The 114,172-nt window shown below is 55.8% G+C and carries 105 protein-coding genes, 2 tRNA genes and 1 pseudogene (1 of these 108 only partly in view); 82 read left to right on the top strand and 26 right to left on the bottom strand.

What is annotated here, in order from left to right; all coding sequences use genetic code 11:
- Positions 1–40: 40 nt before the first annotated feature.
- The 12 genes from B9Z42_RS03415 (at position 41) to B9Z42_RS03470 (ending at position 13,277) form a co-directional block, all read left to right on the top strand.
- Positions 41–1,756, top strand: coding sequence for a long-chain-fatty-acid--CoA ligase (locus tag B9Z42_RS03415; protein WP_100131951.1), 1,716 nt, complete (start codon positions 41–43; stop codon positions 1,754–1,756).
- An 11-nt stretch (positions 1,757–1,767) separates the two neighbouring features.
- Positions 1,768–2,562, top strand: coding sequence for an enoyl-CoA hydratase/isomerase family protein (locus B9Z42_RS03420; protein ID WP_100131952.1), 795 nt, complete (start codon positions 1,768–1,770; stop codon positions 2,560–2,562).
- A 62-nt stretch (positions 2,563–2,624) separates the two neighbouring features.
- The gene (locus B9Z42_RS03425; protein WP_369806840.1) at positions 2,625–3,530 is read left to right on the top strand and encodes an SDR family NAD(P)-dependent oxidoreductase; all 906 of its coding nucleotides are present in this window, start codon (positions 2,625–2,627) and stop codon (positions 3,528–3,530) included.
- 10 nt (positions 3,531–3,540) lie between these two features.
- Positions 3,541–3,927 carry a Zn-ribbon domain-containing OB-fold protein gene (locus B9Z42_RS03430; RefSeq protein WP_100131953.1) on the top strand — a complete coding sequence of 129 codons (387 nt, stop codon included), beginning with the start codon at positions 3,541–3,543 and terminating at the stop codon, positions 3,925–3,927.
- On the top strand, positions 3,924–5,102 hold the full coding sequence (locus B9Z42_RS03435; RefSeq protein WP_100131954.1) for a thiolase: 1,179 nt from the start codon (positions 3,924–3,926) through the stop codon (positions 5,100–5,102). Before B9Z42_RS03430 ends, B9Z42_RS03435 begins: the two co-directional genes overlap by 4 nt.
- A gap of 40 nt (positions 5,103–5,142) precedes the next feature.
- Positions 5,143–6,309: an acyl-CoA dehydrogenase family protein gene (locus B9Z42_RS03440; protein ID WP_100131955.1), complete on the top strand. Its 1,167-nt coding sequence runs from the start codon at positions 5,143–5,145 to the stop codon at positions 6,307–6,309.
- A 29-nt stretch (positions 6,310–6,338) separates the two neighbouring features.
- Positions 6,339–7,313: a tripartite tricarboxylate transporter substrate binding protein gene (locus tag B9Z42_RS03445; RefSeq protein ID WP_100131956.1), complete on the top strand. Its 975-nt coding sequence runs from the start codon at positions 6,339–6,341 to the stop codon at positions 7,311–7,313.
- 67 nt (positions 7,314–7,380) lie between these two features.
- Positions 7,381–8,370, top strand: a complete 990-nt coding sequence (locus tag B9Z42_RS03450) for a tripartite tricarboxylate transporter substrate binding protein (RefSeq protein WP_100131957.1) — start codon at positions 7,381–7,383, stop codon at positions 8,368–8,370.
- A gap of 5 nt (positions 8,371–8,375) precedes the next feature.
- Positions 8,376–9,887, top strand: a complete 1,512-nt coding sequence (locus tag B9Z42_RS03455) for a class I adenylate-forming enzyme family protein (RefSeq protein WP_100131958.1) — start codon at positions 8,376–8,378, stop codon at positions 9,885–9,887.
- 10 nt (positions 9,888–9,897) lie between these two features.
- Positions 9,898–11,436, top strand: a complete 1,539-nt coding sequence (locus tag B9Z42_RS03460) for a class I adenylate-forming enzyme family protein (protein WP_100131959.1) — start codon at positions 9,898–9,900, stop codon at positions 11,434–11,436.
- A gap of 36 nt (positions 11,437–11,472) precedes the next feature.
- On the top strand, positions 11,473–12,459 hold the full coding sequence (locus tag B9Z42_RS03465; RefSeq protein ID WP_100131960.1) for a tripartite tricarboxylate transporter substrate binding protein: 987 nt from the start codon (positions 11,473–11,475) through the stop codon (positions 12,457–12,459).
- A 5-nt stretch (positions 12,460–12,464) separates the two neighbouring features.
- Positions 12,465–13,277, top strand: a complete 813-nt coding sequence (locus B9Z42_RS03470; RefSeq protein WP_100131961.1) for an SDR family oxidoreductase — start codon at positions 12,465–12,467, stop codon at positions 13,275–13,277.
- Here B9Z42_RS03470 and B9Z42_RS03475 read toward each other — a convergent pair.
- Both B9Z42_RS03475 and B9Z42_RS03480 read right to left on the bottom strand, forming a co-directional pair.
- The gene (locus B9Z42_RS03475; RefSeq protein WP_143474028.1) at positions 13,274–15,040 is read right to left on the bottom strand and encodes an FAD-dependent oxidoreductase; all 1,767 of its coding nucleotides are present in this window, start codon (positions 15,038–15,040) and stop codon (positions 13,274–13,276) included. The genes B9Z42_RS03470 and B9Z42_RS03475 overlap by 4 nt on opposite strands.
- A gap of 3 nt (positions 15,041–15,043) precedes the next feature.
- Positions 15,044–15,856: a shikimate dehydrogenase gene (locus tag B9Z42_RS03480; protein ID WP_100131962.1), complete on the bottom strand. Its 813-nt coding sequence runs from the start codon at positions 15,854–15,856 to the stop codon at positions 15,044–15,046.
- Positions 15,857–15,982: 126 nt separating this feature from the next.
- Here B9Z42_RS03480 and B9Z42_RS03485 point away from each other — a divergent pair, with 126 nt between their 5' ends.
- The 3 genes from B9Z42_RS03485 to B9Z42_RS03495 are packed head-to-tail and all read left to right on the top strand — an operon-like array spanning position 15,983 to position 20,025.
- Positions 15,983–16,798 (top strand): IclR family transcriptional regulator, encoded by an 816-nt coding sequence (locus tag B9Z42_RS03485; RefSeq protein WP_100131963.1) that lies wholly within the window; start codon positions 15,983–15,985, stop codon positions 16,796–16,798.
- Between the two features lie 4 nt (positions 16,799–16,802).
- Entirely contained in the window at positions 16,803–19,196 is a 2,394-nt protein-coding gene (locus B9Z42_RS03490) for an FAD-dependent oxidoreductase (protein WP_100131964.1), read from the top strand.
- A 19-nt stretch (positions 19,197–19,215) separates the two neighbouring features.
- On the top strand, positions 19,216–20,025 hold the full coding sequence (locus B9Z42_RS03495) for a sugar phosphate isomerase/epimerase (protein WP_100131965.1): 810 nt from the start codon (positions 19,216–19,218) through the stop codon (positions 20,023–20,025).
- 19 nt (positions 20,026–20,044) lie between these two features.
- Here B9Z42_RS03495 and B9Z42_RS03500 read toward each other — a convergent pair whose 3' ends face one another.
- On the bottom strand, positions 20,045–20,797 hold the full coding sequence (locus tag B9Z42_RS03500; protein WP_100132270.1) for an IclR family transcriptional regulator C-terminal domain-containing protein: 753 nt from the start codon (positions 20,795–20,797) through the stop codon (positions 20,045–20,047).
- A 235-nt stretch (positions 20,798–21,032) separates the two neighbouring features.
- Between B9Z42_RS03500 and B9Z42_RS03510 the strand changes: the two genes are divergently transcribed.
- The 6 genes from B9Z42_RS03510 to B9Z42_RS03535 are packed head-to-tail and all read left to right on the top strand — an operon-like array spanning position 21,033 to position 26,656.
- Complete coding sequence (locus tag B9Z42_RS03510) at positions 21,033–22,178, top strand: ABC transporter substrate-binding protein (RefSeq protein ID WP_100131967.1); 1,146 nt, start codon at positions 21,033–21,035, stop codon at positions 22,176–22,178.
- A 54-nt stretch (positions 22,179–22,232) separates the two neighbouring features.
- On the top strand, positions 22,233–23,108 hold the full coding sequence (locus B9Z42_RS03515; RefSeq protein WP_100131968.1) for a branched-chain amino acid ABC transporter permease: 876 nt from the start codon (positions 22,233–22,235) through the stop codon (positions 23,106–23,108).
- Positions 23,105–24,088 (top strand): branched-chain amino acid ABC transporter permease, encoded by a 984-nt coding sequence (locus B9Z42_RS03520; protein WP_100131969.1) that lies wholly within the window; start codon positions 23,105–23,107, stop codon positions 24,086–24,088. Before B9Z42_RS03515 ends, B9Z42_RS03520 begins: the two co-directional genes overlap by 4 nt.
- Positions 24,085–24,843, top strand: a complete 759-nt coding sequence (locus B9Z42_RS03525) for an ABC transporter ATP-binding protein (protein ID WP_233203511.1) — start codon at positions 24,085–24,087, stop codon at positions 24,841–24,843. The genes B9Z42_RS03520 and B9Z42_RS03525 overlap by 4 nt, the downstream gene beginning before the upstream one ends.
- A gap of 2 nt (positions 24,844–24,845) precedes the next feature.
- Complete coding sequence (locus B9Z42_RS03530; protein ID WP_100131970.1) at positions 24,846–25,607, top strand: ABC transporter ATP-binding protein; 762 nt, start codon at positions 24,846–24,848, stop codon at positions 25,605–25,607.
- Positions 25,608–25,609: 2 nt separating this feature from the next.
- Entirely contained in the window at positions 25,610–26,656 is a 1,047-nt protein-coding gene (locus tag B9Z42_RS03535) for a Gfo/Idh/MocA family protein (RefSeq protein ID WP_100131971.1), read from the top strand.
- Between the two features lie 40 nt (positions 26,657–26,696).
- Here the strand turns inward: B9Z42_RS03535 and B9Z42_RS03540 are convergent, their stop codons facing one another.
- Positions 26,697–27,743 (bottom strand): Gfo/Idh/MocA family protein, encoded by a 1,047-nt coding sequence (locus B9Z42_RS03540; RefSeq protein ID WP_100131972.1) that lies wholly within the window; start codon positions 27,741–27,743, stop codon positions 26,697–26,699.
- An 82-nt stretch (positions 27,744–27,825) separates the two neighbouring features.
- Here B9Z42_RS03540 and B9Z42_RS03545 point away from each other — a divergent pair, with 82 nt between their 5' ends.
- The 9 genes from B9Z42_RS03545 (at position 27,826) to B9Z42_RS03585 (ending at position 35,740) form a co-directional block, all read left to right on the top strand.
- On the top strand, positions 27,826–28,491 hold the full coding sequence (locus tag B9Z42_RS03545; RefSeq protein WP_100131973.1) for a TetR/AcrR family transcriptional regulator: 666 nt from the start codon (positions 27,826–27,828) through the stop codon (positions 28,489–28,491).
- 154 nt (positions 28,492–28,645) lie between these two features.
- Positions 28,646–29,137 (top strand): TRAP transporter small permease, encoded by a 492-nt coding sequence (locus tag B9Z42_RS03550; protein ID WP_233203512.1) that lies wholly within the window; start codon positions 28,646–28,648, stop codon positions 29,135–29,137.
- 18 nt (positions 29,138–29,155) lie between these two features.
- Complete coding sequence (locus B9Z42_RS03555; protein WP_100131975.1) at positions 29,156–30,433, top strand: TRAP transporter large permease subunit; 1,278 nt, start codon at positions 29,156–29,158, stop codon at positions 30,431–30,433.
- An 88-nt stretch (positions 30,434–30,521) separates the two neighbouring features.
- On the top strand, positions 30,522–31,541 hold the full coding sequence (locus tag B9Z42_RS03560) for a TRAP transporter substrate-binding protein (RefSeq protein WP_100131976.1): 1,020 nt from the start codon (positions 30,522–30,524) through the stop codon (positions 31,539–31,541).
- 71 nt (positions 31,542–31,612) lie between these two features.
- Positions 31,613–32,053: a type II 3-dehydroquinate dehydratase gene (gene aroQ, locus B9Z42_RS03565; RefSeq protein ID WP_100131977.1), complete on the top strand. Its 441-nt coding sequence runs from the start codon at positions 31,613–31,615 to the stop codon at positions 32,051–32,053.
- A gap of 6 nt (positions 32,054–32,059) precedes the next feature.
- The gene (locus B9Z42_RS03570) at positions 32,060–32,911 is read left to right on the top strand and encodes a shikimate dehydrogenase (protein ID WP_100131978.1); all 852 of its coding nucleotides are present in this window, start codon (positions 32,060–32,062) and stop codon (positions 32,909–32,911) included.
- A 32-nt stretch (positions 32,912–32,943) separates the two neighbouring features.
- A complete protein-coding gene (locus B9Z42_RS03575) occupies positions 32,944–33,837 on the top strand; it encodes a 4-hydroxyphenylpyruvate dioxygenase (protein ID WP_100131979.1) in 894 nt (297 codons plus the stop codon).
- Positions 33,838–33,848: 11 nt separating this feature from the next.
- A complete protein-coding gene (locus B9Z42_RS03580; RefSeq protein ID WP_100132272.1) occupies positions 33,849–34,742 on the top strand; it encodes a sugar phosphate isomerase/epimerase in 894 nt (297 codons plus the stop codon).
- Positions 34,739–35,740 (top strand): aldo/keto reductase, encoded by a 1,002-nt coding sequence (locus B9Z42_RS03585; protein ID WP_100131980.1) that lies wholly within the window; start codon positions 34,739–34,741, stop codon positions 35,738–35,740. The genes B9Z42_RS03580 and B9Z42_RS03585 overlap by 4 nt, the downstream gene beginning before the upstream one ends.
- Positions 35,741–35,843: 103 nt before the next feature.
- On the opposite strand, the gene rpoD is transcribed toward B9Z42_RS03585, so the two are convergent.
- The 3 genes from rpoD to B9Z42_RS03600 form a co-directional block, all read right to left on the bottom strand.
- Positions 35,844–38,126, bottom strand: a complete 2,283-nt coding sequence (gene rpoD, locus B9Z42_RS03590) for an RNA polymerase sigma factor RpoD (RefSeq protein WP_100131981.1) — start codon at positions 38,124–38,126, stop codon at positions 35,844–35,846.
- A 282-nt stretch (positions 38,127–38,408) separates the two neighbouring features.
- Positions 38,409–40,310: a DNA primase gene (dnaG, locus tag B9Z42_RS03595; protein ID WP_100131982.1), complete on the bottom strand. Its 1,902-nt coding sequence runs from the start codon at positions 40,308–40,310 to the stop codon at positions 38,409–38,411.
- A 64-nt stretch (positions 40,311–40,374) separates the two neighbouring features.
- Positions 40,375–41,133, bottom strand: a complete 759-nt coding sequence (locus tag B9Z42_RS03600) for a 3-hydroxyacyl-CoA dehydrogenase (RefSeq protein ID WP_100131983.1) — start codon at positions 41,131–41,133, stop codon at positions 40,375–40,377.
- 163 nt (positions 41,134–41,296) lie between these two features.
- Between B9Z42_RS03600 and B9Z42_RS03605 the strand changes: the two genes are divergently transcribed.
- Complete coding sequence (locus tag B9Z42_RS03605) at positions 41,297–42,274, top strand: patatin-like phospholipase family protein (RefSeq protein ID WP_199171970.1); 978 nt, start codon at positions 41,297–41,299, stop codon at positions 42,272–42,274.
- A 103-nt stretch (positions 42,275–42,377) separates the two neighbouring features.
- Here the strand turns inward: B9Z42_RS03605 and B9Z42_RS03610 are convergent, their stop codons facing one another.
- Complete coding sequence (locus tag B9Z42_RS03610) at positions 42,378–42,923, bottom strand: phasin family protein (RefSeq protein WP_100131985.1); 546 nt, start codon at positions 42,921–42,923, stop codon at positions 42,378–42,380.
- Positions 42,924–43,104: 181 nt separating this feature from the next.
- Here B9Z42_RS03610 and B9Z42_RS03615 point away from each other — a divergent pair, with 181 nt between their 5' ends.
- Genes B9Z42_RS03615 through B9Z42_RS03650 form a run of 8 tightly spaced genes read left to right on the top strand, consistent with a single transcriptional unit; the run spans position 43,105 to position 51,116 of the window.
- Positions 43,105–44,040, top strand: a complete 936-nt coding sequence (locus B9Z42_RS03615) for a histone deacetylase (protein WP_100132273.1) — start codon at positions 43,105–43,107, stop codon at positions 44,038–44,040.
- A complete protein-coding gene (locus B9Z42_RS03620; RefSeq protein ID WP_100131986.1) occupies positions 44,037–44,486 on the top strand; it encodes a thioesterase family protein in 450 nt (149 codons plus the stop codon). Before B9Z42_RS03615 ends, B9Z42_RS03620 begins: the two co-directional genes overlap by 4 nt.
- Positions 44,483–45,193: a nitroreductase gene (locus B9Z42_RS03625; protein WP_100131987.1), complete on the top strand. Its 711-nt coding sequence runs from the start codon at positions 44,483–44,485 to the stop codon at positions 45,191–45,193. Before B9Z42_RS03620 ends, B9Z42_RS03625 begins: the two co-directional genes overlap by 4 nt.
- Positions 45,194–45,213: 20 nt before the next feature.
- Positions 45,214–46,398, top strand: coding sequence for a nicotinate phosphoribosyltransferase (pncB, locus tag B9Z42_RS03630; RefSeq protein ID WP_100131988.1), 1,185 nt, complete (start codon positions 45,214–45,216; stop codon positions 46,396–46,398).
- A 16-nt stretch (positions 46,399–46,414) separates the two neighbouring features.
- Complete coding sequence (gene nhaD / locus B9Z42_RS03635) at positions 46,415–47,701, top strand: sodium:proton antiporter NhaD (RefSeq protein WP_199171971.1); 1,287 nt, start codon at positions 46,415–46,417, stop codon at positions 47,699–47,701.
- Positions 47,702–47,719: 18 nt separating this feature from the next.
- Positions 47,720–48,694, top strand: a complete 975-nt coding sequence (locus tag B9Z42_RS03640) for a D-glycerate dehydrogenase (RefSeq protein ID WP_100131990.1) — start codon at positions 47,720–47,722, stop codon at positions 48,692–48,694.
- Complete coding sequence (locus tag B9Z42_RS03645) at positions 48,694–49,968, top strand: DNA recombination protein RmuC (protein WP_100131991.1); 1,275 nt, start codon at positions 48,694–48,696, stop codon at positions 49,966–49,968. Before B9Z42_RS03640 ends, B9Z42_RS03645 begins: the two co-directional genes overlap by 1 nt.
- Positions 49,965–51,116: an MFS transporter gene (locus tag B9Z42_RS03650; RefSeq protein ID WP_100131992.1), complete on the top strand. Its 1,152-nt coding sequence runs from the start codon at positions 49,965–49,967 to the stop codon at positions 51,114–51,116. The genes B9Z42_RS03645 and B9Z42_RS03650 overlap by 4 nt, the downstream gene beginning before the upstream one ends.
- Here B9Z42_RS03650 and B9Z42_RS03655 read toward each other — a convergent pair.
- The 3 genes from B9Z42_RS03655 to earP form a co-directional block, all read right to left on the bottom strand.
- Complete coding sequence (locus B9Z42_RS03655; protein ID WP_100131993.1) at positions 51,091–51,954, bottom strand: TIGR00730 family Rossman fold protein; 864 nt, start codon at positions 51,952–51,954, stop codon at positions 51,091–51,093. The two genes, B9Z42_RS03650 and B9Z42_RS03655, sit on opposite strands and share 26 nt — an antisense overlap.
- 81 nt (positions 51,955–52,035) lie before the next feature.
- Positions 52,036–52,590, bottom strand: coding sequence for an elongation factor P (gene efp, locus B9Z42_RS03660; protein ID WP_100131994.1), 555 nt, complete (start codon positions 52,588–52,590; stop codon positions 52,036–52,038).
- A gap of 75 nt (positions 52,591–52,665) precedes the next feature.
- The gene (earP, locus tag B9Z42_RS03665) at positions 52,666–53,775 is read right to left on the bottom strand and encodes an elongation factor P maturation arginine rhamnosyltransferase EarP (RefSeq protein ID WP_100132274.1); all 1,110 of its coding nucleotides are present in this window, start codon (positions 53,773–53,775) and stop codon (positions 52,666–52,668) included.
- Positions 53,776–53,842: 67 nt separating this feature from the next.
- On the opposite strand from earP, the gene uvrC reads away from it, so the two are divergent.
- Complete coding sequence (gene uvrC / locus B9Z42_RS03670; protein WP_100131995.1) at positions 53,843–55,870, top strand: excinuclease ABC subunit UvrC; 2,028 nt, start codon at positions 53,843–53,845, stop codon at positions 55,868–55,870.
- A gap of 19 nt (positions 55,871–55,889) precedes the next feature.
- Complete coding sequence (locus B9Z42_RS03675) at positions 55,890–56,879, top strand: tripartite tricarboxylate transporter substrate binding protein (RefSeq protein ID WP_100131996.1); 990 nt, start codon at positions 55,890–55,892, stop codon at positions 56,877–56,879.
- A 29-nt stretch (positions 56,880–56,908) separates the two neighbouring features.
- Here the strand turns inward: B9Z42_RS03675 and serB are convergent, their stop codons facing one another.
- Complete coding sequence (serB, locus tag B9Z42_RS03680) at positions 56,909–57,625, bottom strand: phosphoserine phosphatase SerB (RefSeq protein WP_100131997.1); 717 nt, start codon at positions 57,623–57,625, stop codon at positions 56,909–56,911.
- Positions 57,626–57,653: 28 nt separating this feature from the next.
- On the bottom strand, positions 57,654–61,139 hold the full coding sequence (gene mfd / locus B9Z42_RS03685) for a transcription-repair coupling factor (protein WP_100131998.1): 3,486 nt from the start codon (positions 61,137–61,139) through the stop codon (positions 57,654–57,656).
- 48 nt (positions 61,140–61,187) lie between these two features.
- Here mfd and ispD point away from each other — a divergent pair, with 48 nt between their 5' ends.
- Positions 61,188–61,904: a 2-C-methyl-D-erythritol 4-phosphate cytidylyltransferase gene (gene ispD, locus B9Z42_RS03690; RefSeq protein WP_369806829.1), complete on the top strand. Its 717-nt coding sequence runs from the start codon at positions 61,188–61,190 to the stop codon at positions 61,902–61,904.
- Between the two features lie 2 nt (positions 61,905–61,906).
- Positions 61,907–62,389 carry a 2-C-methyl-D-erythritol 2,4-cyclodiphosphate synthase gene (gene ispF, locus B9Z42_RS03695; RefSeq protein WP_304441665.1) on the top strand — a complete coding sequence of 161 codons (483 nt, stop codon included), beginning with the start codon at positions 61,907–61,909 and terminating at the stop codon, positions 62,387–62,389.
- Here the strand turns inward: ispF and B9Z42_RS03700 are convergent.
- Positions 62,383–62,790 (bottom strand): hypothetical protein, encoded by a 408-nt coding sequence (locus tag B9Z42_RS03700; RefSeq protein ID WP_100132000.1) that lies wholly within the window; start codon positions 62,788–62,790, stop codon positions 62,383–62,385. The genes ispF and B9Z42_RS03700 overlap by 7 nt on opposite strands.
- Before the next feature lie 110 nt (positions 62,791–62,900).
- Entirely contained in the window at positions 62,901–63,683 is a 783-nt protein-coding gene (locus tag B9Z42_RS03705) for a 3-hydroxybutyrate dehydrogenase (RefSeq protein WP_100132001.1), read from the bottom strand.
- An 87-nt stretch (positions 63,684–63,770) separates the two neighbouring features.
- Here B9Z42_RS03705 and B9Z42_RS03710 point away from each other — a divergent pair, with 87 nt between their 5' ends.
- From B9Z42_RS03710 to rimO, 4 genes are all read left to right on the top strand, one after another.
- Positions 63,771–65,987, top strand: a complete 2,217-nt coding sequence (locus B9Z42_RS03710) for a bifunctional (p)ppGpp synthetase/guanosine-3',5'-bis(diphosphate) 3'-pyrophosphohydrolase (protein WP_100132002.1) — start codon at positions 63,771–63,773, stop codon at positions 65,985–65,987.
- A 30-nt stretch (positions 65,988–66,017) separates the two neighbouring features.
- A tRNA-Val gene (locus B9Z42_RS03715) sits at positions 66,018–66,094 on the top strand.
- 69 nt (positions 66,095–66,163) lie between these two features.
- Positions 66,164–66,685, top strand: coding sequence for a polyhydroxyalkanoate synthesis repressor PhaR (gene phaR / locus B9Z42_RS03720; protein ID WP_100132003.1), 522 nt, complete (start codon positions 66,164–66,166; stop codon positions 66,683–66,685).
- Entirely contained in the window at positions 66,682–68,061 is a 1,380-nt protein-coding gene (rimO, locus tag B9Z42_RS03725; RefSeq protein ID WP_100132004.1) for a 30S ribosomal protein S12 methylthiotransferase RimO, read from the top strand. The genes phaR and rimO overlap by 4 nt, the downstream gene beginning before the upstream one ends.
- Positions 68,062–68,112: 51 nt before the next feature.
- On the opposite strand, the gene B9Z42_RS03730 is transcribed toward rimO, so the two are convergent.
- Positions 68,113–68,197: transfer RNA gene (locus B9Z42_RS03730), tRNA-Leu, on the bottom strand.
- Between the two features lie 22 nt (positions 68,198–68,219).
- On the opposite strand from B9Z42_RS03730, the gene rnr reads away from it, so the two are divergent.
- On the top strand, positions 68,220–70,487 hold the full coding sequence (gene rnr / locus B9Z42_RS03735) for a ribonuclease R (protein ID WP_100132005.1): 2,268 nt from the start codon (positions 68,220–68,222) through the stop codon (positions 70,485–70,487).
- Position 70,488: 1 nt separating this feature from the next.
- On the opposite strand, the gene B9Z42_RS03740 is transcribed toward rnr, so the two are convergent.
- Together B9Z42_RS03740 and B9Z42_RS03745 are read right to left on the bottom strand one after the other, a co-directional pair.
- Positions 70,489–71,979, bottom strand: a complete 1,491-nt coding sequence (locus B9Z42_RS03740; RefSeq protein WP_100132006.1) for an NAD(P)H-hydrate dehydratase — start codon at positions 71,977–71,979, stop codon at positions 70,489–70,491.
- A complete protein-coding gene (locus B9Z42_RS03745; RefSeq protein WP_100132007.1) occupies positions 71,976–73,232 on the bottom strand; it encodes a D-amino acid dehydrogenase in 1,257 nt (418 codons plus the stop codon). The genes B9Z42_RS03740 and B9Z42_RS03745 overlap by 4 nt, the downstream gene beginning before the upstream one ends.
- A gap of 213 nt (positions 73,233–73,445) precedes the next feature.
- Between B9Z42_RS03745 and rpsB the strand changes: the two genes are divergently transcribed.
- From rpsB to B9Z42_RS03840, 19 genes are all read left to right on the top strand, one after another.
- Positions 73,446–74,186: a 30S ribosomal protein S2 gene (gene rpsB / locus B9Z42_RS03750; RefSeq protein ID WP_100132008.1), complete on the top strand. Its 741-nt coding sequence runs from the start codon at positions 73,446–73,448 to the stop codon at positions 74,184–74,186.
- 81 nt (positions 74,187–74,267) lie between these two features.
- Positions 74,268–75,161 (top strand): translation elongation factor Ts, encoded by an 894-nt coding sequence (gene tsf / locus B9Z42_RS03755; protein ID WP_100132009.1) that lies wholly within the window; start codon positions 74,268–74,270, stop codon positions 75,159–75,161.
- A gap of 78 nt (positions 75,162–75,239) precedes the next feature.
- Positions 75,240–75,962, top strand: coding sequence for a UMP kinase (gene pyrH, locus B9Z42_RS03760; protein ID WP_100132010.1), 723 nt, complete (start codon positions 75,240–75,242; stop codon positions 75,960–75,962).
- A gap of 54 nt (positions 75,963–76,016) precedes the next feature.
- Entirely contained in the window at positions 76,017–76,577 is a 561-nt protein-coding gene (gene frr, locus B9Z42_RS03765) for a ribosome recycling factor (protein WP_100132011.1), read from the top strand.
- Between the two features lie 6 nt (positions 76,578–76,583).
- The gene (locus tag B9Z42_RS03770) at positions 76,584–77,420 is read left to right on the top strand and encodes a phosphatidate cytidylyltransferase (protein ID WP_100132012.1); all 837 of its coding nucleotides are present in this window, start codon (positions 76,584–76,586) and stop codon (positions 77,418–77,420) included.
- Positions 77,421–77,452: 32 nt separating this feature from the next.
- On the top strand, positions 77,453–78,646 hold the full coding sequence (ispC, locus tag B9Z42_RS03775; protein WP_100132013.1) for a 1-deoxy-D-xylulose-5-phosphate reductoisomerase: 1,194 nt from the start codon (positions 77,453–77,455) through the stop codon (positions 78,644–78,646).
- On the top strand, positions 78,643–80,028 hold the full coding sequence (rseP, locus tag B9Z42_RS03780; RefSeq protein ID WP_100132014.1) for an RIP metalloprotease RseP: 1,386 nt from the start codon (positions 78,643–78,645) through the stop codon (positions 80,026–80,028). Before ispC ends, rseP begins: the two co-directional genes overlap by 4 nt.
- A gap of 43 nt (positions 80,029–80,071) precedes the next feature.
- Entirely contained in the window at positions 80,072–82,378 is a 2,307-nt protein-coding gene (gene bamA, locus B9Z42_RS03785) for an outer membrane protein assembly factor BamA (RefSeq protein ID WP_100132015.1), read from the top strand.
- Positions 82,378–82,884 (top strand): OmpH family outer membrane protein, encoded by a 507-nt coding sequence (locus tag B9Z42_RS03790; protein ID WP_100132016.1) that lies wholly within the window; start codon positions 82,378–82,380, stop codon positions 82,882–82,884. Before bamA ends, B9Z42_RS03790 begins: the two co-directional genes overlap by 1 nt.
- Before the next feature lie 6 nt (positions 82,885–82,890).
- The gene (gene lpxD / locus B9Z42_RS03795) at positions 82,891–83,874 is read left to right on the top strand and encodes a UDP-3-O-(3-hydroxymyristoyl)glucosamine N-acyltransferase (RefSeq protein WP_100132017.1); all 984 of its coding nucleotides are present in this window, start codon (positions 82,891–82,893) and stop codon (positions 83,872–83,874) included.
- A 2-nt stretch (positions 83,875–83,876) separates the two neighbouring features.
- Complete coding sequence (fabZ, locus tag B9Z42_RS03800; RefSeq protein ID WP_100132276.1) at positions 83,877–84,314, top strand: 3-hydroxyacyl-ACP dehydratase FabZ; 438 nt, start codon at positions 83,877–83,879, stop codon at positions 84,312–84,314.
- A gap of 23 nt (positions 84,315–84,337) precedes the next feature.
- The gene (gene lpxA, locus B9Z42_RS03805; RefSeq protein ID WP_100132018.1) at positions 84,338–85,132 is read left to right on the top strand and encodes an acyl-ACP--UDP-N-acetylglucosamine O-acyltransferase; all 795 of its coding nucleotides are present in this window, start codon (positions 84,338–84,340) and stop codon (positions 85,130–85,132) included.
- A 5-nt stretch (positions 85,133–85,137) separates the two neighbouring features.
- Positions 85,138–86,280 carry a lipid-A-disaccharide synthase gene (gene lpxB, locus B9Z42_RS03810; RefSeq protein WP_199171972.1) on the top strand — a complete coding sequence of 381 codons (1,143 nt, stop codon included), beginning with the start codon at positions 85,138–85,140 and terminating at the stop codon, positions 86,278–86,280.
- The gene (rnhB, locus tag B9Z42_RS03815) at positions 86,252–86,869 is read left to right on the top strand and encodes a ribonuclease HII (RefSeq protein WP_100132019.1); all 618 of its coding nucleotides are present in this window, start codon (positions 86,252–86,254) and stop codon (positions 86,867–86,869) included. The genes lpxB and rnhB overlap by 29 nt, the downstream gene beginning before the upstream one ends.
- The gene (locus B9Z42_RS03820) at positions 86,866–87,645 is read left to right on the top strand and encodes an RNA methyltransferase (RefSeq protein WP_100132020.1); all 780 of its coding nucleotides are present in this window, start codon (positions 86,866–86,868) and stop codon (positions 87,643–87,645) included. Before rnhB ends, B9Z42_RS03820 begins: the two co-directional genes overlap by 4 nt.
- Positions 87,646–87,813: 168 nt before the next feature.
- Positions 87,814–88,977, top strand: a complete 1,164-nt coding sequence (gene carA, locus B9Z42_RS03825; RefSeq protein WP_199171973.1) for a glutamine-hydrolyzing carbamoyl-phosphate synthase small subunit — start codon at positions 87,814–87,816, stop codon at positions 88,975–88,977.
- A complete protein-coding gene (carB, locus tag B9Z42_RS03830; protein WP_100132021.1) occupies positions 88,977–92,237 on the top strand; it encodes a carbamoyl-phosphate synthase large subunit in 3,261 nt (1,086 codons plus the stop codon). The genes carA and carB overlap by 1 nt, the downstream gene beginning before the upstream one ends.
- A 21-nt stretch (positions 92,238–92,258) precedes the next feature.
- Positions 92,259–92,735 carry a transcription elongation factor GreA gene (gene greA / locus B9Z42_RS03835; RefSeq protein WP_100132022.1) on the top strand — a complete coding sequence of 159 codons (477 nt, stop codon included), beginning with the start codon at positions 92,259–92,261 and terminating at the stop codon, positions 92,733–92,735.
- A 9-nt stretch (positions 92,736–92,744) separates the two neighbouring features.
- Positions 92,745–93,143 carry a DUF4149 domain-containing protein gene (locus B9Z42_RS03840; protein ID WP_100132023.1) on the top strand — a complete coding sequence of 133 codons (399 nt, stop codon included), beginning with the start codon at positions 92,745–92,747 and terminating at the stop codon, positions 93,141–93,143.
- A gap of 63 nt (positions 93,144–93,206) precedes the next feature.
- Here B9Z42_RS03840 and B9Z42_RS03845 read toward each other — a convergent pair whose 3' ends face one another.
- Positions 93,207–93,683 carry a YhbY family RNA-binding protein gene (locus B9Z42_RS03845; protein WP_100132024.1) on the bottom strand — a complete coding sequence of 159 codons (477 nt, stop codon included), beginning with the start codon at positions 93,681–93,683 and terminating at the stop codon, positions 93,207–93,209.
- A gap of 34 nt (positions 93,684–93,717) precedes the next feature.
- Here B9Z42_RS03845 and B9Z42_RS03850 point away from each other — a divergent pair, with 34 nt between their 5' ends.
- The 4 genes from B9Z42_RS03850 (at position 93,718) to glmM (ending at position 98,697) form a co-directional block, all read left to right on the top strand.
- Positions 93,718–94,392 carry an RlmE family RNA methyltransferase gene (locus tag B9Z42_RS03850; protein ID WP_100132025.1) on the top strand — a complete coding sequence of 225 codons (675 nt, stop codon included), beginning with the start codon at positions 93,718–93,720 and terminating at the stop codon, positions 94,390–94,392.
- Between the two features lie 106 nt (positions 94,393–94,498).
- Entirely contained in the window at positions 94,499–96,412 is a 1,914-nt protein-coding gene (ftsH, locus tag B9Z42_RS03855) for an ATP-dependent zinc metalloprotease FtsH (RefSeq protein ID WP_100132026.1), read from the top strand.
- Between the two features lie 59 nt (positions 96,413–96,471).
- On the top strand, positions 96,472–97,281 hold the full coding sequence (gene folP / locus B9Z42_RS03860; RefSeq protein WP_100132027.1) for a dihydropteroate synthase: 810 nt from the start codon (positions 96,472–96,474) through the stop codon (positions 97,279–97,281).
- Positions 97,282–97,365: 84 nt separating this feature from the next.
- Positions 97,366–98,697, top strand: a complete 1,332-nt coding sequence (gene glmM, locus B9Z42_RS03865) for a phosphoglucosamine mutase (protein WP_100132028.1) — start codon at positions 97,366–97,368, stop codon at positions 98,695–98,697.
- Here the strand turns inward: glmM and B9Z42_RS16395 are convergent.
- A pseudogene (locus tag B9Z42_RS16395) lies at positions 98,694–98,837 on the bottom strand (arsenical-resistance protein); the annotation flags it as partial. The gene glmM and the pseudogene B9Z42_RS16395 sit on opposite strands and share 4 nt — an antisense overlap.
- 186 nt (positions 98,838–99,023) lie before the next feature.
- Positions 99,024–99,137, bottom strand: coding sequence for an ArsR family transcriptional regulator (locus tag B9Z42_RS16090; protein ID WP_143474029.1), 114 nt, complete (start codon positions 99,135–99,137; stop codon positions 99,024–99,026).
- 107 nt (positions 99,138–99,244) lie between these two features.
- Between B9Z42_RS16090 and pstS the strand changes: the two genes are divergently transcribed.
- The 7 genes from pstS to phoR all read left to right on the top strand — a co-directional run bounded on the left by pstS (position 99,245) and on the right by phoR (position 105,829).
- A complete protein-coding gene (gene pstS / locus B9Z42_RS03875; protein ID WP_100132029.1) occupies positions 99,245–100,276 on the top strand; it encodes a phosphate ABC transporter substrate-binding protein PstS in 1,032 nt (343 codons plus the stop codon).
- Positions 100,277–100,374: 98 nt separating this feature from the next.
- The gene (pstC, locus tag B9Z42_RS03880; protein ID WP_233203513.1) at positions 100,375–101,367 is read left to right on the top strand and encodes a phosphate ABC transporter permease subunit PstC; all 993 of its coding nucleotides are present in this window, start codon (positions 100,375–100,377) and stop codon (positions 101,365–101,367) included.
- A 15-nt stretch (positions 101,368–101,382) separates the two neighbouring features.
- Positions 101,383–102,231: a phosphate ABC transporter permease PstA gene (gene pstA, locus B9Z42_RS03885; RefSeq protein WP_100132031.1), complete on the top strand. Its 849-nt coding sequence runs from the start codon at positions 101,383–101,385 to the stop codon at positions 102,229–102,231.
- 17 nt (positions 102,232–102,248) lie between these two features.
- Positions 102,249–103,025 (top strand): phosphate ABC transporter ATP-binding protein PstB, encoded by a 777-nt coding sequence (pstB, locus tag B9Z42_RS03890; RefSeq protein ID WP_100132032.1) that lies wholly within the window; start codon positions 102,249–102,251, stop codon positions 103,023–103,025.
- Between the two features lie 11 nt (positions 103,026–103,036).
- Positions 103,037–103,741: a phosphate signaling complex protein PhoU gene (phoU, locus tag B9Z42_RS03895; protein ID WP_100132033.1), complete on the top strand. Its 705-nt coding sequence runs from the start codon at positions 103,037–103,039 to the stop codon at positions 103,739–103,741.
- Between the two features lie 12 nt (positions 103,742–103,753).
- Positions 103,754–104,452: a phosphate regulon transcriptional regulator PhoB gene (gene phoB, locus B9Z42_RS03900; RefSeq protein ID WP_100132034.1), complete on the top strand. Its 699-nt coding sequence runs from the start codon at positions 103,754–103,756 to the stop codon at positions 104,450–104,452.
- A 9-nt stretch (positions 104,453–104,461) separates the two neighbouring features.
- On the top strand, positions 104,462–105,829 hold the full coding sequence (gene phoR, locus B9Z42_RS03905; protein WP_233203514.1) for a phosphate regulon sensor histidine kinase PhoR: 1,368 nt from the start codon (positions 104,462–104,464) through the stop codon (positions 105,827–105,829).
- 4 nt (positions 105,830–105,833) lie between these two features.
- Here the strand turns inward: phoR and B9Z42_RS03910 are convergent, their stop codons facing one another.
- From B9Z42_RS03910 to B9Z42_RS03925, 4 genes are all read right to left on the bottom strand, one after another.
- Positions 105,834–107,231, bottom strand: coding sequence for an MATE family efflux transporter (locus tag B9Z42_RS03910; protein ID WP_233203515.1), 1,398 nt, complete (start codon positions 107,229–107,231; stop codon positions 105,834–105,836).
- Positions 107,228–108,952 (bottom strand): hypothetical protein, encoded by a 1,725-nt coding sequence (locus B9Z42_RS03915; protein WP_100132036.1) that lies wholly within the window; start codon positions 108,950–108,952, stop codon positions 107,228–107,230. Before B9Z42_RS03915 ends, B9Z42_RS03910 begins: the two co-directional genes overlap by 4 nt.
- Positions 108,953–109,030: 78 nt before the next feature.
- Complete coding sequence (locus B9Z42_RS03920) at positions 109,031–109,288, bottom strand: type B 50S ribosomal protein L31 (protein ID WP_100132037.1); 258 nt, start codon at positions 109,286–109,288, stop codon at positions 109,031–109,033.
- A 93-nt stretch (positions 109,289–109,381) separates the two neighbouring features.
- On the bottom strand, positions 109,382–110,293 hold the full coding sequence (locus B9Z42_RS03925; protein ID WP_100132038.1) for an AEC family transporter: 912 nt from the start codon (positions 110,291–110,293) through the stop codon (positions 109,382–109,384).
- A 106-nt stretch (positions 110,294–110,399) separates the two neighbouring features.
- Between B9Z42_RS03925 and B9Z42_RS03930 the strand changes: the two genes are divergently transcribed.
- Both B9Z42_RS03930 and xerD read left to right on the top strand, forming a co-directional pair.
- Entirely contained in the window at positions 110,400–111,362 is a 963-nt protein-coding gene (locus B9Z42_RS03930; RefSeq protein ID WP_100132039.1) for a tripartite tricarboxylate transporter substrate binding protein BugE, read from the top strand.
- 7 nt (positions 111,363–111,369) lie between these two features.
- Positions 111,370–112,305 carry a site-specific tyrosine recombinase XerD gene (xerD, locus tag B9Z42_RS03935; protein WP_100132040.1) on the top strand — a complete coding sequence of 312 codons (936 nt, stop codon included), beginning with the start codon at positions 111,370–111,372 and terminating at the stop codon, positions 112,303–112,305.
- Between the two features lie 45 nt (positions 112,306–112,350).
- Here the strand turns inward: xerD and B9Z42_RS03940 are convergent, their stop codons facing one another.
- Positions 112,351–113,151 carry a ferritin-like domain-containing protein gene (locus B9Z42_RS03940; RefSeq protein WP_100132041.1) on the bottom strand — a complete coding sequence of 267 codons (801 nt, stop codon included), beginning with the start codon at positions 113,149–113,151 and terminating at the stop codon, positions 112,351–112,353.
- 42 nt (positions 113,152–113,193) lie between these two features.
- On the opposite strand from B9Z42_RS03940, the gene B9Z42_RS03945 reads away from it, so the two are divergent.
- Positions 113,194–113,718 (top strand): gamma carbonic anhydrase family protein, encoded by a 525-nt coding sequence (locus tag B9Z42_RS03945; protein WP_100132042.1) that lies wholly within the window; start codon positions 113,194–113,196, stop codon positions 113,716–113,718.
- Positions 113,718–114,172, top strand: partial view of an Hsp33 family molecular chaperone HslO gene (locus tag B9Z42_RS03950; protein WP_100132043.1) — the beginning only. Its footprint extends 520 nt past the window's final position; only the first 455 of its 975 coding nucleotides appear in the window; its start codon is at positions 113,718–113,720; the stop codon falls past the right edge of the window. The genes B9Z42_RS03945 and B9Z42_RS03950 overlap by 1 nt, the downstream gene beginning before the upstream one ends.

Below are 114,172 nucleotides of genomic sequence, written 5' to 3' on the forward strand. Positions count from 1 at the left end.
GTTTGTGACCCCCACACCGCACCCGCCTAAAGAGCCGCTCATGTCCACATCGTCGCTGCCTTATTGGCCCAAAGGCGTTCCGCGCACGCTGAACCTGCCGCAGGTACCGCTCACGCATTACGTGCAGGTCGCGGCCGAGCGCTTTCCGAACAAGCCCGCCGTGATTTTTTGCGGCAGCACGCTGAGCTATGCGGCGCTGCATGCGCGCGTGGAGGCGCTGGCCGGTTACCTCACCCAGCGCCTGGGTGTGCAGCGCGGCGACCGGGTCTTGTTGATGAGCCAAAACTGCCCGCAATACGTGGCGGCCTACTACGGCATCATGCGCGCCGGGGCGGTGGTGGTGCCGGTCAACGCCATGTGCACGCAAAGCGAAATCCGCTACTACCTGCAAGACAGCGGTGCCCGCGTGGCCATGGTGGCGCAAGAGTTGTTGCCGCAGGTCATGCCGCTGCTGCAGCCGGGCGATGCTGATGCCTTGCAAGCCGTGCTGGTGCATGCGTATTCAGAAGGCCTGCCTGCGCAGCCCGTCAGCGACGAAGTGCCTGAAGTTGTGTTGGCCCCGCGCCAGTGGCCCGATGCCCCGGGCCTGCATGGGCTCGAAGACGCCATTGCACAGGCCTTGCCCGCGCCTGCAGAGCACCCACACAGCGACGACCTGTGTGTGCTGCCCTACACCTCGGGCACCACCGGTCACCCCAAGGGCTGCATGCACACGCACGCCACGGTGCTGGCGTCCAACATGGCTGCGCAGGTCTGGCGCAGCATGCACATGGACTCGGTGTTTTTGGCTGTCGCGCCTTTGTTCCACATGCTGGGCATGCAGGGCGGTCTCAATGTTCCGATCACGCTGGGCGCCACCGTGGTCATGCTGCCACGCTGGCATGCGGCTTCTGCGGCGCGCTTGATCGAGCAGCACCGCGTCACGACTTGGTCTGCACCTCCCGCTATGCTGATCGACTTCTTTGCCAACCCGGCCGCTGCACAGCGCGACCTAAGCAGCTTGTCGGCTTTGGCAGGTGGCGGCGCGGCCATGCCGGAGACGGTGGCGAACTTGCTGCAAACGCGTTTTGGCATCGCCTACAACGAGGCCTACGGCATGACCGAGACCGCGTCTTTTTTGTTGGGCAACCCACCGGCACGCGGCAAGCGCCAATGCCTGGGCGTCATCACGCCTGGCGTGGACGCGCGCATTGTGGACCCTGAAACTCTGCGCGAGTTGCCCGTGGGCGAGGTGGGTGAATTGGTCACGCGTGGCGCGCAACTCATGCGCGGCTATTGGCAAAACGAGCAGGCCAACCAGTCCTCATTTTTTGAACTCGATGGCCAAACGTTTTTCCGCACAGGCGACTTAGCCAGTGTGGACGAAGAGGGTTACTTCTTCATGCGCGACCGCCTCAAGCGCATGGTCAACGTCTCAGGCTTCAAGGTCTGGCCCGCCGAGGTGGAAAACACCTTGTACGAACACCCGGCCGTGCACGAGGCCTGCGTGATTGCTGTACCCGACACCAAGCGCGGCGAAAACGTGATGGCGTTACTGGTGCTTAAACCTGAATTCACAGACCAACTCACAGAGCAAGCCGTCATCGACTGGGGGCGTGAGCGCATGGCTGTTTATAAAGCCCCGCGCATCGTGCGTTTCGTCAGCAGTTTGCCCAAGTCGAGCACTGGAAAAATTTTGTGGCGCCAGTTGCAAGAGACTGAGCGTCAGGCCATCGCCACCGCAGCCGGTGAAACGTCAACCTCTGATCCTTTGTGAAAGTCGCAGTCATGACTGATTTCAAAACCATCCAATTCAAAGTCAGCAACCAGGTCGCCACGCTGACCTTGGACAACCCTAGCAAGCGCAATGCACTCGACCCCGCCATGCGTGTGGAGGTGTCGGACGTGGTGATGCAAATTCGTCGAGACCCGAGCATTCGCGCGTTGATCTTGACGGGGGCGAACGGCCATTTTTGTGCGGGGGGTGATTTGAAAAACATCGCCACCGTGGGTCTGGACAACCAAGGCTGGCGTCAACGTTTGCAAGATTTGCATGCGTGGCTGCAAGAGTTGCTCACGCTCGATCGACCCGTCATCGCTGCGGTCGATGGTGCGGCGGCGGGCGCAGGCTTTAGCTTGGCGATGGCCGCAGATTTTGTGCTGGCCACGCCGCGGGCGCGGTTTTGCATGTCGTTTTTGAAGGTGGGCTTGGTGCCCGACTGTGGGGCTTTTTACACCTTGCCGCGCATCGTGGGCGTGCAACGTGCCAAAGAACTGATGCTGTCCGCCCGTGACGTGGAAGGCCCCGAAGCCTTGAAACTGGGCTTGGTGATGGAGCTGCATGAACCTGACGCTTTGATGGCACGCGCCCAAGCCTTGGCCGATAGTTTTGTGCACGCTTCGCCCATGGCGGTCGCTTTGATCAAGCGCACGTTTGCAGGTTGGGGTGGCGATTTGTCGACCTCGCTAGAGAACGAAGCCAATGCCCAAGCTTTGGCCATGGGCAGCCAAGAACACAAGACCGCGGTGAACCGCTTTCTCAACAAAGAGCCGCTGCCGTTCCAGTGGCCCGTCAACGAATAAACAAATCACGTTATTTCAAAAAGGAGATGAAGATGAGCAACGCAGAGATGAGCCAAGCCCGCATGGTCGAAGGCAAAGTGGTGGTGGTCACCGGTGCCGGTGGCGGTATTGGCCGTGACATTGCCCTGGCCATGGCCCGCGAAGGCGCCAAAGTGGTGGTCAACGACATCGGCGCTTCGGTGTCCGGTGAAGGCAACGACGCGGGCCCCGCACAAGCTGTGGTGAACGAACTCAAAGCGCTGGGCGCAGAGGCCGTGGCTAATACCGACAGCGTGTCTGAAGCGGCGAGTGCGGGCCGCATCATTCAAACCGCGTTGGACACCTTTGGCCGCGTGGATGTGGTGGTCAACAATGCCGGCATTTTGCGTGATCGTTTCTTTCACAAAATGAGCGTGGACGAGTGGGACGCCGTCATCAAGGTCCACCTCTACGGCGCTTTCCATGTCAGCCGCGCTGCGGCCACGCATTTCAAAGAGCAGGGCAGTGGCAACTACATCCACATGACGTCCACCTCGGGTTTGGTGGGCAACCTCGGCCAAGCGAACTATGCCGCAGCCAAGTTGGGCGTGGCGGCTTTGTCGAAGTCCATCGCGTTGGACATGCAAAAGTTCAACGTGCGCTCTAACTGCATTTCGCCGTTTGCTTGGAGCCGCATGATTGGTTCCATCCCCACCGAAACGCCCGAAGAGCAAGCCCGTGTGGAACGCATCAAGCAAATGACGCCCGCCAAGATCGCGCCATTGGCCGTCGCACTGGCCAGCGACAGCTCGGCGCACGTGAATGCGCAGATCTTCGCGGTGCGTAACAACGAGATTTTTTTGATGAGCCAACCGCGCCCAGTGCGCTCGGTGCATCGCAGCGAAGGCTGGACGCCGCAAACGGTCCTCAACCACGCCATGCCAGCGCTCCAGTCAAGCTTCTTTGATCTAGAGCGTTCGGGCGATGTGTTCAGCTGGGACCCCATCTAAGGAGATAACGATGAGCGATAAAACCACAGGTGTCCTTGTGCAGCACCAAGCCGCATTGGCTGAAGGACGTTTTCTGATTCAAAAGTGCGACGGCTGCGGTCAACACATTTACTTTCCGCGTGAAATCTGCCCGCATTGCGGCAGCGATGCGGTGCAATTTGTCAGTCCCAGCGGACAAGGCACGGTCTACGCCGTGACCACCGTGCGCCGCAAGCCAGCCGATGGGGGTGACTACAACGTCAGCCTGATTGACCTCGACGAAGGTCCGCGTTTGATGAGCCGCGTGGACAACGTGAAGCCCGATGACGTGAAGATTGGCCAGCGCGTGACCGCGCGTGTGGTGGTGGCCGATGACAAAGGTGTGGTGGTGTTCGACGCCGTAGGAGGTGCAGCATGAGTGACGGATTAAAAGCCTTGCGCGGTAGCGCAGCCATTGCGGGTGTGGCCACGTTTGGGTGTGGCGAAGCCCATGGTTTTTCCGAGATGGAGCTGCTGGCACGCTCGGCGCACGCTGCGGTGGCCGATGCAGGTTTGAAGATGAGCGACATCGACGGTCTGTGCACCGCCAGCGTGGGCTCGACCATGTGGCCCATGCCCGTCATCGAGTACTTGGGCATTCGCCCGAGCTTCATCGACGGCACCATGGTGGGTGGCTCAAGTTTCATTGCACATCTGTTGCCTGCCATGCATGCTTTGCAATCTGGCCAGTGCAATGCGGTGTTGGTTTGTTACGGCAGCACGCAACGCACCGCAACCTTTGGTCGACGCGAGATCGCGCAGGCGCGGCGTTGGATGGATCCGCAGCCGTATGAAACGCCTTACGAACCTTTCAATCCGCCCAGTGCTTATGCCCTGGCTGCTTCGCGCCACATGCATTTGTATGGCACCACACGACGCGACTTGGCCGAAGTCGCTGTGGCAGCACGCAAGTGGGCGCAGCTCAACCCCGAAGCCTTCTCGCGCGATCCGCTGTCCATCGACGATGTGCTCAACGCGCGCATGGTGAGCGATCCGCTGTCGGTACGCGATTGTTGTTTGGTCACCGATGGCGGCGGCGCCTATGTGCTGGTGCGCGCCGACCGCGCCAAGCACTTGGCCAAGAAGCCGGTGTATGTGCTGGGTAACGGCACCGCTTGCTGGAACCGTCAGATCTCGGCCATGCCAGACATCACCGTCACCGCGGCCAGCGAGTCAGGTCGCCAAGCCTATGCCATGGCAGGACTGAGCGCCAAAGACATGGACGTGGTGGAGCTGTACGACGCCTTCACCATCAACACCTTGTTGTTCTTGGAAGACCTGGGCTTTTGCGCCAAAGGCGAGGCTGGTTCGTTTGTGCAAAACGGCGGCATTGCACCTGGGGGCCATTTGCCCGTCAACACCAACGGCGGTGGCTTGTCGTGTGTGCATCCGGGCATGTATGGCATTTTCACGCTCATTGAAGCCGTGCGCCAGTTGCGAGGCGAGGGCGGTGAACGCCAAGTGTCGGGCGCGCACATCGCGTTGGCCCATGGCAACGGCGGCACCTTGTCGAGCCAATCAACGGCCATTTTGGGAACGGCGGATGCGCTGTGACGCATCTGTTTTTTAACGTATCTATTTATAAAGAAATCCCATGATTCGTGATCCCCAAACCCTGAATGCGTTGCTCGACACGGTGAACCGATTTGTGCGAGAACGCCTCGTGCCTGCCGAAGCCTTGGTGGCTGAGACCGACGAAATTCCCGACGACATCGTGCAAGAGATGAAAGACATGGGCCTGTTCGGTTTGACTGTGCCGGAGTCTTATGGCGGCTTAGAGCTGACCATGGAAGAGGAAGTCATGGTCATTTTGGCGATGGGCCAAACCTCGCCGTGCTTTCGCTCGCTGTTTGGGACGACCGTTGGCATTGGGTCGCAAGGCATTTTGTTCGATGGCACGCCCGAGCAAAAAGCCAAGTATTTGCCCAAACTCGCCACCGGTGAATTGATTGCTTCGTTCGCGTTGACCGAGCCTGACGCCGGTTCAGACGCAGCCTCGCTGCGCACCACGGCCATTCGTGGCACCGATGCCGAGGGCGACCATTACATCGTCAACGGGACCAAGCGCTACATCACCAACTCACCCCATGCCGGCATCTTTACCTTGATGGCGCGTACCAACCCTGCAGACAAAGGGGCAGGTGGTGTGTCGGCTTTCATCGTCGAAGCCAACACGCCGGGCATCACGATTGGCAAGGTCGATAAAAAGATGGGCCAGCGCGGGGCGCACACGGCCGACGTGATTTTTGAAAACTGTCGCGTGCCAGCCAGCCAACTCATTGGTAACAAGGAAGGCCAGGGCTTCAAAACCGCGATGAAAGTGTTGGAGAAGGGCCGTATCCATATTGCGGCCATTTGCGTCGGCGTGGCTGAGCGCATGCAACGCGATGCGCTGAACTACGCCATCGAGCGCAAACAATTTGGCCAACCGATTGCCGAGTTTCAACTGGTGCAAGCCATGTTGGCAGACAGCCAAGCCGAAATCTATGCGGCACGTTGCATGGTGATTGATGCGGCGCGTCGACGCGATGATGGTCAATCCGTCGCTACCGAAGCATCGTGCTGCAAGTTATTCGCGTCCGAGATGTGTGGCCGTGTGGCGGATCGTGCGTTGCAAATATTTGGCGGTGCGGGTTACTTGAGCGAGTACGGCATCGAGCGGTTCTACCGCGATGTGCGCTTGTTCCGTTTGTACGAAGGCACCAGCCAGATTCAACAAATTGTGATTGCGCGCAACTTGGTGCGCGAAGCCACACGCTGAAGTTCGTTCACTACAAAGAGGAGACACCTATGAAACAAATCATTGCTCGCCGAGTCTTGATGGCCGCTGCCGCGTTGAGCGCTTTCGCGGCATCAGCGCCTGTATGGGCTCAAAACTTTCCGAGTCAACCTATCAAAGTGATCGTGCCCTACCCAGCCGGTGGTGCTACAGACGCATTGGCGCGCATGATGGCGCAGAAGTTCGGCGAGGCATGGAACACGTCTGTGGTGATCGAAAACAAACCCGGTGCAGGTGGCACCATTGGCAACAACATGGTGGCCAAAGCTGCGCCTGATGGCCACACCATTTTGATGACGATCACCGCCATCATTCAGCAGCCCTCACTGATGAGCTTGCCGTATGACCCGCTCAAAGACTTTGCGCCCGTGGTCCAAATTGCGAAAAGCCCCAGCATGTTTGTGGTGCCCCCAAGTTCACCTGCCAACAACTTGAAAGACTTCATCGCCTTGGTCAAAGCCAATCCAGGCAAGTACAACTTCGGCACCTATGGCGCAGGCACTTCGTCACACATTCAAGGTTCTTTGTTAAATCTCCAGGGAGGCATAGACATGGTGCATGTGCCGTTCCAAGGTGCGGCACCGTTGGTGAACAACATGGTGGGTGGTCAATTGACTTCGGCATTCATTGACTCTGCCTCTGCGCGCGCGCATTTGAAATCATTCAAAGCTCTGGCTGTCACGGGGCCTCAGCGCATGCCTGCTTTGCCCGATGTGCCGACGTTCAAAGAGTTGGGCTTTCACTCTTACGAGCCCTTGGGATGGTTTGGCATGCTCTTGCCCGCTAATACGCCTGCGGCCATCGTGGCCAAGTATTCAGACGAGGCCAACCGTATCTTGCGCATGCCCGATGTGGTGGCGCGCATCGAAGGCTTTGGCTTGGCTGTGGGAGGGGGCAAACCCGACGAGTTTGCGCAAGTTTTGAAGTCGGATGCGCAGGTCTACGCCAACATCATCAAAGAGGCGGGCATCAAGCTTAGCCAATGAGCTTCGGGCGGTTAACGCCCGCCATTCACGTGTGCCTATATCAATCAATCATCAGGAGACAAAACACATGAGTTTTTTTAAATTTTTAGGAACGCGACGGTTGCTGCAATCTTCACGCGCTTGGACGGCGCTGTTGCTTCTTTCGCCACTTGCTCTGTTGGCACAAACACCGGGGCAGACGGTGCGCTTGGTGGTGGGCTATGCGGCAGGTGGGCCTGTCGATGCGGCTGCACGCTTGTTTGCACCCGCGCTGTCGCGTGAGCTCGGGCAACCTGTGGTGGTGGAAAACAGAGCGGGTGCTGGCGGTGCCATGGGCGGCGATGCTGTGGCCAAAGCGACACCGAACGGCTTGCTGTTGTTTTTTGCAGCCAGCCCAACCATGACGATCAGCCCACACGTTTTGAAGTCCATGCCGTTTGATCCTGCCAAAGACGTGACGCCCATAGCCCCGATCTTGAGCTATTCCAATGTCTTGGTGGTCAACAAAGATCAACCCTTTAAAACGGTGCCCGAACTCATCAGCTATGCCAAAGCCAATCCCAACAAGTTGGCTTACGGTTCTGCAGGTATGGGCGCATCTAACCATCTGAGTGGTGAATTGTTTGCATTGCGCACCGGTACCACCTTGACGCATGTGCCTTACAAAGGCAACGCGCCGGCCATGACCGATGTGATTGGCGGGCAGATCAACATGATGTTTGACATCATTGGCAGCGCGCGTAACTACGTGGCTTCAGGGCGCGTGTTGGCCATGGCTGTCACCTCGCGTGAACGCAACGTGTCGATGCCCGATGTCCCCACCATGCGCGAAGCGGGCTTGGCCGATTACGAGGTGGGTGGCTGGTATGGCTTGTACGGCCCCGCAAAATTGCCCGCTGACATGGTGCAACGTTTGAACGAAGCCACCCGCAAAGCCTTGGCGGGCGACGAATTGAAAACCAAATGGGCTGAGCAAGGCTATGACCTGTGGGTGGGCTCGCCCCAACTGTTGGCTGAGCGAGCTGCGCGTGAGTTGGCGCTGTGGGCCACGGTGACCAAAGGTATTCAGGTTCAGTGATTGACATGAACTTTCAATATATTCATCAACTGTTTGATGCGCGCGTGGCGCAAGCGCCATCGCAAGTGTTTCTTTCCACACCAACAGCTGATTTCACGTTGGCAGAGTTGTCCGTTTTGGTCGACCGTTTGGTGCTGGAGTTGCAGTCTGACGGCGTGCGTGCAGGAGACCGCGTGTTGATCGTGTCCGAGAACTGTCCCGAGCATGTGGCTTTGATCTTGGCATGCAGCAGGGTTGGCGCTTGGTCTTGTGGTGTGAATGCCCGCATGTCACGCGGCGAGGTCAACTTGTTCGTGCAAAAGGCGGACCCGCGCGTGATGTATTTCACCAGCGAGGTGTCTTCAGCTGCGCGATCACATGCACAAGAGGCAGGTGCCAGTGGCAGTGTATTGACGGGTTTGCAACGCAGTGCTGTGCGCACGGAGGCGGTGGCCGAGGTCGGTGAGTTGGCACAACGCGTGGCAGCCATCATTTTCACGTCGGGCACAACGGGCACACCCAAGGGTGTGTTGGTGTCGCACCAAGGTTTGCTGCAGTTTGGCCGTGTGTCGACGGAGTCCCGTCAACTCACACAGGCGGACCGTTCGTATGCTTATTTGCCGATGACGCACATCTTTGGCTTGGGCACCGTGTTGATGGCTTCTTTGTATGCGCGTGCGGCTCTGGTGATGCGCAGCGCGTTTGATCCTGCCGATGTGTTCAAGGCCTTGGCTGACGGCGGTGTCACGCAGTTGCAAGGACCGCCCGCGATGTTCACGCGTTTGTTGGCTTGGTTGGATGAGCAAGGTATTGCGCATCCTGTTTGTCCTGCGTTGCGCTACGTCTACACCGGTGCAGCACCGTTGGATTTGAAGCTCAAGCGTGCGGTGGAGGCACGTTTCTCCAAGCCTTTGCACCATGGCTATGGCTTGTCTGAATACGCCGGCGCTTTGTGTTTGGGCGCCTTGAACGTGGCGCGGGACGATACATCGGCAGGCTATTTGGTCGACGGTGCGGGGCTGCGCATCGTCAACGAGCAAGGTCAAGATGCAGCGACAGGCGAGCGCGGTGAGATTTGGATGCGTGGCGTTGGCTTGATGCCCGGTTACTTTCGCGATACCGCCGCAACGGCGCAAGTGATGCGTGAAGGCGGCTGGTACACCAGTGGTGACATGGGTTACTTGGACGATTCCGGCGCTTTGTTTGTGGTGGGGCGCTTGAAAGAAATGATCATTCGCTCGGGCTTCAATGTCTACCCCGGCGAGGTGGAGTCAGTGCTCGCCCAATTCCCAGGTGTGCAGCGTGCGGCAGTCGTGGGGCGTGCCATATCTGGCGGAAATGAAGAAATCATGGCCTTCCTTGAAATGCAGCCCAACGCCAAACTCGACCGTGCGGCCTTGGATGCTTATGTGGCCGATCATTTGGCGCCTTACAAACGGCCAGCACACATCGTGGTGAGCGATGTGTTCCCGATGACGCTGAGCGGCAAAGTGCTCAAGCGTGAGCTGTTGGCTTCTTTTGAAGCACAGCCTGACTAAGGAACATGCTTTGTACTTGACCCAAGGTTTACATCGTGCTGTTCAACGGCACCCTGACACCATCGCCTTGACGCATGTAAGTGATGCTGGCGAACGGCACTGGACGTTTGCCGAAGTCGTCGATGCGGTCGGGCGTCAAGCCGCTTATTTGCAAGCCCGTGGCATAGGCGCCAATGACCGCGTGGCATTGCTGTCGCCCAATTCCGATCAATTGATTCAAGCCATTCTGGCGTGTTGGTGGCTGGGCGCAGTGGCGTGTCCCATGAACACACGGTGGAGTGAACCGGAGCTGGACTATGCGTTGAAAGACAGTGATGCCGCACTGCTGTTGCACGACGTCAGCATGCCAGCCCCTCAAGGATTTTCACCTTCTTTGAGTTTGCTGGATTTGGCGAACGCTTCGGCGTCCATGCCTGCCGTCGCTGACACACGGACCGGTGGATCAGCCTTGGCCTCGCTCCTCTACACCGGCGGCACCACAGGTCGATCAAAAGGGGTGATGTTGACGCACGCCAACTTCTGGTCCGCTTGTATGACGCGCGGTGCTGAGCTGAACAACCCGCCAGATGCCGTATCGCTGTTGGTGGCTCCCTTGTTCCATGTGGCTGGCTTGGGCCGCATGGTCGGTCAGATGGTTGTGGGTGGGCGTTGGTTGACGATGGCGCAATTCAGAACTCCCGCAGTGCTGTCCGCCATTGCGCGTTTTGGCATCAACGACACCATCGTCGTGCCCAGCATGTTGCAAGCCTTGCTAGATGATGCGAACTTTGATGCAAGCAAGTTGCAGTGTTTGGACCGCATTGCCTTTGGCGCTGCGCCCATGCCGCCTGACTTGCTCAACCGTGCCTTGGCCGCTTGGCCCAACGCTGAATTTTTCCAAGCCTATGGATTGACGGAAACCGCCGGCGCCGTGTGCATCAACTTACCTGTCAACCATCGCGGGCAGGGAGAAGCGCGTACGCTGTTGAATTCAGTTGGCCGCGCTGGCTTGGGCGCTGAAATCAAGGTAATGAATGACGCGGGCGAAGATGCACCACGCGGTCAAGTGGGTGAGGTTTGGGTGCGCGGCCCCATGGTCATGCAAGGCTATTGGAAGCAGCCCGAAGCGACTGCCGCAGCCTTTGTTGACGGTTGGTTTCGGACCGGCGACTTGGGGCGCATGCGTGAAGATGGGTATGTGTTCATCGTGGATCGCCTCAAAGACATGATCATCACGGGTGGTGAAAACGTCTACTGTGCCGAGGTCGAGGCCGTGCTGCGCAACCACCCGGATGTGGCACAAGCCGCCGTGATCGGCGTGCCCGATGTGAAGTGGGGCGAGGCGGTGCATGCGGTCATTGTTTTGACCAACACGGCGAGCTTGTCGACCGATGACATGTCAGCCGCTTTGCACGCGGCGTGTCACCAACAACTGGCTGGTTACAAATGCCCACGCAGCTTTAGCTTCTTGACGGAACTGCCGATGTCGGCTGCCGGAAAAATTCTGAAAAATGTGCTGCGTGAACGTGAACGTGCACGTGCACGTGCACGTGCACGCGCACGCGCATGAAGCTCAACTGGTCTTTCATTTCAAAAGGAAAAAACGATGAAGTCAACTCTCCTAAACCGTGTACGGCGTCATTCGTTACTGGTTGTGTGCGGCCTAGCTCTTTGTAGTGGTGGCCTCAGCGCGTTGGCGGCCGACCCTTTTCCTTCTAAACCCATTTCTTTGGTACTGCCATTTCCCCCAGGTGGCTCTGTCGATCCTGTGTTTCGATCTTTGGCTGAAGCCGCTTCGCGTGATTTAGGGCAGCCCGTGGTGTTGATGCACAAACCTGGCGCGGGCGGCATCATGGGGACGGCCTCTGTGGGCGCAATGAACGAGGCGGATGGCTATACCTTGGCGGTCATGCATAACTCAGTCATCCGTGCGCCCTTGATTCAAAAAGTGAATTTCGATCCTTTGCGCGATTTCACTTACATCGCTGGTTTGTTTGGGTTGAGCACAGGGGTTTCGGTCGCCATGGATGCACCCTGGAAGAATGTCGGTGAGCTCTTGGTAGATGCCAAAAAACAGCCGGGTGTGCTGAGTTGGGGCAACGTGGGGGCGATCAGTATCAACCGAATTTATGCCGAACGACTCGCCAAATTGGCTGGCACCAGTTTCAACATGGTGCCATTCAAAGGTGGCTCAGAAGCCTTCACCACGCTCATTGGCCGGCATTTGGATGTGTATGGCGACCCAGGCTTTGGCGCTCAGGTGCAAGGCGGCAAAGTTCGCTTGCTGGCAACCTTCACGGCGGAACGCCTCAAGCGTTACCCCAACGTACCCACGGTCAAAGAGTTGGGCTATGACTTGGTCATTGAATCCCCCATGGGTTTGGTGACCCCTAAAAATTTAGATCCCAAGATCGCGGCGCGGTTGGCGAGTGCCTTCAAAAAAGCAGCGTCTGACCCCGCTTATTTGAATCAATTGGAGCAGTTTGACTTTCAAGCGAATTGGACGTCTGGTGAGGAGTACGCAGCCTATGCCCGTTTGCAATTTGAACGCGATGCCAAGATGTTGAAAGAAATTGGCTTTAAACCTGAGTGAGCTTTATGACAACTTTGAACTTTGATTTTTCTGGCAAACATGTGTTTGTCGCCGGCGGCTCCAGCGGCATTAACTTTGGCATTGCGCAGGCGTTTGCGAAAGCCGGTGCACGCATTTCATTGATCAGCCGCTCGGCCGAGAAGGTGGATGCAGCGGTGGCGCAACTCGCGTCTACCGGCGCGCAAGCGTGGGGCGCCTCCGCAGATGTTCGACAGCCCGCAGCCTTAGAGTCTGCATTTGCACAAGCCGCAGAAAAATTTGGACCGATTGATGTGCTGATTTCTGGCGCTGCGGGTAATTTCTTAGCCAGCGTGCTGGATATGTCGCCCAACGCTTTCAAGACGGTGATCGACATTGATTTGTTGGGGAGCTTTCATGTTGTGCGCTTGGCGCATGCCTACTTGCAAAAACCGGGTGCCTGTGTGATTCAAATTTCTGCAGGCCAAGCATTTATTCCCACGCCATACCAGGCGCATGTGTGCGCGGCCAAAGCCGGTATTGACATGCTGACGCAAGTGCTGGCGTTGGAGTGGGGCGCGCAAGGCATTCGTATCAACTCCATCGTGCCTGGGCCGATTGCCGAGACAGAAGGGCTCAAACGTTTGGCACCCACCGCCGACACCTTGTCTGCCATGACCCAACGCGTGCCTCTCAAGCGCTTGGGCGCCATCCAAGACATTGCCAACATGGCCATGGTGCTGGCCAGTGATTTGGGCGCATTCATCACCGGCACCATCATTCCTGTGGATGGCGGTCTGGCGCTGACGGGGCCCCGTGACTTCAGTGCTGCGGCGGCCGCTTCGCAACAGTCGCGTTAGGCGTGACACCTGGTCAACGCATGCTTGGCCGCTAAGTAGCCAAACGTGATCGCTGGCCCAATCGTGATGCCAGGTGCGGGATACACGCCACCCATGATGGAATGCATGTCGTTGCCCGCCGCGTATAAGCCGTCAATCGCCACGCCTTGTGCGTTGAGCACACGTGCATCGCCATCGGTGAGCAAGCCTGTGGCCGCACCAATGTCGCCGGGGTAGAGCGCAATCGCGTAGAAAGGGCCTTCGCGCAAAGCGCCCAAACAGGGGTTGGGACCGTGCCATGTGGCGTCGCCATTGGCGCGTTGATAGTCGGTGGTGCCACGTTGGAAATCTTCATCTACACCTTGGTCGGCAAATGCATTGAAGCGCTCAACCGTGGCGTTGAATTTGTCTGCTGGCAGCTTGAGCTGTAGTGCGAGCTCAGCCAAGCTGTTGCCTTGTTTCAAATAACCATCAGCCAAGAACGGCTTGATGCCCTTACCGCCGGGGCGCACCATACCAATGCCATAACGCTTTAAGGCGCCTGAATCGCAAACAAGCCAAGACGGCACACTGGGAATGGTGGCATGGCGGGCTTGCATGGCTATGCCAAACAAGTGGTACGAGGTCGATTCGTTCACATAGCGCTGGCCTTGGCTGTCCACGGTGATCATGCCGGGTTTGCCGCGGTCCATCACAAAGTGCGGGAACACGGCGGTGCTGCCATCGGTACGTTGGCGTGTGGATACTGGCGCCCAAAACGCATGGCTCAAACCCTCATTGCCGAGTTGGCCACCCGCTTGAATGGCCAAGTCTTGTGCACAGCCTGTGTGGCCGGGGGCTGCGGGACACCATGCTTCTTTGGCGCCGGGTAACAAATCAGTCCGGCGTGTGGCGTGACGGTTGAAGCCGCCGCTGGCCATGACCACGCCACCTTTGCAGCGTACCGTGCGTCTGACCTGGCTTCCGTCAGTCAAGGTTTGTTGCAACACCACGCCTTGAATGACGTTGCCCTCTTGCAGCAGTCGCATGGCTTCGGTGTTCGTGACCAACAAACCATCGCGTTGGATGTAGCTGTACAGCATGCGCGCAATCATGGCGTTGCCCATGACCAAGCGCGTGCTGCGTGGGTGCAATAGTTGGTCAAGAAAGTGGCGCACGATGATGCGGACGCTGTAGCTGAATGACTTCCAATTTTGAGTCAAGCGCAACAAATGGAAAATGTCATCGCGGTCCACCATCATGCCGCCGAGCACGGTGAACTCGGGGATGGGGTTGCGCACCAGCGGCAGATTGGGTCCGAGTAATTTGCCATCAAAGGGTTGTGGCTCGATCGCACGGCCTCGCAGCACCGAGCCTTCCAATTCAGACAAATAGTCAGGGTGCAACATGCGCACTTGAAATTGCAACGCGCTGTGGGCTTCGAGTTTGGCAATGGCAGGTGGGCCATTGTCGATAAATGCTTGTCGAAGCTTGGGATCAGATCGCTCGCCGACGGCGAGGTTCAGAAAGGTGGCCACGCGCTCGGGCGTGTCGTCGGGGTTGACTTCCAAGCCGCGTTGCGTGCCAGGCACCCAGGTGGTGGCGGCGGACCAAGCGGTGGTGCCGCCCACATGGCCCGTGCGTTCGACCAACAGCACGCGTGCGCCGTCAATCGCCGCATTGAGTGCGGCTGAGAAACCTGCACTGCCAGAACCAATCACCACCAAGTCCACGGTGTCGTGGTCATTGAGTTGAGAGAGGTCGGTGCTGATGCGCTGATGAAGGGGATGCAAGGTGTCGTTCATGAATCAAGCCTCCAATAAGAAATTAACCATCAGTTCGCGCACTTGCGCAAACATATCGGCACCTGTCACGGTCTTGCAGCCTTTGGCGCGCGCCGCCGCAATCAACGGGGTGATGGCGGGGGCCGTGATGACGCAGCCGACAAACATGTCGTCATGAATTTTGGTGATGTCAATCGGCGTGGGATCGGCTTCTTTCATGCCGATGGGCGTGGCGTTGACGGCCACATCAAACCCTGTGGGGTCGGGGCTGCCAAGTGTGAACTTTTCAAGATGGGTGACCTTGCCCAGTTTCAAACTGTTGAGGCGGTCGATCAAGGATTGGCGGCGTTGGTCATCCGGGTCGTGAATGGCCAACTCGCTCACCCCCGCCAGCACCAAACTGTGCGCAATGGCAGAGCCTGCGCCACCTGCGCCGACCAACAAGGCGCGTTTGTTGTTCAACGTGCAACCGTTTTTCTCCATGGCGCGCACATAGCCCAAACCATCGAACATGTCGCCATGCCAATGGCCTTGCGCGTCGCGTCGCACGGTGTTCACGGTGCCCAGAAAAGCGGCGCGCTCTGACAAGGTGTCGCAAAACGCGGTGCATGCAAATTTGTGCGGCACGGTGACGATGAGGCCGTCGATGTTGCGCGCACGCTTGGTGCCTGCCCACCAATCGGTCAAGTCCGAAGGGGTGACGTGGGCTGGGACGCAGATGGCGTCGCGGCCATGCGATGCAAAGGCTTGGGTCACGCCAAAAGGTGATTTCACTTGGGCAATGGGGTCGCCAACAATGACGTGCACACGTGTGGCGCCGCTGAAGTTTTCAAGCATGGTGATGAAGCTTTGAGTGGATGAATGTGTCGCAGTTTATACAAAAATGGAATGACGTTCAACTTTTGAACAAATTTCATTTTTTGTGATAAAGTCCAATTCAACATTTACCAACCACACACCACTATGAGCAGCGTACTTGAGAGAACTTTGGGCATCTTGGAGCTCTTGTCTAGCCAAGAGCAGGGCGTTGAGCTGGCTGTGTTGGCCGACAAGCTCAACATGCCTAAGAGTGCTGCGCACCGCCTGTTGGCGGACCTCATTCGTTTCGGCTATGTCCGCCAAACCCGCGACATGGGCGAGTATGTGTTGACCACCAAACTTGTGTCGCTGGGCTTGACCTACCTTAGCAAAACAGGCGTCATTGATGTGGCGCAGCCCTTGCTCGACCGCTTGGCCGAGCAAACGGGCGAGCTGGTGCGTTTGTCAGTAGTGGACGGTGACCGCTTGATTTGGGTGGCACGCGCACAAGGTGCTCGCCAAGGTCTGCGCTATGACCCGGACATGGGCAGTATTGCGCGGTTGAGTTGTTCGTCATCTGGCTTGGCTTGGTTGTCCACCATGAAGGATGACGATGCTTTGGCCTTGGTGTCGCAACAAGGCCTAGGGACGCCACAAGAGTTCGGCCCCAACGCGCCCAAAAGTTTGAAAGCCTTCCTCAAGGTGTTGCAAGACACCCGTAAACAAGGCTACAGCCTGACCGAAGAAACCTACACCGCAGGGTTGAACGCCATTGCCGTGCCGGTGGGTTTGGCTGGGCAGTTGCCCATGGGCACCATCAGCGTGGCGGGACCTTCTGCACGTTTGACGCGCGAGCGCATGTTGGCACTTGTGCCTGACTTGCTGTCGTACGCCGCGCAGCTGGCCGCAGCCAGTGGTGCGTCGCCCATGTTGACGCGCGGCACCAGTCAAGTGCGTTTGCAACCTATTTACGCAGCTTGAGACCATGAGCCGCCACAGCGCCTCTACGCACTGGGATTGCGATTTGCTTGTCGTGGGCTCGGGCGCAGGTGCGCTGTCTACGGCCGTCACGGCTGCGCACTTGGGGCTCAAAGTTATCGTCGTTGAAAAGGATCCGCAATACGGCGGTACCACCGCATGGTCGGGTGGTTGGATGTGGATTCCACGCAACCCGTTGGCGATCAAAGCGGGCATGACCGAACCGATTGAAAAGCCGCTGGCGTATTTGCGCCGCGAGTTGGGCGAACAGTTTGACGAAACGCGTGTGCGCGCTTTTCTCACGCACGGGCCGCGAATGTTGCGCTTCTTTAAAGAGAACACGGCTTTGCAGTTCATCGATGGCAACTTGATTCCCGATTTCCACGGCAAGACCGAAGATGCTGCTCTGGGCGGCCGTTCGGTGTGTGCCGCGCCGTTCAATGGCCGCTGGCTGGGCAAACATGTGAAGCAGCTCAAAACGCCGTTGTACGAGATGACTTTCCTCGGCATGGGCATTGCCTCGGGGGCTGACATTCGACACTTCTTCAATGCGCTGCGTTCATGGGGCTCGTTCTTTCATGTGGCCAAGCGCCTCACGTTTCATGTATTTGATTTGGCAATCCATGGTCGAGGGATGCAGCTGGTCAACGGCAATGCCTTGGTCGCAGGTTTGGCAAAGTCGACTTTTGATGCGGGGGGGGACATTCGCGTGAACAGCCCAGCGGTGCGTTTGGTCACAGAAGCAGGTGCTGACGGTGTGCAAAAAGTGCGTGGCGCCGTGGTGATGCACAACGGTGCAGAGCAAACTATTCGCGCCAAACGCGGCGTGATGTTGGCCACTGGCGGTTTCCCGCATGACCCACAACGTAAGAGCCAACTCTTGCCGCACGACCCGACAGGCCAACAACATTTCTCAGCCGCGTCGCGTGGCAACACCGGCGATGGCTTGCGCTTGGGCGAGTCGGTGGGCGCTGTGGTCGCCACCGATTTGAAGCACGCGGCTGCCATGGCGCCCGTGTCGCTGGTGCCACGTCAAGATGGAACCACCGCCCACTTCCCACATTTGATTGAACGCGGCAAGCCCGGCCTGATTGCCGTGACACGCTTTGGTAAACGCTTTGTGAACGAAGCCGACTCCTACCACGACTTCATGCAAGGTTTGATCAACGCATTACCCGAAGGCGAGCCCGTGCAAGCGTGGTTGGTGGTGGACCACCGCTTTATCTGCCGCTGGGGCTTAGGCGCGGTCAAGCCTGCACCTGTGCCCATGCATGGCATGTTGGCCAATGGTTACTTGAAACGTGGCAACACCTTGGCCGAATTGGCGGATGCGTGTGGCATTGAAGCCGTGGCCTTGCAAAACACCGTGGCGCGTTACAACACCCAAGCCGACATTGGCTACGACGGTGAATTTGCCAAAGGCCAAACCGCGTACAACCGCGTGCAAGGCGACGCCATGCACGCAGGCCTTAACCCGAATATGGCGCCCATTCAAGACGGCCCGTTTTACGCCGTGCGCATTGTGGCTGGCAGCTTGGGCACGTTTGCGGGCTTGCGTTGCAACGAACACGCCCAAGTGCTCAACGCGCAAGGCCAGCCAATCGACGGTTTGTACGCCGGTGGCAACGACCTCTCCAGCGTGATGGGCGGCAACTATCCGAGCGGCGGTATCACTCTCGGCCCCGCCATGACATTTGGTTATTTGGCCGCGCATCATGCTGCCCGTTTATCTCCTGACTTTGCTTCTTCTGAACATCCATTTTTGAATAGGACCTCTCCCATGTATTACGAACTCGCCACCATGACGCTGCCTTTTGGCACCGCTGCCCAAGCTGCTGCCAATGTGCAAACTTTCGCTGCGCAAGGTCAAGGCGAATTGCTGGGCTGCTGGTTTACCGACATTGGTGTACTCAACCAAATGGTTGTGTTGCGCGGCTTTGACGACTTGGCCACCTTGCAAGCCGAGCGCAACCGCACGCAACACAACGCCAGCCCCTTTGGTTGTGGCGACATTTTCCAAAGTTTGGAGCAACACAGCTACCAAGGCTTTCCTTGGATGAAGCCCGTGCGACCCAGTGCCGAGAGCGGCATCAACGGCCCCGTGTATGAAATTCGAACCTACGGTATCAAACCCGGTGGCGTGCAACCCACTCTTGATTTGTGGGAGCAAGCCATTCCGGTGCGCGACAAAATTTCACCTTGTGTGGTGGCGATGGTCGCTTTAGATGGCCCGCTGCGCTTTACCAACATCTGGGCATATCCCACACTCGATGCACGCAGCAAAGCCCGTGCAGATGCTGTGGCCCAAGGTATTTGGCCACCCAAAGGCGGCCCAGCCAACCTGACCACCAACATGGTGTCCACCATCGCGTTGCCCACCGCGGTGTCGCCTTTGAAATAAGTCACGAGGGCAGCACACCATGCGTACCTATTCGCTCGCGTACTTAACGGCCAATGCCTCGACAGTTCCCGAAGCTATCAGCATTGCCGCGCAGTTGGGCTATGGTTTTGTGGGATTGCGTTTGCAGCCTAATGGGCCTGGCGCACCGTTTCAAAGTTTCATCACCGATGCAGCCGTGCAACGCGAAACCTTGGTACGCATGGCCGACACGGGTGTGCAGGTGTTTGACCTTGAAATCATTCGCATCGGCGAGCAATTTGACCCCGTAGTGCACCGCCCCTTGTTAGAGGCGGGGGCCGCACTTAAAGCTCGTGCAGTGTTGATTGCAGCCGACGACAGCAACGAGCAACGTTTGGCTCAGCATTACGCGCAACTGTGTGAGTTCATGCAACCCTATGGACTCACCGCAGATTTGGAGTTTATGCCGTGGACGGGTGTGAAAGATACACAAGCCGCGATGCGTGTGGTCAAACAAGCCGGCACGCCGAAGAACGCTGGCATCTTGGTGGATGCTTTGCACTTTGGTCGTTCCACCACCACCTTGGCAGACATCGCTGCCATTCCACGCAAGCTGTTGCACTATGCACAAATGTGCGATGCGCAAGCGGGTTTGAGTTTCACGACTGAAGAATTAATTCACAGTGCACGCCAAGAACGTTTGCTGCCAGGAGAAGGCACCATCGATGTCAAAGGTTTGTTTGCCACTTTGCCGCAAGATTTACCCGTGAGCGTAGAAATCGTGAACCTTGAGCGCTCGAAACCGATCGGTGACAAGGCTTGGGCTGAAATGTGTCTCAACGCCACTCAGAAAGTTTTAGGCGATGCCTAATTGTCTTTGCCACGCTGCCTCACATCAACGGCCGCAAACTTTGCGCGACTTCGCGCAACACGGGCAGCACTCGGTTCACGGCTTCCTTGGACGTTTCATGCTGAATGGGCATGCTCACGGTCAGCGCGCCTTGCACATTCCCTTTGTGGTCACGCAAGGGGACCGCCACGCCGCGGTACGCCAAGTCGAGCTGCTGCTCGGACAACGCCCAATCTTGCGTGCGAATGCGGGCCAACTCGGTGCGCATGCGCTTGGGATCGGTGATGGTGTGCGAGGTGAAGGCTTTGAGTTCGTGGTTCGCCAACCACGCGTCGGACTCTTCCTCACCCAACAGCGCAAGCAGCAAAACACCCGCACTGGTGAGGTGACAGGGCACACGCGCACCCAGCGCGAAGCTGGTGTTCATGCTGCGGTTTTGTCCGTTGCGCGCGATGTAGACCAAGTCGTAGCCATCGAGCACGGCAACAAACGAAATTTCTTGTGTGCCCATCGCCAAGCGTTGCAAAGAGGGTTGCACGATGCGCGGCAAGCGCGCCGATTCCAAGTACGACTGGCCCAGTCGCATGACCTTGGGTGTGAGCCAAAACAGTTTGCCGTCGGTGGCGACAAAGCCCAAATGCAAGAGCGTCAACAAATAGCGTCGTGCGGCTGTTCGCGTCAGGCCGCAGCGCTGTCCCGCTTGGGTAGCCGTCAAGCGCGGGTTGTGCTCATCAAAGGTTTGCAACATGGCAAGGCCTTTGTCCAAACCTGCGATCCAGTCTTTCTTGTCCATGTCCATGGGATGTGCCAAAAGTGTGTTTTTCATGTGTGCAGGGGGAAACCCGTGATGCGTTCGATGATCGCACAATATCGTTCGTTAATCGCTCAAATTGACGCGATTATCCCGACAGATCAAGCTTTTGCAACTAAATTGCACACATCCAATTTTTTTGAATGTTCCGCCCCAGATTTCATCACCCCGAGCCACCAAACAAAGGCTCAATTTCAAACCCAAAGAGGAGACATCCATGAATAAACGTTCCACCCTGAAAGCTGTTGCAGCTGCCGCAATTTTTGCGTTGGCAGGCATGGCACAAGCCCAGCAAACCATCCAGATTGCCAACATCGTTGAGCTCTCCGGCCCTGGTACCACAGCGGGTACGGTGTTCAAGAACGGCGTCGAGTTAGCGGTCAAAGAGATCAACGACAACGGCGGTATCTTGGGCAAGAAAATCGAAAACTACACGGTTGACACACAAACCAACCCCGGCGTGGCCAAGGGCTTGACTCAGAAGGCGGTTGACGACGGCGTGTTTGCCATTTTTGGCCCCGTTTACTCGGGTTCCATCATGGTGTCGATGGCTGAATCCAAGCGCGGCGAGGTGCCTAACTTCACCGGTGGTGAAGCCGCCTCTATCACTGCACAAGGCAACCCTTACGTGTTCCGCACCGCATTCGGTCAAAGCACGTCGTTTCCTAAGCTGGCCAAGTTCATCAACACCAAAGCCAAAACATTGGCTGTGATTTATGTGAACAACGACTTCGGTAAAGGTGGTCGTGACACCTTGACCAAGTTGTTGGCCGATGGTCCTACCAAAATCGTGGCTGATATTTCGACAGACGCGGGTCAGGTTGACTTCTCCGCTGCCGTGTTGAAAGCCAAGCAAAGCAATGCTGACGCTATCTTTGCCTACACCAACGAAGAAGAGTCCGCACGTTTGTTGCGCGAGTTGAAGAAGCAAGGTTGGACCAAGCCTGTGATCGGTGAGACCACGTTGACTGGCCAAAAAGTGATTGAGTTGGCGGGCGATGCTGCCAACGGCGCGATGGCCCACGTCGGTTTGACTGTGGATGCACCGAACCCAGAAATGTTGAAGTTCAAGGCCAAGTACTACCAAGCCTACGGCAGCATCTCTGACCACAACGGCATCAAGGGTTACACCGGTGTGTACGTGCTCAAAGCCGCCATCGAAAAAGTAGGCAAGCTTGACCGTAAAGCTGTGGCGCAAGCACTGCACGGCATCAACATCAGCGCCAAGAAATACCCAGGCGTCATCATGGATGTGAGCTTTGACGACAAAGGTGACTTGGACCGCGAAAGCTTCTTGATCGAAGTGAAAAATGGCCGCCAAGTGGTGACTGCCACGTTGCCCGCTTTGAACGCCAAGAAGTAATCAAAGAAACAAGGCACGCCTGCGGGCGTGCCTTTCTTTTTCAAGCGAATTGATATGACCGATTTCCTACAACTCTTTTTCAGTGGCCTCGCCACCGGCAGCATTTATGCGCTGGCAGCTTTAGGCTTTACCTTGCTTTGGCAAGCTTCTGGCACCATCAACTTCGCGCAAGGCGAGTTTGTGATGTTGCCTGCTTTCATGATGCTGGGCTTCATGGCTGTAGGTTTTCCTTTGGTGTTGAGCTTTGCCGCGAGTTGTGTGCTGTCGGTCATCGTCTTGGGCTGGTTGTTCAAGCGTGGTGTGGTGGACCCTCTCTTCAAGTTCGGCATGATGCCCATCGTGGTGGCGACCATTGGTCTGTCCATCGCCATGCGCAACGCAGTGCGTGCGGGCTACAGTGCTGAGCCACACCCTTTCCCCAATCTGTTTGCCGATGAGGTCTACAACATTGCCGGTGTCACCATTTCGGCCACTGACATTGGCACCTTTGTGTTCGCGATTGCACTCGTGTTGATCACACAGGCCTTCTTGGCCAAGACCGTCACGGGTCGTGCGATGCAAGCGGTAGCTCAAAACACCGAAAGCGCTTCGGTGTTGGGCATCAACGTGCCTCGCATGATTTTTTACACCTTCGCCATCAACGCCGTACTGGCTGCAGCCGCCGCGATTTTGGTGACACCCACTTATTTAGCCAAGTTCGACATGGGCGCTGCTTTGGGCACCAAGGCCTTCTTCGCCGCGATCATTGGTGGTTTCAACAACTCACGTGGTGCGTTGTTGGGCGGGGTGATTGTGGGGGTGTGCGAGAACTTGGCTGCGGCCTACATTTCGCCGGCCTACAAAGACGCGGTAGCGCTGGTCATTTTCATGGTCGTGATTTTGTTCAAGCCACAAGGCTTGCTGGGTAAAAAAGTGGAGCGCAAAGTATGAAGAAGCTCGCAATTCTTGCCGGCCTCTTGGGGCTGCTGGCCTGTATTTTTGTGCCTACGTTGCTCAAGAATCACGGCATTTATTTGTTCACCTATTGGCTGATTTACGTTATCGCCACCATGGGCTTGAACCTCACCATCGGTTACGCCGGTCAAAAGTCACTCGGCCATGCCGCGTTCTTTGGCATTGGTGCCTACACCGTGGCTGTTCTGATGCAGGCGGGCTACAGCTTTTGGTTAGGCATGCCACTTGCAGCTTTAGGCTGCTTTGTGGTGGGCTTGGCTCTGGGCTTTCCTGCGCTGCGCGTGCAAACCATTTACTTGGCGTTTGCCACACTCGGCTTCAACACCGCGGTGTGGTTGGTGATGCGCAACGAAGAGTGGCTCACCGGCGGCACATTTGGCATCAACAACATTGCACGCCCTGAAGCCTTCGGCATCAGCTTTGATGGCAATTTGGCTTACTACTATTTGGTGTTGGCGTTTGCGGTGGTGCTGGGCTTGCTCTTGTGGGGTTTGCTCAATTCACCTTGGGGCAAAGCGTTCACCGCCTTGCGTGACAACCCCATCCGTGCCGAGAGCTTGGGTGTGGACATCCGTGGCTACACCTTGTTGAGCTTTGCGATTGGTGCGGCTTATGCCGGTATCGCCGGTGGCTTGTTTGGTTCGATGGTGCAGTTCATCGACCCCGCACCGTTCACAGTGGAAGCGTCCATCATGATGTACCTCATGGTGGTGGTGGGTGGGCCAGGTTATTTCTTGGGTCCCTTGCTGGGGGCGGCCGTGGGCGTGATCTTGCCCGAGTGGTTGCGCTTTGCGCAGGCTTGGTATTTGTTTGTGTTCGGCACTGCCGTGGTGATGTTGATGATTTGGCTGCCCGATGGTTTGTTGAGCATTCCAGACCGTATCCGTGCAAAACGTCAGTCGCGTGAAGCCTCTGCTGCGCGTGCGGCGGCTGGTCAATCAGGAGTGAAAGCATGACCATGTCTACCAACCAACCCGTTCTCAAAGTCACCGACTTGAAGAAGGCCTATGGCGCGATTCAAGCGGTGGGTGGCGTGTCGTTTGAAGTGCACCCTGGTGAAATCTTTGGCGTGATTGGCCCTAACGGTTCTGGCAAAACAACGCTGTTCAACAGCATGTTGGGCCAGATCACACCGGACACCGGCAAGATTGAACTCAATGGTCAAGACGTCACGCAGTTGGGCCCCTTGGAGCTCAACCGCCTTGGCGTGGGCCGTACTTTCCAAACCCTTCAGGTGTTTGGCAAGATGACCGTGCGCGACAACTTGATCGTGGCCGCGCAAGAGCACCAAGGCACCATGTTCAGCCGCGTGTTCGCACCCAACGACTCCAACTTGGGTGACAAGGCGGATGCCTTGATTGACCAATTCCACATCCGACATGTGGCCGACAAAAAAGCGGGTGAGTTGAGCTACGGCCAACAAAAGCTGGTGGACATTGCCATGGCCTTCATGAGCGAACCTGCCCTGGTGTTGCTTGACGAACCTTGCGCGGGTGTGAACCCATCGCTGGTTGGCGGCATCAGCACCTTGCTGAAAGACTTGAACAAAACCCGCAAGGGTAGTTTTGTTGTGATCGAACACAACATGGATTTTGTGATGGACCTGTGCCACCGCATCATGGTGATGGTGGAGGGCAAGGTGATGGCCATTGGCACACCCGAAGAAATTCGCGCCAACAAACAAGTGCTCGACGCTTATCTGGGAAGCTGATCATGACCACACACAACAACACAACACCATGCATCGAGTTTGACGATGTCGTGGCGGGTTACAAAGATTTCATGATCTTGAACAACCTGTCGTTCACTGTGCCCAAGGGCTCCATCACGTTGTTGATTGGCCCGAATGGCGCTGGCAAATCGACCGTGCTCAAAACCTTGTTTGGCTTGCTCACACCGCGCCAAGGCAAGATTCGTTTGAATGGCGATGACATCACGGGCGCCACACAAAAAGACTTGCTCGCACGCGGTATTGCCTTTGTGCCGCAAGGTCGCAATTTGTTTGGCCAACTCTCCGTGTTTGAAAACCTAGAGTTGGGCGGCATCACGCTGGGCATGAAAACCACGCACGAGCGCATTCCTGAAGTGTTGGAGTTTTTCCCACGCGTGAAAGAGCGCATGAACTCCTTGGCTTCCTCGTTGTCAGGCGGTGAACAAAAGCAACTCGAAATTGGCCGTGCTTTGCTGCTGCGTCCCAAGGTTTTGTTGATCGACGAGCCCTCGATTGGTTTGTCACCCATGGTGGTGCAAGACGTCTTCAAGCTTTTGCGCAAGCTGGCTGACCAAGGCACCACGGTGCTGATGGTGGAGCAAAACGTGAAGAGTGCGCTCAAGTACTCGGACAATGCCATTGCTTTGGAGTCTGGCCGTTTGGTGCTGTACAAATCAGCCGCTGAAATTTTGGCTGACCCACAAATGGAACGCTTGTTCTTGGGGGGCGCACACACCACCACGGCGGCTGCAACCACCGTTTAAACATGACCTCGGTGAACATCGTGGTCGTCGGTGCTGGCGTGATTGGTCGCGCCCACATGGCTGTCATGGCGCAATCTTTTCAGTGTCGATTGAGCGCGATTGCCGATCCGTCTGAAGCCGCGCAGGCCTTGGCCAACGCGTACGGTGTGCCTTGGTACGCCACTTTAGATGCGCTGTTGGCTGCGACTTCGCCAGATGGCGTGATTTTGGCCACCCCCAATGCCTTGCATGTGCCGCAATCCTTGCAATGCATGGCGGCAGGTGTGCCGGTGTTGGTGGAGAAGCCGATCGCGAACACCGTGGCCGATGCCCAAAAGCTGGTGCAGGCCACGCAAACGCATTCAGCCAAAGTACTGATCGGTCATCACCGTGCGCACAGCCCCATCATGCGTGAAGCCAAAGTGGTGATTGATGAGGGTCGCTTGGGCCAGTTGGTCAGCGTGATGGGCAGCGCCATGTTTTACAAACCTGATGACTACTTCACGCAGGCGCCTTGGCGGCGTGAGGTGGGCGGCGGCCCCATCTTGATTAACCTCATCCACGAGATTCACAACTTGCGCATGCTGTGTGGCGAGATCACGCAAGTGCAGGCCATGACTTCTAATGCGGTGCGTGGTTTTGCGGTGGAAGATACGGCGTCCATCACGTTTCGTTTTGCATCGGGTGTGTTGGCGTCTTTCATGCTGTCAGACACAGCGGCGTCGGCGCGAAGTTGGGAGCAGACCAGTCAAGAGAACAAGGCTTATGCCAGCTATGACGACGAGGACTGTTATGTCATTGCAGGCACGATGGGCAGCTTGGCCGTGCCCACTATGCGCTTGAAAACGTATGGCCAGGCAGAAGATCGTTCATGGTTCAAACCTTATCAAAGCAGCACTGTGGCGCTAGAGCGGGAAGATCCCTTGCGCTTGCAGATGGACCACTTCATCCGTGTGATCCAAGGTGTGGAAGAACCTCTGGTGAGTGCACACGATGGGTTGCAAAACCTGTTGGTGGTCGAGGCCATCGCGCAAGCAGCAGCCAGCCAGAAGACCGTGCGCTTGGCCTAGATTTTTAAGATCCTATTGTCGAAATACGACTGACCTGGTGCTACTGGCGCAGGGTCACGAGCTGCCCCTTCTTGGCACTTTCTTGAATGGCATCGAGTGTGGCTGCGATGTCGTGGCTGGCTGAAGCAGCACGTTCAATGGCGGTTATGTCTCCTTCACGCACCACCTGTGCAAAGGCCTCGGCTGCAAATTGAAAGCCACTGCCGGTCGCTGAATGAACTTCTTCAAACGCAATGCTGTTGGCGATCCCTTGGCGAACGCGCAGCTGGCTGGGCAAGTAGCCCCAAGCGTGCGTGTGCGAGTTGCTGGTGTGGTTGAGGTATTCGGTCTCAACCGTGCCGTGCGAGCCCACGATGGTGGCGCGGCGGTGGTTGGCTGTGTCCATGGCGCATGACATTTGGGCGCGACGCCCATCTGCGTAAAACAAAGTGGCCATCATGCTGATGTCTACCCCTGTGGACGCCCAAGTGGCATGGGCCACCACACGCTCAGGCGCGCAGCCCATGACCAAACGAATCAAGCTGATGGGATAGCTGCCCGCGTCCAGTAATGCGCCACCACCGAGGTCGGGTTTCATGCGGATGTTGGTGTCGGGGTTACCTACCGAGAAGCCAAAGCTGGCTTGCATGCTGCGGACTTCGCCGATCTTGTCAAGGCTCAAGCACGCCAGCATGTCGCGGGTTTGCGGTTGGAACCAGTAGGGGTAAGACTCCAGCAGCATCACGCCATGTTGACGCGCTACTTCATACATTCGCGTCACTTCGCTCAAGTTGAGCGCCAAAGGTTTTTCGCACAGCACATGTTTGCCAGCTTGCATGGCGCGTATGGCCCACTCGGCGTGTAGGCTGTTGGGCAAAGGAACGTAGACAGCGTCGAGCGCGTTATCCGCCAGCAATGCGTCGTAGCTGCCATGTGCGCGAGCTATTTGAAACTGCTGTGCAAAAGCTTGAGCTTTCGCCAAGTCTCGGCTCGCGACAGCATGAATGGCAACTTGTGGGGTACCTGCGACATCGCGTGCAAATTGTTTGGCGATGTTGGCGCAGCCTAAGATGCCTAGGCGCAGGGTTTGTTGTGTGGGTTGTGTCATTTTTTTAGATCTCAAACGTGTGGCGTGTTGCTAGGGTTGTTATGGGGTGACGCCACAGTGTCTTGCGTTTTATACTTCTGGAATGAACGAAACGGTACATTCCGAACGCAAGGCGCCCAAACGCACCAACGACCCCGAGCGGACGATGGCGGGCATCATTGCTGTGGCCACGGCAGAGTTTGCTTCTAAGGGTTTGGCGGGCGGGCGCATTGACGCTATCGCCGACGCCACGCACACCAGCAAGCGCATGATCTATTACTACTACGGCAGCAAAGAAGGCTTGTACCTCGCCGTGCTAGAGGATGCTTATCGCCGTATTCGTGCGACCGAGGCTGAGTTGCACTTGTCTGACTTGTCGCCTGAGGAGGCATTGAAGGCTTTGGTGGGCTTTACCTTTGACCACCATCACAGCAACCAAGACTTCATTCGGTTGGTGATGTCAGAGAACATTCAACGTGGTAATTTTTTGGCACAAAGCACCTTGATTCAAGAGCTCAATGTGTCTGCCATTCATTCCATCGAGGCTTTGTACAAACGCGGTGTGAAGGAGGGGGTGTTTCGCAAGGGGTTGGACCCCATCGACATCCATGCGTCCATTTCGGCGCTCACGTTTTTCAACGTGTCTAACCGCTACACCTTTGATTTGATCTTCAAACGTGATGGCCAAACAGCCGAGGCTTTGGCCGCACGCCGTCAAAGTGTGGTGGACATGGTGTTGCGGTTTGTCAGTTATTCAAATTCGCCATAGCAGATAGTTAGTTATGTCGTGTCGATATGCGGGTTTACACTTATTTATCACAAACTAACTGTTTTGTACATTTTGTTCTGCTTCAAATTTTCCAAGGATTCTTCCAATGCTTCACCGTTTGCTAGACCGTTACTGTCGGCTACTTGAAATCCTCATGGCTATTGCGCTGGCCCTGATGGTGGTTTTGGTATTTGGCAACGTGGTGATGCGTTATGCCTTTAATTCGGGCATCACTTTGTCTGAAGAGTTGTCTCGTTGGTTGTTTGTGTGGGTCACCTTCTTGGGCGCCATCGTGGCGATGAAAGAAGGGGCACATTTGGGCTCGGACACTTTGGTGTCTCGGTTGTCTTTGCGTTGGCAAAAATACTTCTTTGTGGTTGGCCACTTGTTGATGTTGTTCATTTGCTGGTTGCTGTTCAAAGGCTCATACGACCAAACCATCATCAATTGGGATTCGACCAGCGCAGTGATGGAAGCTTCGATGGGCATCTTTTATGCCTGCGGCATGGTCCTGGCTGTTTCAGGCGCTTTGATTTTGGTGGATCACTTGTTGCGCTTGATGCGCGGGGAGTTGGCTGACAGTGAGCTGATTGGAGTTCGCGAGTCTGAAGAAGAACCCATCGACACGCCCGCACCTCTTAAGTAAAGCCCAAGGAATTTCATCATGACGATCGCTGTATTTTTGGGCTCCTTGCTGGCCGCCATGGCGCTGGGTGTACCCATTGCTTTTTCTTTGTTGCTGTGTGGCTCTGCGTTGATGTGGCACATGGACATGTTTGATGCGCAAATCTTGGCGCAAAACGTGATCGAAGGCTCCAACAGCTTCCCTCTGTTGGCTGTGCCATTCTTCATGTTGGCGGGGGAGGTGATGAACACCGGTGGCCTGTCACGTCGTATCGTTGACTTTGCCATGGCCTTGGTGGGCCACATCCGAGGTGGCTTGGGCTATGTGACCATCGTGGCCGCTTGTTTGTTGTCGGCCTTGTCTGGCTCTGCGGTGGCCGATGCGGCGGCGCTGACTGCCTTGCTGTTGCCCATGATGGTCAAAGCCGGCCACGACAAAGCACGCAGCGGTGGTTTGATTGCCGCTTGCGGTGTGATTGGCCCCATCATCCCGCCCTCGATTGGTTTTGTGATCTTTGGTGTGGCTGCCAACGTGTCGATCAGCAAGTTGTTTTTGGCGGGTATTTTTCCTGGCATCGTGTTGGCCGCCGGTTTGTGGGCGACTTGGTGGTGGTGCACACGCAAAGAAGACTTGACACCGCCTGCACGCAAAACCAGTGCCGAAGTGTTCGCCGCCATGCGCAGCGCGGGTTGGGCTTTGATGTTGCCTCTGATCATTTTGGTGGGCTTGCGCATGGGCGTGTTCACACCTACTGAGGCTGCTGTGGTGGCTGCGGTGTATGCGTTGTTTGTGGCGGGTGTGATTTACCGCGAACTCACGTGGCAACAGTTGTTTGACGTGTTTCGCACAGCGGCCAAAACCACGTCGGTCATCATGTTCTTGGTGGCCGCTGCCATGGTGTCGGCTTGGTTGATCACCGTGGCCAATTTGCCCGCCCAAGTGGTGACTTTGCTGCAACCTTTGCTCGATAACCCCAAGCTCTTGATGGCTGCCATCATGATTTTGTGCATGGTCGTGGGTACGGCGATGGACATGACGCCCACCATTTTGATTTTGACGCCGGTGTTGATGCCGATCGTCAAAGCCGCTGGCATTGATCCGGTTTATTTCGGCGTGATGTTCATCATCAACAACTCAATTGGTTTGATCACACCGCCCGTGGGTACCGTGCTTAACGTGGTGGCGGGTGTCGGCCGTATGCGCATGGATGACGTGACGCGCGGCGTGCTGCCTTTCATGGCGGTGCAGTTCATCGTCATGTTCTTGATGGTGCTCTTTCCAGCCATCGTGATGGTGCCTGCCCGCTTGCTGTATTGATTTTTCTTTTTCATGGTCTGTCCGGGTACGCCAGACCGTGAAACCTTCATTGGGCGTACGACCGCAAAGTTTTTTAGGAGACACTGACATGAAACGTGTATTTATCAAGACGGTGATCGCGACGGTGGCCATGGCGGCTATGGGCATCGCCTCGGCACAAGTGAAAACCATCAAGTTCGCCAACCAGAACAATGCGGGTCACCCCATCGTCCAAGGTATGGAGAAATTCAAAGAGATCGTCGAGAAAAACTCGGGCGGCAAACTCAAAGTCAACCTGTTCCCAGGCGGCACTTTGGGCAGCGACCAAGCCAACGTGTCGGCCATTCAAGGTGGTTCGTTGGAGATGGCGTCGATGAACTCAGGCATCTTCGCCAGCCAAGTCAAAGAATTTGGCGTGTTTGATTTCCCCTTCATGTTTGCGACCACCAAAGAAGCCGACGCAGTTGTGGACGGTCCCTTTGGCAAGAAGATGCATGCCAAGTTGGAAGACAAAGGTTTGGTGGGTTTGGCTTATTACGAACTGGGCTTTCGTCACATCACCAATGGCAAGCGCGCCATCAATAAAGTCTCTGAGATCGAAGGCTTGAAGCTGCGCGTCATTCCTAACCCCATCAACGTCGATTGGGTGAAGGCTTTGGGTGCTAACCCCACCCCGTTGCCTTTCCCAGAGTTGTATGCCGCACTGGAGCAAGGTGCTGTGGACGGTCAAGAAAACCCCATTCCCACCATCAACAGCGCCAAGTTGTATGAAGTGCAAAAGCACATGGTGCTGACCGCACACCAGTACAACCCTCAGTCGGTGGTCATCAGCAAGAAGTTCTGGGAAACCTTGAGCGCAGATGAGAAGAAAGTGGTGACGAACGCTGCGTTGGAGTCCGCCAAATTCCAGCGTGAAACTTCACGTAACTTGGAAGCGGGCCTGCTCGCTAACCTCAAGAAGAATGGCATGCAAGTGACCCAATTGTCTGAGCCTGAAATGTCGATCTTGCGCGACAAGATGCGTCCTGTGACTGCCAAATATGGCGTCATCGTGGGTCAAGACTTGGTCAAAGAGTTGCAGGGTGAAATCGAGCAGGTGCGTTCCGCACCTGTGAAGAAAGCCAAGTAATTCGTGAGCAATGCTTCGCTGCATGTGTGGCGAAGCATTTTTTTGAAGAAACACAACTGTCAAAGGGTGATATGAAAGTTTTGATGCTGCACGGTGTGAACCACAACATGTTCGGCAAACGCGACCCCAAGCAATACGGCACCATCACACTCGATGAGATCAATGCCAATTTGCACAAACTGGGCAAAGAGTTGGGGGCTGATGTCGAGTGCTATCAGACCAACCAAGAAGGTGACATGTGCGAGCGCATTCATCAAGGCTACTTTGACAACGTCGACGCCGTGCTGATCAACGCCGGTGCTTGGACCCATTACAGCTACGCCATCCGTGATGCTTTGGCGGTGTTGACTTGCCCTGTGGTCGAGTTGCACATGTCGAACATTCATGCGCGTGAAGAATTCCGTCACAAGTCCGTGTTCGCTGAAATTGTGAAAGGCCAAATTTGTGGCTTTGGTGCAGACAGTTATTTGTTGGCCTTGCGTGCCGCTGTGTCTGCTGTTCAATCTGCTTAATCCACCATGAGCAAGCACGGTATCTCTATCAACGGCAACACGCAACTGATTGCGCACATCGGTTATCCCACGCATTCCTTCAAGTCACCCATGATTTACAACCCGTACTTTTCCAGTGCGGGCATCAATGCGGTGGTGGTGCCCATGGGCTGCCAAACGCCTGCCTATCCCGTGTTCTTGAAGTCAGTATTCAGTCTCACCAACATTTGTGGTGCACTCATCACCATGCCGCACAAGGTGGTGACCGTGGGTTTGCTCGACGAAGTGACCGCCACCGTGCGCGTGGCCGGTGCTTGCAACGCTGTGAAAAAACTGCCCGATGGTCGTTTGGTCGGCGATATGTTTGACGGTGCAGGCTTTGTGCGCGGTGTGCAACGCAAGGGTTTTGATCTGACGGGCAAACGCGTGTTGGTAGTGGGCTCAGGCGGGGTAGGTTGCGCCATTGCGGCGTCGCTCGCAGGCGCTGGTATTGCAGCCATCAGCTTGTTTGATGTGAACACCGCTTCTGCCGAGGCCTTGGGCCAACGCCTGAAACAAAACTACCCGCACATCGATGTGCGTATGGGCTCAAACGACCCAGCGGATCACGACTTGGTGGTCAACGCCACGCCCATGGGCATGAACGAAGGCGATGCCTTGCCGATGGATGTGTCGCGCATTTCGCCCGACGCCTTTGTGGGCGAGGTGGTGATGAAAACCGAAATGACCGCGTTCTTGCAAGCCGCCAAAAACCGTGGCTGTCGCGTGCAGGTAGGCTCAGACATGTTGTTTGAACAAATCCCCGCCTACTTGGAATACTTTGGCTTGCCCACCACCACCGCCGACGTGCTGCGCGATGTGGCGCAGTTGAGTTATTGATTTCGAGCCGGTAATTTTTCTAGGAGTATTCGATGACCTTGCCATCCACTCACCGTGATTCACAGCGCGAGTCCGTGCCCGAGAGCCCCAACCGTTTGGGCTTGGACGGCATCGAGTTCATTGAATACGCCACCAGCCGCCCCCAAGCGCTGGGCCAAGTGTTAGAGAACATGGGCTTTCGCCCCGTGGCTCGCCACCGTTCGCGTGAGGTCACGTTGTACCGCCAAGGCGGTATGAATTTGGTCGTCAACGCCAGCCCCGATGACGCCCGCGTGAGCGCCACCACCGATGGCCAGCCTGTGATTTCTGCGGTGGCCTTCCGCGTGCGCGATGCACTGCAAGCACACACCCGCTGCATGGAACTGGGCGCATGGAACGTCAGCAGCCAAGCGCAAGCGATGGAGCTGCACATTCCCGCCATCCATGGCCCGGGCGGCAGCCGCTTTTACTTTGTGGACCGTTGGCAAGAGTTCTCGATTTACGACATCGACTTCAAACCCATTCCTACCGTTGACCCACACCCAGAAGCGACGGCTGGCATGAGCTACTTTGGCGTGGTGCAGTACATCGGTGCAGGCCGCAGTGCTGACTGGTTGGCTTACTTTGAACACATGTTTGATTTCAGCTTTGTGCCTGATGACCAGCGCTTTGGCATCTTGCCCAAAGGTAAGTTGATGAAGAGCCCATGTGGCAACTTCTTGTGGCAACTCATCGAGCCCGATCCTTGGATGGACACCGACGAGTCGCCCGAATGCCTGCAACGCATTGGTTTGGGTGCGGTCGATGTGGGCGCAGCAGTGGCTGCACTCAAAGCCCGTGGCGTAGAGTTTGTCGAGTCCACCCAGTTGCACCCCGAAGACCGTGGTGCGCTCACCCGCAGCGCCTTGGGCTCGGTGTCGTTTGAGTTGGTTCACAAAGACCAATGAAAGGGCATGCCATGAACTTGCTCGATGGTTTCGGGATGGACACCATCACGATGGCGGGCTCTTTAGAAGCCAAGCTGTCGGCGATGAAAGACGCAGGCTTTTCGCAAGTCATGCTCATGGCGCGTGACTTGGTCACCCACCCCGGCGGTGTGCCGGCTGCGGTGGCAGCAGTGCAGGCCAGCGGCTTGCGCCCCACGGGCTTTCAAGTGTTGCGCGACTTTGAAGGTTTGTCGGGCCACTTGCACGGCTACAAAGTCGACATCGCCAAATCGATGTTGGAGATGTGCGCGGCCACGGGCAGCAAAGTTCTGTTGGCTTGCTCGTCCACCTCACGCCACGCGACCGATGACCTCGACCACATTGCCCGCGATTTGAAGAAGCTCGCCATGATGGCTTTGCCCTTAGGTATCAAGGTGGCTTTTGAGGGTTTGTCCTGGGGCCGCACGGTCAACGAGTTCACCACAGCTTGGGATGTGGTGTGCCGCGCCGATTGTCCGAATCTCGGCATTGGCATTGACTCCTTCCATATCTTTGCCGCCAACACGCCGCTGGACGGGATTGAAGACCTCGATCCCGACAAGATTTTCTTGGTGCAACTGTCGGACTTCATGTGGCACGAAACCCCCACCTTTGAAGACCGCATGACCACCGCACGCACCTTCCGTGTGTTCCCAGGGGAGGGCGTGCACAGCGAAGCCTTGGCCGACTTGGTGCTGCGCCTAGACCGCATTGGCTATCGAGGCGACTACAGCTTTGAAGTCTTCAACGACGATTACCAACAATTGCCCCTGGCCACCGTGGCCGAGCGCGCACGCAAGAGCGCCACATGGTTGCACGACAATGTGCTGCACCGCTCTGCGCCATTGCCGGCTTGGACCCGTTCACCTAAACACTCACGCCCATGAAACAACGTCAACTCGGCCCCTACACCGTTTCAGCTATTGGCCTAGGCTGCATGAACCTCAGCCACGCCTATGGCGCACCGCCTGCATCTGGAGTGGGCGAGGCCCTCATTCACCGCGCCTTAGACCTCGGCGTGACGATGTTTGACACGGCCGCCTTGTACGGCTTTGGCACCAACGAGTTGTTGGTGGGCAAAGCGCTCAAAGCGCACCGCAGCGAAATCACCTTGTGTAGCAAAGGTGGCATGGCGGGTGTGTCATTCCCCGATGGTGTGAAGCGTGTGATCAATGGCCGTCCCGAAGCCATTCGCCAAAACTGCGAAGACAGCTTGGCCCGTTTGGGCACCGATGTGATCGACCTGTATTACCTGCACCGCTGGGACAAACAAGTGCCCATCGAAGAAAGCGTGGGTGCGATGAGCGACCTCGTGCGCGCGGGCAAAGTGCGTGAGATTGGTTTGAGCGAAGTGTCGGCTAACACGCTACGCAAAGCCCATGCCGTGCATCCCATCGCGGCCGTGCAAACCGAGTACTCGTTGTGGACACGCAACCCCGAAATTGCGGTGCTCAAAGCCTGCGAAGAGCTGGGCACGACCTTTGTGGCCTTCAGCCCCGTGGCGCGTGGTTTCTTGTGTGGCGATTTGCGCGATGTGGCTACCTTGGCAGCCAATGACATCCGTCGGTTCATGCCACGCTTTGCAGCCGACACTTATGCATCCAACTTGCCCTTGCTCGAGGGCTATCTAGCGATTGCACGCGAAGCGGGTTGTTCGCCGGCGCAACTGGCCTTGGCATGGTTGCTGCACAAAGACAGCAAGCTCATCCCGATTCCCGGCACACAAAACATTCGCCACCTAGAAGACAACATGGCTGCGGCTGATGTGGTGTTGTCGGCTGCTCAGATGCAGCAGTTGGACGCGCTCATCAACCCGCAGACCGTCAAGGGTGCCCGCTACAACGCGGTCAGTGCTTCTGAGGTGGATACCGAAGAGTTTGCCTAAGTTTGATACGTTTTAAAAAGCTAGCTCCAAAAAAACCCCGCCAGCAAAGTTTGCTGGCGGGGTTTTTTGCGGCCCTGCCAAAAACAGGGCAGGTCGAAGTCGATTAAATCGTGTCGATGAAGCTACGCAGTTTATCGCTGCGGCTGGGGTGCTTCAACTTGCGCAAGGCTTTGGCTTCGATTTGACGGATACGCTCGCGCGTGACGTCAAACTGTTTGCCCACTTCTTCTAAGGTGTGGTCGCTGGTCATCTCGATGCCAAAGCGCATGCGCAGCACTTTGGCTTCGCGTGGGGTGAGGCCATCCAAGATGTCTTTCACCACATCGCGCAAGCCCGCTTGCATGGCAGCTTCGATAGGCGCCGTGTTCACGCCGTCTTCGATGAAGTCGCCCAAATGGCTGTCGTCGTCGTCGCCGATCGGTGTTTCCATGGAGATCGGCTCTTTGGCGATCTTCATGATCTTGCGGATCTTGTCTTCTGGAATTTCCATTTTCTCGGCCAAGACGCTGGCATCAGGCTCGAAACCAAACTCTTGCAAGTGTTGACGGCTGATGCGGTTCATCTTGTTGATCGTTTCGATCATGTGTACCGGAATACGGATGGTGCGGGCTTGATCGGCAATCGAACGCGTGATGGCCTGGCGAATCCACCAAGTGGCGTAAGTCGAGAACTTGTAGCCACGACGGTATTCAAACTTGTCCACGGCCTTCATCAAACCGATGTTGCCTTCTTGGATCAAGTCCAAGAATTGCAGGCCACGGTTGGTGTATTTCTTGGCAATCGAAATGACCAAGCGCAAGTTGGCTTCGATCATTTCTTTCTTGGCGTTGCGCGAGTTGCGTTCACCCGCGTTCATGCGCTTGTTGATGTCTTTGAGTTGCTCCAAAGGCACCACCACAGTGGCTTGCAAGTTCATCAACTTTTGCTGCAAGTCTTGCACAGGTGGAATGAAACGGCCCATGGTGGTGGACCAAGGCTTACCGGCAGCAGCTTGCTTTTCGACCCACTTCAGGTTGAGCAAGTTCGGTGGGAAGTCTTTGATGAAGGTGGCTTGAGGCATGCCGCACTTGTCCACGATGATGCGGCGCAGTTCGCGCTCTTTTTTACGCACTTCATCGACTTGGCCACGTACCGATTCACACAATTTCTCAATGGTTTTGGCAGTGAAACGGATGTTCATCAGTTCCACGGTCAAGGCTGTTTGCGCTTTAACGTAGGCAGGGGTGCCGTAGCCTTCTTTGTCGTAGGTCTTGCGCAGTTTGTCGAACAAGACCGTCATGCGGTCGAAACGTTCCAAGGCTTGGTTCTTCAACTCTTCCAGCTTTTTAGTCAGTGCTTTGGAGCCGCCGTTGCCATCGTCGTCGTCTTCTTCGTCGAACTCGTCGAAGTCTTCTTCGGCCACGTAGTCATCGGCTTCGTTGAGGTTGCTGAAACCGTCCACGATGGTGGAAATCACGACCTTGCCGCTGCGAATCTCTTCGCCCATGGCCAAGATGGCCGCGATGGTGGCAGGCGAGCCGCTGATCGCAGCCATCATGTCCATCAAGCCGCCTTCGATGCGCTTGGCAATCTCAATTTCGCCTTCGCGCGTTAGCAACTCAACCGTGCCCATTTCGCGCATGTACATGCGCACGGGGTCGGTGGTGCGGCCAAATTCGCTGTCCACAGTGGACAAGGCGGCTTCGGCTTCTTCTTCGGCTTCTTCTTCGGTCGCGGCTGTGGGGGTGTTGTTGTTGAGCAGCAGAGTTTCTGCGTCAGGGGTGTGCTCGTAGACGGCTACGCCCATGTCGTTCAACATGGTGATCACGACTTCCAAGGTCTCGGCATCGACCAACTTGTCGGGCAAGTGGTCCGAGATTTCGCCGTGTGTCAGGTAGCCGCGAGTCTTGCCCAGTTTGATCAGGGTTTTCAAGCGCGAGCGGCGTTTTTGCATGTCTTCTTCAGACAGCACGGTCTCGTCCAGACCAAATTCTTTCATCAAGGCACGTTCTTTGGCCTTGCTGATTTTCATGCGAAGGGGTTTGACTTTTTCAGCCGTCGCTTCGGTCGCAACTGGCTCTTCACCCACCAAGTCGGCTTCGATGTCGCTTAAGTCTTCGTCATCTTCAGATGCTTTTTTGGCTTTTGCTTTGGGCTTGGCTTTGGCCTTTGCCGCTGGTTTGGCTTTTTCTACCTTGGGGGCGTGTGCTTCAACGGCAGCAGGCTTTTTTGGAATGAGGCGGACGACGGGCTTGGCGTCAGCGGACTTGGGTGTTTTGGATGCGGGCACGGAAGAAGCTTTCTTGGCAGTCTTGGCAGCGACAGGCGCTGCCGATTTGGCCGTCTTTGTGGGGAGCTTTGTATTTGGCTTGGCTGTAGGCTTCTTGGACTTTGGGTCGACGGGCATGAAAACTCCTAGACAACAAAAAAGAAATCACAAAAAAGAGATCACAAAAGAGCAATCAATACGCAGCGCCACAAATGCGACGCGGAGGGAAACGAGGGGGGAGGTTGGGCCTCAAAAGCAAGCGTGTGAGGGCGAACATTTGGAATGCAGTCCTTGCGATAAATTGGCGAGTCGTGCGCTTGTGTCACGGTTAGCCGGGCTCGGAGGTGCTGCTGTCGCACTTGCTAAGTTTTGGATTATACCAAAACTTCAATGCTGGACTTATGAAAAAGCCCGTCTCAGTTAGGCTTCTGCAGTGTTGGGGTTGACCGATTCAAGCTGGCGACGACGCGTTTGCAGTGCTCGGTAGCGCTGTAAAGCAGTGGGGTCCTCTTTGGCCGATTCGATGGCTTCGGTCTCTTGCATCTTGATGCTTTCGATCAACATGCGGTTGAGCATCCCGCGTAGCTCGGCGCGTGCCTCGAGCGCCAAAGCTTCAGGTGTGGCGTCATCTGGGCGCGGGTTGCCGTCGTCGTCAAGGATGGGTGTGAAGGCGGAGGCCATCACGCGCAGGGCCAAGTCTTCGCTCTCCTCGCCACGCAGGGCTTCACGCAAGACGCCCCAAGCTTGGTTGCCGTGTTCGTGGTGCTGTTGGTCCAACCATACAAACAAGGGGCCATGCGGTGCAGCCAAGTCGCACAAGAGGTTGTGGTCTTCGGTGGAGAGTTGTTCCCAAATCGACATGTCGGACAACAACACGCGGGCGGCATGGTCTGCGCGTCCTTGAGGCATGTGGCGGGTGCGGCGTGGGCCGAAACTTTGTGCCCGTTCCCGCGGTTTGAAGTTGGATGATTTTTTGTATTCGCCCGATCGTCCTGCCGTTTTGGCTGGTGCAGGTGCTTGAGGGATCCACAGGTCTTGCAACTCGTGATTACCTAAGTCTGCTAAGTTGGCGACTTCAGTCAGCAGTTGGCGCTTGAGGGCACCGTCGGGCAAGGCCATCCACATGGGTTTGGCGTTGCTGGCCATGTGCGCACGGCCTTCGGCTGAGTTCAAATCGCAGCCTTCGCGGGCCACTTCAATCAGAAAGCGGCTGAGTGGCATGGCCTCGGTCACGCAATGGGCAAAACCTTCTTTGCCAAATTCGCGGATGTAGCTGTCGGGGTCATGTTCGGCGGGCAAGAACAAAAATTTCACGCTGCGCACATCGGTGGCGTAGGGTAAGGCGCCTTCCAGGGCCTTGCGAGCCGCGCGCCGTCCAGCGCTGTCGCCGTCGAAGCTGAACACCACGTTGTCGGTAAAGCGGAACAGCTTTTGCACATGGTCGGCAGTACAAGCCGTGCCCAAGGTTGCTACAGCATTGGGGAAACCAAGCTGTGCCAACGCGACCACGTCCATGTAGCCCTCGGTGACCAGCACGTAGCCCACATCGCGCAGGGCATTGCGGGCCTCGAACAAACCGTAGAGCTCGCGGCCTTTGCTGAACACTGGCGTTTCAGGGGAGTTCAAGTACTTGGGCGTGCCCTCAAACAGCACGCGCCCACCAAAGCCAATGCATTCACCCTTGACGTTGCGAATCGGGAACATCACGCGGTCGCGGAAACGGTCGTAGCGTTTTTCGTCTTGGCCGTCTTCTTGGTTGACGATGACCAAGCCGCTCTCGGCCAACATGGGGTCTTGGTAGTCGGGGAACACGCTGGCCAAACTGCGCCAGCCTTCGGGGGCGTAGCCCAGGCCGAATTGGCGTGCAATTTCGCCACTCAAGCCTCGGCCTTTGAGGTACTCAATGGCTTTTGGGGATGACTTGAGGTGTTTGCGGTACGCCTCGCCTGCCTTTTCCAGCACATCGGTGAGGGTGGCTTGCTTTTGGCGTTGTTGTGCGGCGCGCTCGCGGTCTTGGGGCGATATGTCCTCTTCCGGCACCTGCAAGCCCACGTTTTGGGCCAAGTCTTTGACGGCTTCCACGAAGGTCATGCCCGCGTGCTCCATCAAGAAGCCTATGGCGTTGCCGTTTTTGCCACAGCCAAAGCAGTGGAAAAATTGTTTGGCGGGGCTGACCGTGAAAGAGGGGGACTTTTCGCCGTGGAAGGGGCACAAGCCCATGAAGTTGGCGCCACCCTTTTTCAGCTGTACATAGCGACCCACCACCTCGACCACGTCAACGCGGGCGAGGAGCTCTTGGATGAAAGATTGGGGGATGGCCATGGTGGGGAAAAGCGTGGAGGGTCGATTCTAGGCAGACCCTTCCGCCTTTCCCTTGAAGCACTGCTTATTTTGGTGCCAAACGAATCGCACCATCTAAGCGAATCACTTCGCCGTTGAGCATATCGTTTTCAAAAATATGCAGCGCGAGCTTGGCGTAGTCTTGCGGTGTGCCCAAGCGTGAGGGGAAGGGCACGCTGGCGGCGAGTGCATCTTGCACGTCTTGGGGCATGCCAAACATCATGGGCGTGCCAAAGATGCCGGGGGCGATGGTCATGTTGCGAATGCCGTTGCGGGCCAGGTCGCGGGCAATGGGCAAGGTCATGCCGACCACGCCGCCTTTGGAGGCGCTGTAGGCGGCTTGGCCAATTTGACCGTCATACGCTGCGACCGAGGCAGTTGAGATCATCACGCCGCGTTCGCCGGTCGCTTCTGGGGCGTTGTGGCTCATGGCTTCGGAGGCCAAGCGGATCATGTTGAAGCTGCCCACCAGGTTGACCATGATGGTTTTGCTGAAAGTGTTGAGGCTGTGCGCCCCATTTTTGCCCACGGTTTTTTCGGCGGGTGCAATGCCGGCGCAGTTGACCAAGCCCATCAATTTGCCCAGCGACACGGCTTTGGCGACCACGGCTTGGCCGTCAGCTTCGTTGCTCACATCGCATTTGACGAAAGCGCCACCGATCTCTTGGGCAATGACTTCGCCTTTGTCTGCCTGCATATCGGCAATGACCACAATGCCGCCTTGTGCGGCCAACGCCCGCGCCGTGCCTTCACCCAAGCCTGATGCGCCGCCGGTGACGATGAAAACTTTGCCTTTGATCTCCATGATCTTCTCCAGTAGATGTGTGTGGATTGAAATAGCTGACGTTTACGTAAACGTCAATTTAACGTTTGGATTATGGAGGATGAGACGACGCGATTGCCGGTATGGGTGGCAAGCGATCTAGGACAATCGATGCTTTTATATGCATGGGTCTAGGAATTTAAAAATGTCAGCTCTTTCCTCTCTTGCTGCTTCGTACGGTCGTTCATGGCGCGGTGTGGTGCTGGTTGTGTGTGTCGCCGTGTTGAGTGCTTGTCAATCGCCCGGTCGACTGGCTCCTGTGGTTGAAAAGCCGGTGCTGCAACCCGTCGCGCCGCCCGCAACACCTTCTGCCGTTGTGGACGCTGTGGAAGCGCCCGTGGTCAAAAAAGTGCCTCGTCTTGGCTTGGCATTGGGTGGCGGTGCAGCACGCGGATTCGCGCATGTCGGCGTGCTGCAAGTGTTGGAAGAGGCCGGCATCAAGGCTGACTTGGTGGTGGGCACATCTGCCGGCAGTTTGGTGGCCGCGTTTTATGCCAGTGGCAAAACCGGCGCGCAGTTGCAAAGGGTGGCGGAGACCATGGAGGAGGTCACCATCACCGACTGGACCGTGCCTTTGCTGGGCCGCGGCATGATGCGCGGCGATGCGCTGAGCCGCTACGTCAATCAACAGACCGGAGGACGACGCATTGAAGAATTGAAAATGCCGCTGGGCATTGTGGCCACCGATTTGCGCACCGGCGATGGGGTGTTGTTTCAGCGTGGTGATTTGGGTACGGCGGTTCGAGCTTCTAGTTCCGTGCCTTCGGTGTTTGAACCCGTTCGCATAGGCGCGCGTGAGTTTGTAGATGGTGGCTTGGTCTCACCCGTGCCTGTGCGTTATGCGCGACAAATGGGGGCTGAATATGTATTAGCTGTGGACATTTCAAGCACGCCAGAGGCCGCTAAAACGGACGACATGTTTCAAATCTTGATGCAAACCTTCACCATCATGGGCAAAAGCATCAACGCGTTTGAGTTGAAAGAGGCCGACTTGGTGGTGCGCCCCGCCTTGAACCAAGTGGGCAGCGCCGATTTCAGTGCGCGACGTCGTTCGATTGAAGCCGGTCGCGCTGCGATGCTGCAGGCTTTGCCTAAATTGCGTGCAGCTTTGGTGCCGCGCTGATCAAAATTTGGACCACAAAAAAAGGACTCACCTTGCGATGAGCCCTTGAAGGGATCCTTGTACCCGAGGTGACCCAAAGACCCGAGGAGACAACTGGAACCAATTAACGCTTTTTGGCAGCGGCAGTTTTGGTAGCTTTCACAGCGGTGTCGGCGGCCGCTTGCAGGTTAGTTTCAGCGATGTCGGTGGCTTGTTTGACTGCTTTTTGCACAGTTTCCACGGCGGTGTTGCTGGCGCTCACAGCTTGTTTGAAGAAGGCAACAGCTTGCTCAGAGCCAGCAGGTGCGTTTTTCAAGGCTGTTTCGATGTAAGCGGTGACGGCTTCTTGGCTTTCAGCGGCTTTGCCTTCAAAGGCTTTGCTCAACTCGGTGGTTGTGCCCGAAGCGATGTCATAGATGTGACGGCTGTAAGCCGCAGACTTTTCAGCCAAAGGCTGCAAAAAGTTGGTTTGCAAGGCGATGAACTCTTGTGGGTCTTTGGCGGCCAACACAGCTTTGGCGTGGTCAGCAGACTCAGTCAAGGCAGCGCGTGCAGCAGTCAGGTTGAGTTCAACCAATTTTTCCATGCCAGCGAAGGCTTGGTTAGACAAGCCAAAGAGATTGTTCAAGTTGGCTTTGTTCGAGGCGATGATTTGTTCGGCGTTCAGCATGGGGTTACTCCAGAAGTTAAGACAGTTTGCAGAAAATGTTGCGTTGCAGCATTGGGATGAAGTTTAGGGTTATCCCGTAAATTCGCAAGGCCTTGGCGGCGGTTTAGAGGTGTCGTTCTAAATGCGTGAGGTTTCGCGTCTTGGTCACAATCAAGCCATTGCCGCTTCATCCCGTTCGCCCATGCGTGCCTTTTATTCCGATCAATTTGTCTTGCCTTTGCCCGAAGGCCATCGCTTTCCCATGGCGAAGTACCGTTTGTTGCGTGATCGCCTCGCCTTGGCGTTACCTGAGGTGGCGATGGCGGTGGCGGGGCCTGCCAGCGATGGCGAGTTGGCATTGGTGCACACGCCGAGCTATGTTCAGTCGGTGGTGCAGGGCACGTTAAGCGCTGCGGCGCAAAGGGAAATTGGCTTTCCGTGGTCTGAGGCCATGGTGGAACGATCGCGCCGCTCAGTCGGTGCCACGGTGATGGCAGCGCGCGCGGTTTTGTTCGGTGCAGAGGGTGTCTCGGCCAATTTGGCAGGCGGCACGCACCACGCTTACGCAGACCGAGGGAGTGGTTTTTGTGTGTTCAATGACGCAGCAGTGGCTGCGCGGCTGATGCAGGCCGAGTGGGCGCGCAGCCATGTGCACCCGCTGAATGTGGCCATCATTGACCTGGATGTGCATCAGGGCAACGGCTCAGCACACATCTTTGCCAACGACAAGAACGTGTTTACCTTGTCCCTGCACGGGGCGCGGAATTTTCCTTTTGCCAAAGAAGCGAGCGATTTGGATGTCGAATTGCCCGATGGCTGTGATGACGATGCTTACCTGCACGCTTTAGATCTCGCCCTCGCTGAGTTGGCGTCGCGGTTCACGCCAAACTTGGTGATTTATCTCGCAGGTGCCGATCCGCATGAGGGCGATCGCTTGGGACGACTCAAGCTGAGCTTTGACGGCTTAGAGGCCCGAGATCGGCGCGTCTTCGATTGGGCTTGGTCACAACGCGTTCCGTTGGCGTTTTGCATGGCAGGTGGCTACGGCCACCAAATTGAAGACACAGTTCGCGTGCAAGTCAACACCTACCGTGTCGCCCAGGCGTATGCGCGACGCTGGCAAAATCTAGCTGTATGACGACTTCCACTTCTGCACGCCCCCAAGCACAGCCGCGCAGCGCCTTCAAGGTCTTTCGCACCATCACCACGCGTTGGATGGACAACGACGCCTACGGCCATGTCAACAACGTTGTGTACTACAGCTGGTTTGACACGGCGGTGAACGCGCATTTGATGGAGCAGGGCGCATTGGACATTCATCACGGCGACACGATCGGCTTGGTGATTGAAACCCAATGCAACTACTTCTCACCTTTGGCTTTTCCGCAAACCATTGAAGCCGGCATTCGTGTGGCCAAGCTGGGCTCGTCCAGCGTGCGCTATGAGGTGGGCTTGTTTGCGCAAGGCGCTGAATTGTGCGCCGCACACGGGCACTTTGTGCACGTCTATGTCGACAAAGAAAACCGCAGGCCTGTGAAGGCACTGCCTTTAAATTTAAAAACTGTTTTGGAGACTATGGTATGAGCACCCCATCTGAGAACATCGCCGCCGTTGACCACGCCATCACCTCGCGCATGTCGGCCCGCGCGTTCACGCAGCAGCCCGTGTCGCGCGAATTGATCACCGAGATTTTGCAAGTGGCCAGCCGCGCGCCCTCGGGCACCAACACCCAGCCTTGGCAGGTGTATGTACTGCAAGGCGAGAGTCGAGACAGCTTGGTCGACAAAGTGTGTGCCGCGCACGAAGCCATTCGCGCCAACCCAGAACTGGCGCAGCAATACCAAGAGCAATACGACTACTACCCCAAGCAGTGGATCAGCCCTTTCATCGACCGTCGTCGTGAAAACGGTTGGGGCTTGTACGGTTTGTTGGGCATTGGCAAGGCCGACAAAGAGCAGATGCATCTGCAAAGCCAACGTAACTTCAAGTTCTTTGATGCGCCTGTCGGCTTGATGTTCACCATCAACCCCGTGATGGGCCGGGGCTCCATGTTTGACTACGGCATGTTTGTGCAAAACATCATGTTGGCGGCGCGTGCGCGTGGCCTGCACACCTGCCCGCAAGCGGCCTGGAACAGTTTTCACAGCATCATCTTGCCGCACATTGGTGCGGGGGAAGGCGAGATGTTGGTGTGTGGTTTGTCTTTAGGTTGGGCTGACGAGAGCGACAAGGTCAACACCTTCACGACACCACGCGTGCCGGTGGCAGAGTTCACCCATTGGGTGGACTAAGTTTTAAGAGCCAATACCCGATGATCATCACCAGCCTGCTCGACACCGACCTGTACAAATTCACCATGATGCAGGCCGTGCTGCATCAGTTTCCGAGCGCGCAGGTTTCCTACAAATTCAAGTGTCGTAACCCGGGCGTGAATTTGGCGCCGTATGCGCAAGAGATTCGTGACGAAATTCGCTCCTTGTGCAGCTTGCATTTTCAAGATGCGGAGCTGGCTTGGTTGCGAAGTCTGAGGTTTATCAAAAGTGATTTCGTCGATTTCTTGGGTCTGTTTCATCTCAACGAAAAGTACATCGACGTCACGCCCTTGCCCAGTGGCGAGTTAGAGATCAGCATTCATGGGCCTTGGCTGCACACGATCTTGTTTGAGATTCCGGTGCTCGCCATTGTCAACGAGGTGTACTTTCGCAACACCCAAAAAGTGCCCGATTTCATCGAGGGCCGCAAACGCTTAGACCAGAAAATTGAAGCCCTGCACGCGGAGCGTTTGAGCGATTTGAAAATTGCCGACTACGGCACCCGCCGTCGCTTTTCACGCGCTTGGCACGAAGAGTTGCTGCGCGTGTTGACCGCCAAATTAGGCACCGGCGCGCAAGGTCAGTTGGCGGGCACCAGCAATGCGTTGTTTGCCATGAAGTTGGGCCTCACACCTTTGGGCACGATGGCGCACGAATACTTGCAGGCTTGCCAAGCTTTGGGGCCTCGTTTGCGCGATAGCCAAGTGTTTGGGTTCGAGACATGGGCGCGTGAGTACCGAGGCGACTTAGGGATTGCGTTGAGTGACGTCTACGGCATTGAGCCGTTTTTGCGTGACTTCGACATGTACTTCTGCAAGTTGTTTGATGGGGCGCGCCACGACAGTGGTGACCCTTTCACATGGGGCGAGCGCATGATTGCGCACTACCGCAACAACCGCGTAGACCCCATGACCAAGACCTTAATTTTTTCAGACGGCCTGACGGTCGAAAAAATCATTGCGTTGTATCAACAGTTCAGAGGCCGCTGCCAACTCGCGTTTGGCATTGGCACCAACCTGACGAATGACTTGGGTTACGAGCCGCTGCAAATCGTCATCAAGATGACGCAGTGCAATGGCCAGCCGGTGGCTAAGTTGTCAGACACGCCTGGCAAAGGCATGTGTGATGACGAAAAATATTTGGCCTATTTGCGCCAAGTGTTTGGCATCGTGCAACCTGCGTGATGCTTGAAGGAAAATGATGTTGAATGCACTGATTCTGATTTTCATCATTACTTATGCGGCCATTGCCTTTGAGCACTCGCTAAAAATTAACAAATCGGCTTCCGCTTTGTTGGGCGCAGGTTTGTTATGGACCTTATACGCCGTCAACACGGGCGACGCGCATCTGGTGGGCGAACATCTGAACGAGTCGCTTGTCAGCACAGCACAAATCGTGTTCTTTCTAATGGGCGCGATGGCGATTGTGGAGGTGGTGGATGCGCACCAAGGGTTTGAGGTCATCACGTCGCGCATTCAAACCACGAAGCTATCCAGCCTGATGTGGCTCGTTGGGTTTGTGACGTTTTTCTTGAGTTCGATCTTGGACAACTTGACCACCACCATCGTGATGGTTTCCTTGATGAAGAAGCTGCTAGAAAAACGCGATGACCGATTGTTCTTCGCAGGCATCATCGTGATCGCTGCCAATGCGGGCGGCGCTTGGTCGCCCATTGGCGACGTCACAACCACCATGCTGTGGATTGGTGGCCAGATCACTGCGGTCGAAATTATCAAAGGCTTGTTCTTGCCATCGTTGGTGAACTTGCTGGTTCCCTTGGTCGTCACGAGCTTTTGGTTGAAAGGACAACAGGTAGTGTCACCCGTTGCCCAGACTTTGTTGGACACAGAACATCAAACCACAGCGTTTGAGCGCAATTTGATGTTTTTTTTGGGTTTGGGTATTTTGGTTGCCGTCCCTGCTTTTAAAACATGGACGCATCTTCCACCTTTCATGGGCGTTTTGTTTGGTTTGGGTGTGCTGTGGTTTGTGGGAGATGTGGTGCATCGTGAAAAACTAAACGAGCACAAGCAGCACCTTTCTTTGACCCACGCTTTGTCGAAAATCGACATGCCCTCTATTGTTTTCTTTGTCGGTATTTTGTTGTCCGTCGCAACTTTGGAGCACACACACATCTTGTCGAATGTGGCGGCTTGGTTAGATCAAACCGTTGGGCGCCAAGATGTGATTGTCATGATCATTGGTTTGGTCAGCGCCATAGTCGATAACGTACCGTTGGTGGCTGCGTCCATGGGGATGTACAGCTTGGCCCAATACCCCGCAGACAGTTTCTTGTGGGAGTTCTTGGCTTATTGCGCAGGAACTGGAGGGTCGATTCTTATCATTGGTTCCGCTGCTGGTGTGGCCGCTATGGGCTTAGAGCGCATTGATTTTATTTGGTACGTCAAAAAAATCAGTGGCTTGGCGCTCATGGGCTATTTTGCTGGCGCATTTTTCTACATCGCTGAATACGCCTTGACACATTGACGCATTGAAAGTATTTCTATGAAACCCAAAATCATCGTTGCCCGTCCCATTTTTGAAGAAGTGTTAACGCGCTTGCGCGAGCACTTTGACGTGACCGACAACCAAGCCGATACAGCCTGGACCAAGGCGTCGTGGACGCAAGCGCTGTCGCAGCATGCTGGCGCGCTCACCACGGGTTCTGACCCTGTGGATGCAGAGGTGCTCAAGGCTTGCCCCAGTGTGAAAGCTGTGGCAAACATGGCCGTGGGCTACAACAACTTTGACGTGCCCGCCATGACGGCTCACGGTGTGCAAGCCAGCAACACGCCCGATGTGTTGACCGAGACCACCGCTGATTTCGGCTTTGCGTTGCTGATGGCCACCGCTCGCCGCTTAACCGAGAGCGAACATTACTTGCGTCGCGGTGAGTGGACGCAATGGCGCTACGACATGTTTGCGGGCGCGGAAGTGCACGGCAGCACCTTGGGCATTTTGGGCATGGGCCGCATTGGCCAAGGCATCGCCAAGCGCGGTGCACATGGTTTTGGCATGAAGGTGATTTATCACAACCGCTCGCGCCTTAGCCCCGAACTCGAAACCCAATGCGGCGCAACTTACGTGAGCAAAGAAGAGCTGCTGCGCAGCGCTGACCACGTGATGTTGGTCGTGCCTTACAGCGCGGCTTCGCACCACACCATTGGTGCGGCAGAGTTGGCGCAGATGAAGCCCACAGCCACTTTGGTCAACATCGCACGCGGTGGCATCGTGGACGATGCAGCGTTGGCTGTTGCGTTGCGTGAGCGTCGCATTGCGGCCGCCGGTTTGGATGTGTTTGAGGGCGAGCCCAAAGTGCACCCCGATTTGTTGACCGTGCCCAACATCGTGCTGACGCCTCACATTGCCAGTGCGTCGATCGCCACGCGCATGGCCATGGCCAACTTAGCGGCTGACAACTTGATCAGCTATTTCACGCAAGGCAAACCGCTGACGCCGCTCAACACAGTTGGCGCGTGATGGAAGTTTGGATTGCCGTATGCATTGGCTTGGTCAATGCATTGCTGTTGGTGGTGTTGCTGAGACGCTCGGGTTCAGGCAACCAAGACGATGCGCAATCACAAGCACTGGCGCAATCTTTGGCGTTGCAACAAAGCATGCTGAATGTGCAAGACAAGCTGGAGCGTGTGGAGCGGGAGTTGCGTTTTGAGATCACCGAATCATCGCGTGGTGGGCGGCAAGAGCTGACGCAAACCTTGGCCAGCTTTCAGCAAAGCCAAGTTCAGCAACTGAGTTTGATGCAAACCACCATCAGCGACACCTTGAACCAACAGTTGCAGCAATTGCAAAAGAGCAACGCTGACAAGCTGGATGAAATGCGTCGTACGGTCGACGAAAAGCTGCAGACCACCTTGGAGAAGCGCTTGTCCGAGAGCTTCAAGCAGGTGGCCGAGCGCTTAGAGCAAGTGCACAACGGCTTGGGGCAAATGCAAAAACTCGCCGATGGTGTGGGCAGCTTGCAACGCGTGCTGACCAACGTCAAAACACGAGGGATGTTTGGCGAGGTGCAACTCGAAGCCCTGTTGGAGCAAGTATTGACGGTGGAGCAATACGCCAAACAGGTCGAGACCAAACCCCGCAGCAACCAGCGCGTGGATTTTGCGATTCGCTTTCCGGGCCGTGGCGGCGCAGACGGTGAGCCCGTTTGGCTCCCCATTGACGCCAAGTTCCCGCGTGAAGACTACGAGCGCTTGTTGGACGCTCATGACCGCGCCGATGCCGTGGCGGCAGAGGTGTCTGCCAAGGCCTTGGAGACGCGTATTCGCACCGAGGCCAAGAGCATTGCCGAGAGCTATTTGGCACCGCCACACACCACCGACTTCGCGATTTTATTTTTGCCCATCGAAGGGCTGTATGCCGAGGTGCTGCGTCGCCCCGGTTTGATGGACAGTTTGCAGCGCGATTACCGCGTCACCTTGGCGGGCCCAACCACCTTGTTGGCGATGCTCAACAGTTTGCACATGGGTTTTCGCACCTTGGCGCTGGAACAACAAGCCTCTGAAGTGTGGAAGGTGTTGGGCGCGGTTAAAACCGAGTTCGAGCGCTATGGCGATTGGGTTGAGAAGGTGCGCGAGCAAGTGCAAAAAGCGGCAGACACCTTGGACCGTGCCGACACACGCAGTCGCCAAATGCGCCGTGCGTTGAAAAACGTGGAGGCCTTGCCCGACGCGGAGGCGCAAGCGCTGTTGCCTAAGTTTGACGAGGCCTTGGATGACTCGGATGCCCAAGTGTGAAGCGTGAACTCACACTTTTAATTGTGGGGCAAATTTGTTTGCATGCCTGTATGGCCGGCATGCGGATGGCAGCGCCCCTGATGGCCTTGCGCAGTGGTCAAAGCGAGGCTGCTGTGGGCGTGCTGTTGGCCATGTTCGCCTTGACCCAAGTGTTCTTGGCCTTGCCAGCAGGGCGTTATGCCGATGTTCACGGGCTCAAGCGACCTGTCATGTGGAGCGTGTTGATGGCATTCACAGGGGCTGGCATGGCTGCTTTGTGGCCGATTTTTCCGGTCTTGTGTTTCAGCGCCTTGTTGACTGGCGGGGCTACGGGCGGGGCCATCATCGCGCTGCAACGTCATGTGGGTCGGGCGGCAAGGGATACCGCGCAGATGAAGCAGGCTTTCAGTTGGCTGTCGATTGGGCCCGCGTTTTCTAACTTCATCGGGCCCTTCACAGCAGGCCTGTTGATTGACCACGCCAGTTTTCAATGGGCGTATGCGGCGATGGCCGTGTTGCCACTTTTGGGGTGGTTGTGCATTCGCCATGCACGAGAGTTGCCCCCTTTGGTCAAACCTGAGGGCCATGAAAAAAACCGCGCATGGGACTTGCTGAACGACCTGATGTTTCGCCGTATGTTGATGGTGAACTGGTTTTTGTCAGCTTGCTGGGACGTGCACACGTTCGTCGTGCCCATCTTGGGCCATGAGCGAGGCTTGAGTGCGTCAGCCATTGGCTCCATTCTGGGTGGTTTTGCCATAGCCGCTGCGCTGATTCGCATGTTGTTACCGATCTTGGCTGCCCGCCTGCAAGAGTGGCACGTGATTACGGCGGCCATGCTGGTTACGGCGGCTTTGCTGGGAATTTATCCCCTCATGCACACGGCTTGGACCATGGGCGTTTGCTCTGTGATGTTAGGGCTGTCATTGGGCTCGGTGCAGCCGATGCTGATGAGTACGTTGCATCAAATCACCCCCGAGCACCGTCATGGAGAGGCGTTGGGTTTGCGCTTGATGGGCATCAACGCGTCCAGCGTGCTGATGCCGATTTTGTTTGGTGCAGCCGGTACGGTGATCGGCATTGGTGGCGTGTTTTGGTGCGTCTCCGCCGTCGTGGGCTTGGGCTCACGCAGTGCGTATTTACTCAGAGTTGGTAAAAAGCACGAATGACGTTCCAAGCGTCGTCCACACTGTCGACGTACTTGAACAATTTCAAATCTTCGGCGGCAATGGCGCCTTCTTCCACCAAGACTTCTGGGTTGAACAAGCGTTTCCAGTAGTCAGACCCAAACAGCACGATGGGCACGGGTTTGACTTTTTTGCACTGAATCAAGGTGAGGGTTTCAAACAACTCGTCCAGTGTGCCAAAGCCACCCGGGAACGCTACCAAGGCTTTGGCTCGCATCATGAAGTGCATTTTGCGCAATGCGAAGTAATGAAACTTGAAGCTCAAACCGTCGGTGATGTAAGGGTTGGGGTTTTGTTCGTGGGGCAGCGCGATGTTGAGCCCGACGCTGATGCCACCCGCTTCATGGGCGCCTCGGTTGGCTGCTTCCATGATGCCGGGTCCGCCGCCCGTGCACACAAACAACTTGTGTTCCGCATGCTGATCCATGCTGTAGCGTGTGATGATGCTTCCAAGTTGACGGGCTTGCTCGTAGAAGTGTGCATTGCGCACCAAGGTTTGCGCACGCTGGAGCGCTTGGGCATCGCCTGAGGCTTGGGCCTTGTCGAGTTCGGCTTGCGCCGTGTCTTGGCTGCGAAAACGCGCGCTGCCAAACACCACCACGGTGTGCTCAATGCCATGGTCTTGCTGCGCCAGATCGGGTTTGAGCATTTCCAGCTGAAACCGAATGCCGCGTGTTTCGCGACGCATTAAAAACTCAGGATCTGCAAAAGCCAGTCGGTTGGACTGGGGGCGCAATCCGTCGCCATTGTCGTGTTGTGCCTTGAGGGTCTCCCAAGCTTCGGAGAGATTTTTATCGTGTGGGTTAAGTGTGCCGTCCATGTGTGGATGTTAATGGCAGGTCACGTTGCACCATGAAAAAAGGCCCCCGCAGGAGCCTTTGATTTGCTAAGCATTGAAGGCTTAGACGCGTTTGCGGTATTCGCCGGTGCGTGTGTCCACTTCGATCTTGTCGCCTTGAGCCACAAACAAGGGCACAGCCACTTCGAAGCCAGTTGCGATCTTGGCGGGCTTCAACACTTTGCCTGAGGTGTCGCCTTTGACAGCGGGCTCAGTCCAAGTGATTTCGCGCACGACGTTGGTGGGCAATTCGACAGAAATAGCCTTCTCGTCGTAGAACACCACTTCGAGTTCCATGCCGTCTTCGAGGTAGTTCAGGGCGTCGCCCATGTTGCTGGCTTCGACTTCGTATTGGTTGAAGTCAGCGTCCATGCACACATACATGGGGTCAGCAAAGTACGAGTAGGTGCAATCTTTCTTGTCCAAGATGACTTGGTCCATCTTGTCGTCGGCCTTGAACACCACTTCGGTGCCGAAGTTGGCGATCAGGCTTTTGAGCTTCATGCGAACGGTGGATGAGCCACGACCGCCGCGTTGGTATTCGGTGCGCAGGACGACCATAGGGTCTTTGCCGTGCATGATGACGTTACCGACGCGGATTTCTTGAGCGGTTTTCATAGTGTGTTGGTGTCTTGTGTTTGTGAAAATGGCCCGTACAGCTCAAGCTGCACTGGGTTCGCATAGCCCGCTATTTTAGCGTTTTTGAGCGACAAACCCGATCAGCTGCGTGCTTAAGTCGCTTTGGGTTTGTAAAAGCTGTTGTGTTCGTGTACTCCAAGCCTGCCAAACGGCCAAATCTGAAGGAGTCCAAGCTGGCCGTTCAGCCTCTGAGCGCCCATTCCAAACGTTGTGAACCTGTTGCAAGGTCTGAGGTATTTGCAAGGCTTGATAAAAGGCTTGCAATTTGTCGTGGTGCGCCAAGTCGTCTTGTGGGTAGATGTGCCACACAAAAGGTTTGCCGGCCCACAGGGCGCGCACCAAGGAGTCTTCGCCACGCACAAAGTTCAGGTCGCAGGCCCACAGCAAATGGTCAAACTCGGTTTGGCTCAGATAGGGCAGTTGGCTGATGTGTAACCGGCCTGTGCCGTGGGTGGGCATGTTCAGCGCTTGGGTGGCCGCTGCCACGGCTGCACTGGGTCGGCCTTGGGTTACCAGCAGGCGCGTGGACTGATCCGCTTGGCTGAGCCCTTGTAGCACTTCGGGCAAGGCCACTGGCTCGTAACAAAACAGACTGATGAGCTGTTCGTGGGCCCCAATGGGTTTGTCCAAAGGCAGTGCTTTGAGCCATGCGGCACGGTCAAACGCGGCTTGTCGATTCTGCAGATGTGGCTCGCGCAGCAAACCGCCTGTGTCTGGCGTGAAGCCCGGAAAGTAAAACCACTTGGTCGTGCCGCGTGCAGGACCGCTCATCACGGGCGAGGCCAAGCCGTGAGAGCGGGCCACGTAGGCCTCGGCGCTCAGGTATTCGAGGTTGATCCAAACAGGCACTGTGCCTCGCACCATTAGGGCTTGAAACGCTTCTGGCAACTCACAGCCAAAGGCTTCTACGACGACATTGCCCACTGCAAATGCGGGGTCTTGAGCGAATGCCTGTAGCGCTGCATCGTTGGGCCATGTACGTACCTCCACGCCTGTGTAGTTTTGCGGAGCCATCCAAGCGAGGGCAGAGGCGTCGTCGACCCAAAGGCGCACGGACTGTCCGCGCTGGGCTAGGTCTGCGGACAAGCGCCAACACACACCAAGGTCGCCGTGGTTATCGATGACGCGACAAAAAATATCCCACGTCAGAGCGGTCGTGATCATGGTGGGTGTGCCGGGGGTTAATGCAGATGGGCTGAGTTTCACGCCACAGATTGTCCACAATACGGGCATGCCTCAAACTCCTCCAGACGCCTCGCCAGAAGAACAACCAAGCAGCAAGCCTGCTGAGGCGACGCACCCCGTGTCGCAAGCCACCACAGAAAAAGCTGCCTCACGTCACGCTCCTGAGCTGTTAGAGCTGGTAGCCAGTTTGCCCGCGTTGCCCGGCGTTTACCGCTACTTTGATGCGCAGGACCAAGTGCTGTATGTGGGCAAGGCCAACAGCTTGAAGAAGCGGGTGTCGAGCTATTTCCAAAAAGACCACGGCGGCACGCGCATTGGTCACATGGTGACCAAGATTGTGCGCATGGAAACCACGGTGGTGCGCTCGGAGGCTGAAGCGCTGCTGCTGGAAAACAACCTCATCAAAACGCTCAAGCCCAAGTACAACATCTTGTTTCGGGACGACAAGAGTTACCCGTATTTGAAGATGACGCGTGGCGTGCCAGTGAAGATCCCTGAGGCTGCAAAGCTGGCTGCATCGCCCCTCGCCTTGACCAACCCAAGCACGGCCAATCCATTGAGCGTGAACCCCCAACAAGTGCCCCGCGTCGTGTACTACCGAGGTGCGGTCGACAAACGCCACGACTACTTTGGCCCTTACCCCAGCGTGTGGGCCGTGCGCGAAGCCATTCAGTTGCTGCAAAAGGTGTTTCGCTTGCGCACCTGTGAAGACACGGTGTTCAACAATCGTACGCGCCCATGTTTGCTTTATCAAATCAAACGTTGCTCGGGGCCGTGTGTGGGTCTGATCTCCGTGCTTGATTACCAGCGCGATGTGGACAGCGCCATGCGTTTGCTGCGCGGCGAAACGCAAGAGGTCATGTCTAACGTCGAATCGCGCATGATGGCGCATGCTGAGAGGTTGGAGTTTGAGCAAGCCGCTGAGTTGCGCAACCAAATGAGCGCGCTCTCCAAAGTGCTGCACCAGCAAGCGGTGGACACCGTGGGCGATCAGGACGTGGACATCCTGGCTGTCAAAGTGCAGGGCGGCAAAGCTTGCGTTAACTTGGCCATGGTGCGCGGCGGTCGCCATTTGGGTGACCGGCCATATTTCCCTGTGCATGTGGACGACGCCGAGCCTGCCGAAGTGTTGGAAGCGTTTTTGAGCCAGCACTATTTGGATGTGCCTGTGCCCCCCGCACTCATTACCAGCCACGCGGTGGACAAAGAACTGCTGCAAGCGTTGATCGATCAAACGGGTGTGAAGATCACTGCTGTGCACAACCCGCGCGAGCAGCGTCGCGTGTGGTTAGAAATGGCGCAACAAAACGCTGATATTCAACTGGCCCGCTTGTTAGCCGAAGAAGGCTCGCAACAAGCGCGCACGCGTGCCTTGGTGGATGCGCTCGATTTAGCGCCAGAAGATTTAGAACAGTTTCGCGTGGAGTGTTTTGACATTTCGCACACCTCGGGCGAGTCCACGCAGGCTTCGTGTGTGGTGTTCCATCACCACAAAATGCAGAGCGCGGAATACCGCCGTTACAACATCGAAGGCATCACGGGCGGCGACGACTACGCGGCCATGCGCCAAGTGCTGGTGCGTCGCTACAGCAAGCTGGCCGAGGCCGTGCGTGCGGGCGAGGGCAAGCTGCCTGACCTTGTGCTGATCGACGGCGGCAAAGGCCAAGTGAGCATGGCGCGTGAGGTGTTCGAGTCGCTCGGGCTCGACCTGTCGCGCATCGTCGGCGTGGAGAAAGGCGAGGGCCGCAAAGTGGGCCTGGAAGAGCTGGTGTTTGCTGATGGTCGCGAGAAGGTGTACCTCGGCCGTGATTCGGCAGCGTTGATGTTGGTTGCGCAAATTCGCGACGAGGCCCACCGCTTTGCCATCACGGGTATGCGTGCCGCGCGCGCCAAAGTGCGCGTGGGTGGCAGCAAGCTCGAAGAAATTCCGGGAGTTGGCCCCAAGAAACGCGCCAAGTTGCTGCAACGCTTTGGCGGCGCACGTGGCGTTGGAGATGCCAGCGTGCAAGACCTGTGCACCGTGGAAGGTATCTCCGAAGACTTGGCACAAACGATTTACAACGCCCTACGTTGACCCCATAGAGGAACAAACGATGAACACATTGAACCGCCGCGACTGGTTGGCACACGCGGGTTTGGCGTCGGCCAGTTGGCTGGCCACCAACGCTTGGGCGCAAAGCACTTGGCCCAACAAACCCTTGCGTTTGGTCGTGCCCTTTGCGCCAGGCGGAAGCTCTGAAATCGTGGCACGCGCTGTGGCTGCCGAGATGGGCAAGGGCTTGGGACAAAGCGTGTTTGTGGACAACAAACCCGGCGGCGCGGGCAACATCGCCATGCAAGAAGTGGCGAATAGCCATGACGAGCACACGCTCGTCCTCGGTCACATTGGCACCTTGGCCGTCAACCCGTTCATTTTTGACAAATTGTCTTACGACGCGGCGCATGACTTCACGCCCATCACCTTGGTGTCGAAAGTACCCAGCTTGTATGTGGTGCACCCTGACTTGCCTGTGAAGAACCTCAAAGAGTTTGTGGCTTACGCCAAGAGCAAACCTGGCCAACTCAATTACGGCACCGCAGGCAACGGCAGTGCAGGTCATTTGGCCTTTGAATATTTGAAGATGGTCACCGAGACTTTCGTGTTGCATGTGCCGTACCGTGGCACGGGGCCCATGTTGACGGACTTGATGGCCGGTCGTTTGCAAGCCAGCGCGGCTGGGGCACCTGCGCTGATTCAGTTCATCAAAGCGGGTAAATTGCGTTGCATCGCCACAGGGTCGAGCACGCGTTTGTCGCAATTGCCCGATGTGCCCACTGTCGCAGAGCAAGGTTTCAAAGGCTTTGAGATGACGCAGTGGTATGGCTTGATGGCACCCAGCAAATGGGCCAAACCCAATTTGGCGAAGCTAGAGTTGGAGGCGGTCAAAGCAGGCCGCAGCGCGCTGGTGAAAGATAAGCTCGCCGCCGACAACGCGTTGGCCATCGGCAGCACAGGCGCTGAGTTTGACGCGTTCATCAAAACCGAGCAAGCCCGCTGGAAGCAAGTGATTGCGCGGGCGCAAATCAAACCCGAAGGGGTCTGATTGGGTGAAGGCGCGTCGCTTTCGACGCGTTAAACCTTGACCACTTCCAGTAAGCGGTCTAAACCACCTTCATTGATCGCGACCATGGCTTGTTCGCGCACCTTGGGCTTGGCGTTGTAGGCCACTGACAAGCCCGCTTCGCCCATCATGGGCAAGTCGTTGGCACCGTCGCCCATGGCAATCGCTTGTTTGGGGCTGATGCCCATTTGCGCACAAATGTGCAGCAGCATCTTGCGCTTTTCAGCGCCATCACAAATGTCACCCCAGTCTTGTAGGGCCACTTGGCCTGTGAGTTGGCCGTTGGCAATTTCTAGCACGTTGCTCCGAGAGAAATCGATGTTCAGCATCTCGCAAACGCGGTCGGCAAAGAAAGTGAAACCACCGCTGACCAACAACACTTTCATGCCGTGGGCTTTGCAGGTGTCTACCAAGGTTTTGGCACCTGGGTTCAGGCGTAGGCGTTGTTCAAACACCTCGTGCAAGGCGGACTCTGGGACACCTTTGAGCAAGGCCAAACGACGGCGCAGGCTGTCTTTGAAGTCGGTGATTTCACCGCGCATGGCTGCCTCAGTGATGGCCGCCACTTCGGCCTTGCGCCCTGCGGCATCGGCCACTTCGTCGATGCACTCGATGTTGATGAGCGTCGAGTCCATGTCAAACGCGATGAGTTTGAAGTCTTGGAGTTTCAGCGGGGCGGTGAAGCCTTGGATGGCAAGGCCGGGGGCGAATTCGGTGGCAGTGGTCATGTTAAAAATTATCGTCAGAGTCTGTGCGTCAGGACTGAGCCTCAGCCGCTTTGGGCGCGGGTGCAATGGGCGTCCCCAGTGATCGCAACACATCACGCACCATTTGCGCGCGGGCTTGTGGCTCGGGCAGTTCACGCTCGATGCGCAGGCGGTCGTTGCCTGCCAGTTTGATGTGTTTGTTTTTTTGCACCAGCTCGATGATGCGCATGGCATCAAACGGTGGGTTGGGTTTGAAGCTGATGTGGGTCACGCCTGGCGCAGCATCGACCTTGGTCACGCCGTAGTTGCGGGCTTGCACACGCAGGCGGTGCACGTCGATCAAGGTTTGTGCTTGTGCGGGCAGTTTGCCAAAACGGTCTACGATTTCTTCCAGTAGTGCATCGATTTGATCGCCGGTTTTGGCGGTGGCTAATTTTTTGTAGAACGACAAGCGCAGGTGCACGTCGCCGCAGTAGTCGTCGGGCAGCAGGGCGGGGGCGTGCAGGTTGATTTCGGTGGTGGCACTCAAGGGACTGAGCAAGTCAGGCTCTTCGCCATTTTTCAAGGCGCGCACCGCCTCGTTGAGCATCTCGTTGTACAACTGAAAGCCCACCTCCAGCATGTTGCCGCTTTGGTTTTCGCCCAGCACTTCGCCAGCACCGCGAATTTCCAAGTCGTGCATGGCCAAGTAAAAACCGGAGCCCAGCTCTTCCATTTGTTGAATGGCGTCCAAGCGCTGCGAGGCATGCTTGGTCAAGCCTTCGATGTCGGGGACCATCAGGTAGGCATAAGCTTGGTGATGGCTACGTCCCACGCGGCCACGCAGCTGGTGCAACTGGGCCAAGCCAAACTTGTCGGCGCGGCTCATGATGATGGTGTTGGCGCTGGGCACGTCAATGCCCGTCTCGATGATGGTGGAGCACAGCAAGACATTGAAGCGTTGGGCCACAAAGTCACGCATCACGCGCTCGAGTTCGCGCTCCGGCATTTGGCCGTGCGCGATGGCAATGCGGGCCTCGGGCAGCAGCTCTTCCAAACGCGCTTTGCGGTTCTCGATGGTGTCGACTTCGTTGTGCAAAAAGTAGCACTGTCCGCCGCGTTTGAGTTCGCGCAAAACAGCTTCACGGATGACGCCATTGCCTTCGGTGCGTACAAAGGTTTTGATGGCCAAGCGGCGTTGTGGCGCGGTGGCGATCACGCTCAAGTCGCGCAGGCCCTCCAAGGCCATGCCCAAGGTGCGTGGGATAGGTGTAGCGGTGAGCGTGAGCACATCCACCTCGGCGCGCATGGCTTTCATAGCCTCCTTGTGGCGCACGCCAAAGCGGTGCTCTTCGTCGATGATGAGCAGGCCAAGGTCTTTGAATTTGACCGACGCGCTGAACAATTTGTGGGTGCCGACCACGATGTCCACTTGCCCATCGGCCAGCCCCTTGGCCGCAGCGGTGATTTCTTTGGCGGAGCGAAAGCGGCTCATCTCGGCAATCTTCACGGGCCACTTGCTGAAGCGGTCGGTCAGGGTTTGAAAGTGTTGCTCAGCCAACAAGGTGGTCGGAGCCAAGAAGGCCACTTGTTTGCCACCGGTCACCGCCATGAAGGCAGCGCGCAGAGCCACTTCGGTTTTACCAAAGCCCACATCGCCGCAGACCAAGCGGTCCATGGGGCGCGGGCTGATCATGTCTTGCATGACGGCGTGGATCGCGGCGCGTTGGTCGGCGGTTTCATCAAAGCCAAAGTCGTTGGCAAAGGTTTCGTAGTCTTGCGGCGAGAAGCGGAAGGGGTGGCCTTCGCGTGCGGCCCGACGCGCGTAGATGTTGAGCAGCTCTGCGGCGGCATCGCGCACCTGTTCGGCGGCGCGGCGTTTGGCTTTGTCCCACTGGGCGGAGCCAAGTTTGTGCAGCGGCGCTTCGTCGGCGCTGACGCCGGTGTAGCGGCCAATCAGGTGCAACTGGCTCACGGGCACGTAGAGTACGGCTTTGTCGGCGTATTCGAGGTGCAAGAACTCTTGCAGGGCGGGTGAGCCGTCGGCATTCTTTTCGCCGAGGTCCATGTTGACCAGGCCCCTGTAGCGGCCAATGCCGTGGGCGTTGTGCACCACGGGGTCGCCGACGTTGAGCTCGGCCAAGTCTTTGATGAGGGCTTCGACATCGCTGACTTGTTCTTGTTTTTTACGGCGGCGTGTGGTGCTGCCGACTGCAAACAACTCGGTTTCGGTGATCAGGTCGAGGCCCGCTTCGGTCCAGCTAAAACCCACTTGCAAGCGCGAGGTGGCAATGCCAATTTTTTCGTCGCTGGCTTGAAATTCGGCCAAGGAGTCAAACCCTGGTGGGCTGACTTTGCTGGAGCGCAAGAAGTCGAGCAGGCTTTCGCGGCGGCCATCGCTTTCGGCCAAGATCAGCAAGCGGTTGCTGGTGTGCTTGGCGTAGGTTTGCAGTTTTTGCAGCGGGTCGGTGGCCCCACGTACGACGGTCAGGTCTGGCAAAGTTTGCGCGAAGGCGTTGTCGGGCACGTCGGTGACTTGCGGACGCAACACAAATTGGGCGTAGCTGCTGGCAGCTGCGTAGAACTGTTCAGCACTCAAAAACAAGCTGGCAGGTGGCAGGGCGGGACGCTCTGGATCTCCTCGCACCAAGCGGTAACGGTCTTGTGTGTCTTGCCAAAAACGTTGAAACACAGGCTCTAAATCGCCATGCAGCACCACGGTGGCGGATGCGCCTAAGTAATCAAAGACCGTGGCTGTTTCTTCGAAGAACAAGGGCAGGTAGTACTCGATGCCTGCGGTGGCCACGCCGTTGCCAATGTCTTTGTAGATGCGGCTTTTGGTGGGGTCGCCATCCAGCAGTTCGCGCCAACGGTTGCGAAATTGCCCGCGTGCGGTGTCGTCCATCGGAAACTCGCGGCCGGGCAGCAAGCGCACTTCGGGCACGGGGTAGAGGCTGCGCTGGGTGTCGGGGTCGAAGGTGCGAATGGAGTCGATTTCGTTGTCAAACAAATCGACGCGGTAGGGCACCAAAGATCCCATGGGGAACAGGTCAATCAAGCCACCACGCACGGCGTATTCGCCAGGGCTGACGACTTGGGTGACGTGGTTGTAGCCCGCTAAGGTGAGCTGCGATTTCAGCTTGGCTTCATCCAAAGCCTGCTTGACTTTGAAGTGAAAGGTGTAGCCCGCCAAAAAGGCAGGCGGTGCTAAGCGATAGAGAGCCGTTGTGGCGGGGATGAGCACCACATCGGCATCGCCTTGCGAAATGCGCCACAGCGTGGCCAAGCGCTCGCTGATGAGGTCTTGGTGGGGCGAGAAGCTGTCGTAAGGCAGTGTTTCCCAGTCAGGGAACAGTACGCAGCGCACGTCGGGGGCGAAGAACGCCATTTCGTCTTGCAAACGCTGCGCATCGACGGCGTCGGCGGTGACGATGGCCACACGTTGATTTTTAGATTTTTCGCGGGCGCTCAGTTGCGCGAGCAGCAAAGCATCGGCGGAACCAACGGGGCGGGGAAGGGCAAATCGTTTGCCAGAGCTCAAAGAGGGCAGATGCATTGGCGCAATTCTAGAATGGGGGCCCGGTTCAATCCGTCTGTCTGGTCTATGTCCTTGATTAACTCAACGCCTGCTCGCTTCCATGTGCTGATTCCTTGTGCCGGTTCAGGCAGCCGCGCGGGCACGCCTCAGCCCAAGCAATACCAAATCGTGGCGGGTTTGCCCATGGTGGTGCACACCTTGCGTGCTTTTGGCGCTGTACCGCGTTTGGCGTGTGGCTTGGTGGTGGTTTCCCCGAATGATCTACTGATGGCTGGTACTTTAGAAGCGTATCCACAGCCAGCGTTTGAGGTGGTTAGGGTGGGCGGTGCTACGCGTGCTCAGAGCGTCTTGGCTGGACTGCATGCCTTACGTGAGCGGGGTGCACAACAGCACGATTGGGTGTTGGTCCATGATGCAGCACGCTGCTTGGTGACGCCTGCGCAAATCAATGCGTTGATGGATGCTTGCCAAGACGATGCGGTGGGCGGTTTGTTGGCGCATCAATTGGCCGATACCTTGAAGGCGGCGCAATCGGGGCGCGCGGCGAGCACGGTAGACCGTTCCGACAAATGGCTGGCTCAGACCCCACAAATGTTTCGATTGGGGATGTTGACCCAAGCGTTAGAGCAAGCCGGTGACGCTGTGACGGATGAGTCCAGCGCCCTAGAAGCCATGGGGTTGCAACCGCGTTTGGTCCAAGCCAGTGCGCAAAACTTCAAAGTCACTTACGCTGAAGACTTTGCGCTGGCCGAGGCTATTTTAAAAATACGATTTGAGGAGTAAAAATGACGATGCCTAAATTTCGTATTGGTGAAGGGTGGGATGTACATGCCTTGGTAGAGGGCCGTCCCCTGATGCTAGGCGGTGTGCATGTGCCGCATGCTTTTGGCTTGCTCGGTCACTCGGATGCGGATGTTTTGTTACATGCGATCACCGATGCCCTGCTGGGCGCGGCAGCTTTGGGGGACATCGGCCGTCATTTTCCAGACACGGATGCCAAATTTAAAGGTGCAGATTCTTGGGTTTTGTTGCAACAGGCGGCACAAGCCGTTCGTGACGCGGGTTTCACGATTGGCAACGTAGACAGCACGGTGATTGCTCAGTCACCGAAGTTGGCCTCTTACATTCCCCAAATGTGTGAACGTATTGCGCAGGCTTTGCAGGTTGATGTCAGCCAAGTGAATGTGAAAGCGAAGACGGCCGAAAAAATAGGCCCTGTGGGCCTAGGTCAAAGCATGGAGGCCAGAGCCTCCGCTTTGATTTATTGATTCTTGGGGTTCAGGGCTGCAAGACCCTCTACAACTTCTCTGACGACACGCCGTTGTTCGGGCTGCAGCGCAAAGTAGCGTGAAATGAGCTGTTGGTCCACCAAGTTCATGTGCTCATCTTTGGCGGCTTCATCGGCCGGTCGCGGCGGCGGAGTTCCAAACAAAAGCCCTTCGGGGGAAATTTTGAGCCACTTAGACAGCACTAAAAGTTTGTCTTGTTTAGGGATGGACACCCCCATGAGCCAATTACGAGCTGCATGTGAGGAAATACCTTCTCCCCAGTACCTCAAGTTGAACTCGTTGGCCACGACCGTGGCTGAGACACGAACGCCAGCGTCTTTCAACGCTGCACGGAAGCGGTCTGCAAACTTTCCAGTTTCTTTAGGGTAGCTTTGTGTCATACCTCTAAGGTAAGGGAGAAATTGTTTTATGTTTTGATTGTAAGTAGGAATTTGCTTTCTTTTAAATAAATAGTTTTAACTTTAACAATTGGAAAATGTTTATCTGAGCATCACTGCGCCGCCCAGCCGCCATCCATATTCCAAGCTACGCCACGAATGTTGTTGCCTGCGGGTGAACAAAAGAACGTGGCTAACGCACCTAATTCTTCGGGTGTTGTAAATCGCATAGATGGCTCTTTTTCGCCCAACAATTGTTTGACGGCTTCGTCGTTGCTGATGCCTAAAGCAATGGCTTTGGCATCGATTTGTTTCTGTACCAAGGGCGTTAACACCCAGCCTGGGCAAATGGCGTTGCAAGTCACGCCTGTGGTGGCGTTTTCAAGCGCCGTCACTTTGGTCAAACCGACGATGCCGTGTTTCGCTGCCACATAGGCTGATTTTTGGGCAGACCCTACCAGGCCATGGACAGACGCGATGTTGATGATGCGCCCCCAGTTGTTTTTTTGCATGTAGGGCAATGCCAAGCGGCTGGTGTGAAACGCGCTGGTCAGGTTGATGGCGATGATGGCGTCCCACCGCTCAACGGGAAAGTCTTCCACTGTGGCCACGTGTTGGATGCCAGCGTTGTTGACCAAAATGTCGACGCCTCCGAAGGTGTTGTCTGCAAATGTCATCATGGCTTCAATGTCGGCAGCTTTGCTCATGTCAGCCCCGTGGTAAGCCACTTGCACGCCCAAGGCGCTGATTTCTGCTTTGGGGCCCTCGACGTCACCAAAGCCATTGAGGACGATGTTCGCGCCTTGTTGGGCCAGCTCTTTTGCGATACCTAAACCGATGCCGCTTGTGGAGCCGGTCACCAATGCTGTTTTACCGACGAGTGTGCGATCTGACATTTGAAAACTCCATTTGAATTACGATGAGAAACTTCTGACATTATGAAGTTTTCAGTTGTCGATTCGCTGAATGAATGTGAGCCTGTTATGAAATACAACACAGACCAGCCGCAGCCGCCTGTGTTGCCTGTGACCTTGCAAGATCTGCCTGATCAGCCCCATGCTTTGACGCGAGCAAGGGCATTTGCTGAGCCCTTGTTGATGGGGGCGAACCTGGATACCGGCGAGGATGTTTTGGCACATGCCGACGCGGTTGCCGCCATTTTGTCCAGTATTGGTGGTTCAGAGGCGATGCAGGCTGCCACTTATTTGGTCTACGCCAGCGATTACCTGAACAAGCCAGAGGAAGTGATTACCAAGGCGTTTGGCAAAACCTACGCGAATTTAGCGCTTGAAACCACACGGCTGATTCGTGTGCAGCGTCAAGCGCGTGTGAACGCAGCGGAGGGCTTGCCGCTTGAATTTCAAACCGAAAACGTGCGAAAAATGCTGCTCGCCTTTTCACGGGATTTGCGCGTGGTGTTGCTGCGCTTAGCCTCGCGTTTGCAAACTTTGCGTCACTATGCGGCGAGCAAAATTTCGGTGCCCCATGCGCTTGCACATGAATCGCTTCATGTATTTGCGCCGCTTGCCAATCGGCTTGGAATTTGGCAGATCAAGTGGGAAATGGAAGATTTGTCATTCCGTTTTTTGGAGCCCCAGACTTACCGCCAAGTGGCTGGCTGGTTAGATGAAAAGCGTTTGGTGCGCGAGCAATACATGACCCAACTACGCCAACAACTCGAAACGGAGTTGCTCGCGCAAGGCATTGAGGCCCAAGTCCAAGGGCGTCCTAAACACATCTACAGTATTGTTAAAAAAATGCGTGGTAAGTCCTTGGACTTTTCACACGTCTTTGACATTCGTGCTTTGCGTGTTGTGGTGCCTTCTGTTCCAGATTGCTATGCCGCACTGAGTTGGGTACACACACATTTCTCGCCTATCGTAGAAGAGTTTGACGACTACATTGCCCGTCCTAAGCCCAACGGCTATCAATCGCTGCACACCGTGGTGAGGGATGAGCAAGGCCGAGCCATTGAAATTCAAATTCGCACTGAAGACATGCACGCCCACGCCGAAAATGGCGTTTCCGCACATTGGGCTTACAAAGAGGCGGGTACCAAAGGCTACGCGGGCGTCTCCGCCTCTGGCGATTACGACGCCAAGATTGCTGTGCTTCGTCAATTACTAGCCTGGGAGCGCGAGCTAGCCAGTGGTAATGCTCAGGTGGATGACAGTGCTGCCTCGGTGGCGAGCACTGACACCCTAAGTGACCGTATTTATGTCCTCACCCCAGATGCTGCCGTGGTTGAACTGCCTCAAGGTGCAACGCCCATTGACTTTGCGTACACCCTGCACACCAACTTGGGCCATCGTTGCCGCGGTGCGCGTGTGGATGGTGCCATGGTGCCGCTCAATACGCCTTTGAAAAATGGCCAGACCGTGGAGGTGACCGCCATTAAAGAAGGTGGGCCATCGCGTGATTGGCTGAACGTTGATTTGGGGTATTTGGTCAGCTCTCGTGCTAAGTCCAAGGTTCGTGCTTGGTTCAATGCATTGGCAGTCAACGAAACCGTAGCGAGGGGACGAGAGGCGGTCGAAAAGCTGTTGCAGCGAGAAGGTAAAACTGCGATCAAGTTAGAGGACTTAGCTTCGCAACTGGGGTTCAAAACAGCGGATGCGTTGTTTGGTGTGGTGGGCAAAGAAGAATTTTCTTTGCGAAATATTGAAATATTTTTGAATCCACCCTCACCAGCGCTGGGGGCAGATGACTATGTCTTGCTAAAAAAAGCAAAGCATTCTGACAAGACGCCAGGTGGTGGGGTGTTGGTGGTGGGTGTTGATTCTTTGCTGACGCAATTGGCACGCTGCTGCAAGCCCGCACCGCCAGATGACATTCGGGGGTTTGTCACACGCGGCAAAGGTGTGAGTATTCATCGGGGAGATTGCGCCAACTTTCGTCAGATGGCCGCGCGAGATGCGGGACGTGTAATTGAAGTGACTTGGGGGCAATCGCAATCGGCGCAAGCTTTGGTTTATCCAGTGGATGTCTACATCGAAGCCTTTGATCGACAAGGATTGCTGCGTGATATTTCGGAAGTCTTTGCCAAAGAAAAAATGAATGTGATTGGCGTGCAAACCCAATCGATCAAAGATTTGGCCTGGATGACTTTCACCATTGAGGTGGGAGATTCGCGGCGATTAGAAAAAGTTTTGACTACCGTCCGTGAAGTAAAGGGCGTTCGGTCGGCGAGGAGGAGATAAACTGGGTTATACTTTCTGAATCGAACAAGTAGGCGCGTAGCTCAGTTGGTTAGAGCACCACCTTGACATGGTGGGGGTCGTTGGTTCGATTCCAATCGCGCCTACCATTTGTTCCCCGTGCGGCCCGGCACTGATGTTTCAGTGGCGGGCTTTTGTTTGACTACGGGAGCTCTCTCATGAGCAACAAAATAAATGCCACGTCTGCACAAGACGGCGAGCGAGTGATCAAAAAATACCCCAACCGTCGGCTGTATGACACAGCAACTTCCAGCTACGTGGCGTTGGCTGACATCAAACTGTTAGTCATGGCTGGTGAGCCTTTGGTGGTTCGCGATGCCAAAACTGGCGAAGATTTAACGCGCAGCATTTTGTTGCAAATTATTTTGGAACAAGAGGCTGAGGGTGTCCCCATTTTGACCGAGCGTATGCTCGCCAATGTCATTCGTTTTTATGGCAGCACCCTGCAAGGCTTCATGGGGCCTTACCTTGAAAAGAACGTTCAAGCCTTCATGGACATTCAGTCCCAACTGGCGGATCGTTCCAAAGACTTAACGTCATTGCCCTTGATGCCGAGCGTCATGGGCAGTTACGCCGAGCAATCCACAAACGCATTCATGGATTTGCAGGAACAAATGCAAAAACACATGCAAAAGCAAACTGAACAAATGTTGGAAGTCATGGGAGTCAAACGTCGATGAGTGAAATAACTGCGCCAAAAGTAGGGTTCGTGAGCCTAGGGTGTCCCAAGGCCTTGACCGACTCTGAGTTGATCTTGACCCAACTCAGCGCCGAGGGCTATCAAACCTCTAAAACGTTTGCTGGCGCTGACTTGGTCATCGTCAACACCTGCGGCTTCATCGATGATGCCGTCAAAGAAAGCCTTGACACCATTGGTGAAGCCTTGGCCGAAAACGGCAAAGTTATTGTGACGGGTTGCTTAGGTGCGCGGCAAGCCGAAGGTGGCTCGAACTTGGTGATGCAAATGCACCCCAGTGTGTTGGCTGTCACAGGTCCGCACGCCACGCAAGAGGTGATGGATGCGGTGCATGCGCATTTGCCCAAACCGCATGATCCATTCATCGATTTGGTGCCTAACAGCTTTGGTGAAGCGGGCATCAAGCTCACGCCCAAGCACTATGCGTATTTGAAAATCAGCGAAGGCTGTAACCACCGTTGCACGTTTTGCATCATCCCGTCCATGCGTGGCGATTTGGTGAGCCGTCCCATTGGTGATGTGCTCAAAGAAGCGCGTGCACTGTTTGAAGGCGGTGTGAAGGAGTTGTTGGTCATCAGCCAAGACACCTCAGCCTACGGTGTGGATGTGAAGTACGTCACAGGTTTCTTTGATGGCCAGCCCATCAAGACGCGCACCTTGGAGTTGGCGCAAGCCTTGGCCAAGTTGGCGCAAACCTATGGCGCTTGGGTGCGTTTGCACTATGTGTACCCATACCCCAGCGTCGATGACATCATTCCTCTGATGGCCACGGGCCATGTGTTGCCGTATTTGGATGTGCCGTTTCAGCACAGCCACCCTGATGTGTTGAAACGCATGAAACGCCCAGCCAGTGGCGAGAAAAACTTAGAGCGCATTGCGCGTTGGCGTGAGCTGTGCCCGCAAATTGTGATTCGCAGCACCTTCATAGCTGGCTTTCCTGGCGAAACCGAAGAAGAGTTTGAGCATTTACTCAACTTCGTGCGTGAAGCTGAGATTGACCGTGCGGGTTGCTTCGCTTACAGCCCCGTTGACGGTGCGGCTGCCAACGACATTCCAGGCATGTTGCCGAAAGAAGTCCGTGAAGCACGTCAGGCGCGTTTCATGGAAGTGGCTGAAGAGGTGTCGATTGCCAAGCTCAAGCGCCGTATCGGTTCGACCATCCAGGTGCTGGTCGATTCCGCCCCCGCTGGCGGCCGCAAAGGCGGCGTGGGCCGCAGCTATGCCGATGCGCCAGAGATTGATGGTTCAGTGAAGCTGTTGCCGTCTGACAAACTCAGCAAAGTGTTGAAAGTCGGCGAGTTCACACGCGCGAAAGTTGTGGCGACCGATGGTCATGATCTTGTCGCACAACCCATCTAACATCAGAAAAAACAAAAGCCACCGAAGAGGTGGCTTTCATTTAACTTATATTGGTGCCCAGGAAGGGACTCGAACCCCCACGATGTTACTCGCTAGTACCTGAAACTAGTGCGTCTACCAATTCCGCCACCTGGGCATCTCAGGAAAGAGAGCATTGTATCAAAAATTCCACAGTTGCCAGTTCATTACTGGAAGAGTTTGAAGGAACCGTGTCGGGTCACCGAGATGGTCATGGTTTTGTGCAGCGTGATGACGGTGCGCCAGACATTTATTTGCCCCCGAATGAAATGCGTGCTGTCTTGCACCGAGATCGCGTGAAAGCGCGCGTGGTTCGCTTCGATCGTAAAGGTCGACCCGAAGGTCGCGTGGTTGAAATTTTGGAACGCTCCAAGCAACCCATCATTGGCCGATTGCTTCAAGAGAGTGGTGTTTGGTTGGTCGCCCCCGAAGACAAGCGCTATGGCCAAGATGTATTGATCCACAAAGGTGCCACAGGCAAAGCCATTTCGGGCCAAGTGGTGGTGGTTGAATTGACCGAACCCCCGAGTTTGTACGGCCAACCCGTGGGTCGCATCAAAGAGGTGTTGGGTGAGGTCGATGACCCCGGTATGGAAATCGAAATTGCCGTGCGCAAATATGGCGTGCCGCACGAATTTTCTGAAGGCTGTTTGGCTTTGGCGCGTGGCTTGCCAGACAAGGTGCGTGCGCAAGACAAAAAAGGCCGCGTTGATCTGACCGACGTCGCCTTGGTCACGATTGATGGAGAAGACGCGCGCGACTTTGACGATGCGGTTTATTGCGAGCCTGCGAAAGTTGGTAAAACCAAAGGCTGGCGTTTGCTTGTGGCGATTGCCGACGTGAGTCACTACGTGGATACCGGCAGTGCCATCGACATCGACGCGTATGACCGCGCTACCAGCGTGTACTTTCCGCGCCGTGTGATCCCCATGCTGCCCGAGAAACTGTCGAACGGTTTGTGTTCGCTCAACCCTGATGTCGAGCGCTTGTGCATGGTGTGCGACATGATGATCACGTCAACAGGTGATGTGCAGGCTTATCAGTTTTACCCTGCGGTCATGCACAGCCATGCGCGGTTTACTTACACCGAAGTTGCCGCGATTTTGTCGAACACGCGTGGTCCAGAAGCGGCAAAACGCAAAGAGCGCATTCCCGACTTGTTGAATTTGCATGACGTGTACGGTGCGTTATTGAAAGCACGCCACGCGCGCGGTGCCGTTGACTTTGAAACTACAGAGACACAAATTGTTTGTGACGACAGCGGACGCATTGAGAAAATCATTCCGCGTACACGCAACGACGCGCACAAGTTGATTGAAGAGGCCATGCTGGCTGCCAACGTGTGCAGTGCTGATTTTATTTTGCAGAGCAAACAACCTGGCTTGTTCCGTGTGCATGAAGGCCCCACGCCTGAAAAAATCGAAATTTTGAGAGGCTTTCTGAAAGCTTCGGGCGTGAACATGTCGGTGGGTAACGACCCTAAGCCGAGTGATTTTCAAGCGATTGCTGAGGCCACCAAAGAACGGCCCGATGCGCAGCAAATTCATGCCATGTTGCTGCGATCCATGCAGCAAGCCATTTATACGCCCATGAACAATGGTCACTTTGGTTTGGCGTTTGAGGCCTACACGCATTTCACAAGCCCCATTCGTCGCTACCCAGATTTACTGGTGCACCGCGTCATCAAAGCTATTTTGTTGCAACGCCGTTATCAACTGCCAGCCTTGCCTACACCCGGTGAAGCACATGCCAAGTTGGCGCGCCGCTTGGCCTCTCGTGTGCGCGAACCCTCGGAAAAGTTGGCTCAAAAACCCAAAGTCACAGTGGATCAACAAGCTTGGGAGGCTGCGGGCTTGCATTGCAGTGCCAATGAGCGACGTGCGGACGAGGCCAGTCGGGATGTGGAAGCTTGGCTCAAATGCAAATACATGCGTGAGCATTTGGGTGAAGAGTATGGCGGTGTTGTCACCACGGCCACTAGCTTTGGCTTGTTTGTCACGTTAGACGCCATGTACGTCGAGGGCTTGGTGCACATCACCGAGTTGGGTGGTGAATATTTCCGCTTTGATGAGGCTCGCCAAGAGTTGCGCGGTGAGCGTTCAGGTATTCGCTATGCCATTGGCTCGCGCGTGCGTGTACAAGTCAGCCGTGTCGATTTGGATGGTCGAAAAATTGACTTCCGCTTGGTGCGTGAAGGTGAGGAGGCTGCACCAGCCGTTCGTTCTGGCAAAGATCGGGCGCCTTCGCGCAACGGTGGCAGTTTTGAGGGCGGGATATCGCCCATTCAGAACTTTAAATCTGCCGTCAAGAAAGCGTTCACCAAGGTGGGCGGTAAAGCGCGTAAGGGCGACGCCAAACCTGGCGCTAAAAAGAGCGCAGGCGCTCCAACCCGACGACCTAAAAAGTAACTCAGCGCACTGACGCAGCCAAAAGTGCTGCGTCAAACGTTGGGCCTTTTGTGCCCCAAGTGTCTGCAACGAAGCCATGTGTTCGCACGGCTTCGCAACTTGCCGAAAATGCCTTTTGCCCTTGGTTTTGGCCTTGGGCTAGTTTGGCGCCAATCAACCCAGCTAAAACATCGCCAGTTCCGGCGGTCGCTAAAAGGGCGCTACCTGTCGGGTTGATGACGGAAGTTTCGCCGCTTTGCGCGATGATGCTGCCAGAGCCTTTGAGTACCACCACGGATTGGGTGTGTTGGGCTAATTTCTCAGCCGCCTCTAAGCGGTCCATTTGCACCTCAGCCGCCGTGCAGCCCAGCATCCGCGCAGCTTCGAGAGGGTGAGGCGTCAAGACCGTGGGTAAATTCTTTGCTGCGCGGTTTTTTAATAATTTCAGCAACGATGGATCGCGCGCGATGGCGTTCAAGGCATCGGCGTCTAAAACCAGTCGTGCGGCCGTAGAGAGGACGCGGGGCAGTTCGGTCCGCACTGCATCACCGCCGCCGCATCCGCAGACGATGGTAGCGTGTTCGAAGGCGAGATCTTTGACTTGCCTCACCATCAGAGCGGGGTGTTGGGCTGCGACGGCGCTGTGATCGGCGTCATCGAGAAAAGCCGTTAACACACGTCCCGCTCCGCCATGCAAGGCAGCTGTGCTCGCCAAGACGGCTGCCCCCGTCATCCCTGGTGCGCCGCCAATCACCATCACATCGCCATAACTGCCTTTGTGGCTATTTTGTGGGCGCGGTGTGGATGTTGCTGTACCAGCCTGTAGCCAAGCGTCTGGTTTTTGCATACTTTCAATGCCCAAGTTGCAGAACCAAACTTCACCTGCCGCATCTCGGCCATCGGCTGTAAAAAGCCCGGGCTTGAGTGTGAGCAGACTCAAGGTGTGCCGTTGGGCGTTGTTGAATGTCGGGGTGTTGGGCTTGAACCATTGGCCGGTTTCACTCATCAAGCCAGAGGGAACATCGACGCTCAAAATGGGAGATTCGCTGGCGTGCATCAGCGTCAGCCATTGCGCTATTGACCCATCAGGCTTGCGTTGGCAACCCATGCCGAGCAGGGCGTCGATGGCTAAGTCAAATTGTGCAGGTGGGGCGTTTTCAACTACTACGCCGGAGGCGCAAGCCCGTTGCCAAGCTTGTTGTGCATCAGGCGGCGTTAATTCGGGCGTGCCTAGCCAGGTCACGACCGCGCGCTTCCCCCATCGCTTCAAATGCATGGCGGCTTCTAGTCCATCGCCGCCGTTGTTACCGGGACCGCAGGCAATCCAAATGGTTTGAGCGTGTGGCGTTAAGGCCATTGCCAATTGTGCGGTGGCTAAACCGGCTCTCTGCATCAGGGTGTTGCTGGGTAAATTGCCTTGTGCGTGAACTTCAATAGCCCGAGTTGAGATCGTGCCAAACAAAGGCCATGCGCGATCGTTTCGTAAGCGTTGCACAAGGTTTTCAGCGTTCATCGGGTGCGACCTAGGCGTTCAATGCCCAAGCCTGTGAGGTCTATTTCTGGTTTGCGTCCGCTGATGCTGTCAGCCACCACGCGCGCGCTGCCACAGGCAAGTGCCCAGCCGCTGGAGCCATGTCCTAAATTCAGCCATATGTTGGGCACACCGCTGGCGCCTACAAGGGGAGGGCCGTCGGGCATCATGGGTCGTGCGCCTTTCCAAATTTGGACATTGTCTTGGGTGCGAGCGGCACCGGGAAACCAATCGTCCAACACTTTGTACAAAGTATGGATGCTGCCCGCATGATGCTGGCTGGAACGACCGCCAATTTCGGCGCCACCGGATACGCGCACACGCTGTCCCAATCGGGAAATAGCCACTTTGTAGCGCTCGTCCATCACGCCGCTGCGGGGGGCATCTAGATGTTCGCGCAATGCGGCGCTTACCGAATAACCATGGACTGCCGTCAGTGGAATGCGCAGGCCCAGTGGGGCGAGTAAGGAAGCACTGGCCAAAGCTGCGCACATCACCACCGCATCAAAGCTGCGTCCTGCATCGTCGGGGGCGAGTCGGATGGTGGTGGGTTGTGAGCGAAGAAGTGGCTGAATAGGCGCATTCAAATGCAGTTTCACGCCAATCGCCTCGGCTTCTTGTTTGAGCATCAGTGTGAACTGGCGCGAGTTGCTGACTTCGTCCTCAGCAAAATAAAGCGCTTCCAAAAATGGCGTGTCTGGGTTGAGAGCGGGCTCTATGGCACGTGCTTGTTCAGGGGAAAGCGTTTTCACGCTCACGCCGGCATCACGTATGACTTGCAATGAGGCTTGTGCTAATTTACGCTCACGTTCCCCTCGCAACATGACCAAAAAACCCGGCGTTCGTTCGTAGTCCAAATTCAAACGGCTGGTAAGTGCTTGTAAACGTTGCTGGCTGTAGCTAGCAAGACGAAGCATGTTGCCGCGGTTGCGCGCAAAGGTGGTGCTATCACAGGCGCGCTGCCACTGCCAAAGCCACCTTAAATCATGCCATCCAAGTCTGCCTATGCGCACCGGTGTGTGGCGTTGCCACAAATGGGTGAGTACATGCAAGGCCATCCCTGGCTTGGCCCAGGGTGTTGTGTAGCCGGGCGACACAACACCTGCGTTGGCAAAGCTGCACAGCTCTGCGGCAGAACCATTACTTTCAAAAATACTCACTTCATGGTTTTGACGTGCGAGCTCGTAAGCGGTGGTCACACCGATCACGCCTGCACCAATCACTGCAATCTTCATATGTTTGACAGGCGGGTGAAGGGTGGACGCAGGGTGTTGTGCATGTTTGGCTGTGCTAGAATCGTTGGGTTTTTCCGGATAACAACTCTTAGGGTTTATTCGGAGTAAACATCACTCGCAAACCAGCCCATTCAAGGTGTTGCCGCATGTCTCAAAGTGTTGACGTGCGGCGATGAAGGGCTGGATTTTAGACCCAACCTTTGGAGTAAATTTATGTCAGTCACAATGCGCGAAATGCTGGAAGCCGGCGTCCACTTTGGTCACCAAACTCGCTTCTGGAACCCAAAAATGGCACCGTTCATTTTTGGTCACCGCAACAAAATTCACATCATTAACTTGGAAAAATCGTTGCCGATGTTCCAAGATGCCATCAAATTCGTGAAGCAGTTGTCTGCGAATCGTGGCAATGTGTTGATGGTCGGTACAAAGCGTCAATCCCGCGAAATCGTGGCCGCAGAAGCGCAACGCGCTGGCGTGCCTTTTGTTGACCAACGTTGGTTGGGCGGCATGTTGACCAACTTCAAAACAGTCAAGACATCGATCAAGCGTTTGAAAGACATGAAAATCCAGCAAGAAGCTGGTTTGGACGCTCTGTCTAAAAAAGAACAACTGATGTTCAAGCGCGAAATGGAAAAGCTTGAGAAAGACATCGGCGGCATTCAAGATATGGCTGTGTTGCCTGATGCGATCTTCGTGATCGACGTTGGCTACCACAAGATTGCCATCGCCGAAGCCAAGAAGCTGGGCATCCCATTGATCGGCGTGGTGGACTCTAACCACTCACCTGAAGGCATCGACTACATCATCCCAGGCAACGACGACTCGTCTAAGGCTGTGACTTTGTACGCTCGCGGTATCGCTGACGCGATCATCGAAGGCCGTGCCAACGCCACCAACGACTTGGTCAAAGCTGTGACCGAAGGTAGCGAAGAGTTTGTTGAAGTCGCTGCTTAATCGCTAGGCCCAACGTCGAAAAGGGGCTTGTGTAGCCCCTTTTTCACACCTGAAATTTTTGAACTGATACGGAGAATTTAAATGGCTGCTATTACCGCAAGCATGGTCGCTGAATTGCGCGCTAAAACCGACGCCCCCATGATGGAGTGCAAAAAAGCTTTGACTGAAGCCGAAGGCGACATGGCCAAAGCAGAAGAGTTGTTGCGCGTCAAGCTCGGCAGCAAAGCCGGCAAAGCATCGAGTCGCATCACTGCCGAAGGTGTTGTCACCAGCTACATCAGTGGCAACACGGGCGCTCTGTTGGAAGTGAACTGCGAAACCGACTTTGTCACTAAAAACGATAGCTTCTTAGCTTTGGCTCAAGCAGCGGTCGAGTTGATCGTCAAGCACAACCCAGCTTCTGTGGAAGAAATGGGCGCCTTGGCCTATAGCCAAGAAGGTTTCGGTCCCACATTGGAAGACGCACGCAAAGGCCTCATCGGCAAGATCGGCGAGAACATGAGCTTCCGTCGTTTCAAGCGTTTCGACGGTGCACACAAATTGGCTTCTTACCTGCACGGTACCCGCATTGGTGTACTGGTCGAGTTTGATGGCGATGAAACCGCCGCCAAAGATGTGGCAATGCATGTGGCTGCGATGAAGCCAGTGGCTTTGACCAGCGCTGACGTGCCTGCTGAATTGATCGAAAAAGAGCGTTCAGTCGCTGCAGCCAAAGCGGCTGAATCCGGCAAGCCTGCTGACATCGTCACCAAGATGGTGGAAGGCTCTGTGCAGAAGTACCTCAAAGAGGTGTCTTTGTTCGACCAAACGTTCGTCAAGAACGACAAGCAAACCGTTGAGCAAATGCTCAAGGCTGCCAACACCAAAGTGGCTTCTTTCACCCTGTACGTGGTGGGCGAAGGCATTGAGAAGAAAGTTGACGACTTCGCTGCCGAAGTGGCTGCACAAGTCGCTGCTGCCAAGCAGTCAGCCTAATCAGAAAGGGGGGCGTAGGCTCCCCTTCTGTTATTCATCTACTACACCAATTCCACCCTATACATTCAGGAGCTTTTCATGACCACACCCCAACCAGCCCACAAGCGTATTTTGCTCAAGCTGTCAGGGGAGGCCTTGATGGGTGATGATGCATTTGGTATCAACCGTGCCACCATCGTTCGCATCGTCGGCGAAGTGGCTGAAGTGATCCATTTGGGTGTGGAAGTGGCCATTGTGATCGGTGGTGGCAACATTTTCCGCGGCGTCGCGGGCGGTGCTGTCGGTATGGACCGAGCCACGGCCGATTACATGGGGATGTTGGCTACGGTGATGAACTCCTTGGCCTTGGCCGACACCATGAACAAAGCCGGTTTGACGGCACGTGTGATGTCTGCCATTGCGATTGACCAAGTGGTGGAGCCTTACGTTCGTCCCAAAGCGTTGCAGTACCTCGAAGAGGGCAAGGTGGTGATTTTTGCCGCTGGTACCGGTAATCCCTTCTTCACGACCGACACCGCTGCAGCGTTGCGCGGTGCTGAGATTGGTGCAGAGATGGTGCTCAAAGCCACCAAAGTTGATGGTGTTTACACCGCGGACCCTAAAAAAGACCCCAACGCGACCCGTTACGACAAAATCAGTTTCGACGACGCGATTGGCCAAAACCTCGGCATCATGGACGCCACCGCTTTTGCGCTGTGCCGTGATCAAAAATTACCGATCAAAGTGTTTTCGATTTTCAAAAATGGCGCCCTCAAACGCGTGGTCATGGGTGAAGACGAAGGCACTTTGGTTCATGCCTGATCCTGATTCACTGTTCGTTTCGACTTTTTCAATGCGTTGCCTCCGGAGCACAACATGACCATCGCTGACATCAAGAAAACAACCGAAACCAAAATGGGTCAATCGATTGCGGCTTTCAGCCATAGTCTGACCAAAATTCGCACGGGCCGCCCAAGTCCGGCCTTGCTCGATAACGTGCAAGTGGACTACTACGGCTCCATGGTGCCGATCAGCCAAGTGGCCAACGTCTCGTTGTTGGATGCCCGCACCTTGAGCGTTCAACCCTGGGAAAAGCCCATGGGTGCCAAAATCGAAAAAGCCATTCGTGACAGCGATTTGGGGCTGAATCCTTCATCGATGGGCGAGTTGATTCGCGTGCCCATGCCCCCCATGTCCGAAGAGCGTCGCAAAGAACTCACCAAAGTGGTTCGTACCGAAGGTGAAAATGCCAAGGTGGCTGTACGGAACTTGCGTCGTGACGCCAACGAATCGGTCAAAAAATTGGTCAAAGACAAACTTGCTTCTGAAGATGACCAAAAACGCGCAGAAGCCGATATTCAAAAAACCACCGACAGTCATATTGGCGAGATCGACAAGCTGATCGCCAGCAAAGAACACGAAATCATGGCGGTCTAAGACCTCATGCTGAAACAACGCGTCATCACCGCCCTTGTGCTGCTGGCGCTTTTGCTGCCTGCCCTGTTGGCGACGACGGCTGAGCCTCTGGCCGGCCTCACCTTGGTTTTGATCGCGGCAGGCGCCTGGGAATGGGGACGCTTGAATGGCCTCGCTATGCGAGGTGCGCTGCGAATGGGGGCTTTCTGCGTTGTTTTGTGCTTGCTGGCATGGTCGGGACGTTGGGCTTACCAGCCTCCTGCGTTGATGTGGCCTATTTCAGGTGCAGCTTGGGTCTTGGTTGGCGCTTGGCTTTTACGAGGCGGCGTGGCCCATTGGCCTCACATTTCTCGCATCGTGCGTTGGATCGTAGGCATTCTGGCGTTGTGCTTGACGTGGCTCGCGATGTACCAAGCCAAAGTGATGGGCGTTAATTTTCTACTTTCCTTGCTGCTTTTGGTCTGGATGGCAGACATTGCCGCTTATTTTTCAGGTCGCGCCTTTGGTCGCCGAAAATTGGCCGTCGCCATCAGTCCCGGTAAAAGCTGGGAAGGTGTGTGGGGTGGCATGGTCGGTGTTCTGGCTATGGCTTTCTTTTGGGTCTGGGCTGACACCCAGTGGGCGGTCGACAGTCCCAGTTTGTTCACGCGCTTGCACAACCGAGGTTGGCCGTTCATGGTTCTGGCCACCTTGTTTTTGGTGTCCATGAGCGTGGTGGGCGATTTGGTCGAATCTCTGGTCAAGCGCAGCGCAGGCTTCAAAGACAGCAGCCAGCTGTTACCCGGTCATGGCGGCGTGTTAGACCGCGTTGACGCCTTGCTGCCCACACTGCCACTTGCGCTGATGCTGGTGCAATCGGTTTGACTTTATATTTGTCCTCACTTCATGGAGGCTCTATGCCGCAACGCATCACAGTGCTCGGATCGACCGGTTCAATTGGCACCAACACCCTTGACGTGATTGCACGTCATCCCGATCGATTTGAGGTTTTTGCCCTCACGGGTGCAACCCAAGTGGATTTGATGTTGCGACAGTGTGCGCAATTCAAGCCTCGCTTCGCGGTGATGGTGCAACCTGAAGCCGCAAAACAACTACAAGACCGGGTGCATGCTGAGGGATTGACGGTTCAAGTGCTCAGCGGCATGGCGGCACTCGATGAGGTGGCGGCTCACCCGGATGTCGATGCTGTCATGGCCGCGATTGTGGGGGCTGCGGGCTTATCGCCTTGTTTGGCAGCGGCACGCAGTGGCAAGCGATTGTTGCTGGCCAACAAAGAAGCCTTGGTGGTGGGGGCTGAGGTTTTTTTGGCTGCGGTGAAAGAGGGCGGCGCCACGCTGCTGCCCATCGACAGCGAGCACTCGGCTATTTTTCAATCGTTGCCCGAAGACCCCGCCACGTGGGATGCTCGGGTGGCCAAAATCATCCTGACAGCATCTGGCGGCCCGTTTCGCACCCGCGAGTTGGCCACGCTCAAAGACGTCACGCCTGAACAAGCCTGTGCACACCCCAACTGGGTGATGGGCCGAAAAATTTCGGTGGACTCTGCAACCATGATGAACAAGGCCTTGGAAGTCATCGAGGCGCGCTATTTGTTTGGTTTGTCCCCTGAGCGCTTGGAGGTCGTGATTCACCCCCAAAGCATCATTCACTCCATGGTGCAGTACCGCGACAACTCCGTGGTGGCGCAGCTGGGCACGCCCGACATGCGTGTGCCCATTGCCTATGGCTTGAGCTGGCCCGAGCGCATGGTCTCTGGCGCTGAGGCGCTGGACTTTCACACCATGTCGGCCATGACCTTTGAGGCCTTGGACGACCATGGCCACCCGGAGCGTTTTGCAGGCATTCATTTGGCTTGGCATGCCTTGCGTGGTCCACGTGGCACCACGGCGGTATTGAATGCTTCAAACGAAATTGCCGTGGCCGCTTTCTTGGACCGACGCATTCGCTTTGATCAAATTCACCATCTGAATTTGAACTGTTTGTCCCGCATGACGTTTGATGCCCCAAAGCATCTCGATGACTTGCTCGCGCTGGATTCACAAGCCCGTGCCGTTGCTCAAGACGAAATTCATCGCTTGGCTTTGCCATGACCGTGTTGGCCTTTCTGCTCGGTTTGGGCTTGCTCATCACCGTGCATGAGTGGGGCCACTACCGGGTCGCGGTGGCCTGTGGTGTCAAGGTGCTGACATTTTCGATTGGTTTTGGCAAACCTTTGTTGCGCTGGAAGTCGCGTCGTCCGTATCCTGGTCAGGACACTGAATTTGCCATCAGCTTGATTCCTTTAGGCGGCTACGTCAAGATGTTGGATGCTTCGTCTGAAGCCTTGACGCCTGCCGATGCTGCTATGGCTTTGGATCGCCAGCCTTTGTGGGCGCGTGCGGCCATTGTGTCGGCCGGCCCTCTGGCGAACTTTTTATTGGCACTTGCTTTGTACGCGGCGACATTTTGGCTAGGTCAATATGAAACCCGCGCCTTGTTGGCCACGCCTGTTGCGGGTTCGCCTGCAGATTTGGCCGGCTTGAACAGTGGTGACCTGGTGTTGCGCGCGGGGGGGGATGAGTCGAGTCTGCAAGATGTGGACTCTATGGAGCAACTGCGCTGGTGGCTGATGCAGCAAGATCCTATGGCGCAGGTCTTTGTGTTGGAAGTCCAGCCTAAGGGGCGCAGCTCAGCGCACACGGTGTCCTTGACGCCTCCACCTGTTGTCGAGGGCAGCAGCAACCCTGTCACGGGTTTGCAAGATTTGGGTTTGGTCGGTGCTTGGAGTCGCGCAGTTTTAGGCGACTTGCAACCGAACAGTGCAGCCCAACGCGCCGGTTTGCAGCGTGGGGATGAGGTTTTACGCATCAATGAGCGAGTGATCCATGACGCCGCAGCATTGCGTGCCACGGTCCGCGCAAGTGGTCGCGCACAAGGCCCAATCGCTGAGCAACTGTGGGAGGTCCACCGCCCAAGACAGGGGGTATTACTTTTTGCAGTGACGCCTGAGCGCGTGACCGAAGGCACCGAGTCGGTGGGGCGCATCGGCGCTCAAGTGGGCGAAGCCCCGCAGAAAATTTGGGTGCAATACGGACTGGTGGACGGTGTGGTTCTCGCTGCGCAGCGAACCTGGGAAGTTTCGCGCCTGACGCTCGATATGTTGGGGCGTTTGATCACGGGCCGTGCCTCTTTGGATAACCTCAGTGGCCCGCTGAGCATGGCCGACTACGCAGGGCGTTCTGCCAGCGTGGGGTTAGGCCCGTATTTGGCGTATTTGGCCTTGCTCAGTGTGAGCCTTGGTGTGTTCAATCTCTTGCCCCTGCCGGTGTTGGATGGCGGGCACCTGTTGTATTATCTTTACGAAGCTTTCACGGGGCATCCACCCTCGCCACGATGGCTGGAAATCCTGCAAAGTGCAGGCATGGCCTTGCTGATGGCGCTGATGGCTTTTTCTCTTTTTAACGACGTGGTTCGCTTGGGCTGGCTGAGTTAAGTCCCCCTACACAACAACCCCAAGGCCCTTGAGTTTTCAGTTCATGACCCATCCACTTCCTCGATTCCGTCGCTCGCCCCTGTCCTGTGCTGCAGCGCTTTTGCTAGGGTCTGCATTGGCCTTCAATGCCTGGGCGGTGGATCCTTTCAAAGTCCGTGATATCCGTGTCGAAGGCTTACAGCGCATTGAGCCAGGCACCGTTTTCGCCTCGATCCCGTTTCGTGTCGGCGACGATTACACCGACGAAAAAGGCGCAGCTGCTATTCGCAGCCTGTTTGCCTTGGGCTTGTTTAAAGACGTGCGCATTGAAGTCAATGGCGACGAACTGGTGCTGATCGTTGAGGAGCGTCCCAACATTGCAGCCGTTGAATTTATCGGCACCAAAGAGTTTGACAAAGACGTGTTGCGCAAAGCTTTGCGTGATATTGGGTTGGCCGAGGGCCGTCCGTTTGACAAAGCCTTGGCTGACCGTGCAGAGCAAGAACTCAAGCGCCAGTATGTGAACCGCAGTTTGTACGGTGCTGAAATTATCACCACCATCACCCCCGTGGATCGCAACCGTGTGAATTTGTCATTCACGGTCGTTGAAGGCGATTTGGCCAAAATCAAAGAAATGCGCATCGTAGGTGCCCAAGCCTTTGGCGAATCCAAATTGCTGGACCAGTTCGACCAAGGTACAGGCAACTGGCTCAGTTGGTACACCAAGTCCGATCGTTATTCACGCACCAAGCTCAATGCCGACCTTGAGACCTTGCGTGCTTGGTACTTGTCGCGTGGCTACTTGGAGTTCCGTGTGGACTCCACCCAAGTGGCTATCTCCCCCAACAAGCAAGACATTTCCATCACCATCAACGTGACCGAGGGGGACCGCTTTGTCGTGTCTGAAGTGGCTCTGGATGGCTACTACTTGGGCAAAGACGATGAGTTCAAGTCTTTGATTGAGATCAAGGCCGGCAAGCCTTACAACGCGGATGATGTGGCGAAAACCACCAAAGCCTTCAACGAGTATTTTGGTAATTTTGGCTTTGCATTTGCCCGCACCGAGGTGCGTCCCGAGATCGACCGCAGCACCAACCGCGTGAAGTTGGTGTTGGTGGCCGATCCGTCGCGTCGCGCTTACGTGCGACGCATCAACATCGTGGGCAACAACCGCACGCGCGACCAGATCGTGCGCCGCGAGTTCCGTCAGATGGAGTCCTCGTGGTACGACGGCGAGCGCATTCGCTTGTCGCGTGACCGCATCAACCGCTTGGGTTATTTCAAAGACGTCGAGGTGGACACCCAAGAGGTGGCGGCTTCCCAAGATCAGGTCGATTTGAATGTGAACGTGGTTGAAAAACCCACGGGCATGTTGACCTTGGGCGCGGGTTTCTCCAGCGCTGAAAAAGTCACTTTCTCTTTTGGTATTCAGCAAGACAACGTCTTTGGGAGTGGCCAGAACTTGGGTTTGCAGGTCAGCACGAGCAAGTTCAACCAGTACTACGTGATCAACACCACCGACCCGTATTTCACGGAAGACGGCGTGTCGCGCACCTTTGAGTACTACCACCGCTCTAGCCGGCCTTACGTGGAGCAGGGCGGTGACTACCGCCTTGTCACATCTGGCACAGGCATTCGCTTTGGTGTGCCATTCAGTGAGTTAGACCGTGTTTTTGTGGGTGCCTCGTTAGAGCAAACGCAAATTGTGCCGGGCACCAACTTGCCTGACTCCTATTTGAAATATGCCTACCAGTTTGGTTACACCACGCACACCGTGCCTTTGACGGTGGGCTGGGCGCGTGACAGTCGAGATAGTTATTTGAACCCGACGAACGGCAAGTTCATCCGTCTAAACAGTGAAACAGGTTTGGCCGGTGATACCCGTTACGCCAAGTTTGGGGCGCAATACCAGCAATATTTCCCTTTGACCAAGCAATACACCTTTGCCTTCAACGCCGACTTTGGGTTGGGTAAAGGCTTGCAAGGTCAACCCTTCCCCGTGTTTAAAAACTACTACTCGGGTGGTTTGGGCTCGGTGCGTGGTTTCGAACAAGGCACCTTGGGGCATCGTGACCCGTCCGGCATCGTCAGCGGTGGTGCGAAAAAGGTCACGCTCAATAGCGAGTTTTTGCTGCCATTTCCAGGCGCGGGCAATGACCGCAGTCTCCGTTTGTACGGTTTCTATGACATGGGTAACGTGTTTGGCGAATACGACAAAATTCAGCTCAGCGAGCTGCGCAGCTCTTATGGCGTTGGCTTGAGCTGGGTCTCACCGATGGGTCCCTTGCGTTTCGCATGGGCCCGTCCTTCGCGTGCCTTTACAGGCGATAGAATCCAACGATTGCAATTCCAGATCGGGACATCCTTCTGATGAACACGTTTTTTCGCCACCTCTCTTTGACCATCGCCTTGGGCTTGGCCGCATTCAGCGTACAAGCTGAAGAAATCCGCATTGGATTCATCAATACTGACAGAATCTTTAAAGAAGCCAATACGGCCAAACAAGCGCAAGCTAAGTTAGAGCAAGAATTTGCTAAGCGCGACAAAGACTTGATTGAGTTCGGTAACAACTTGAAATCGTCAGCCGAAAAGTTTGAGCGTGAAGCGCCTACTTTGTCTGAGTCACAGCGTCTGTCGCGTCAAAAGCAATTGGGTGAACAAGACCGCGAACTGCAGCGCAAACGCCGCGAGTTCCAAGAAGAGTTGAACGCACGCAAGAATGAAGAGTTCCAACAGGTGCTCGAACGCGCTAACCGTGTCATCAAGCAAGTGGCTGAAACTGAAAAGTTCGACCTCGTTTTGCAAGAAGCCGTTTACATCAACCCCAAGCACGACATCACCGACAAAGTGCTCAAGGTCATCAACGCTGCCAAATAAGCTGCCGTGGCACTGAGTCTCGGCCAGATCATCGAAAGTTTGGGTGGTCGCCTCGTTGGCGATCCTCAACGCCTGATTCAAAAACTCTCACCGCTTGACACAGCGCAAGCCGATACGCTGAGTTTTTTGAGCAATCCCAAATACCAGTCACAACTCGCCACCACTCAGGCGGGTTGTGTGATCGTGTCGCCGGCAGTGGCAGAGGTCACTGACACATGCTCGGCGTTGATCGTGGCTGACAACCCGTATCACTACTTCGCACGCTTGACCCAACTCTGGCGTCAGCATTTACCCAAAGACGATGCATTCTTGGTGCACCCGAGTGCGGTCATCCACCCCAGCGCTTCTGTGCACGCGACTGCACGAATAGGTCCTCTCTGCGTGGTGGAGCGGGGCGCACATATCGGTGCCAATACGTGGCTTAAATCCGGTATCACCGTGGGTGAAGATTGCCACATTGGCGAGCGCTGCATCATCCATGCGGGTGTGGTGATTGGTGCCGATGGTTTCGGTTTCGCCATGTTTGAAGGACGCTGGGAAAAAATTGAGCAACTGGGTGCTGTGCGCATTGGCAACAATGTGGAAATCGGCGCCAACACTTGCATTGATCGCGGCGCTTTGGACGACACAGTGCTCGAAGACGGCGTCAAGCTCGACAATTTGGTGCAAATCGGTCACAACGTGCACGTAGGCGCGAACACCGCGATGGCTGGATGTGCCGGTGTCGCAGGCAGCGCGCGCATTGGTGCGAATTGCACCGTAGGCGGTGGGGCGGTTGTACTTGGTCATTTGCAATTGGCCGATGGGGTGCACATTTCTGCAGCCTCAGTGGTCATGCGATCGATTCGCCAGCCTGGTCAATACAGTGGTGTGTTTCCCATCGACGACAATGCGTCATGGGAGAAAAATGCCGCGACCTTGCGTCAGTTGCACCGCTTGCGCGACCGCATCAAATCTCTTGAATCAGCCTTAGAAAGTCAAAAAAAATGAGCATGGACATCCATCAAATCTTGAAGCAATTGCCGCACCGTTACCCATTTTTGTTGGTCGACCGTGTGTTGGAATTGGAAAAAGGCAAAAGCATCAAGGCGCTCAAAAACGTGACCATGAACGAGCCATTTTTCAGTGGCCATTTCCCACACCACCCCGTCATGCCTGGTGTGTTGATTTTGGAAGCCTTGGCACAAGCCGCTGCTTTGTTGGCGTTCGACACCCTGGGTGCCGCTCCCGATGACAAAACTGTGTATTACTTCGCAGGCATCGACGGTGCACGCTTCAAGCGCCCCGTCGAGCCCGGCGATCAGCTAACCTTGGAAGTCGAGTTGGACCGCATGAAGGCCGGCATTTTCAAATTCAAAGCGCGAGCCAAAGTGGGTGATGTGATCGCCACCGAGGCCGAGCTGATGTGCACCATGCGTGCGATTGCCTAATCCGACTAGCCCTTATTTAGACGATGAGCAACATCCACGCGACCGCATTGGTTGACCCAAAAGCCGAGCTCGACAGCTCGGTGCAGGTGGGGCCTTACACCATCATTGGCCCGCATGTGCGTATTGGTGCTGGCACGACGGTCGGGCCGCACTGCGTGATCGAAGGTCACACCAGCATTGGTCAAGACAACCGTATTTTTCAGTTCAACTCCTTGGGTGCGGTGCCGCAAGACAAAAAGTATGCGGGTGAGCCTTGTGAACTGATCATTGGTGACCGCAACACCATCCGTGAGTTTTGTACCTTCAACATCGGTTCGCCCGGTGATGCGGGCGTGACGAAAGTTGGCAACGACAACTGGATCATGGCCTACGTTCACCTAGCCCACGACTGCGTGGTGGGCAATCACACCATCTTCGCCAACAGCGCGCAGTTGGCCGGCCACGTGCATGTGGGCGACTGGGTCATCTTGGGTGGCTTTACCGTGGTGCACCAGTTTGTTCGCATTGGCGCGCACAGCTTCTCCGCCATGCATTCGCTGCTTTTTGCGGACGTGCCGCCTTTTGTGATGTGTCAAGGCCAACCTGCCGAGCCACGTTCGATGAACTTCGAAGGTTTGCGCCGTCGTGGCTTTTCTGCCGAGCGCATCAGCGCGGTGAAGGCCATGCATAAAGCCTTGTACCGCGATGATTTGACCTTGGATAAAGCCAAAGAGCGCATTTCAGCGTTGGCCCAAGAGAAACCAGAAGCCGCAGCCGATGTGGCCATGATGCTGGATTTCTTAGACCACACCTCGCCGCAACGCGGCATCATTCGCTAAAACGCATGGCTGGGGCTTTGTCTTTCTCGCTGGTTGCAGGCGAGGCTTCGGGTGATTTGCTGGCGGGCTTGCTGCTGGGTGGCATGCGCCAAAAATGGCCAGACATGCAAAGCTCGGGTATCGGTGGTCTCCTTATGGAGGCCCAAGGTTTTGAACCTTGGTGGCCCTACGAAAAATTAGCGGTGCGCGGCTATGTGGAGGTGCTTCGTCATTACCGTGAAATCGTGGGCATTCGTCGCCAGTTACGTGACCGTTTGTTGGCTAATCCACCGAGCGCCTTCATTGGTGTGGATGCCCCAGACTTCAACCTCGATTTAGAACGTGACCTCAAGGGCGCAGGCATTCCTGCCGTGCATTTTGTGTGTCCCTCAATCTGGGCGTGGCGCGCAGATCGGGTAGAAAAAATCCGCCAAAGCGTCGACCATGTGTTGTGCATTTTTCCGTTCGAAGAAGCCTTGTTGGCTCAGCACGGCATTGCTGCAACTTATGTTGGCCATCCTTTGGCTCAAACTATTCCCGATGAGGTTGACCGTACGGCGGCTCGCACCGCATTAGGGCTTCCTCAAGATGCGACGGTGGTGGCCTTGTTGCCGGGTAGCCGCAGTTCTGAAATTGAGTATTTAGCACGTCGCTTTTTGCAAGCTGCGCAACGCATGGCCCAACGTCAGCCGGGCTTGCACTTTGTGTTGCCCGCAATGCCTGTTTTGCGTGCGCGCATTGACGAAATTTTGAAAGAAGTAGGGCCTGTGCCCAACCTCTTGCTGCTGAATGGTCAGTCCCATGCAGCTTTGGCGGCATGTGATGTGACTTTGATTGCCAGTGGCACCGCTACCTTGGAGGCTGCACTCTTCAAGCGCCCTATGGTGATTGCGTACAACATGAACTGGCTCAGTTGGCAAATCATGCAGCGCAAGAAGTTGCAGCCTTGGGTGGGCTTGCCCAATATCTTGAGCCAAGACTTTGTGGTGCCTGAGCTACTTCAAGATGCGGCATCGCCTGACGCGATGGCGTACGAAGTGCTGCAGTGGCTGGATCACCCCGCTGCCATGTCTGATGTTCAACAACGCTTTGCAGCGCTGCACGACAGCCTGCGTCGCGACACCCCCGCACTGGCCGCACATGCGATCGAAAAAGTTCTTGCGCGCTGAACAAGCGCCGCTTGTTTGGGATGCCCCCGGTTTGATGGCGGGTGTCGATGAGGCTGGGCGCGGACCGCTGGCTGGGCCTGTGGTGGCTGCTGCTGTGATTTTGGATGATCAAAATCCGATCCTCGGTTTGGCCGATTCCAAAAAATTGACCCCATTGAAGCGTGAGCGTTTGTACGACGAAATTCGTGCCAAAGCTTTGTGTTGCTGCATCGCCGAAGCGACGGTTGAAGAAATCGATACCTTGAATATTTTGCAAGCCACGATGCTGGCTATGCGCCGCGCGGTGGAAGGTTTGCGTCTGAAGCCACACAAAGTGTTGGTGGATGGCAACCGTTTGCCCGTGTTGGATGTCTTGGCGGAGGCGATTGTCAAAGGCGACAGCAAAGTGCCTGCTATTTCTGCGGCTTCTATATTGGCCAAAGTGCACCGTGACCGCTGGTGCATGCAGTTGCATGCCGAGTACCCGCTTTACGGTTTTGACAGTCACAAAGGCTATGGCACCGCCGCCCATTTATTGGCGCTGCAAACCCACGGTGCGACGCCGTGGCATCGAACCACGTTTTCGCCCGTTACCAAAGTGTTGACATGAATTTGATTACCTCGCGCGATAACCCCTTGGTGAAAGAGTTGCGCCGTTTGTCGCAAGACAGCTCGGCCTACCGCAAGCTCGGGCGTGTGTGGCTAGAGGGCGATCATCTGTGCCGCGCCGCGCTCACCCGTGGTGTCAAGCCCGAGCACGCGGTATTTGCAGAGTCTCAATGGGCGACAGCGCCTTCTGAGTGGACGCGTGCCGCAGAGCGCAATACGGTTTTGCCTGATGCTTTGTTTGCAGAAATCAGCAGCTTGGAGTCGCCTGCGCGCATGGGTTTTATTTTGGCCACACCCAGCACCCAAGTGGTGCAGCCCAAGGTCGCCACGGTGGTGTTGGACCGCGTGCAAGACGCAGGCAACGTCGGCTCCATCTTGCGGAGCGCCTCAGCCTTTGGTTTCACCCAAGTGTTGGCGATCAAGGGTACGGCGGCGTTGTGGTCCCCCAAGGTGTTACGCGCTGGGATGGGGGCGCATTTTGGTTTGCATTTGGTCGAGGGTTTGTCGCTAGACGCGCTTGCAGTGCTGGACATTCCTTGGGTGGCGACTAGCTCACACCAAGGGCCTTTTTTACACACGTTGTTGGCCCAAGCCAAGTTACCCATGCCTTGTGCGTGGCTGATGGGGCATGAAGGGCAGGGCGTGTCGCCTGAGTTAGCGCAGCAGGCCGAATTGGCGGTGCGAATTGCGCAGCCCGGTGGCGAGGAGTCGCTCAATGTGGCGGCGGCTGCTGCCATTTGCTTACACGCCAGTGCGACCTGTCATTTGGTGGATTAAGTCGGGCAAACACTGGGGAAAACCAGTGCCTCGGATATAATGAGAGGCTTTCCCGCATCAACCTGTACGCCCCAGCCAAAACTAGGCAAATTCCTCGAACAAAGCAGCCAAAGAGAAGACATTCTCTTGTGAGCGCTGAGGCGTACCCGAACTATTCCGGAGAACCCAGTGCTTTTGTCTCTTCAGGGAACCTTCCCGCCCGCCATCTTGGCGCTCGCAGACGGCACGGTCTTTATCGGCAACTCGATTGGAGCCTCTGGCTCCACCGTCGGCGAAGTGGTGTTCAACACCTCACTCACCGGCTATCAGGAAATCCTCACTGACCCCAGCTACTGCCAGCAGATCGTCACTTTGACGTACCCGCACATCGGTAACTACGGCGTCAACGTGGAAGACATCGAAGCTGACAAAGTCCATGCTGCTGGCTTGATCATCAAAGATTTGCCTTTGATCGCAAGCAACTTCCGCTCACACCAAACCTTGTCCGCTTACTTGGTCGAAGCTGGTACTGTTGCGATTGCCAACATCGACACCCGTCAACTGACACGCTTGTTGCGCACCCAAGGTGCCCAAAACGGTGCCATCTTGGGCTTGGCTCAAGGTCAGCAAGTGACCCAAGCCTTGATTGACCAAGCAGTGGCTGCGGCACAAGCTGCGCCTTCGATGTCTGGTCTCGATTTAGCCCAAAAAGTGACGGTGTCTGAGTCTTTTGACTGGACCGAAACGGAGTGGGTGTTGGGTCAGGGCTACGGCACTTTGGCCGCTCCTAAATTTCACGTGGTCGCCTATGACTTTGGCGTGAAGAAAAACATCTTGCGCATGTTGGCTGAGCGTGGCTGTCAAGTCACGGTGGTGCCCGCTAAAACATCGGCAGCCGATGTGCTCAAGCACAACCCTGACGGCATCTTCTTGTCCAATGGGCCTGGCGATCCACAGCCTTGTGATTACGCGATCGCTGCGGCTGCCGAGTTGATCGAAACTGGCATTCCCACATTTGGCATTTGTTTGGGCCACCAAATCATGGCCTTGGCCAGTGGCGCGAAGACCTTCAAGATGAAATTTGGTCACCATGGTGCCAACCATCCTGTGAAAGAACTTGACACGGGTCGCGTGTCCATCACCAGCCAGAACCACGGTTTTGCGGTGGATGAGAAATCGCTGCCCGCCAATTTGCGTGCCACACACGTGTCATTGTTTGACGGCACCTTGCAGGGCCTGGCCCGCACCGACAAGCCCGCGTTCTGCTTCCAGGGTCACCCCGAGGCATCGCCTGGCCCACACGACATTGCTTACCTTTTTGACCGCTTCATCAACCTGATGGAGACAAAATAATGCCAAAGCGCACAGACCTCAAAAGCATCCTCATCATTGGCGCTGGCCCGATCATCATTGGTCAAGCTTGCGAGTTCGACTACTCTGGCGTGCAGGCTTGCAAAGCTTTGCGTGAAGAGGGCTACAAAGTCATCTTGATCAACAGCAACCCTGCCACGATCATGACCGACCCGGCCACGGCCGACGTCACTTACATCGAACCCATCACTTGGCAGACGGTCGAGAAGATCATCGCCAAAGAGCGCCCTGATGCGATCTTGCCCACCATGGGTGGCCAAACCGCGCTCAACTGCGCTTTGGACCTGTGGCACAACGGCGTGCTCGAAAAGTACAAGGTCGAGCTGATTGGTGCTACGCCAGAGGCCATCGACAAAGCCGAAGATCGTCTGAAGTTCAAAGACGCTATGACCAAGATTGGTCTGGGATCGGCCCGTTCGGGCATTGCCCACAGCATGGAAGAAGCGTGGGATGTGCAAAAGACATTGGGCTTCCCCACTGTCATTCGCCCCAGCTTCACGCTGGGCGGCACGGGCGGCGGCATCGCCTACAACCCCGAAGAATTCGAAGTCATCTGCAAGCGCGGTCTGGAGGCTTCACCCACCACCGAGCTGCTGATTGAAGAATCGCTGCTCGGCTGGAAAGAGTACGAGATGGAAGTGGTGCGCGATAAGACGGACAACTGCATCATCATCTGCTCGATCGAAAACTTGGACCCCATGGGTGTGCATACCGGTGACTCCATCACCGTAGCACCCGCACAAACCTTGACTGACAAGGAATACCAAATTTTGCGCAATGCCTCTTTGGCTGTGTTGCGCGAAATCGGTGTGGACACGGGCGGCTCTAACGTGCAGTTCTCGATCAATCCTAAAGACGGCCGCATGGTCGTCATTGAGATGAACCCACGTGTGTCGCGTTCGTCCGCGTTGGCCTCCAAGGCCACGGGTTTCCCGATTGCCAAAGTCGCGGCCAAGCTGGCTGTGGGCTACACGCTCGACGAGTTGCGCAACGACATCACAGGTGGTGCCACGCCAGCCTCGTTTGAGCCATCGATCGACTACGTGGTCACCAAGATCCCCCGTTTCGCTTTCGAGAAGTTCCCAACTGCTGACAGCCGCTTGACCACCCAAATGAAATCGGTGGGCGAAGTCATGGCCATGGGCCGCACCTTCCAAGAGTCCTTCCAAAAAGCCCTGCGTGGTTTGGAAGTGGGCGTGGATGGCATGAACGAAAAAACCCAAGACCGCGAAGTGCTCGAGAAAGAACTGGGCGAACCCGGCCCAGAGCGCATTTGGTACGTGGGCGATGCCTTCGCCATGGGCTTGAGCGTGGACGAGGTGTTTGCCTTGACCAAGATCGACCCTTGGTTCTTGGTGCAAATCGAAGAGATCGTGAAGATAGAGCTTGAACTTGAAACCACCACGCTGGAAGCCATCACGGCAGACGAGCTGCGTGCGCTCAAGAAGAAGGGCTTCTCCGATCGCCGTTTGGCCAAATTGCTCAAAACCACCGAGCATGTGGTGCGTGCCCGTCGTCACGCGCTGAACATCCGTCCCGTTTACAAGCGCGTGGACACCTGCGCGGCCGAGTTCTCGACCGACACCGCCTACATGTACTCCTGCTATGAAGGCAACGGAGATGGCGAGTGCGAAGCAGAACCCACGACCAACAAGAAGATCATGGTCTTGGGTGGTGGCCCCAACCGAATCGGTCAAGGCATTGAGTTCGACTACTGCTGCGTACACGCCGCGCTCGCCATGCGCGAAGACGGTTACGAAACCATCATGGTCAACTGCAACCCTGAGACCGTGTCGACCGACTACGACACCTCGGACCGTTTGTACTTTGAGCCCGTCACCTTGGAAGATGTGCTTGAAATTGTGGACAAGGAAAAGCCTACAGGCGTCATCGTTCAATATGGCGGCCAAACGCCTTTGAAGCTCGCTTTGGATCTGGAAGCCGCTGGCGTGCCCATCATCGGCACCAGCCCCGACATGATCGACGCGGCCGAAGACCGTGAGCGTTTCCAGAAATTGTTGCAAGACCTCGGTTTGCGCCAACCCCCCAACGCCACAGCACGCACCGAGCCAGAAGCCCTCGAAAAAGCAGCCGCCTTGGGTTACCCCTTGGTGGTTCGCCCCAGCTACGTGCTGGGTGGTCGCGCCATGGAAATCGTGCACGAGCAACGTGACCTGGAGCGCTACATGCGCGAAGCGGTCAAGGTGTCGCACGACTCGCCCGTGCTGCTGGACCGTTTCCTGAACGATGCGATCGAGTGCGATGTGGACTGCCTGCGCGACCCCGAAGGTAAGACCTTCATCGGTGGCGTGATGGAGCACATCGAACAAGCGGGTGTGCACAGCGGTGACTCGGCTTGCTCTTTGCCGCCTTACTCTTTGTCGTCTGCCACGGTGGACGAGCTCAAGCGCCAATCGGCCGCCATGGCCGGTGCCTTGAACGTGGTGGGTTTGATGAACGTGCAGTTTGCCATCCAGCATGTGGATGGCCAAGACGTGATCTACGTGCTGGAAGTGAACCCCCGCGCTTCACGCACTGTGCCTTACGTGTCGAAAGCCACGGGCATCCAGTTGGCCAAGGTGGCGGCGCGCTGCATGGCGGGTCAAACACTCGCGTCGCAAGGCATCACAAAAGAAGTCACACCGCCTTATTTCAGCGTGAAAGAAGCGGTATTCCCCTTCGTGAAGTTCCCCGGCGTCGACACCATTCTCGGCCCCGAGATGAAGTCCACCGGCGAAGTCATGGGCGTGGGCAAGACCTTTGGCGAAGCCTTTGTGAAGAGCCAATTGGGCGCTGGGACCAAGCTGCCCCGCCCGAACAAAGCCGACGGCACGCCTTCGGGCAAGGTCTTCATTTCGGTGAAAAACAACGACAAGGCGCGTGCCATCGAAGTGGCTCGTCAATTGGTGGCGCAAGGCTTCGCATTGATTGCAACCAAGGGCACAGCCAGCGCGATCAACGCGGCGGGTGTGGCTTGCGCGACGGTCAACAAGGTGACCGAAGGTCGTCCGCATATCGTGGACATGATCAAAAACAACGAAGTGGTGTTGGTGATCAACACGGTGGAAGAGCGTCGCAATGCGATTGCCGATTCACGTCACATTCGTACCTCGGCATTGCTCAACCGTGTGACGACCTTCACAACAATAGCCGGCGCAGAAGCGGCCGTTGAGGGGATGAAGTACATGGACCAGTTGGATGTCATTTCTGTGCAGGAAATGCACGCCCAGTTGACGGCTTAAGCAGCCAGATTAGAAAAAACCATGGCCACCATTCCTATTACCAAACGCGGTTCAGAGAAGCTCAAAGACGAGTTGCACAAACTCAAAACCGTTGAGCGTCCCTCTGTGATCAATGCCATCGCCGAGGCGCGTGCGCAAGGTGACTTGAGCGAAAACGCCGAATACGATGCGGCCAAAGATCGCCAAGGTTTCATCGAAGGCCGCATTCAAGAAATTGAAGGCAAGCTGTCGGTGGCACAAATCATTGACCCATCCGAATTGGATGCGGGGGGGCGCGTGGTGTTTGGTGCCACCGTCTCGTTGGAAGATGAAGATTCCGGCGACAAAGTGACTTACCAAATCGTGGGTGAGGACGAGGCCGATTTGAAACTCGGTTTGGTCAACATCAGCAGTCCCATTGCGCGGGCCTTGATTGGCAAAGAAGAGGGCGATGTGGCGGAAGTGCAGGCTCCAGGCGGCATCAAACGCTATGAGATCATGACGGTTTCATACCTCTGATTGCACCCCATGGCGCGTTTGCAAGTCTTTTTAGCAGCGCTGTGGTGGGGTAGTTTGGTGGCCGTTGGTTTTGTTGTCGTGCCACTGTTATTCGTGCACTTGGAGACGCCAGTGATCGCTGGCCGCATGGCTGCCAAGCTCTTTACCGCACAGAGTTGGCTGTCTGTTGCTTGCGGTCTTTTGTTGCTTTTAGCGGCCAGACGCGAGGCGCAAGATGAACCTTATTCACCTTCAGTTTGGGTAATGGGTGGCATTTTGTTGGCGCTGCTGCTTGAATTGGCAGTGGCGCCGCACATCGTGGCGCGAGAAAATTTGTGGCTATGGCACAACGTGGGCACTGCATTTTATTTGTTGCAATCCGCATGTGCGGCGAAGGTCATGTGGCAGCTGAGCGCTTCTAAAGCGTAGACCATAGGCACAAAAAAGGGCATCCATGTGGATGCCCTTGCATTTCTAAATCGCAAAAGCGGGTTAACCCAACGTGCGTTTTTTGATGGAAATTTTCTTAGGTTTTGCACGCTTAACTTGACCGCCGGAGGTGAGTCGTTGGTTGCCCAGCACACGCAGTGTCTTGACTTCAGGGCGCTGTCCGCCGCGTTTGCTGTACTTCAGCACTTTCACGTCGCGTGGGCCTGACATGCGATCTTCGTCAGCATCATCACGCACTTTGTCAGATTTGGGGCGCCATAAGATGAAGAGTTTGCCGATGTGCTGAATCGGTGCAGCGTTCAGTTGATCGGCCAAAGCGAGATACATGGCTTCGCGAGCAGGGCGGTCATCGCCAAGAACGCGAATTTTGATGAGGCCGTGAGCGTTCAAAGCCATCTCAGCTTCTTTGAGAACGGCGGGGGTTAAACCATCGTTGCCGATCATCACAACAGGGTCGAGATGGTGCGCTTCGGCACGGTGAATTTTGCGTTGAGCAGGTGTGAGTTGTATTGCGGACATGGGGGTATTATCCCCGCTCGCTTAAGGGTATGAATTGAAAGCTAAAACTAAAAGTAAAAAGGTCAACAAGTCTTGGTTGAACGACCACGTGAATGACCCTTATGTCAAGCTCGCACAAAAAGAGGGCTTCCGTGCCCGTGCGGCTTACAAGCTCAAAGAAATTGATGAGCAACTGGGGCTGGTCAAGCCCGGCCATGTGGTGGTCGACTTAGGGTGCGCGCCAGGTGCTTGGAGTCAGTATCTGCGTCGTCGCATGTCTCCCGATGGCGCCGCCTCGGGAACGCTCAACGGCACCATCATTGGTTTGGATATTCTGCACATGGAGCCGATTGAAGACGTCACGTTTTTGCAAGGCGACTTTCGAGAGGCCGAAGTTTTAGCCCAACTCGAGACAGCCCTGAATGGCCGCATTGTTGATGTCGTGGTGTCAGACATGGCGCCGAACTTGTCGGGCATCGAATCTTCGGATGCGATGCGGATCGTCCATCTGGTCGAGTTAGCCGTTGAGTTTGCCCAAAAGCATGTCAAAGACGACGGTGCCTTGGTGGTCAAACTTTTTCATGGCAGTGGTTACAGTCAGTTGACTCAGCTTTTCAAAGACACTTTCAAAGTGGTGAAGCCCTTCAAGCCCAAATCCAGCCGTGACAAATCCAGTGAAACTTTTTTGATTGGCATGGGGCTTAAACATCGCAATTTGGTTAATCCATGAGCCCTACAAGGCTGATTCGTGCAGTTAAATTTTTATTTGCGCTTGAAAAGCTTAAAATGACACCCAACTGGTACAACTTGTATCTATTTTTATTTCGGAGCCCACATTGAACAATCAATGGTTCTCAAAAGTCGCAGTTTGGTTGGTGATCGGCTTGGTGCTGTTCACTGTGTTCAAGCAATTTGAAACACGCCCTAGCGCATCCAACGGCTACGTTGGTTATTCGGACTTCCTAGAGGAAGTGCGTGCCAAGCGCATCAAAACGGCCACCATTCAAGAAGGTGCTGGAGGCACAGAAATTGTGGCTATCACCAACGACGAGCGGAAGTTGCGCACGACTGCCACTTACCTAGACCGTGGCTTGGTGGGCGATTTAATTGCCAACGGCGTGAAGTTTGACGTCAAGCCCCGCGAAGAAGGTTCATTCTTGATGACTTTGCTGGTCAGCTGGGGCCCGATGCTATTGTTGATTGGTGTCTGGGTCTACTTCATGCGTCAAATGCAGGGTGGCGGCAAAGGCGGTGCGTTTAGTTTTGGTAAAAGCAAAGCGCGTATGTTGGACGAAAACAACAACACCGTGACGTTTGCCGATGTGGCCGGCTGCGACGAGGCCAAAGAAGAAGTCAAAGAGGTGGTTGACTTTTTGAAAGACCCGCAAAAGTTCCAAAAACTGGGCGGCCGTATTCCACGTGGTTTACTGTTGGTCGGCCCTCCCGGTACCGGTAAAACTTTGCTGGCCAAAGGTATTGCTGGCGAAGCTAAGGTGCCATTCTTTAGCATTTCAGGCTCTGATTTCGTTGAAATGTTTGTGGGTGTGGGTGCCGCCCGCGTGCGCGACATGTTTGAAAACGCTAAGAAAAACGCGCCTTGCATCATCTTCATCGACGAAATCGATGCTGTGGGTCGTCAGCGCGGTGCAGGCTTGGGTGGTGGCAACGACGAACGTGAACAAACGTTGAACCAAATGCTGGTTGAGATGGACGGTTTTGAGACCAACCTTGGCGTTATCGTGGTCGCAGCGACTAACCGCCCTGATATTTTGGACGCCGCTTTGTTGCGCCCAGGACGCTTTGACCGTCAGGTCTATGTGACCTTGCCAGACATCCGCGGTCGCGAACAAATTTTGAACGTGCACATGCGCAAAGTGCCTGTTGGACAAGACGTCAACGCCAGCGTGATTGCACGCGGCACACCCGGCATGAGTGGCGCTGATTTGGCCAACTTGTGTAACGAAGCCGCCTTGATGGCTGCCCGTCGTAATGCGCGTGTGGTCGAAATGGTGGACTTTGAAAAGGCCAAAGACAAAATTCTGATGGGCCCTGAGCGCAAGAGCATGGTCATGCCTGAAGAAGAGCGTCGTAACACGGCATATCACGAGTCAGGCCACGCTTTGATTGGCAAGTTGTTGCCCAAATGCGACCCCGTTCACAAGGTCACTATCATTCCGCGCGGCCGTGCCTTGGGTGTGACGATGAGCCTTCCCGCTCAAGACCGCTACAGCTACGACAAAGAATTCATGCTGAACCAAATCAGCATGTTGTTCGGTGGCCGTATTGCAGAAGAGGTGTTCATGAACCAGATGACCACAGGTGCCAGCAACGACTTTGAGCGTGCCACATCGATTGCACGTGACATGGTGATGCGCTACGGCATGACCCAAGCTTTGGGCCCCATGGTCTATGCCGAAAACGAAGGTGAAGTGTTCTTGGGTCGTTCCGTGACCAAAACCACCAATATGTCTGAAGCAACCATGCAAAAGGTGGACATGGAAGTGCGAAGCATCATTGATGAGCAATACACCTCGGCGCGTCGCTTGATCGAAGAAAACTCGGACAAGATGCACGCCATGGCCAAAGCTTTGCTGGAATGGGAAACCATCGATACAGAGCAATTGGATGACATCATGGCAGGGCGTGAGCCGCGCCCCCCCAAAGACTGGACCCCGCGCAAACCTCCTTCGGGCGATGGTAGTGGCGGCACGCCTGCGGTGCAGACCGACCCAACGCCTTCGGCTGCGTGATCTGCCTAGAAGACAAAACACACCAACGGGGCGCAAGCCCCGTTTTTCATGGACCTTGTATGTTTTGGCAAACCTCACGTTTTCGGATTGACCTGACCCAGCCCCAAGTCATGGGGATCGTCAATGTCACGCCTGACTCATTTTCTGATGGTGGTCGTTACGCACCGTTGGCGCACTGCGAACAGCTACTCAGAGAGGGCGCGAATATTTTGGACATTGGTGCTGAGTCCACCCGTCCTGGTGCTCAAGCCGTGTCTCTTGATGATGAGCTTGCACGTGTTTTGCCCGTGGTGCGTGAGGCGGTGCGTTTGAACGTGCCCGTGTCCGTTGACACCTACAAACCTCAGGTGATGCAGGCCGTCTTGGATGCGGGGGCGGACATCATCAATGACATTTGGGCCCTGCGCCAACCTGGTGCTGTGTCGGTGATTGCTGCGCACCCCAGTTGCGGTGTTTGTTTGATGCACATGCATGGCGAGCCTCAGACCATGCAAACCTTGCCGATGACGGGTTCGGTGATCGCGCCTGTCTCGCGATTTTTGAACGACGGTGCCACGCAACTTCAGGCGCAAGGTGTTGCGGCTGCGCGCATTGCGCTCGACCCCGGCGTCGGTTTTGGCAAAACTGTGGCACAAAACTTTGAGCTGCTGTCGGCGCAGTCGACCTTGATGGCGTTGGGCTACCCCTTGTTGGTGGGCTGGTCGCGCAAATCGTCGCTGGGGGCCGTGACGGGTTGCGACGTGGGTGAACGGTTGGTGCCCAGCTTGGCCGCTGCGTTGGTGGCTCTTGAGCGAGGTGCACGCGTTGTGCGGGTGCACGACGTACTTCAAACGGTTCAGGCGCTGAAGGTGTGGCAAGCAGCACGTTGATGCACCCCTTAATTCGCAACTACGCCTCAAAAGAGTGCACTTGTTTGCGACAATTGCTCCTCAATAAACCAAGAATAAATCACCATGACACGTCAATACTTTGGAACAGATGGCATCCGCGGCACCGTGGGTCAAGCGCCGATTACCCCTGATTTTGTGTTGCGCTTGGCGCATGCAGTAGGCCGTGTGCTCAAACGAACCGAAGCCCATCCCACGGTGTTGATTGGCAAAGACACACGGATTTCGGGCTATATGTTGGAGTCGGCCTTGGAGTCTGGCTTTAATTCCGCTGGCGTCAACGTGGTGTTGCTCGGGCCCTTACCGACGCCAGGGGTGGCCTATCTCACGCGTGCGCAACGTGCCAGCCTTGGTGTGGTCATCAGTGCCAGTCACAACCCATTTGCAGACAACGGCATCAAGTTTTTCAGCGCCAAAGGCACCAAGCTGGATGACGCTTGGGAGCTGGCCGTAGAGACCGCCCTCGATGAAACCCCCGTTTGGGTGGATTCGGCGAATTTGGGTAAAACGCGTCGTTTGGACGACGCCGCAGGTCGTTACATCGAGTTTTGCAAAAGCACGTTCTCCAACGATCTGACGCTCAAAGGCGTGAAGATTGTGGTCGATGCGGCCCATGGCGCTGCCTATCACATAGCGCCCAAAGTGTTTCACGAGTTGGGGGCGGAGGTGATCGCGATCGGCTGCAGCCCAGACGGACTCAACATCAACAAAGAGGTGGGCGCTACCCATCCAGACGCCTTGGTGCGCTCAGTCAAAGCCAACCATGCCGATTTTGGCGTGGCGCTGGATGGCGACGCCGATCGCTTGCAAATGGTCGATGCACAAGGACGTTTGTTCAATGGCGATGAGTTGCTGTATTTGATGGCCGATGACCGGCTTGCGAAAGACGAGGTGGTGCCGGGTGTGGTGGGCACGCTGATGACCAACATGGCCGTTGAAGTGGCGTTTAAAAAACGCGGTGTGAAATTTGTGCGCGCCAAAGTGGGCGACCGTTATGTGCTCGAAGAATTGGCCAAACACGGTTGGATATTAGGTGGCGAGGGCTCAGGCCATTTGCTGGCCTTGGACAAGCACACCACTGGCGACGGTTTGATCAGCGCTTTGCAAATTTTGCAAACCTGCGTGCGCAGTGGCCGAACTATGGCCGACTTGCTCAAGGATGTCACGTTGTTTCCGCAGACGTTGATCAATGTGCGTTTGCGCCCTGGTCAAGACTGGAAGGCCAACACTCGCTTGCAAGAAGAAACCCAAAAAGCAGAGGCTGAGTTAGGCGACACCGGACGTGTGTTGATTCGCGCCAGCGGAACTGAACCTTTGGTGCGCGTGATGGTCGAGGCGCGTGATGAAGCGCAAGCTAACGCCTGTGCACGCCGCATTGCGGACACCTTGTCCACTTAACGAGGTTCGTACCAACCTATCCTGCGGTTGACCACATGGAAGACGAGCAGCATCACAGCAACTTCAATCAGCACGCCCACCACCGTGGCTAAGGCGGCACCGGATTCACAGCCAAACAAAATGATGGCGGCATGAACAGCGCCCCCTTATGGGCTGAGTTCGCGTCCAAAGAAGTTCATACGTGGTTTTTGCTGATTTCACGTGCCCTGTGCCTCTGAGCTTCTCCTTGTTATAAGAAATTTAAAAAGTTAACAGCAGGTGTTGGCCGTTTATGCGAGCCAACTTAGCACGGTAAATCAGGTTGCGGCCACTGACCTGCGCGCTGATCACATCGGCATGGCTAAGGCTTTGAGGTGAAACGACAAAGCGCTGGGCGTAATTTGCAGCAAGGCAGACAAGGCTTCGACCTGTTGAATCTCAGGTGTCTGAGTTGTACTCATGGTCCAGAATTACTTGAAATGTAAAAGTTAAAAACTGTCATATATGTCACAGTTCCGTCACAATCCGACGCTAAAGTCTCGAGAGTTCTAACCAATTGAGGAATCACATGAACACGAAACGCGCATTCATCAAATCCGTGGCCGCCGCAGCAATGGCAACTTTGGCCATGGGTTCAGCCTTCGCTGCCGACATCACAGGCGCCGGGGCAACATTTCCTTTCCCTATCTACGCTAAGTGGGCTGAAGGCTACAAGGCCGCTTCGGGTAACAGCTTGAACTACCAATCTATTGGTTCTTCTGGCGGTATCCGTCAAATCAAGGCCAAGACAGTGACTTTCGGCGCGACTGACGCGCCTATGTCTGGCGACGATTTGGAGAAAGAGGGCTTGGTTCAATTCCCAGCCATCATTGGCGGCACGGTGCCAGTGGTGAACTTGGATGGTTTCAAGCCAGGCGAATTGCGCATCACTGGCCCTGTGTTGGCTGACATGTTCATGGGCAAGATCAGCAACTTCAACGATCCAAAGATCGCTGCCTTAAACCCAGGCAAAAAATTACCTGACCAAGCCATCACCGTCGTGCACCGCGCTGATGGTTCGGGCACCACCTTCAACTTCACCGACTATCTATCTGCCACCAGCAAAGGCTGGGCTGAGTCAGTGGGTAAGGGCGCTGCTGTCAAGTGGCCAGCTGCATCCTCTGTAGGCGGCAAAGGTAACGAAGGCGTTGCAGCCAACGTGAACCGTGTCAAAGGCTCTATTGGTTACGTGGAGTACGCCTACGTCAAGAAAAACAACATGAACTACATGCAAATGCAAAATGCAGAAGGCAAGTATGTCGCGCCGGACGATTTGACATTTGCTGCTGCGGCGGCGGGTGCTGACTGGTTCAGCGTCCCAGGCATGGGCGTGTCCATGGTCAACGCCAAGGGCGCCAACAGCTGGCCTATCAGCACTGCATCGTTCATCTTGATGTACAAGCAACCCTCTGACAAAGCGGCTGCTGCTGAGGCCCTCAAGTTTTTTGATTGGTCATTCACTAATGGCAAGAAGATGGCAGCTGACCTCGACTACGTGGCTCTGCCTGACGCTTTGACCACAGCTATCCGCACCCGCGTTTGGTCACAAATTCAAAAGTAAATTGAATTGCGCTACTTTATTCCGTCGGCCTTGGTTTCAAAGTCGACGGAATTTTGGTTTTTAAGAAGTCGGGTGATTCAATGAGTCTAGGGTCTGTCATGAGCTCACAAAATTTACTGCAAGAAGAATCTGGTCAAGCCGTCAGTGCTGATATGGTGGCGGTTGCCAAACGCCAGCGCGTGCAAGATTTCTTTTTTCATCGCGTCACGCAATCTTTTTCATTGCTCGTGTTGGCGGCCTTGTTGGGCATCATCATTTCCTTGTTTGTGAACGCTTGGCCTACGTTTCAAAAATTTGGTTTCCACTTTTTGTGGCGTATTGAGTGGGACATCATCAATTCAGAGTTCGGTGCGGCCATCGCCGTCGTTGGCACGATAGCCAGCGCAGGGATTGCACTTCTGCTTGCTGTCCCCCTTGCTTTTGGTGTGGCTGTCTTTTTGACCGAGACCTGTCCTACATGGCTGCGTCGCCCGTTGGGTACGTCCATTGAATTGCTGGCGGCTGTGCCCTCCATCATTTATGGCATGTTTGGTTTGTTTGTTTTTGCCCCTTTGTTTGCCGATTACGTGCAAGTGCCACTCAAGCAAGTTCTGGGTGGCATGCCTTTGGTCGGCTTTTTGTTTGGGGGTGCGACCAATGGCATGGGCATCTTGGCCGCCGGTGTGGTTCTGGCCTTCATGGTCTTGCCGTTTGTCGCTGCGGTGATGCGTGATGTGTTCGAGATCACACCGCCCATTCTTCGCGAATCAGCTTATGGCTTGGGTTGCACCACTTGGGAGGTGGTGCGCAAGGTCGTGCTGCCCTACACGCAAAAAGGTGTGATTGGCGGCATCATGTTGGGGTTGGGGCGCGCTTTGGGTGAAACCATGGCGGTGACTTTTGTGATTGGTAACGCCAACCGCATGCCCACCTCTTTGTTCTCGCCCGGCACGTCGATTGCATCGGTGTTGGCCAACGAATTTGGCGAGGCTGAAGCTTTGCATTTTTCGACTTTGTTTGCCCTGGGCTTCTTGCTATTCGTGATTACTTTTGTGGTGTTGGCCGCCGCCAAGGTGATGATCATGCGTACCGAAAAAGCCAAAGGTAATTAACAGGTATCCACGTCCATGAACAATCAACTTTATACAAAACGCCGCATCATCAGCTCTCTAGGCTTGGTGTTTTCAATGTCAGCGATGGCTATTGGCTTAGCTGTGTTGCTTTGGATTCTTTTCGTGTTGTTTTCCAATGGCTTGTCGGGCATAGATGCCAACTTGTTGTTCAGCGATACGCCCGCACCCGGCACCGAAGGTGGCGGTTTGCGCAATGCCATCGTGGGCAGCTTGATGATTGTGGGCTTGACGGTGGTGGTGTCCACCCCTGTGGGCATCTTGGCGGGTGTTTACTTGACCGAGTTCGGCGACGAAAGCAAAACTGCCGAGCTCACCCGCTTTGTGACCGACATCATGTTGTCAGCGCCTTCCATTGTGCTGGGTTTGTTTGTCTACGCCATTGCGGTGGCCACGGTGGGCAATTTTTCAGGCTATGCGGGTAGTTTGGCCTTGGCGCTCATTGCGGTGCCCGTCATCATGCGGACCACCGAAAACATGTTGCGTTTGGTGCCCGGCAGCTTGCGTGAAGCAGCCTTTGCCTTGGGTGCTCCTCGCTGGAAAGTCGCCACGTTCATCAGTCTGCGCGCAGCCAAGAGTGGTGTGATGACAGGCTTGTTGTTGGCAGTGGCCCGCATCAGTGGCGAGACAGCGCCTTTGCTGTTCACTGCGCTGAACAACCAATTCTTCAGCACCAACATGGGCGCGCCTATGGCCAACTTGCCTGTGGTCATCTTCCAATTTGCCATGAGTCCTTACGACAACTGGGTCCGCTTGGCTTGGGCCGGCGCCTTGCTGATCACGTTGACGGTGCTGGTGCTCAACATCTTGGCCCGCGTGTTCTTCCGCGACAAAGTCAGTTCCTAATTTCAATTGGATTAAAAATGTCTGAAATCAAAACAGCACCAAAGAACGCCATCGAAGTTCGCGATCTGAACTTCTTCTACGGTAAATTTCAAGGCCTCCGAAATGTCACCATGGACATTGCTGAGCGCAAAGTCACCGCATTCATTGGTCCATCAGGTTGTGGCAAGTCCACTTTGTTGCGCACCTTGAACCGCATGTACAGCCTTTACCCCGGTCAACGTGCTGAGGGTGAAATCAACTTTTACGGCCAAAACATTCTGGACCCAAAGCAAGATTTGAACTTGCTGCGCGCCCGCATCGGCATGGTGTTCCAAAAGCCCACACCGTTTCCTATGACGATTTACGACAACATCGCTTTTGGTGTCCGTTTGTATGAAACCCTCGGCAAAACTGAGATGGACGAGCGTGTGGAGTGGGCGTTGACCAAGGCCGCTTTGTGGACTGAAGTCAAAGACAAGCTGGGTCAAAACGGACTGTCCTTGTCGGGTGGTCAGCAGCAGCGTTTGTGCATTGCCCGCAGTGTGGCCGTCAAGCCCTCGGTTTTGTTGCTCGATGAGCCCACCTCGGCGCTCGACCCGATTTCGACTGGTAAGGTGGAAGAGTTGGTGCATGAGTTAAAAGCCGACTACACCATTGCCATCGTGACCCACAACATGCAGCAAGCTGCACGTTGCAGCGATTACACCGCCTATATGTATTTGGGTGAACTGGTGGAGTTTGGCGAGACCGAGCAAATCTTCTTCAAACCCAACAAGACCGCCACTGAAGACTACATCACCGGCCGCTTCGGCTAATTGGAGACACCATGCCTGATAAACACCTGTCCTCGCAGTTCGATGCCGACCTCAACAACATCTCCTCCCATGTGATGGCCTTGGGTGGGTTGGTCGAATCGCAAATTCGCCAAGCCGTCTATGCGCTCTCCCAGTTCAGCACGGAAGTGGCGGACGATGTGCTGGTAGCTGAAGTAAAGGTCAATAGCGCAGAAGTTGAGATTGACCGCGAAATTGCCTCCATCATTGGCCGCCGCCAACCGACGGCGCGCGACTTGCGACTGCTGATGGCGATGTCTAAAACCACTGCCAATTTAGAGCGTGTCGGCGATGAGGCTGCCAAAATTGCGCGTATGGTCAAGTCCATCGTGGGTAGCAGTGCACCGCGTTCACTGCCTTCTGGCGATTTGCGTTTGTCTGCAGAGCTGGCATCTGGCCTGTTGCGCAAAGCTTTGGATTCGTTTGCACGTTTGGACGTTCCCATGGCTGTCAGTATCTTGCGCGAAGACAACGACATCGACCAAGAGTTTGATGGTTTCGTGCGCAAGCTCATCACCTACATGATGGAAGACCCGCGCACCATTTCAGCCAGTTTGGATTTGTTGTTCATCGCCAAAGCGATTGAGCGCATTGGCGATCACGCCAAAAACATTGCTGAATTTGTCATCTACATCGTCAAAGGTGAGGATGTGCGTCATACCCCCTTGGCCGATGTTGAATCGTCCATGGGTCAATGAGAAATATAGTCAATGAAGATTGCACGCGTTTTAGTGGTCGAAGATGAGCCGGCGATTGCCGAGTTGATCGGGGTCAATTTGCGTCACCACGGCATGCTGGCCGTGTTGGCGGCTGACGGTGAGGCGGCGCAGGCGCACATTGATGAGGTGCTGCCAGATGTCATCTTGCTCGATTGGATGCTGCCAGGGCAATCTGGCATTCAACTGGCACGCCGTTGGCGCGCCGATGCCCGGACCAAAACCACGCCTATTTTGATGCTGACTGCCCGTGGCGATGAGCCAGACAAAATTGCAGGCCTGGATGCAGGCGCAGACGACTACATCACCAAACCTTTCTCGACCCAAGAGCTCTTGGCGCGTATTCGCGCGGTGCTGCGTCGTCGTGCACCCGAGCAAGCCAGCGATGTGGTGCGCTTGGGCGGTTTGCAGTTGGACGGTGCCACGCACCGCGTGAGTTTCAATGACCAAGCCGTCAAATTGGGACCCACGGAGTTCAAGCTGCTCAATTATTTGATGCACCATGCCGAGCGCGTTCACAGTCGCAGCCAGTTGTTGGACCGCGTCTGGGGTGACCATGTGTTCATTGAAGAACGAACTGTGGATGTACACGTCAAGCGTCTGCGTGAGGCGCTGGGCGAAGCCGGTTCGTTGGTGGAAACCGTGCGTGGCGTGGGGTATCGCTTGACGGCGTCTCAAGCCACAAAAGTTTAAGGTTCGGCCATGCTTTGGCGAATTTTCAGTATGTTGGGGGTACTCATGGTGGGTGCCGCAGCGGGCGCGTTTTGGGGCATCTACCATGGACGTCAAGCCGTTTGGACATGGTTGCTGCTCGGAGCTCTGCTAGGCGGCACCTTGTGGTGGGTGATTGATGCATCGCGTGGCTTGCGCGTATTGGCCTGGCTTCGCTCGGGAGAGCTGAATCAAGCGCCCACCATCTTCGGCTTATGGGGGGATGTGGTGGATCGCGCGCGCAGTTTGTTGCGTCAGAAAGAACGCGCCATCGCCGCCAGTGATCAACGGCTGAAAGACTTTTTGTCGGCCATCCAAGCGTCGCCCAATGGCGTGTTGTTGTTGGATGCCCAAAATCAAATTGAGTGGTGCAACCAAACCGCTGCGCAGCAGTTGGGCATTGATGTGCAGCGCGATCAAAGGCAACGCATTGGCAATTTGATGCGCGACCCGGTTTTCACGGCTTACATGGCTGCCAAAGATCCAAGTGAGTCGGTGGTGATTGAGGGGCGAGGACACCGCATGGATCGACCTGTGCGTTTGTCGTTGCAGCGTCATCCTTATGGCGAGGGCAAGCAAATGTTGCTCACGCGCGATGTCACGTTGTTGGAGCAAGCCGAAGCGATGCGTCGCGATTTTGTGGCCAATGTGTCGCATGAAATTCGCACGCCGTTGACCGTGATGTCCGGTTTTGTCGAAACTTTGCAGACCTTGAGTTTGCCGCTTGAAGATCAGCAGCGTTATTTGGGTTTGATGGCGACACAAGCGCACCGCATGCAAACCTTGGTCGAAGATTTGCTGACCCTTTCGCGCTTGGAAGGCAGTCCGAATCCAGGCTTGCATACCCAATTGCCGTTGACTCAACTGATGCAGGCTTGCGAACAAGAGGCTTTGGGCTTGTCGGCGACGATGGCCCATGGTCAAGGCATTCAAACCATTGAATTTTCCACAGCCTGCGAGTTGTCAGATGCTGTGTTGATGGGAGAACCACGCGAGTTGCAAAGTGCCTTGTCAAACTTGGTCAGCAATGCCGTGCGCTACACGCCGGCAGATGGCATGATCCAGGTTCATGCCGGTGTGAAAACTGATGGCAGTCTGCAACTGTCGGTCAAAGATTCGGGTGCAGGCATTGCCGCTGAGCATGTGCCGCGTTTGACGGAGCGCTTTTACCGTGTGGACCGCAGCCGCTCGCGTGAATCAGGGGGCACGGGCTTGGGGCTCGCCATCGTGAAGCATGTCATGCAGCGCCATGGCGGAAGTTTGCTGATCACAAGTGTCCTTGGGCAGGGTTCAACGTTTACCTTGGTCTTGCCGAGTTCGCGTTGGCGCTTGAATCCAAGCACGCCTGCTCAGCATTAAAGCCTCAAGCGTGAGGCGTGTTAGGGCGCTGTCGGTAAGCCACGCGCCATAAAACCGCCAGCAGCAGGCAGGCAGTTAAGCACAAGGCCAAGCTGCTGGTTTGCCAAAACGCCAACGGAGATTGCGGTGTCAGCCATGACTGGACGGCGACTCCGTCTGGCCACGCGTAGGCAACGCCATAGCCACCCGCCAAGCCTACGCCCCACAGCAGCAAGGTGTAAATGACCAAGGGCAGCAAGGTGACGTCGTAACAACGCAGTGCAAAGACACAAAAAACCTGAATGGCGTCAGCAAAGTGGTAGAGAACCAGCCATGCTAGCAAGGTGGCGGCCAGTGCGGCGACTTCTGGCGATTGGGTGTACAAGGACGCCAAGGCTGCGCGTTGCGTCCAGAGCAGACCCGATAAGCCCACACACATCAGCAGCACCAAGCCCAAACCTGTGCGCAAGGCTAGTCGTGCTTTGTGCACTTGGTTGGCGCCCAGCCAATAGCTGATGCGTGCACTGCTGGCGATCGACAGCGCCAGTGGCACCATGTAGAGCACCGCTGCCATGTTGGCCACAATTTGGTGGCTGGCTGACGCCACCACGCCTAAGCGCGCGATGAACAAAGACATCAAGGTGAAGGAGGTCACTTCCACGCCGATCGCCAAGCCGCTGGGCAGCCCTAAGCGCAAAAAGCGCATCAGCGTGGCTGCATTCGGCGCTTCCATCGGAGCCCAAATCTGAAAGGGTTTGTAAAAATCTTGGGTGCGCAGCAGCCACACGGCTAAGCCCAACATCAAGCAGTTCACCACCAGTGTGGCCCACCCACAGCCCACCAACCCCATGGGGTCCAGCCAGCCGGGGATACCCAGTACCAGCAAAATAGAGAGTGGCACTTTCACAGCCAATGCACCCACTTGCACCCAAGTCACCAATTTGGGCTTGCCAAGGCTTTGGTTGAGCGTGCTGTAGAGACGAAACAGCAAAGAGGCGGGCACGCCAAAGGCGACGATGGTGAGGTAGTCCTGCACCTGCGCTTGAAGCTCAAACGGTACCTGTGTCCAGCGCAGCAAGGGGCCAGGAAACAACAACGCCCACATGCCGATCACCACGGTGACGGCGCACAAGTACAAGGCTTGTCGGAAAGAACGTCCCACATCGGCGTAGCGATTGGCGCCACGCAGCTCAGCCCACACGGGCAACAGCGCTTGCAACAAGCCCATCAGCGAAATGTGGATGGTGATGTAAGCAGCCGATGCCACCGACAGCGCAGCCAAGGCCGTGTCTGCGAAGTGCCCCGCGACCAAGGTGTCGGTGATGCCAAACGCCATCACCGCCAGCTGCCCCACCACCACCGTGCTGGCGTGGCGCAAGATGGTGACGCGTTCGGTGCTCGCCAAGCTGTTTTGGCGCGTCACGGTTGACGACGGTGGTAGAGCGTCACGTCTTCGTTGTTGTCAGACGGGCGACGGATAGTGCGCACACGGCTCCACTCGTTCAAGCGCACCACGCTTGCCAGCCCTGGCCGTAAATCGTTGTCAACCACCAACCACTCGCAGTCGGCGCGTTGCGGCGTGCGGGCTTCGTCGAGCGGTTGCACCTCAAACCCACCGTGGTAGTGAAAGGCCGTCATTTGGCCCACGTCCAATCCGTAGCTCATTAAGCAGCCCGGTTTGATGGGCGATTGTTTGGCCATGACTTGGCGAATTTGTTGTACCCAAGGCGCATAGCTGCGCGCAAAGTCAAGCAACGGCAGCCACAGGGTGAGGAGCAACAGCCAGCACAAGGCTGCCCCGCCTGCGGGTAAGACCAAGCTTTTCCAGAGCGCCTGCCGATGTTTGCCAACTCGCCACAGCACCAGCCAGCCCCACGCCGCGGTAGCTAAACACGCGACGGTGAAAGCGATCCAACCAAAGCTCGGCTCAAAGCCCGGTGCGAGCCGTGCTACGTTGGCCGCAGGTTGTGCAGGCCAGCCGGTTTGCATCGCGATCCACACCACCCAAATGATGATGGCGCAGCCGCAGAAGAAAAGCAGGGTGAACCAGTCGATGAAGGCGGCCATGCTTCGCCGCAAGGTTGGCAAGGCAAAGGCTGCCAAGGTCGCCAAAGCGGGCAAGGCCAGCAGCAAGGTGCGGTCCGCCGACAGGGTGAGCAGGGCGGTGCTCACTGTCAGGGCGGCAAACCACATGGGCAGCACCATGTGACGGCTCCAATGCAACGATGTCCACTGACGACGCCAACGCCACAGCGTCCACAATGCCAAAGGCCAAGCCGGCCACGTGAACCAAGCCAACAAGCGCAGCAGACTGCGCCATTGAGTCCAATCGTTGTGTAGCGGCATCAAGCGCCAGTGCCATAGGTCTAACGCGGTGGCCAAGGCGGCGACTAGCACACCCATCAGCAACAGCCAAAAGGCGTGCTGACGGCCAATGCGAGGCGTGGTGCTTTGACGGTCTAGCAGACACAGCACGCCGCTGCCCACCGCCATCAAAACGGCAAAGCTAGGCGCCCCGCTCAGACACAAACCAAGTAAGCCAAGACTTAAGGCCAGCAGGCTGTAGCGCGGGTGATAGGGCAGGGCTGCCACGCCATAAAACGCGCAGCCCACAAATGCCAGTTGCGCCAAGATGGGCGACGCTTCGTGCGACAGCAGTGACAAGCCTAAGCACGCAATCAAGGCCAAAACAGCGCCATCGGCGATGGTTCGGGCGTAATCTTTGGGTTTGGCCTCGCCGCCAAACGCAAATGCCACAGGTTGAGCTTGCGGGCTAAGGCCCAAGTAATAAGCGCCATGCCAAGTGCTAGTCAACGTTAAGACCAACAGCAGTGCAAATGGGATGCGCGATGCCAAGCCTGCCGACATCCAACTGGGCGCAATTTGAATGGCCCAAGCCCCCAGCCAATAAGGCAACAAGGCATCCAAATCGGGGGCTTGGCCCCACACGGTTGGGTTGAGCCAGCTGCTAGCACCTTCAGACAGCGCCAACATCTGTGCAAACGCCGTGAATTCGTTGCCCTTCCAAGGTTCACGTCCAAGCAAACCTGGCAGCACATAGGCGGCACAAAACAACCACAGCGCCAAACGCGGTAGGCGGCGCACGGCACTTTGGGCAACGATGGCGGGGTTGGGGTCAGTCACAGGCTTAAAAAAGGGGGCTTGAAATGCAAAAAGGCAGCACCGGTAGTCGGGCTGCCTTTTGTAAAGTAAGCGTTTGGCTTACTTGGCGATGGTCTTGCCGTACTTGTTGCGGAAGCGCTCGACGCGGCCGCCCATGTTGTCGACAGACTTCTGTGTACCTGTATAGAAAGGATGTGATTCGCTGGTGGTATCCAGCTTGTACAACGGCAGGTCGCGGCCGTCTTCCATCTTGATCATTTCTTTGGTGTTGGCGCACGAACGTGTCACAAACTTGAACCCGTTGGACATATCCATGAAACAGATTTCACGGTAGTTGGGGTGAATGCCTTCTTTCATTGTCTTCTTCCTTAGCAGCTGCGGTAGCCACGTCGACCTATTTCGGCGCACTTTCCGCAAAACGCGTTATTGTGCCACAACCTCAAACCAGTTTTATGACATGGCCAACAAGCCGAAGGCAAAAGGCAGGCTCACCAAGCCCAAAAGTGTGGACAGTGTGACCAAGCCCGCCACATACGCGCCGTCATATCCCATGCGGGCCGCCAGCACATAACAGGAGGAGGCGGTGGGAAGGCCTGAGAACGCCATCAACACGGTGGTTTGCACGCGGTCGAGCTCAAACCAATAAGCCAAACCAAACGCCGCCACTGGTGCTAAAAAATGTCGAATAGCAAGCAAGGAAACACTGAGTGTTTTCGCTTGAAGCAGCTTGTCAAATTGCATCCCCGCGCCTGCGGCCATCAGGCCTAGAGCCAATGAGGCGCCACCAATGCGTTGCACACTGGGCATCGCCCAGTCAGGCAGTTGAAATCCCAGGAGGTTGACGGTCAAGCCCGACAGCGTGGCAATGATCAAAGGGTTGCGGACCAACTCGCTGAGAAAGCTTTTTTGCCCGTGCTTGGCCATCGGCCAGATGGCCGCCACATTGAACAAGGGCACACAAACGCCAATTAAAACGGCAATCATCACCAGGCCTTGCGGGCCTGCAGCACGATCTGCCAAAGCAAGCGCAATGAATGAGTTGAAACGAAAGCCGACTTGCGCGCTGCCCGCATAAAGTCGCGCTGGGATGCGCCGTCCTATCCAAGGAAGATGAGGCAATGCATAAGTGACACCGATGTTCCAAAGCCCCAGCAACAGCCCCGCCATGATCAGGTGAGAGGCCGCTTGTAAATCCAAAGGTGAACGCACGATGGAGTGAAACAGGAGAACGGGGAACAATACAAAATAAACCAAGCGTTCAACGGGCTCCCACACGCTGCGGTTGAGTGCCGTGAAGCGGCATAAAAAATACCCACACAGGATGAGCGAAAAATCGGGGAACAGCAACTCTAGGTAATTCACACCACCGAGAATAACCGCTGTTCAATTTTGACCCCCGTTCTTGCGTATAGGATGCGACTTGCACGAGCCGTCAAAGATTTTTATTTTCAAAAAAAGGAGTTCTTTTATGCAACATCGTCATTGGGCCGCGCTGACCCTCGCCGCTTTCGCTAGCGCTGCGTCTGCGCAGGCTTACCCCACGAAAACGATTCAGCTTCAAGTGCCCTTTGCACCGGGTGGCACCACAGACATCGTGGCGCGTGTCATCGCCGAGCCTTTGAGCAAGGCCTTAGGTCAAACAGTTGTGGTGGTCAATAAAGCGGGCGGAGGCGGTGTGGTGGGTGCCAACGAAACGGCCAAGGCCACTCCGGATGGTTATTCTTTGGGCATGGCAACGGTGTCAACCACTGCTGCGAACCCAGCGATCAACGCCAAAATTCCGTACAACCCGTTGACAGACTTCACGCCCATCATCAACGTGGCTGCCACTCCCAACGTGATTGCCGTGCACCCTTCGTTTCCCGCGACGGACTACAAGGCTTTCTTGGCAGAGGTTAAGCGCTCACCCGGCAAGTATTCGTATTCATCGTCAGGGACCGGTGGCATTGGCCATCTGCAAATGGAGTTGTACAAAAACTTGAGCCAAACGTTTATCACCCACATTCCCTACCGAGGGGGTGGTCCCGCGTTGAACGACACGGTGGCAGGCCAAGTGCCCATGATTTTTGACAACTTGCCCTCGGCCTTGCCCTTCATCAAAGACAACCGCTTGGTGCCCATCGTGGTGGCTGCGCCTCAGCGCTTGGCCGTGTTGCCCAACGTGCCCACCTTCAAAGAGGTGGGATTGGAACCTGTGAACCGCATGGCCTATTACGGCATTTACGGCCCCAAAGGTTTGCCCAAAGACGTTGTTGACAAAATCAACGCGGGTGTGCGTAAGGCCCTCGAAGATCCCGCTGTGCGTAAGCGCATTGAAGACACAGGTTCCTTGATCGTGGCCAACACGCCCGAACAATTTGCAGCCCAAATCAAGGCGGAGTTCGATGTCTACAAGCGTGTGGTGACAGAGCAAAAACTCACCTTGGATTGATGGACCTTTGGCCCTTGCTTCGACCCCTCGGGCCAACACGCCTGATGCAACCATCGACACCTTCGTCGATGCGCTCTGGTTAGAAAACGGTTTGGCGGCCAACACCTTGGCCGCCTACCGTCGCGATTTGAACTTGCTGTCGGCGTGGCTTCAAGCACAACACACCTCAAACACCTCACTTTTGGCTGCCCAAGAGCTGGACTTACAGCAGTATTTTGCAGAGCGTCACGCCGAGACCAAAGCCACCAGCGCGAACCGCCGTTTGACCGTGTTCAAACGGTTTTACCGTTGGGCTTTGAGGGAGCGTTTGCTGGTCGCAGACCCGACCCTCAAGCTTCTGACTGCCAAGCAGCCCGTTCGTTCGCCCAAAACCATGACCGAAGTGCAAGTGGAGCGGCTTTTGACAGCCCCTGATATCACCAGCCCCTTGGGGCAACGCGACCGAGCCATGTTGGAGTTGTTGTACGCCAGTGGTCTAAGGGTCAGCGAATTGGTGGGGCTCAAAACTTTGCATGTCAGCTTGAATGATGGCGTTTTGCGCATCATGGGTAAAGGTAGCAAAGAGCGCTTGGTGCCTTTTGGCGAAGTGGCGCATGAGTGGTTGCAGCGCTACTTGGCCCAAGGACGTCCCGCCTTATTGGGAGGACACCAAACCGAGGCTTTGTTTGTGACCTCAAGGGGGGCTCATGCGGGTGAGGCCATGACACGCGCCATGTTTTGGCAGCTGATCAAGCGCTACGCGCTCAAAGCAGGCATCCAGCAGTCCATTTCACCGCACACCTTGCGCCACGCCTTTGCGACGCATTTGCTCAACCACGGCGCCGATTTGCGTGCGGTGCAAATGCTGTTGGGGCATGCCGATATTTCCACCACCACGATTTACACCCACATTGCGCGTGAGCGTTTGAAATCGCTGCATGCATCGCACCATCCACGCGGCTGAGTCACGTCGGTCCTTTGCCTCATGTCCTCCAACGTGTTGGCTGCGTTAGGCCAGCAAGTACGCCAGTTCAAGGTCGGTGAAGCCCGCTTTTTTGCGTGCCGCGGTGTTAAAGGGCGGCCTGAGTTTCGGTGCGTCGTAGCGTTGCACGAGTTCTCCATACAGCGTCACGGCGTCGAGCCCGCGTTGCTCACACAGCCAGCGGTACCAGTGGTTGCCAATGGCCACGTGGCCCACTTCGTCGCGCAAGATCACGTCCAAAATTTCTACCGCTCGAATGGCGGCGGGGCTGGCCACTTTGCGTAGTTTGTCTTGAATGAGCGGTGTCGCGTCTAACCCACGCGCTTCCAGCGTGCGCGGCACCAGCGCCATGCGGGCGAGCACATCGTCCGCTGTTTTTTCGCACATTTGCCACAGACCGTCGTGCGCGTCGAAGTCGCCGTATTGGTAGCCCAAGCTTTGCAGATGCGTGTGCAGCAAGTCAAAGTGCTGCGATTCTTCGAATGCAACCCGCAGCCAGTCGTCGTAGTAAGCCTCAGGCATGTCGTTGAAGCGCCAAACGGCGTCCAGCGCCAAGTTGATGGCATTGAATTCAATGTGACACACCGCATGGACCAACGCCGCCAAGCCTTCGGGGGTAAACGGTTTACGGAAGGGAACTTGCTTTGCGGGGATCAGTCGAGGGCGCTCTGGGCGACCAGGCAAGGTGTCTGTGGCAAGGGGCTCGGGTTGGGTGTGAACAGACAGCGTCAATGTGCGGTGCTGTTGCCACAGGGCTTGCACTGCCTGTACTTTTTCTTGTGGGTTGCTAATGCAAAGGGCGATGAGGGCGTGGGGGCGAAGTTGCATACCTACAATTGTAAAAATTTCAAAACCACACAGGAGACTTTCATGGCCGTTTACCAACTCGATGTCCACACCCCCCAAATTGCGGATTCCGCATGGGTCGCAGACAGCGCCCAAGTGATGGGCGAGGTGGAGATGGCGGCGGACAGCAGCGTGTGGTTTTGCAGCGTCTTGCGCGGTGACTCAGCGAAGATCACCATCGGTGAAGGTACCAACGTGCAAGATGGCAGCGTGTTACATGCCGATGTGGGCATGCCGTTGACCTTGGGCAAGCATGTGACGGTGGGGCACATGGTCCAACTGCACGGCTGCACGGTGGGAGATGAGTCTCTTATTGGCATCGGTGCCATCGTGCTGAACGGCGCGAAAATTGGTAAGAACTGTTTGGTCGGCGCGGGTTCCTTGGTCACTGAAGGCAAAGAGTTTCCCGATGGCTCCATGATTTTGGGCAGCCCCGCTAAGGTGGTGCGCCAACTCACCCCCGAACAAATTGAAGGTCTGCGCCGCAGCGCGCAGCACTATGTTGAAAACGCTCACCGCTTTAAAGCGGGTTTGAAAAAGATTGCTTGATGTCTGAATTGCACAAATTTCTGTTTGATGGTTTGCCCGTGCGCGGCATGTTGGTGCAGCTCACCGACGTGTGGCAAGAGGTGCTGAAGCGCCGTGAGGCGAATGGGGACACGGGCGCTTACCCCGAACCTGTGCGTCATTTACTGGGTGAGATGACGGCGGCGGCGGTGTTGATGCAGTCCAACATCAAGTTCAACGGCGCATTGGTGATGCAGATTTTTGGCGATGGGCCACTCAAATTGGCCGTGGTCGAGGTGCAACCCAACCTGAGCTTACGTGCGACCGCCAAGGTGGTGGGTGACTTGGGCGATGCGAGCACTTTGCCTGAGATGGTGAACGTGAACAACGAAGGCCGCTGTGCCATCACGCTGGATCCGCAAACCAAAATGCCGGGCCAGCAGCCCTACCAAGGCGTGGTGCCTTTGTTTGACGACCAGCGCAACAAGCTGAGCAA

It is taken from the genome of Limnohabitans sp. B9-3 (genome assembly GCF_002778325.1).
Lineage (GTDB): Bacteria > Pseudomonadota > Gammaproteobacteria > Burkholderiales > Burkholderiaceae_C > Limnohabitans > Limnohabitans kasalickyi.

Excerpts from the sequence above, each read along its gene's own strand:
- B9Z42_RS03415 (WP_100131951.1), top strand. The coding sequence starts at position 41 with ATGTCCACATCGTCGCTGCCTTATTGGCCCAAAGGCGTTCCGCGCACG.
- aroQ (WP_100131977.1), top strand. The coding sequence starts at position 31,613 with ATGAAAGTTTTGATGCTGCACGGTGTGAACCACAACATGTTCGGCAAA.
- phoB (WP_100132034.1), top strand. The coding sequence starts at position 103,754 with ATGAAGATTGCACGCGTTTTAGTGGTCGAAGATGAGCCGGCGATTGCC.
- pyrH (WP_100132010.1), top strand. The coding sequence starts at position 75,240 with ATGACCACACCCCAACCAGCCCACAAGCGTATTTTGCTCAAGCTGTCA.
- rpsB (WP_100132008.1), top strand. The coding sequence starts at position 73,446 with ATGTCAGTCACAATGCGCGAAATGCTGGAAGCCGGCGTCCACTTTGGT.
- B9Z42_RS03545 (WP_100131973.1), top strand. The coding sequence starts at position 27,826 with ATGAACGAAACGGTACATTCCGAACGCAAGGCGCCCAAACGCACCAAC.
- B9Z42_RS03710 (WP_100132002.1), top strand. The coding sequence starts at position 63,771 with ATGAAATACAACACAGACCAGCCGCAGCCGCCTGTGTTGCCTGTGACC.
- B9Z42_RS03920 (WP_100132037.1), bottom strand. The coding sequence starts at position 109,288 with ATGAAAGAAGGCATTCACCCCAACTACCGTGAAATCTGTTTCATGGAT.
- B9Z42_RS03700 (WP_100132000.1), bottom strand. The coding sequence starts at position 62,790 with ATGACACAAAGCTACCCTAAAGAAACTGGAAAGTTTGCAGACCGCTTC.
- B9Z42_RS03605 (WP_199171970.1), top strand. The coding sequence starts at position 41,297 with ATGTCAGCTCTTTCCTCTCTTGCTGCTTCGTACGGTCGTTCATGGCGC.
- B9Z42_RS03550 (WP_233203512.1), top strand. The coding sequence starts at position 28,646 with ATGGCTATTGCGCTGGCCCTGATGGTGGTTTTGGTATTTGGCAACGTG.
- phoR (WP_233203514.1), top strand. The coding sequence starts at position 104,462 with ATGCTTTGGCGAATTTTCAGTATGTTGGGGGTACTCATGGTGGGTGCC.
- B9Z42_RS03555 (WP_100131975.1), top strand. The coding sequence starts at position 29,156 with ATGACGATCGCTGTATTTTTGGGCTCCTTGCTGGCCGCCATGGCGCTG.
- B9Z42_RS03625 (WP_100131987.1), top strand. The coding sequence starts at position 44,483 with ATGAGCACCCCATCTGAGAACATCGCCGCCGTTGACCACGCCATCACC.
- B9Z42_RS03455 (WP_100131958.1), top strand. The coding sequence starts at position 8,376 with ATGAACTTTCAATATATTCATCAACTGTTTGATGCGCGCGTGGCGCAA.
- B9Z42_RS03520 (WP_100131969.1), top strand. The coding sequence starts at position 23,105 with ATGAAGAAGCTCGCAATTCTTGCCGGCCTCTTGGGGCTGCTGGCCTGT.
- B9Z42_RS03655 (WP_100131993.1), bottom strand. The coding sequence starts at position 51,954 with ATGGACGGCACACTTAACCCACACGATAAAAATCTCTCCGAAGCTTGG.
- greA (WP_100132022.1), top strand. The coding sequence starts at position 92,259 with ATGGCCACCATTCCTATTACCAAACGCGGTTCAGAGAAGCTCAAAGAC.
- B9Z42_RS03490 (WP_100131964.1), top strand. The coding sequence starts at position 16,803 with ATGAGCCGCCACAGCGCCTCTACGCACTGGGATTGCGATTTGCTTGTC.
- rimO (WP_100132004.1), top strand. The coding sequence starts at position 66,682 with ATGAGTGAAATAACTGCGCCAAAAGTAGGGTTCGTGAGCCTAGGGTGT.
- nhaD (WP_199171971.1), top strand. The coding sequence starts at position 46,415 with ATGTTGAATGCACTGATTCTGATTTTCATCATTACTTATGCGGCCATT.
- pstA (WP_100132031.1), top strand. The coding sequence starts at position 101,383 with ATGAACAATCAACTTTATACAAAACGCCGCATCATCAGCTCTCTAGGC.
- ispF (WP_304441665.1), top strand. The coding sequence starts at position 61,907 with ATGACGATGCCTAAATTTCGTATTGGTGAAGGGTGGGATGTACATGCC.
- B9Z42_RS03465 (WP_100131960.1), top strand. The coding sequence starts at position 11,473 with ATGAAGTCAACTCTCCTAAACCGTGTACGGCGTCATTCGTTACTGGTT.
- B9Z42_RS03640 (WP_100131990.1), top strand. The coding sequence starts at position 47,720 with ATGAAACCCAAAATCATCGTTGCCCGTCCCATTTTTGAAGAAGTGTTA.
- B9Z42_RS03495 (WP_100131965.1), top strand. The coding sequence starts at position 19,216 with ATGCGTACCTATTCGCTCGCGTACTTAACGGCCAATGCCTCGACAGTT.
- lpxB (WP_199171972.1), top strand. The coding sequence starts at position 85,138 with ATGGCTGGGGCTTTGTCTTTCTCGCTGGTTGCAGGCGAGGCTTCGGGT.
- ispC (WP_100132013.1), top strand. The coding sequence starts at position 77,453 with ATGCCGCAACGCATCACAGTGCTCGGATCGACCGGTTCAATTGGCACC.
- phaR (WP_100132003.1), top strand. The coding sequence starts at position 66,164 with ATGAGCAACAAAATAAATGCCACGTCTGCACAAGACGGCGAGCGAGTG.
- B9Z42_RS03450 (WP_100131957.1), top strand. The coding sequence starts at position 7,381 with ATGAGTTTTTTTAAATTTTTAGGAACGCGACGGTTGCTGCAATCTTCA.
- B9Z42_RS03570 (WP_100131978.1), top strand. The coding sequence starts at position 32,060 with ATGAGCAAGCACGGTATCTCTATCAACGGCAACACGCAACTGATTGCG.
- B9Z42_RS03540 (WP_100131972.1), bottom strand. The coding sequence starts at position 27,743 with ATGACACAACCCACACAACAAACCCTGCGCCTAGGCATCTTAGGCTGC.
- B9Z42_RS03620 (WP_100131986.1), top strand. The coding sequence starts at position 44,037 with ATGACGACTTCCACTTCTGCACGCCCCCAAGCACAGCCGCGCAGCGCC.
- B9Z42_RS03930 (WP_100132039.1), top strand. The coding sequence starts at position 110,400 with ATGCAACATCGTCATTGGGCCGCGCTGACCCTCGCCGCTTTCGCTAGC.
- frr (WP_100132011.1), top strand. The coding sequence starts at position 76,017 with ATGACCATCGCTGACATCAAGAAAACAACCGAAACCAAAATGGGTCAA.
- B9Z42_RS03945 (WP_100132042.1), top strand. The coding sequence starts at position 113,194 with ATGGCCGTTTACCAACTCGATGTCCACACCCCCCAAATTGCGGATTCC.
- B9Z42_RS03820 (WP_100132020.1), top strand. The coding sequence starts at position 86,866 with ATGAATTTGATTACCTCGCGCGATAACCCCTTGGTGAAAGAGTTGCGC.
- rpoD (WP_100131981.1), bottom strand. The coding sequence starts at position 38,126 with ATGCCCGTCGACCCAAAGTCCAAGAAGCCTACAGCCAAGCCAAATACA.
- B9Z42_RS03770 (WP_100132012.1), top strand. The coding sequence starts at position 76,584 with ATGCTGAAACAACGCGTCATCACCGCCCTTGTGCTGCTGGCGCTTTTG.
- B9Z42_RS03600 (WP_100131983.1), bottom strand. The coding sequence starts at position 41,133 with ATGGAGATCAAAGGCAAAGTTTTCATCGTCACCGGCGGCGCATCAGGC.
- B9Z42_RS03510 (WP_100131967.1), top strand. The coding sequence starts at position 21,033 with ATGAATAAACGTTCCACCCTGAAAGCTGTTGCAGCTGCCGCAATTTTT.
- B9Z42_RS03740 (WP_100132006.1), bottom strand. The coding sequence starts at position 71,979 with ATGAACGCTGAAAACCTTGTGCAACGCTTACGAAACGATCGCGCATGG.
- serB (WP_100131997.1), bottom strand. The coding sequence starts at position 57,625 with ATGACCACTGCCACCGAATTCGCCCCCGGCCTTGCCATCCAAGGCTTC.
- uvrC (WP_100131995.1), top strand. The coding sequence starts at position 53,843 with ATGCCTCAAACTCCTCCAGACGCCTCGCCAGAAGAACAACCAAGCAGC.
- B9Z42_RS03745 (WP_100132007.1), bottom strand. The coding sequence starts at position 73,232 with ATGAAGATTGCAGTGATTGGTGCAGGCGTGATCGGTGTGACCACCGCT.
- B9Z42_RS03610 (WP_100131985.1), bottom strand. The coding sequence starts at position 42,923 with ATGCTGAACGCCGAACAAATCATCGCCTCGAACAAAGCCAACTTGAAC.
- B9Z42_RS03470 (WP_100131961.1), top strand. The coding sequence starts at position 12,465 with ATGACAACTTTGAACTTTGATTTTTCTGGCAAACATGTGTTTGTCGCC.
- B9Z42_RS03525 (WP_233203511.1), top strand. The coding sequence starts at position 24,085 with ATGACCATGTCTACCAACCAACCCGTTCTCAAAGTCACCGACTTGAAG.
- pncB (WP_100131988.1), top strand. The coding sequence starts at position 45,214 with ATGATCATCACCAGCCTGCTCGACACCGACCTGTACAAATTCACCATG.
- B9Z42_RS03615 (WP_100132273.1), top strand. The coding sequence starts at position 43,105 with ATGCGTGCCTTTTATTCCGATCAATTTGTCTTGCCTTTGCCCGAAGGC.
- glmM (WP_100132028.1), top strand. The coding sequence starts at position 97,366 with ATGACACGTCAATACTTTGGAACAGATGGCATCCGCGGCACCGTGGGT.
- fabZ (WP_100132276.1), top strand. The coding sequence starts at position 83,877 with ATGGACATCCATCAAATCTTGAAGCAATTGCCGCACCGTTACCCATTT.
- B9Z42_RS03560 (WP_100131976.1), top strand. The coding sequence starts at position 30,522 with ATGAAACGTGTATTTATCAAGACGGTGATCGCGACGGTGGCCATGGCG.
- B9Z42_RS03420 (WP_100131952.1), top strand. The coding sequence starts at position 1,768 with ATGACTGATTTCAAAACCATCCAATTCAAAGTCAGCAACCAGGTCGCC.
- B9Z42_RS03440 (WP_100131955.1), top strand. The coding sequence starts at position 5,143 with ATGATTCGTGATCCCCAAACCCTGAATGCGTTGCTCGACACGGTGAAC.
- efp (WP_100131994.1), bottom strand. The coding sequence starts at position 52,590 with ATGAAAACCGCTCAAGAAATCCGCGTCGGTAACGTCATCATGCACGGC.
- B9Z42_RS03645 (WP_100131991.1), top strand. The coding sequence starts at position 48,694 with ATGGAAGTTTGGATTGCCGTATGCATTGGCTTGGTCAATGCATTGCTG.
- B9Z42_RS03580 (WP_100132272.1), top strand. The coding sequence starts at position 33,849 with ATGAACTTGCTCGATGGTTTCGGGATGGACACCATCACGATGGCGGGC.
- B9Z42_RS03840 (WP_100132023.1), top strand. The coding sequence starts at position 92,745 with ATGGCGCGTTTGCAAGTCTTTTTAGCAGCGCTGTGGTGGGGTAGTTTG.
- B9Z42_RS03480 (WP_100131962.1), bottom strand. The coding sequence starts at position 15,856 with ATGCTTGAAAACTTCAGCGGCGCCACACGTGTGCACGTCATTGTTGGC.
- B9Z42_RS03585 (WP_100131980.1), top strand. The coding sequence starts at position 34,739 with ATGAAACAACGTCAACTCGGCCCCTACACCGTTTCAGCTATTGGCCTA.
- rnhB (WP_100132019.1), top strand. The coding sequence starts at position 86,252 with ATGCGATCGAAAAAGTTCTTGCGCGCTGAACAAGCGCCGCTTGTTTGG.
- B9Z42_RS03530 (WP_100131970.1), top strand. The coding sequence starts at position 24,846 with ATGACCACACACAACAACACAACACCATGCATCGAGTTTGACGATGTC.
- B9Z42_RS03790 (WP_100132016.1), top strand. The coding sequence starts at position 82,378 with ATGAACACGTTTTTTCGCCACCTCTCTTTGACCATCGCCTTGGGCTTG.
- B9Z42_RS03575 (WP_100131979.1), top strand. The coding sequence starts at position 32,944 with ATGACCTTGCCATCCACTCACCGTGATTCACAGCGCGAGTCCGTGCCC.
- ispD (WP_369806829.1), top strand. The coding sequence starts at position 61,188 with ATGTCCTTGATTAACTCAACGCCTGCTCGCTTCCATGTGCTGATTCCT.
- B9Z42_RS03940 (WP_100132041.1), bottom strand. The coding sequence starts at position 113,151 with ATGCAACTTCGCCCCCACGCCCTCATCGCCCTTTGCATTAGCAACCCA.
- B9Z42_RS03435 (WP_100131954.1), top strand. The coding sequence starts at position 3,924 with ATGAGTGACGGATTAAAAGCCTTGCGCGGTAGCGCAGCCATTGCGGGT.
- B9Z42_RS03500 (WP_100132270.1), bottom strand. The coding sequence starts at position 20,797 with ATGGACAAGAAAGACTGGATCGCAGGTTTGGACAAAGGCCTTGCCATG.
- B9Z42_RS03705 (WP_100132001.1), bottom strand. The coding sequence starts at position 63,683 with ATGTCAGATCGCACACTCGTCGGTAAAACAGCATTGGTGACCGGCTCC.
- pstS (WP_100132029.1), top strand. The coding sequence starts at position 99,245 with ATGAACACGAAACGCGCATTCATCAAATCCGTGGCCGCCGCAGCAATG.
- mfd (WP_100131998.1), bottom strand. The coding sequence starts at position 61,139 with ATGCATCTGCCCTCTTTGAGCTCTGGCAAACGATTTGCCCTTCCCCGC.
- dnaG (WP_100131982.1), bottom strand. The coding sequence starts at position 40,310 with ATGGCCATCCCCCAATCTTTCATCCAAGAGCTCCTCGCCCGCGTTGAC.
- B9Z42_RS03535 (WP_100131971.1), top strand. The coding sequence starts at position 25,610 with ATGACCTCGGTGAACATCGTGGTCGTCGGTGCTGGCGTGATTGGTCGC.
- tsf (WP_100132009.1), top strand. The coding sequence starts at position 74,268 with ATGGCTGCTATTACCGCAAGCATGGTCGCTGAATTGCGCGCTAAAACC.
- B9Z42_RS03475 (WP_143474028.1), bottom strand. The coding sequence starts at position 15,040 with ATGAACGACACCTTGCATCCCCTTCATCAGCGCATCAGCACCGACCTC.
- B9Z42_RS16090 (WP_143474029.1), bottom strand. The coding sequence starts at position 99,137 with ATGAGTACAACTCAGACACCTGAGATTCAACAGGTCGAAGCCTTGTCT.
- B9Z42_RS03515 (WP_100131968.1), top strand. The coding sequence starts at position 22,233 with ATGACCGATTTCCTACAACTCTTTTTCAGTGGCCTCGCCACCGGCAGC.
- phoU (WP_100132033.1), top strand. The coding sequence starts at position 103,037 with ATGCCTGATAAACACCTGTCCTCGCAGTTCGATGCCGACCTCAACAAC.
- earP (WP_100132274.1), bottom strand. The coding sequence starts at position 53,775 with ATGATCACGACCGCTCTGACGTGGGATATTTTTTGTCGCGTCATCGAT.
- bamA (WP_100132015.1), top strand. The coding sequence starts at position 80,072 with ATGACCCATCCACTTCCTCGATTCCGTCGCTCGCCCCTGTCCTGTGCT.
- rseP (WP_100132014.1), top strand. The coding sequence starts at position 78,643 with ATGACCGTGTTGGCCTTTCTGCTCGGTTTGGGCTTGCTCATCACCGTG.
- pstB (WP_100132032.1), top strand. The coding sequence starts at position 102,249 with ATGTCTGAAATCAAAACAGCACCAAAGAACGCCATCGAAGTTCGCGAT.
- B9Z42_RS03430 (WP_100131953.1), top strand. The coding sequence starts at position 3,541 with ATGAGCGATAAAACCACAGGTGTCCTTGTGCAGCACCAAGCCGCATTG.
- pstC (WP_233203513.1), top strand. The coding sequence starts at position 100,375 with ATGAGCTCACAAAATTTACTGCAAGAAGAATCTGGTCAAGCCGTCAGT.
- folP (WP_100132027.1), top strand. The coding sequence starts at position 96,472 with ATGTTTTGGCAAACCTCACGTTTTCGGATTGACCTGACCCAGCCCCAA.
- B9Z42_RS03845 (WP_100132024.1), bottom strand. The coding sequence starts at position 93,683 with ATGTCCGCAATACAACTCACACCTGCTCAACGCAAAATTCACCGTGCC.
- B9Z42_RS03675 (WP_100131996.1), top strand. The coding sequence starts at position 55,890 with ATGAACACATTGAACCGCCGCGACTGGTTGGCACACGCGGGTTTGGCG.
- B9Z42_RS03425 (WP_369806840.1), top strand. The coding sequence starts at position 2,625 with ATGGTCGAAGGCAAAGTGGTGGTGGTCACCGGTGCCGGTGGCGGTATT.
- lpxA (WP_100132018.1), top strand. The coding sequence starts at position 84,338 with ATGAGCAACATCCACGCGACCGCATTGGTTGACCCAAAAGCCGAGCTC.
- B9Z42_RS03445 (WP_100131956.1), top strand. The coding sequence starts at position 6,339 with ATGAAACAAATCATTGCTCGCCGAGTCTTGATGGCCGCTGCCGCGTTG.
- B9Z42_RS03485 (WP_100131963.1), top strand. The coding sequence starts at position 15,983 with ATGAGCAGCGTACTTGAGAGAACTTTGGGCATCTTGGAGCTCTTGTCT.
- carB (WP_100132021.1), top strand. The coding sequence starts at position 88,977 with ATGCCAAAGCGCACAGACCTCAAAAGCATCCTCATCATTGGCGCTGGC.